The organism is Caballeronia sp. 11_S32, from assembly GCF_056930355.1.
The window spans coordinates 398,749-510,473 of record NZ_JBXOWH010000004.1; the positions used below are offsets into that span (position 1 = coordinate 398,749).

Here is a 111,725-nt window from a genome sequence, read left to right on the forward strand (position 1 = left end):
CAGTTGCGCATTCGGCGGCTGCAGCGCCGTCCACAGCACGTCCACCAGTTCGTTCGCCGTCGTCTCGATCTGAGTCTGACTCAGGCGGCGCTTCGCGAGCGTCGCGTCCCACAGCACATGCTCCATCGGCCCGAAGACGAGCGAGCGCAGAAGGCGCAGCGGCACGTCGCCGCGCACGTGGCCGAGCGCCTGGCCGCGCGCGAGCACGTCCATCAGCGGCGCGGTGTAGCGGCGTTGCAATTCCGTCAACGTGTCCGACAGATCATGCTGCTTCGTGCGGCCTTCCGACAGCACCAGCGCGCACAGGCCCGTGCCGTTCATCAGCATCAGCCGCATATGCGTCCTGACGATGAACGCGAACTGCTGGCGCACCGAGCCGTCGCGCGGCAGGCCGGTTTCGAACGCTTCGATGATTTCGTCGTACCAGTCCGCGATGACGCGGGCGCACAGCTCGCGCTTGCCGCTGAAATAGCTGAACACGGTAGCTTCCGAAATGCCCGCGCGCTGCGCGATCTCCGCGCTCGTGGCGGCGTCGTAGCCCTTTTCGGCGAAGACGTCGCGGCCCGCCTGAAGGATGTCCTTCACGCGCTGCTGCGATTTGACGCCGGCGGGCGCGCGGCGGCCGGTGGCGGTGGTTTGCGTCGACATTGTCGGATGGTGTGACGATGAGAGTACGAATTAAATGTGAGCGTAGCTCAAAAATCTATTGACGACTAGACGATTTGAGCGTGAAATTGCCCCATTCCGTGGTTTGATGCCCTGTGTGAGTAAAACTCAAATTTCAGGGTGCACCCAAAACATCGCATCTGGAGGAGACGACCCATGAGCAACGTACCCGGCCTGAATTTCGCGTTGGGCGAAGACATCGACATGCTGCGCGATTCGCTCGCCAATTTCGCGGCGAAGGAAATCGCGCCGCGCGCGGGCGAAATCGACCATAGCGACCAGTTCCCGATGGACCTGTGGAAGAAGTTCGGCGATCTGGGCGTGCTCGGCATGACCGTCTCCGAGGAATACGGCGGCGCGAACATGGGCTACACCGCGCACATGGTCGCGATGGAAGAGATTTCGCGCGCATCGGCGTCGGTGGGGCTGTCGTACGGCGCGCATTCGAATCTCTGCGTGAACCAGATTCATCGTAACGGCACGGAAGCGCAGAAGCAGAAGTATCTGCCGAAGCTCGTGTCCGGCGAGCATATCGGCGCACTGGCGATGAGCGAGCCCAACGCGGGCTCGGACGTCGTCAGCATGAAGCTGCGCGCCGAGGAGAAGGGCGATCACTACGTGCTCAACGGCACGAAGATGTGGATCACCAACGGCCCGGATTGCGACGCGCTCGTCGTCTATGCGAAGACGGATATCGAGGCCGGTCCGCGCGGCATCACGGCGTTCATCGTCGAGAAGGGCATGAAGGGTTTTTCCGTCGCGCAGAAGCTCGACAAGCTCGGCATGCGCGGCTCGCACACCGGCGAGCTCGTGTTCGAGAACGTCGAAGTGCCGAAGGAGAACATCCTCGGTCAGTTGAACGGCGGCACGAAGGTGCTGATGAGCGGCCTCGACTACGAACGCGCCGTGCTCGCGGGCGGCCCGACCGGCATCATGCTCGCGTGCATGGACGCGGTCGTGCCGTATATCCATGACCGCAAGCAGTTCGGTCAGGCCATCGGCGAATTCCAGCTCATTCAGGGCAAGGTCGCCGACATGTACTCGACGCTGCAGGCGTGCCGCGCGTATCTCTACGCGGTCGGCCGTCAGCTCGACACGCTCGGTTCGGATCACGTGCGGCAAGTGCGCAAGGACTGCGCGGGCGTGATTCTCTACACCGCCGAAAAGGCGACGTGGATGGCCGGCGAAGCGATTCAGGTTCTCGGCGGCAACGGCTATATCAACGAGTATCCGGTTGGCCGCCTGTGGCGCGATGCGAAGCTCTATGAGATCGGCGCGGGCACGAGCGAGATCCGCCGCATGCTGATCGGCCGCGAACTCTTTGCCGAAACGGCCTGAGGCGCGCGTCATGACGATCATCGAATCGAAGCTGAATCCGCGCGGCGAGGAATTCCGCACCAATGCGCAAGCGCTCGAAGCGCTCGTCGCGGACCTGAAAGAGAAGATCGCGAAGATCGCGGAAGGCGGCGGGCAGGCCGCGCGCGATCGTCACGTATCGCGCAACAAGCTGCTGCCGCGCGACCGGATCGCGCAACTGCTCGATCCCGGCACGCCGTTTCTCGAACTCTCGCAACTGGCCGCGTACGGCATGTACGACGACGACGCGCCGGGCGCGGGCATCATCACGGGCATCGGGCGCATTGCGGGGCAGGAGTGCGTGGTCGTGTGCAATGACGCGACCGTGAAGGGCGGCACGTACTATCCCGTCACCGTGAAGAAGCACTTGCGCGCGCAGGAGATCGCGGAGCAGAACCGCCTGCCGTGCGTGTATCTCGTCGATTCGGGCGGCGCGAACCTGCCGAATCAGGACGATGTGTTCCCCGACCGCGATCACTTCGGCCGCATCTTCTACAACCAGGCGAACCTGTCGGCGCAGGGCATCGCGCAGATCGCGGTCGTGATGGGTTCGTGCACGGCGGGCGGCGCGTACGTGCCCGCGATGAGCGATGAATCGATCATCGTGAAGAATCAAGGCACGATCTTTCTCGGCGGCCCGCCGCTGGTGAAAGCGGCGACGGGCGAAGAAGTCAGCGCCGAAGACCTCGGCGGCGGCGACGTGCATACGCGTCTTTCCGGCGTCGCCGATCATCTCGCGCAGAACGACGCGCATGCGCTCGGCATCGCGCGCAGCATCGTCGGCAATCTGAATCGCGTGAAGACGCCGACCCTCGCGCTCAAGGAGCCGCTGCCGCCGCGCTACGACCCGCAAAGCGTCTACGGCGTGATTCCCGTCGATACCCGCAAGCCCTTCGACGTGCGCGAAGTGATCGCGCGCATCGTCGACGATTCGGCCTTCGACGAGTTCAAGGCGCGCTACGGCACCACGCTCGTCTGCGGCTTCGCGCATATCTGGGGGCATCCGGTTGGCATCGTCGCGAACAACGGCATTCTGTTTTCGGAGTCGGCGCTGAAGGGCGCGCACTTCATCGAGCTGTGCGCGCAGCGCAAGATTCCGCTCGTGTTCCTGCAGAACATCACGGGCTTCATGGTCGGGCGCAAGTACGAGAACGAAGGCATCGCGCGCAACGGCGCGAAGATGGTGACCGCGGTGGCCACGGCGAAGGTGCCGAAGTTCACGGTGATCATCGGCGGTTCGTTCGGCGCGGGCAATTACGGCATGTGCGGCCGCGCGTATTCGCCGCGCTTCCTGTGGATGTGGCCGAACGCGCGCATCTCGGTGATGGGCGGCGAGCAGGCCGCGTCCGTGCTCGCGACGGTGCGGCGCGACGGCATCGAGAAGAAGGGCGGTACGTGGTCGGCGGAGGAAGAGGAGGCGTTCAAGGCGCCGATCCGCGACCAGTACGAAGCGCAGGGGCATCCGTACTACGCGAGCGCGCGCCTGTGGGACGACGGCGTGATCGATCCCGCGCAGACGCGCGACGTTTTGGGCCTTGGATTAGCCGCGACGATGAACGCGCCTATCGAAGAAACACGCTTCGGCGTCTTCAGGATGTAACGCCATGTTCAACAAAATACTCATAGCGAACCGCGGCGAAATCGCATGCCGCGTAGCGGCGACCGCGAAGCGCCTGAATGTCGGCAGCGTCGCCGTGTATTCCGACGCCGATGCCAAAGCCAAGCACGTCGCCGTGTGCGATGAAGCGGTGCATGTCGGCGGATCGGCGGCATCGGAAAGTTATCTGCGCATCGAGCGCATCGTCGATGCGGCGAAGCGAACCGGCGCGCAGGCGATTCATCCGGGCTACGGCTTTCTCTCGGAGAACGAGGACTTCGCCAACGCATGCGAGAAAGCGGGGCTCGTGTTCATCGGGCCGCCCGTCGAGGCGATCAGCGCGATGGGCTCGAAAGCCGCCGCGAAAGCGCTGATGCAGTCGGCGTCCGTGCCGCTCGTGCCGGGCTATCACGGCGACGATCAGGATCCCTCGCTGCTCCAGCGCGAAGCGGACCGCATCGGCTATCCGGTGCTCCTGAAAGCGAGCGCGGGCGGCGGCGGCAAGGGCATGCGCGTCGTCGAGAAGAGCGAGGATTTCGCGGCCGCGCTCGCGTCGTGCAAGCGCGAGGCGGCGTCGAGCTTCGGCAACGACCGCGTGCTCATCGAAAAGTATCTGCTGCGTCCGCGTCACGTCGAAGTGCAGGTGTTCGCGGACAAGCACGGCAATGCGGTCTATCTCTTCGATCGCGATTGCTCCGTGCAGCGCCGCCATCAGAAGGTGCTGGAAGAAGCGCCCGCACCGGGGCTCAACGACGAAACGCGCCGCGCGATGGGCGAAGCCGCCGTTGCAGCGGCGCGCGCGGTGAACTACGTCGGCGCGGGCACGGTCGAGTTCATCATGACGCAGGACGGCCAGTTCTACTTCATGGAGATGAACACGCGCCTGCAGGTCGAGCATCCGGTGACGGAGATGGTCACGGGCCTGGATCTCGTCGAATGGCAATTGCGCGTGGCGGCGGGCGAACCATTGCCGCTCACGCAGGACGAGCTGAAGGTGACCGGCCACGCGATCGAGGCGCGCATCTACGCGGAGAACCCGTCGCGCGGCTTCCTGCCATCGACGGGCACGCTCAAGCATCTGCGCATGCCGCACGCGGTGGAGTTTTCGATCGACGGCGACGTGCGCGTCGACAGCGGCGTGCGTCAGGGCGACGCGATCACGCCGTTCTACGATCCGATGATCGCGAAGCTGATCGTGCATGGCCGCGACCGTCGCGATGCGCTGGCTCGCATGGCGCGCGCGCTGGCGGAGTGCGAGATCGTCGGGCTTTCCACCAACGTCGAATTCCTGCAGCGGATCGTGAAAAGCGAGCCGTTCAGCGCGGGCGATCTCGACACGGGTCTGATCGAGCGTCATCACGACGCGCTGTTCGCGCCGACTCACGTGTCGCGCAAGAAGGCGCTCGCGCTCGCATGCGCGGCGCTGCTCACGCGCGAGGGCGGCGAGGCGCACGGTTTTTCGCCCTGGGATGCGCTGTCGCACTGGCGCATGGCGGGCGGCTATAGCCAGGATCTGAACTGGCGCGCGCTCGATACGGACGAGACGCTCAAAGTCGTCTTCACGAAGAACGGCGACAAGCGCTTGCGGCTCGATGAGGACAGCGCGCGCTTCGACTGGTCGCACATCGGCGAGACGTCCTTCGCGGTTCAACTCGACGATGCGCTGATCAAGGGCCACGTCTTCACCGATGGCGACGTCTTCCACGTCTTCCACGAAGGCGCGGCGTTCCAGTTCGAGTGGCAGAACCTGATGGCCCACGCGGGCGATGCCGAGCACGAAGGGCGTCTCACCGCGCCGATGCCCGGCAAGGTGATCGCGGTGCTCGTGGAGCCGGGCGCGTCGGTGGAGAAGGGCGCGCCGCTGATGGTGATGGAAGCGATGAAGATGGAGCACACCATCGTGGCGCCTGCCACGGGCAAGATCGGCGAGATTCTGTTCGAAGTCGGCGATCAGGTCGCCGACGGCTCGCAGTTGCTCGTGCTCGAAGTGGAGCAGGCGGCCTAACGCTTCTTCGCGGGCGCGCCGAGCAGCGTCTCTTCGGTCTCGGCGCGCACGAGTATCTCCACACGCCGGTTCAACGCGCGGCCTTGCGCCGTGTCGTTGGCGGCGATCGGCCTCAGATACGCCATGCCTTTGGTCGTGATGCGCTCGGCGGGAACGCCGCGCGCGATCAGCGCCTGCGCGACGGCGTTGGCGCGCGCCTCGGACAGCGCGCGGTTATAGGCGAGCGTGCCGTCGTTGTCCGTGTGGCCTTCGATGAGAATCGGCCGCATGCTGCGCTTGAGCACCTGAGCCGCGCGGTCGAGCATCGGCGAGTAACCGCCGCGGATGCGCGACGCATCGATATCGAACAGCGGCGCCTCGGGCAGGCGCATCTCCACGCCGCCCTTGACCGGCAACATCGCGATGCCGTATTGCGCGTTCAACTGCTCTTCCTTCGAGCGGTTGAGACCGGACGAACATCCGGCGAGCAGTGTGAGCGACAAGCACGCCACAACCGTTGCCCGTGAACCTTTCCCTTTCATTGCAAGATCTCTGCGTCGATGCCGAACCCCGATTATAGGGATGGCGAAACGAGTCTTTTGTAAAGAACGATACATGACTGCGCGCATCGAGTGGAACGGTTCGTGCGTGATTACAATGCAGGCGGGCGCTTCAGGCGTCAGACTCATCGATCATCACGAGGTTCATGCCCCCATGCAGATCCAACCGCGCAACGACACGACACCGGACGCGGCCGCGCGCACGCGCAAGATGCAGCGCACGGCTTCCACGACGCTCCACGTGGTGCTGGTGCTGATCGCACTGTACACGGCGCGCACCTTCATTCCGGCCGTCGTGTGGGCGAGCGTGATCGCCATCGCATTGTGGCCTGCGTTCCGCTGGCTCGAGCGAAGGCCGATGTTCAATCAGCATCACAACCTGCTCGCGGTGTCGTTGACGGCGGCGATCGGGCTGTTGTTCGTGGTGCCGTTTTTCATCGTCGCGGCGCAGACGGCGGCCGAAGCGCACGACATGCTCGGCTGGATCCACGATGTCCTGCGCACCGGCATTCCAATGCCCGCGTTCATCGAGCATCTGCCGAGCAGCTTGCAGCAGATCGCGCGCTGGTGGCAGGCGAATCTTTCGACGCCGCTCGAATCCTCACCCGCGGTGAAGAATCTGCACAGCGCGACGGTCGTCGCGATGACGCGGCATTTCGGCGGACGCGTGGTGCATGGCCTCGTGGAGTTCGGCTTCATGCTGATGACGCTTTTCTTCGTGTTCCTGGCGGGCTCGCGGCTCGGCGAGCAACTGCTCACAGGCTCGCGCCGCGCGTTCGGCTCGGACGGCGCCGCGCTCGTGCGGCGCATGGCGGAATCGGTGCGGTGCACCGTGGTGGGACTCGTCGTCGTGGGGCTCGGCGAGGGCGCGCTGCTTGGCGTCGCGTATGCTGTGACGGGCGTGCCGCACGCGACGCTGCTCGGCATGCTGACCGCCGTCGCGGCGATGCTGCCGTTCTGCGCGCCGATCGTTTTTCTTGGCGCATCGCTATGGCTGCTCGCGCAGGGCGCGATGGTCGCGGCTGCGTGCGTCGCGGCGTTCGGATTGATCGTCGTGTTCGTGGCGGAGCACTTCGTGCGGCCGGTGCTGATCGGCGGTTCGACGCGGCTGCCGTTTCTGCTGGTGCTGTTCGGGATTCTCGGCGGCGCGGAGACGTTCGGGCTCATCGGGCTGTTCATCGGCCCGGCGCTGATGACGATTCTCGTCGTGTTGTGGGTGGAGTGGGTGCGGGATTGATTCGAGAGCGGGAGCACACGCGGATGCTCCCTCTCGTCGAAGCGAGATCACATACGGATCGGCGTATTCATTGACCGGCATCGCTTCGAGCTTTGCCTGATCGAGCGATACCGCGAGGATCGCGTGCTGTTGCTTCTGCGGGAAACGGCGCGCCAGCTTCGTGCCGAACTTCCCGACGAGCCCACGACTTGCGCGAGCGGCCGACTCAGCCGCGTTCCTGCACGCAGACCCACGGCGACAGGACGACCGCCCACAATTCCGGATCGCGCGCGGCGAGATCGGTGGCGGTGTTGGCCTGCATGCGTTCGATCAACCCGGCGGAAAGCCATTGCGTGACCTGTTGCGTGTCGTCGCTGGCGAGGCTTTCAGCGACGCTCACGAGATCGAGGTCGCCCTTCACCCAGATGAGCTTGCCTTGAGCGAAAAAGCGTTCCAGTTCGGACCAGCCGATCTGGGCGGTTTCACCGAGGAGCTTGACGTAGAGCGGGCTGGGCGTGGGAGCGTCTGACATGAGAGGAAGCGGAGAAAAAACGAAAGGCGTCCGACACTATAGCGCAGTGCCGGACGCCTTCGTTTCAATCGACTGCTGCGAGAAGCGCGATTAGCCTTACAGGTCGAAGAAAACCGTCTCGTTCGGGCCGCGCAGATGGATGTCGAAGCGGTAGATCGCGCCCGACGAACCCGGCTTGGCCGACGCACCCGCCTCGCGCTTCGCGATCAGCGTTTGACGGCGCTCCGCCGGCACGCCTTGCAGCACGGTGTCCTTCGCGTTGGCTTCGGTTTCGTCCTCGAAGTAGATGCGCGTGTACGCGTGCAGCAGCATGCCGCGCATCAACACGATGACGTCGAGGTGCGGCGCGGCGTCGTCGGCGGTGGCGCCGGGCTTCACCGTGTCGAAGATGAAGCGCAGTTTCGGGTCCGTGCCGGTGCCGCAGCGGGCGAAGCCGCGGAAGCCCGATTCGCGCGCTTCCTGCACGGTCTGCACGTAGCGGCCGTTTGCATCGGCCTGGGCGATTTCGATCAGCGCGTCGTTGACGGGCTTGCCTTCGGCGTCGTACACGTTGCCGACGACGGAGATATGCTCGCCCGGCACTTCACGGTCCGCCGCCGATGCGGTGAAAAGGCTCTTCAGGTCGAAGTTGTACTGCTCGGGCACGAGGCCGTAAGCGAAGTACGGTCCGACGGTTTGCGAGGGGGTCTGTTTCAGCGTGGTCATGTTCGGTTACTCCGTCGGCGTTTGGTCCGGGCCGCGCAGCACGATGTTGAATTCGTAGCCGAGCGCGTAGTTTTCCTGCGTCGTGTCGATCGAGAAGGACGACACCAGACGCTTGCGTGCGTGCTCCGGAATGCCCTGATAGATCGGATCGAGATCGAGCAGCGGATCGCCGGGGAAGTACATCTGCGTGACGAGGCGCGAGCCGAAATATTCGCCGAAGAGCGAGAAGTGGATGTGCTGCGGACGCCACGCGTTCGGGTGATTGCCCCACGGATACGCGCCCGGCTTGATCGTCATGAAGCGGTAGCGGCCTTCGTCGTCGGTCAGGCAGCGGCCCGCGCCGAGGAAGTTCGGGTCGAGCGGCGCGTCGTGCTGGTCCGCTTTGTGCACGTAGCGGCCGGCGGCGTTCGCCTGCCACACTTCCACGAGCGTGTTGCGCACCGGGCGGCCGCCTTCGTCGAGCACGCGGCCCGTCACGATGATGCGCTCGCCGAGCGGATCGCCGTTTTTCGCGGCATTGCGGGTGAGGTCATTGTCGAGCACGCCCAGATCGTCAGCACCGTAGACCGGCACGCGGCGGTTGCGCAGGTTTTCCTTCAGCGGAATCAGCGGCAATCCGGGGCTGCGCAGGATCGACGACTTGTAGCCCGGCGACAGATACGCGGGATGGGATTCCCAATCGCGCGGTGTGAGGATGGGGGAGGTCATGTCGACTGTCTCCTGTATTTGTGGAAGTTGAATAGGATGTTTCTGACGGCTACTTTATAGAACGACGCAAGTTATGGAAAATGATGTTTCGTGCCATCTTGCATAACGGATCGTCATGGATACCGACTTCACCAACACCCGCGTCAAGTTCCGGCATCTGCAGTGTTTTCTGGCCGTCACGCAGCTCGGCAGCGTGCAGCGCGCCGCCGACAGCTTGTCGATCACGCAGCCCGCGGTTTCGAAAACGATCGGCGAGCTCGAATCCATTCTAGGCGTGCGTTTGTTCGAGCGCGGGCGGCGCGGCGCGGTGCCCACGCGGGAAGGCAGGCTGTTCGCGCCGCATGCCAGCGCGTGCGTGGCGTCCTTGCGGGAAGGTGTCGACATGTTGCTGCGCGAGCGCGGCGATATGCCTGGATCCATCGCGGTGGGCATCCTGCCGACGGTCGCGCCCGTGCTGCTGTCGCCCGCGCTGACGTCGTTCCGGCAGCAGTGGCCGGCGGTGTCGCTCTCCGTGTGGACCGATTCGAACGCGCTCCTGCTGGAGAAGCTGAAGGCGGGCGATGTCGATCTCGTGGTCGGGCGCCTGTCCGAGCCCCAAGCGATGCACGGGCTTTCTTTCGAGCAGATTTATCGCGAGCCGCTCGCGGTGGTCGTGCGGCGCGAGCATCCGTTGACCCTGGAGACGCCGCTCACGCCCGCGCTGCTCGCGCGCTTCGTGATCGTCGTGCCGCCGTTCGGCACGTTGATTCGTCAGTCGGCTGAAAGCGTGCTGACCGCGTTCGGCGCGCATGCGTTGACGGCGCTCGTCGAGACGTTGTCGGTGTCGCTCGGGCGCTCGCTCGCGATGAACAACGACGCCGTGTGGTTCGTGCCCGCGGGCGCCGTCGAACAGGACATCGCGCTCGGGCTGCTCACCGCGCTGCCGATGCCCTTCGCGGGCACTGACGAGCCCATCGGCCTGATTCGCCGCAACGACGCGGCGCGCACGCCGGTCGAGGAAACGCTCGTCGACGCGCTGCGCGAAGCCGGCCGCTCGCGAGCGGGGCGCAAATGACCGGCGCACGCGAGCGGCGCGCAAGTTGCTGAAGCAGCATTTACCGCGCAGGTTTTGCGCGAAAGAAATACTATGACGAAAAGGGCGGTGAACGAAGTGACTGCAACAATCGCGTGCAGCGGCGGTCACATTCGAGGTCGTTCGCAGCCTTTGTCCTGGACGTTTCCCGCATAGACGCGCCGCACCCGAAAACATGTTCGCAAGATGAAGACCGTACTGCTCGTCGACGACGACCCCGCTACCATCGAAGCCTGGACCCTCTGCATGCAAGGCGAGGATTGCAATGTCTTATGCGCGTTCGATGGCAACGGAGCGTTATCGATACTCGGCGAGCAGCGGGTGGACATTGTCGTGTCCGACTGGATGATGCCGGGCTTGGGCGGAGCGCTGCTCTGCCAGACGATGAAGAACGACGCGGCGCTCGCGCACATTCCTTTCCTGATGATTTCCGGGCACCCGAATCCGCCCGCGTTCGTAAGCTATGACGGGTACTTGCGCAAGCCTGTCGATATGGGGACGCTGATCGCGGCGGTGAATCGCTTGTGCGCCGCGAAGAAGAAGCCGCTTTACTGACGCGCGTCTAGCGCAGTTCCGCCAGCGCCTCGTCCATCTGCGTCTGCGCGAGCCGGTTCAACTCCTGCGGAATTTGGCAATCGAGCGGCAGGCACGGCGTGACGATCACGCGGATATGTCCACCACGATCCGGCCAGCCCTTCGCGGGCCAGACCTTGCCCGCATCGTGCACGACGGGCACGACCGGCACCTTCGTCGCACAGGCGAGGCGCACGCCGCCCGACGCGAGCTTGAGCGGCGCATCGTGGGCGACGCGCGTGCCTTCCGGGAAAATGACCACCGAATCGCCTTTCTTCAGCCGCGCCGCGCACTCGCGCGTCACGGCGGTGTGCGCCTGACGGATCGAGCCGCGGTCGAGGCTCACCATGTCGAGGCCGCGCAGGACCCAGCCGAAAAACGGGATGTTCATCAGCTCGTGCTTGAACACGAAGCTGATGCGGCGCGGAAAAAGCGCCATGAACGAGAGCGTTTCCCACGTCGATTCGTGCCGCGACAGGATGATGCACGGCCCGTCGGGCAAATGCTCCAGCCCTTCGATCGAGCACGTGACGCCGGTGATCACGCGCATCATCGCGACCATCGCGCGGCACCAGAGCTTCGCGAGCCGGTAGCGCCCGTTACGGCCGACGAACGGAAAGAGCGGCAGGATCAGGATCGACCAAATAGTGCCGCTGCCGAGCAGATAGGTTGCAAAGAGCCACTTGACGAGGGTGCGGCGCATCGGGATTCGCTGGATGACAGAGGGGTGACGAACGGCGGGAAGCCGCAAGCATAGCGTATCGGGCGCGCGCGTCATGCGGTGTCATCGAAGCGATGCAACAATGGACCCCGACGAAACACATTCAGCAAAGGATGGAGCAATGGAAAATCAAACGCCGGTGCAGTTCGACGAAGGCATGCTCGACGTGGGCGACGGCCACTCGATCTACTGGCGCGCGCAGGGACCGCACGACGCGCCCGTGATGCTCGTCGTGCATGGCGGCCCCGGCGGCGCGATGAACGTGAAATGGGCGGAAGTGCTGGAAGAGGGCAAGTGGCGCGTCGTGTTCTTCGATCAGCGCGGCTGCGGCAAGTCGAAGCCCTTCGGCCTGCTTGCGCACAACGGCATCGATGCGCTCGTCGGCGACATGGAAAAGCTGCGCGCCGCGTTGAATATCGAGCAATGGGCGATCTTCGGCGGCTCGTGGGGCACGACGCTCGGCCTTGCATACGGCGTCGCGCATCCGGAGCGCTGCACGGGCTTTTTGCTGCGCGGCGTGTTTCTCGCGCGGCGCGAGGACATCGACTGGTTTCTCTGGGACGTGCGCCGCGTGTTCCCCGAGGCGCACCGCGCGTTTCTGGATGCGATCGAAGCGGCCTGCGGCAAGCGCCCGGCGAACGCGCAGGACATTCTGCGGCTGACCGAGGCGCCGCTCGCGCGCTTCGACGAAGCGGGCACGCGGCTCGCGCGCGCGTGGACGCAGTATGAAACGACGCTCTCCGTCGTCAACAAGCCAGAGAAGGAACCGGCGGAAGAAGAGAAGCGCCCGAGCGCGGAAGCCAATGCGGCGGCGATCTCGATGGCGCTGCTCGAGCGTCACTACATGGCGAACGAGCTGCCGCCGATGCCGCTCTTGCCGCTCGTCGCGCGCATCGCGCATTTGCCCTGCCGGATCGTGCATGGCCGCTTCGACATGGTCTGCCCGGCCGATCAGGCGCTCGAGCTCGCCGCGCGCTGGCCCGGCGCGGAGCTGGCCGTCGTGGATGCGGCGGGGCACTGGACTTTCGAGCCGGGGAATCTCGCGGCATTGCGCGCGGGCGCGGCGGCACTCGCGAATGCGATCACGCCGGTGAAAACCGCGGCCGCGTGAAGCTCAGAAGATCGCGGGCGCTGCTTCGATCAGCCTGCGCCAGTCGAGATCCGCGCCGATCACGACGGGCTTCGCGGTGCGCTGCGTGGCGATCGTGAGCGTCACGCAAAGCGACGTGCCCGTCACCGAAAGATACGGCGCGCTCGTGATCACCTGCTGCGGCTTCGCGTGCGCGTCGACGAAATACGGGCGATTGTCCCAGCGCCCGGCCGACGGGTCCGCGATCGGCGCGAACCGTTCGCTGGGCGCTTTCGCGGCGGCGCCCGCGAGGCCCGGCATGAACTCGCGGCCGCCCTCGTCGAGGAAGAAGCAGCTGAGCGTGCAGGGCAGCGCGAGCAGATCGGCGCACGTGGCCTCGGTCGTCGCGCCCGACGCGAAGCGCCTCGCGGCCTGCGTCAGGTTCGAGCGATAAGGCATCAGGAGCAGGTCGCTCGCGAGGCGTTCGGTGCGGCGCATCTGCGCGAGCGCGTCGAACACGTCTTCGAAGAGCGGCGTCGCCGTGCCGCGCCCGGCAAGCTGCGCCGACGGCATGCCGAACAGATAGCCCTGCACGAAATCGACATTCGAGCGCGCGGCGAGCATCAGATCGTCGCCCGTCTCGATGCCTTCCGCGACCACGAACATGCCCGACTCGTGCAGGAGATCGACGAGCTTCGGCATCAGCGCGTCGCGCATGTGGGCGCGCGGCTGCGTGCTTGCGGCGCGCACGAGGCTGCGGTCGAGCTTGACGATGTCCGGCTTCAAAGTGAGCAGCCGGTCGATGTTGGAATGCCCCGCGCCGAAATCGTCGACGGCGACGAGAAAGCCCTGCGCCCGGAACGCATGCGTCGCGCGGGCAATGTCGTCGACGTCCGTGCCGCCGGATTCGAGCACTTCGATCACGAGCCGCTCGGGCGCGAGGCCCGCGTCGCGCGTGGCCGAAGCGAGCCGCGCGGCGTAGCCGGGATCGATGAAGGTCGCGGGATTGACGTTGAGGAAGAGCCAGTGCGCGGCGGGCAGCACCGGCGCCGCGTTCTGCAGATGCGTGAGGTGGCTCATGCGGTCGAGCTCGGTGAGCTTGCCCGCGACGATCGCGCGTCCGAAGAGATCGAACGGGCCGACGAGCGTCTCGCCGCCCGCGTCGCCGCGCAACAGCGCCTCGTAGCCGACTTCGCGCTGATGCGGCAGGCTGAAGATCGGCTGCAGATGCGTGCGCAGCGCGATGCCGTCGACGATGTCCGCGCGTCCGCTCGGCACGTTCAGGCGAGGGTGGCCGGGCTCGCCTGCGCGGCGGCCGGAGACGGCGTACGGAAAGCGCGCGCCGGCAGACGAACGCACAGAGGACACAGGTCGATGAACGGCACGGCAGTCACGCGTTTCGGTGGGGATGAGCACAATATCGGCCGGTCGTGCGCAAACTTGAGCAGCGAACTCGTCTATTCGTCGAGCGCAGTTCGGGCGCTTCGGGCCCCGTCCGGTTTGCCGCCGACGCCCGCGCGACCTATCTTTGTTGTTGCGAGGCCGCGATCCGGTGCAACTTTGGCCGGACCCGGCTCGTCGAACGATGCAACGAACCATGTGAGAGAGATAGATGGCGCAACAGAAAACCAATCCCAAGCTCGAGCAGGCGCTGACGCGTGGCGATCTCGCGATCCGTCAGGCCAACTCGGGGCGCGCCACGGCGGTGCTGCGCGCACTCGGCAAGATGATCGTGGAGGCATCCGCGACGATCGGCGTCGAGGCGCACGTCGTCATTCACGACGGTGACAAGATCTACGATCCCGCCGACGGCGTGTGGCCGCAGCAGTTGCTCGTGTCGCTCGATGGCCCTGTCGAAGAGAACGATCCTGACGAGATCCGCACGATCACGCTGCTCGCCGACACGCCGGCCACGATTTTCCGCTGCGAATGGCAGCGCGCGGACGGCAATATCGGACGGCAGGAAGGGCGGCCGCTAGCAATGGTGGCTTTCATCACCGACGTCGATATCCCCTGGCTCGACGACGACGACTGATTAATTTTTAATTCGCTCCGGCGATTTCACACAACCGACATGATTATGTCGTGTTAGCGCGGGCGCTTCTTTCGAAGGACGCCCGCTTTTCTTTTTCCGCCGCCCGGCTGTTTTCCATCCCAGATTTTGCACTTCCGGTGTTTCGCACATTCTGCTAAACCGGCATGTAAGCAAACGTTACCGACTTCTTTTTTTTCTGCGTTTTCCGGCATTTACGTGATGTTCCACGACGCTTCGGCGAACGCTATTCTCTGGATTGCCTCTCGCGTCGATTGGTGGCTGCTCGCCCTCGTTTCCTCACCCTGATCGGGCTCGCATATTCCTGTACGACATATGCATATATTGGTTGTGCGGCGGCTACCCGGCGATTGGCTTCGCCGATTAGAAGCTTTCTTCCACTGCTTTAGCCTGAAATTTGCTGTGAAACAGCGGCAAGCGCGCACCCCGTTATTGGTCTTCGTGAGAGGCTCGATACGCCCGTGTAAAGGAACCAACCATTAAATCTCCTTCACGCGCGGCACCTTTCCAATCGCCAAGAAAAAATGGGGTTTACAAATGGAACGTCTGAACCTTGCCAACGCCGCCGCCGCTAACCAATCCGAATCGGCGGTCCGCCCAACGCTCACGGTCGTGCCCACGCTTCAGAAATCCGAGCGCATGCCGTTTACTATCCGTATCGTCCGTGATGATGCGGGACTGCAAAAAGCCGTGAGCATCAGACGTTCGGCCTATGGGCGGCATCTGCCCGAATTCGCCGAAACCATGACGATCGAGTCCTCCGATCGCGATCGCGGCACCGCCGTGCTGCTGGCGGAATCCAAGCTCGACGGCGCACCGCTCGGCACCATGCGCATCCAGACCAATGCGTATGGCCCGCTCGCGGTGGAGCAGTCGGTGCGTCTGCCGGAACATCTCGGGACGAGCCGCCTTGCGGAAGCGACGCGTCTCGGCGTCGCGGGCGGCATGGTGGGGCGCGTGGTGAAAGTGGCGCTGTGCAAGGCGCTCTGGATGTTCTGCGAGCTGCACGAGATCGATTACATGGTGATCACGGCGCGCACGCCGCTGGATCGGGAGTATGAGGCGATGCTCTTCAAGGATGTTTTCGGCGTCAATGAATTCCTGCCGATGTCGCACGTGGGCGGCCTGCCGCATCGCGTGCTGGCGAAGGATGTCGCCGCGGCGCGCCAGCGCTGGGAAGAAGCCCGTCATCCGCTCTTCAATTACATGGTGAATACTCACCACCCGGATATCGATTTGCATTCTGTAGATTTATCTTTTGACTGGGAACCGGTACGATGCCCGGAGGCTCCGTTGATGGCCTACGGAAGATAAAAAGCACGAACGTCAGGAAGGTAATAGCGAAAAACCGGACCGCGGAGCGGTCCGGTTGGCCAAGCGACGGCGAACGGGGTTTTCCCATGGCTCTTTCGTCGCCCGCGCCGGCGCATATCGCGTCGGGCGCAAACGGGGGTTTTTCCAGGTATGGCGTCGGTTATTCCAGCTTCCTTATCGAGATTCAGACGCACGGGTTCGTGGATCGACGACGCGCTGTACGCGGTCGCCGTTTATGCCGTGCCGTTTCTGATTTTGCTCGGTACGATCGCGACGCTCTATTTCCTGCCGCGCCAATTTGAATCGCGCGGCGCGCTTGCTCTCGAATTGCGCGTCGTCGCCGATAAATCCGGCATCATGACGCCCGCCGAAGCGCTTCAGGCGCTGCAAGGCGCCACGCCGGTTTCCCGTTACAGCACGCGTCTTTCCGAAAAACCGGTCTGGTTCAGTTTCACGACGCCCAGCATGAGCGCGGACTCGTCGACGATCGTCGAATTGCCGTCGCGTCATGCGCAAACGCTTGCCTGCTGGAACGCGAATACGCTCGCGCCGCTCGGCCAGGCCGACCGCGATGGCGTGAGCGGCGAGATGCGCGCGGTGAAAGCGGGCTTCTCTATTCAGGTAGGCCGGCTGAAGCAATCCGAAAACATTCTCTGCCGGGGCACATTTTCCGGTCCCGCGCAGATCAATGCGAACGCGTGGGAATGGCAAGGCCTGCGCAATTCCTCGCTCGATTTTCAGGAAAGTTCCGGCCTCATCGCCGGGGGCCTGCTGACGCTCGCCGTGTTCGTGTTCGTCACGGCGCTCATCAATCACGAATGGACCTACGTGATTTTCGCGGTGTGGCTCGTCGGCAATCTGCGCCTTTGCGCGAACGCGATGGGCTGGGACATGCAATGGCTCGGCCGCCTGTTGCCGTCGGATTTCATGCAGCCGTTGCGGCAGGTCACGTTCGCCGCGTACTACCTGCTCACCGCCGCGCTCTTTCAGCAGCTCTTCCGGCGCGAACTGCGCGTGGTCGGCTATCGCTGGCTGCTGCGCGTCATCCAGTATGTCGGCATCGTGCTGCTCGCCGCCGCGCTCGCGCTGCCGTACGCGCTTTTCATCCCGGCGCTGTGGATCATCGCGGGCTTCGGCATCTGCGTGCTGCTGTTCTTTCTCGCGCGGCTCGTGTGGATGGCGCGCTCGCGCACCGTCATGTGGTATGTAGCCTCGCTCGGCGTCGTGCTGTTCGCGACGTTCTCCGAGGTGCTCGGCGCGGCATTCGGGCTCAAGGTGCTCGTCGGCGGCGTCAATACGGTGATGGCCGCGCTGTCGTCGAGCATGATGGCGGCCTTCGCGATCGCGGAGCAGATGCGCGCCGAACGCGATTTCCGCCGTCAGGCGCAGATGGAATTGCGCAACACCTACGAAGTCACGCCGATCGGCCTCTTCACGCTCGACGCCGACGGGCACTTCGTGCGCGCCAACCCCGCATTGCGCGCGATGCTCGATCTGCAAAAGACCGACTACAAGGCGCGGCACTGGAACGATTACTTCGAGGCGGGCGCGTGGGGCGCGCTGCAGGCACTGGCGTCGAAGGGCAGCGACGGCGAACTGGAAATGGGCGGCTCAGTCGCGCGCGGCACCGGCGAGCGGCGTTATCTGCTGAAGGCGATCCGCTCGAACGGCTGGATCGAAGGCTCGCTTCAGGATACGACCGAACGGTCGCGGGCCGTCGAGCGGCTGCGTTTCCTGGCGGAGCATGATCCGCTCACCGCGTCGCTGAACCGGCGCGGCATCGAGAAGGCGATTTCCGCGCAAAGCGAGGAAACGCTGCCGTGGGCGCTCGCGTATGTCGATCTCGACCGCTTCAAGCTCGTCAACGATCTCTTCGGACATCGTTGCGGCGACGAAGTGCTGCGCCAGGTCGCGGCCCGCACGCGCGCGCACTTCGCGGGCAGCTATCCGGTGGGGCGCATCGGTGGCGACGAATTCGTGTGCGTGATGCACGACACGTCGATCGAGGACGCCATCGCGCAATGCCGCGACCTGATCTCGATTCTTTCGGACGCACCGTATCAGGTCGGCAATCGCGCGTTCCAGGTGAAGGCGTCGATCGGTCTTGTCGAATGCTCGCAGGGCGTGCGCGTGCAGGACGCGCTTTCACACGCGGATCGCGCGTGCCGCGAGGCGAAGAAAGTCGCGCACACGCATCTCGTCACGTATCGCAAAGGCGCGGCCGCGTTCGAGGAGCGCGCGGAGGAACTGAAGCTCGTCGAGACGCTCGGACGCAATCGCCTGCCGCCCGGGCTCTTCCTCGTGATGCAGCCGATCATGTCGCTCTCGGCGCCCACCGAATCGCTCAACTTCGAAGTGCTGCTGCGCATGCGCGCGCCCGACGGGACGACGCTGCCCGCAGGCAAGGTGATCGTCGCGGCGGAGGAATCGGGCAATATCGCGGCCATCGACCGCTGGGTCATCTCGACGCTGCTCGAATGGATCGAGGTGCATCAGCATCAGCTCGCCAGCACGCAGTTCATCTGCGTGAATCTGTCGGGCGGTTCGCTGAACGACGAGCAGTTCATGGAGGACATCTTCGCGCTCTTCGCGCGCTATCAGTCGATCGTCCATTATCTGTGCCTCGAAATCACGGAGAGCGTCGCGCTGCACGATCTGGAGAACACGCAGCGCTTCATCGCGCGCGTGCACGACATGGGCGGAAAGATCGCGCTCGACGACTTCGGCGCGGGCTACACGTCGTTCAAATATCTGAAGGCGCTGTCCGCCGATGCGCTCAAGATCGACGGCGAATTCGTGCGCTCGATGTGCGCGCATCCGGCCGATATCGCGATCGTCGAGGCGATCGTCGCGCTCGCGCGCAATCTCGGCATGCGTAGCGTCGCGGAGTGGGTCGAGGACATCGATACCTTGCGTGCGCTGCAGGAGATCGGCGTCGATTACGTGCAGGGCTTTCTCGTCGCCCGGCCGCAGGACAGCTCTGCGATCCTCGCGGCGAGCTCGGCCGCGAGCTTCGTGAAGGACCCGGAAGTGATCAGCTTCGTCGAAGGCCTGTCGGAGCCGGCTCAGTCGAACGTGTTCGACTACGAGTGGCACGCGCGCGCTTCAGGTGCGCACTGAAGCCGCGTATCGGAGCGCCGGAAGGTCTCAGGCCGTCTTCATCTCGTTCAATATCTTCGCCGCCGCGATGGGAATGCGCGTGTCGTCCCATTGCGCGAGCCATTGAATTTCCTTGCGCGTGAAATAGCCCGCGTGATTGCGCAGCGCGAACTGCAGCGAATCGACGATGTGATCGCGGATGATCTGCGGCGCGTTCTCGTCATTGACGATCGCGTGAAGGGCTTCGAGTGTGCTCATTTGTTTTCAAGCGCGGAGTTCGATTGGCGAAGAATCTCTCGCCGAACATAACCGATCAGAAATCGCAGAAAATAATCGGCCGGTGTCGCGAACGGTGCGTGGATGCGCGCTTGATAAAATCGGCGCGGGTGTCTTTACTAAATAAAAACAGTGGATTTAATCGAACGGGGACGAACGATGAACGATGTCCGGCGCGCACGCCTCATCCGCGAGGCCGTGGCCGATGTCTGAGCGGCCCGCGCGCAAAGCCTCCGTGCATTCCGTCGGCTCGAATCAGCTCGGCATGCGCCAGTTCAACGAGCGCATCGTGCTGCAGGCGATCCGGCTGCACGGTTCGTTGCCCAAGGCGGATATCGCGCGCATGACGCGCCTGTCGATGCAGACGGTCTCGCTGATCGTCGATCATCTGATCGAGGACGGGCTGCTGGCGAAGGAGCCGCGCGCACGCGTGCGGGGGCGCATTGGTCAGCCTTCGGTGCCGATCTCGCTGCGCGCGGACGGCGCGTTTTCCATCGGCGTGAAAGTGGGGCGGCGCAGTCTCGACGTGCTGTCGATGGACTTCGCCGGCAACGTGCGCTCGCGCGAGACGCTGGAGTATCCCTATCCCGATCCGCATGCGCTCTTCCCTGCGCTGGAGGCGCGGCTCGCGAGCGTGGTCGCCACGCTCGGCGACGGCGCGCCGAAAATTGCGGGCATCGGCGTCGCGGCGCCGTTGTGGCTCGGCGGCTGGCGCGATTTCTTCGATACGCCCCCCGACGCGCTCGCGGCGTGGAACGACATCGACATTCGGGAACGCATTCAGGCGATGACCGCGCTGCCCGTCGAATTCGCCAAGGACACGACGGCCGCGTGCGCCGCCGAGCTCGTGATGGGTCAGGGGCGCGGGCTGCGCAATTTCTTGTATGTGTTCATCGGGACGTTCATCGGCGGCGGACTCGTCATCGACGGCAGGCTGCACGCGGGGCCGGGCGGCAACGCGGGCGCGATCGGCTCGTTTCCGCTGACCGGCGCCGCAAAAGGGAATCGCGCGGGGCAGTTGCTCAATACGGCGTCGGTGTATGTGCTGGAGAAGGCGTTCGCCGCCGCGGGCGCGCCGCCCGCCGCCGCGCACGACGAGCGCGCCCTTGCGCCCGAACTGCGCGCGCTATCCGAAGCGTGGATGGACAAGACGTGCCCGGCGCTCGCGATGAGCATCGCTTCGTCGGCCGCGTTGCTCGATCTCGAAGCGGTGGTGATCGACGGCGAGATCGACCGCAGCTTGTTGCGCGACGTGATCCGCCGCACCGGCGACGCGCTCGCCGCGTTCGACTGGCAAGGCATGACGCGTCCGCGTCTGGTGGAAGGCCTGATCGGTCCCGACGCCCGCGCGATGGGCGGCGCGATCCTGCCGCTCTACGCGCATTTCGCGCCGAAGCACGAGCTCTTTCTGAAGCCGCTCGAAGCCTGATCGCGCGGCGCCCTTCAGTCCAGCGACAGCCGCGCGGCGAACGCGAGCAGCGCGGCGGAAAACGTCCAGCGCTGCACGGTCTGCGCTTTCGGATGACGGCGCAGCCAGCCGGAAATCCGCACCGCGCCCGCCGCCAGCGCGAGGTCGAACATGACGCCGACCGCGACGAGCACCACGCCGAGTTCCAGCACTTGCGACCAGACCGCACCCGCTTCCGGACGCACGAATTGCGGCAGCAGCACGGAACAGAAAAGCAGCGCTTTCGGATTGAGAATGCTGCTCAGAATGCCTTTCGCGTAGGCGGAACGCAGCGTGGAGGCGGCGGGCTGCCCGGGCGCCGCGTCGAGCCCGAACGCGGGCGAACGGAAAATCTGGATCGCCACGTAGGACAGGTACAGACCGCCCGCGATGCGCACGCCGTCATAGAGCCACGGCGCGGAACGCAAGAGCGCGGCGACGCCGAGCGCCGAGAGCGTCACGTGGGTCGCGCGCGCGGTGGCGAGCCCTCCGGCTACGGCGAGTCCATGCCGGAAGCCGCGCGTGCCGCTCGTCTGAAGCATGAGCGCCATGTCCGGGCCCGGCAACGCGTAGACGACCGCGAGCGCGCCGATGAAAACCCAAAGCAAGTGTGCCGAGACCATGATGAAGCTCCTGTTTCGAAGGCTTAATCGTGCCACTTCGGATGAGGCGTTTTCTGGCCTTTTTTATCGGACCTTGGGAATTTCTCACAGCTTTCCGCTAGAGTTTGCAAAGAACAAAGGGGAAAGCTCCATGACCGAACTCGACCGTATCGACCGCGCGATGCTCGCCGCGCTTCAGCAGGACGGCCGCATGCCCGTCGCGAAACTCGCCGAGCGCGTCGGCCTGAGTGAGACGCCGTGCGCGCGCAGGCTCAAGCGTCTCGAAAGCGATGGCTATATCGACGGCTATCGCGCGATGTTGTCGCGCAAGGCGCTCGAACTGGGCGTCGTCGCGTTCGCGCAGGTGCGCTTCAGCGTGCACGACCGCGCGCTGTCCGATCGCTTCGAGCGCGAGATCCAGGGCATCGCGCGCATCGTGTCGTGTCACAACATTTCGGGCACGGCCGATTATCTGCTTCAGATCGTCGCGCGCGATCTCGACGAGTACGGCATCTTCATGCGCGACGTGCTGCGCACCTTGCCCGGCGTGACGGCCGTCGAATCGATACTTTCGCTGCGAGAGGTCAAGCGGGACGGCGGATTACCGCTGCCCTGATATTGTCTATACAAGAAACGTCGTGGCACGGAAGGAAAGCCTCGGGATTCCCCTAATACAACGTAAGTTGTATATACAAGAACATGAGACCAACTCGACGCGGCTCATCGCCTGCGGTCGTCGACACTCCCTTTTCTTGATGCGCAGGAGCAATCCGTGACTTCATCTTCCCGTTTCCGCGATACCGAAATCCGCGCCCCGCGCGGCACGCAGCTCAACGCCAAAAGCTGGCTGACCGAAGCGCCGCTGCGCATGCTGATGAACAATCTCGACCCCGACGTGGCCGAAAATCCGAAGGAACTCGTCGTGTACGGCGGCATTGGCCGGGCGGCGCGCGACTGGGCGTCCTACGACAAGATCGTCGAGACGCTCAAGCGCCTCGAAGCGGACGAGACGCTGCTCGTCCAGTCGGGCAAGCCGGTCGGTGTGTTCAAAACGCACGAGAACGCGCCGCGCGTGCTGATCGCGAATTCGAACCTCGTGCCGCACTGGGCCAACTGGGAGCACTTCAACGAGCTCGACGCGAAGGGCCTCGCGATGTACGGCCAGATGACCGCGGGCAGCTGGATCTATATCGGCAGCCAGGGGATCGTGCAGGGCACGTACGAAACGTTCGTGGAAGCCGGACGGCAGCATTATGGCGGCGACCTGAAGGGCCGCTGGGTGCTGACCGCCGGGCTCGGCGGCATGGGCGGCGCGCAGCCGCTCGCGGCGACGCTCGCGGGCGCCTGTTCGCTCAACATCGAATGCCAGCAGAGCCGCATCGACTTCCGTCTGAAGACGCGTTATGTCGATGAACAGGCGGCCGATCTCGACGACGCCCTCGCGCGCATCCAGCGCTACACCTCCGAAGGACGTGCCATTTCCATCGCGCTGTGCGCGAACGCGGCGGACGTGCTGCCCGAGCTCGTGCGACGCGGCGTGCGCCCGGACATGGTCACCGATCAGACGAGCGCGCACGATCCGCTCAACGGCTATCTGCCGAAAGGCTGGACCTGGGCGCAGTACCGCGACCGCGCGCAGAGCGATCCGGCGGCGACGGTGAAAGCCGCGAAGCAATCGATGGCCGAGCACGTGCGCGCGATGCTCGCGTTCCGCGAACAGGGCGTGCCGACCTTCGACTACGGCAACAATATCCGCCAGATGGCCAAGGAAGAGGGCGTCGAGAACGCGTTCGACTTTCCGGGCTTCGTGCCGGCCTATATCCGTCCGCTCTTTTGCCGTGGCGTCGGACCGTTCCGCTGGGCCGCGCTTTCGGGCGATCCCGAGGACATCTACAAGACCGACGCGAAGGTGAAGGAAATCATCGCCGACGATGCGCATCTGCATCGCTGGCTCGACATGGCGCGCGAGCGCATCAGCTTCCAGGGCTTGCCGGCGCGCATTTGCTGGGTCGGGCTCGGCCTGCGCGCGAAGCTCGGCCTCGCGTTCAACGAGATGGTGCGTAACGGGGAGTTGTCGGCGCCGGTCGTGATCGGCCGCGATCATCTCGATTCCGGCTCGGTCGCGAGCCCGAATCGCGAAACCGAAGCGATGCAGGACGGCTCCGACGCCGTGTCCGACTGGCCGCTGCTCAACGCGCTGCTGAATACGGCAAGCGGCGCGACTTGGGTGTCGATCCACCACGGCGGCGGCGTCGGCATGGGCTTTTCGCAGCACGCGGGCGTCGTGATCGTGTGCGACGGCAGCCGCGAGGCCGATGCCCGCATCGCGCGCGTGCTGCACAACGATCCGGCAACCGGCGTCATGCGCCATGCCGATGCGGGCTACGACATCGCGGTTCAATGCGCGCGCGAGCAGGGCCTCGATCTGCCGATGATCGACAAGCGATGAGAAAGCTCTGGCACCACTGTCACGCCGCGACGATGACCGGCGGCACGTATTCGATCGTCGAAGACGCGGCGATCCTGACCGACGGCGCGCGCATCGAATGGATCGGGCCGCGCGCGGCCGCGCCGGAGGTCGGCGATTGCGAGCGTGTCGATCTCGAAGGCGCGTGGGTGACGCCGGGGCTGATCGACTGCCACACGCATCTCGTGTTCGGCGGCGATCGCAGCGGCGAGTTCGAAGAGCGGCTTCAGGGCGTCAGCTACGCGGAGATCGCGGCGCGCGGCGGCGGCATCGCGAGCACGGTGCGCGCGACGCGCGAAGCCAGCGAGGATGCGTTGTTCGAAGCGGCCAAGGCGCGCGCGCTCGGGCTGATGCGCGAGGGCGTCACCGCGCTCGAAGTGAAGTCCGGCTACGGGCTCGACCTCGCGAACGAACGCAAGATGCTCGCGGTCGCGCGGCGGCTCGGCGAAGCGCTGCCGCTGACGGTGCGCGCGACCTGCCTCGCCGCGCATGCGTTGCCGCCCGAATACGCGAATCGCGCGGATGACTACATCGCGCATGTCTGCGATGACGTGCTGCCGGCGCTCGTCGCCGAAGGCCTCGTCGACGCCGTCGATGCGTTCTGCGAGCACATCGCGTTTTCGACGCAGCAAGTCGAGCGCGTGTTTCAGTGCGCCCGCGATCTGGGCGTGCCTGTGAAGCTGCACGCGGAGCAGTTGTCGTCGCTGCATGGATCGTCGCTCGCGGCGCGGTATCGGGCGTTGTCGGCGGATCATCTCGAATACATGACGGAAGACGATGTCATCGCGATGGCGCACTCCGGCACCGTCGCCGTGCTGCTGCCGGGCGCGTTCTACCTGTTGCGTGAGACGCAGTTGCCGCCCATCGACGCGCTGCGGCGGCATCGCGTGCCGATCGCGCTCGCAAGCGATCTGAATCCCGGTACATCGCCGGCGCTGTCCTTGCGCATGATGCTCAACATGGGCTGCACGCTGTTCCGCATGACGCCCGAGGAAGCACTCGCCGGCGTGACGATTCACGCGGCCAGCGCGCTCGGCTTGCAATCGACGCACGGATCGCTCGAAGCAGGCAAGTCGGCCGATTTCGTCGCCTGGCGAATCGGCAGGCCTGCTGAACTTTCCTATTGGCTCGGCGGCGCGTTGGGCAATCGCGTCGTGCGCGGCGGCGTGGAGATCGATTTCGCGCGCATCGTCCGATAAAACGACGCCTCGTCCGAAACCGGACGAGGCGTTGTGCCCAAAAGAGAAACGGCGACGCGCTACGTGCGCTTGCGGATCATTCCCCAGACGACGAGCAGGACGATCGCGCCTATCACCGAGGCGATCCATCCGGCCGGCTGTCCCGGCTGATACCAGCCGAGCGCGCGGCCGACGTAACCCGCGATCAGCGATCCGGCGATGCCGAGCACGATGGTCATGATCCAGCCCATGTTGTCGTCGCCCGGCTTGATGGCACGCGCGATGAGACCGACGACGAGTCCGACGATCAAAGTACCGATGAATGCAAGCATGCGGTTGCTCCTTGACTGAGTTTTACTGCTTCTTGGCTGCGTTTCTGATGGCTTCCGGATGGTCCCGGTACATTCAAAGTAGCACGGCGCAATGCATTTGGGTATGACACTGGCCGTTCGGCCAATCCGTCAAGCACGAACAATGCCGCGTGCATGCATCAAGGTAGAATTCGTCGCATTGCCTACTGCTTGCGCATTGCCACGATATGACCGATTCCGAATTCCCCTCCACCGACGACGCGATCCACGAAGACCGCCTCTGGCGCGACGACGGCTGGACCGCGCGCGTGATCAAGAACGAGGACGACGACGGCTGGGCCGTCGAAATGATCCAGACGGGTGAAGCGGAGCCCGCACTCGTCGGCCCGTGGACGATGGGCCGTGACAAGAAGAACCCGAAGCCGCTCGATGCGGCGGCGTTCCGCACGCTGGTCAAGACGGCGTCTGAAGTGTTGCGCCGGCACGAGCAGCAGCGTCATGCAATGTTGAACAAGAACGTCACCATTAACGTGCATGGCGAGGACGTTACCGTCACGCTGGAGATCGTTCCCGATGAGGACGATCCCTACGCCAATCTCAAAGCCTTCGATGCGTATGGCGCGCAGCTCGCGCATGTGCGTGTGTCGCCCGCGTTCAAGCTGAGCAAGGCGAACGCGGAGCGCTGGGCCGAGAATGATTTCGTCAAGCCGGGTTCGAATGGCTGAGCCGCGCGGAAAGCGCGTGCGCAAATGAAAACGCCGTCGCGTTTGGGCGCGACGGCGTTGTAACGAATATTGAACGTCGATCAGGCGTTCAGCCCTTCTTGACGACGAATGCAATGCGGCGATTGGCGAAACGTCCGCTCGCGGTTTCGTTGTCCGCGACCGGGTTGGCGTCGCCGTAACCCGCGGCGGTGAGCGTCTGCTGCGGTACGCCGTTGCGCACCAGGAACGCACGGACCGCCTGGGCGCGTTCTTTCGACACTTCCAGCTTCGCCGCCGCGGCGCCTTGCGAATCCGAATAGCCGGTGATTTCGAGATTGACCATCGAGCCCTTGGCCGCGCAGCTCTTGAGCAGTTGCGCCGTCTCGCCGAGCGTGCCGTTCGCGCTTTCAGGGATCTGCGCGCTCGAGCGCGCGAAATTGACGACCTGAAGGTCAAGCACTCGCGTCAGCTTCGCGCCGGAGCAGGGCGTGTCCGTGGCGAGCAGGCTCTTCATCGCGCTGCGAAACGATTGCGCCGCGCTCGCGACGGCGCCGTCCACGTCGAATGCCGCGACCTGGTACATGCCGCCGAGCGCACCTTTCAGGCGATCCGACCATCCGAGCTTCGCGTTCGCGGCCGTGCCGCTCAGTTCCACCCGGGAGCCGCTGATCTTGGCTTCCGCGCCGGGCACGGCCATGAGCGGGAAGAAGTCGTTCAGGCGAGAAAGCCACGTCGAAGGGCGCGTTTCCGGAACGACGGCAATGTCCGCGCCATAGGCTTTGCCGAAGCGGGCCGACAATGCGTCGAGCAGATGCTTCTTTTCGGCTTCGGTGCCGACCGTCGCTTCGATCGACGGAACCCCCGAAGCATTGACGTTGAACAGCAACTGCGCGTCTTTCCAGTCGGCACGCGCGGCGGCTGGCGCGGAGGCGGCCGGAGCAGGGGCCGCATCGATGGCCTGCGTAGTCGCGGTGGCGGACGCGGCCAGCGGCGCGTCGTTGCTGGACTGCGTGGCCGATGACGCTGCAAGGGAAGCCGGTGCCGCCACGTTCTCGACGGGCTGCGGGGCCGGCGCGGCGCTCAGGTCGACGCTTGCGCTGTGCGTGAAGCCGCGATAGTAGACGAACGCGAGGATCGCGGCCAACACGAGAAACAGCAGCCAGATCCAGTTGTTCGAGCGCTTCGGCGCGGGCTTGCGCAACGGTGCGCGCATGGGGGGCGGCGAGGGCGGCGCGGAAGGCGCGGGTTTGACGACCGGTGCGCTTTCCGGCACAGGCATTGCGGCGGGCGCGGCTGTTACCGCGACATCGCCGTCATGACGCTGGGCCAGGCTCGACGCGACCGTGTCGAGCCGTGGCGTGATGCAGCTGGTGAAGCCTTCGGTGTTGCCGACGCCGATGGCCGCCGCGACCGCATTCGACATCGACGTGTTGATCTCGCCGACCTGATCGCGCAGCAGCCTGGGCAAATGCGGAAGGTTCCACTGAGCGAGCAGGAAGTGCCGCTTCATGATGCCGAAAAGCACGGCGGCGACGATGCCCGCGAGCGCCGATGTAGCTTGCGTCGGAACGCCGGTTTCGGCCGATACCGCGTCGGTCAGCGCATCGACACGCTGGCCTGTGGCGAGCGCGGCGAGCATGTGGCCGTTGGCTTCGAGCTGCTTGAGGCCGCCGGTCGTCGCGATCAGCTTCGAGAACTGATCGACGATATGCGCATTGGTTTCCGGCTGCATGATGACCGCGTGCACCGACTGCGCGCCGGGAATGAGCGTCGTGCGGTCCATCAGCGACGCGACGAGCCCGGGCGCGAGGCGCGCCGCTAGTTGCCGGACGATGGGACCGGGAATGCCGAACTGTTGCGACAGCTGCTCCGCGATGCTTTCCGAGATCGCGGAATTGACCGCCTGGACCAGATTGATGCTCATCGACTTTCTTTTCCTTTCTACATGAACGCTTAACGTAAGCGCAAGAGTGCAGCGCATTCTATCTGGACAGTTATCCTAAAAAGATGCGTGCAAACTTCTTTACGAAAACGCTGCTTCGATGCGACTCACGGTCACTTTCAGCGTGCGCGCGGGCCCATGTTCGAGAAGAATTTGACGATGCGCTTGCCGGCGGCGCCGAGCCATGACGGGTCCGCGGGCGCGGGCTCCGATTGGTTCACGGAAAGCGCGACGAGCGACAGAAGAGAATGAGAACGGATGAGCGTGCGGTACGATGCATCGAGCGGCGACGTCCACGCGCAGGTGCGGCAATCGTGCTTCGTGCACGTGTTGCAGGGAGGTTGATCGCGGTTCATGGCGGAGTCCTTTACGAATACCCACGCATGATCTTCGATAGGCTATCGTAAGGCGATCAGACGGTTCCGATTGAACTCTTAAGTTCGATCTCGAAAATAGGACAAACTAGCTCGACATTGCTTCAATGAAAAGGAGATGGCGATGCACTACCTGTTGATCTACGAACTCTGTTCGGACTATCTGGAGCGCCGGGCGCAATATCGCGATGCACATCTCGCTCTGGCGTGGGCGGCCGTCGAGCGGGGCGACATCGTGCTCGCGGGCGCGCTCGATGCGCCCACCGATCGCGCGATGCTGCTCTTCCACGGCGACTCGCCCGCCGCCGCCGAAGACTTCGCGAAGAACGATCCGTACGTGACGAACGGGCTGGTGGAACGGTGGGAAGTGCGCAAGTGGAACACGGTCGTGGGCGCGAGCGCGGCCACGCCCGTGCGCTAGCGCGACGCAGGAATTACGCGTCGGCGGTTTCTTCCTCGGGACGATCCCGGCGCGTAGGGCCGCGGCGCCGCGCCGAGCGATAAAGGCTCGTGAGCGTATCGTCGATCTGCTGCGAGCGCTCGAAAAGCGCCGCGAGCCAGTCGACGAACACCGACACGCGCGGCGTCGCCTGGCGGCTCTTCAGGAAAGCCACCGACACCTTGAGCGGCGGCGATTTCCATTGCGGCAGCACTTCGCGCAATTGTCCCGAGCGCAGAAATGGCTGCGCCGCGATGCGCAGCGGCTGGATCAGCCCGAGCCCTTCGACGCCGCACGCCAGGTACGCGTGCTCGTCGGCGACCTGCACGAAGCCGCGCATCTTCATCGTGAACGGTTCGCCGTCGACATCGAAATCGAAGTCGGCGGGGCGTCCGCTCTTCTCCGAGAGACAGTTCACCGCCACGTGCTGCGCGAGCTCATCGAGCGACTGCGGCATGCCGTGCTTTTCCAGATACGCGGGGCTCGCGCACGTCACCTGTTCGAGCATGCCGAGGCGGCGCGCGATCAGTCCCGAATCGGGCAATTCGCCGAGCTGCACGCTGCAATCGACACCTTCGCCGACGAGATCGACATTGCGGTTGCCGATGCCGATCGACAGCTCGATCTGCGGATAGCGCGCGTGAAACTCCGGCAGCGCGGGCACGACGATCGACGTCGCGACGGTATCCGGCATCTCCACGCGCAAGCGTCCGCGCAGGCGCTCCTCGCCCGCGCCGAAACCTGATTCGAGCTCGTCGATATCGGCGAGGATCTGCGCGCAGCGTTCGTAGTAGGCGGCGCCGTCGACGGTGAGATTCAGGCGCCGCGTCGTGCGTGCGAGCAGTTGCACGCCGACGAGCGCTTCGAGTTGTTGCACGGTCGTCGAAACACTCGCGCGCGGCATGCCGAGCGACTCGGCCGCACGCGTGAAACTGTTCGTATCGACGACACGCGTAAAGACACGCATGGCATGGACGCGATCGATCACGTTGAGTTTTCCTTTTATGACGATTGAATGGCGATGCGCCAGAAAAAACGAACCCGCCGCGGCTGGGAAGCTGCGGAAAAAAGGCGCATCGGCGATGGTTAGATCGTACGGACGGGAAGCGTCAACGTGAATACACAAAACTGGCGGATTCTTGCCTGATTCTTTTTGTCGGCGCGAATCCGGCAAGTCACAGCGTCGGCATTTCGCCGCGCAGACGGCCTGCGAAACCGGTCATGTCGGCGCCCGAAGGTGATTGATAGAGCCGCAATCCCATCTCCGGAAGTATCGACAGCAGATGATCGAAGACATCGCCCTGAATGCGCTCATATTGCGTCCACGCGGTCGTCGCCGTGAAGCAATAGACCTCGATCGGAATGCCCTGCGATTCCGGCTCCATCATGCGCACCATGATGGCCATGTCCTGGCGAATCTCCGGATGGCGTTGCAAATACGCGAGCCCGTACGCGCGAAACGTGCCGATATTCGTGAGCCGGCGCCGGTTCGCGGGCTCGTTCGCGAGTTCGCCGAGATTGCGGTTCGCCTGCTCGACTTCCGTCTGCTTGTGCTCCAGATAATCGTGCAGCAGGCGAAAGCGCTTCAGGCGCGCGGTTTCCTCTTCGGTGAGAAAGCGCACGCATTGGGCGTCGATGCGCAAGGTGCGCTTGATGCGCCGCCCGCCCGATTCGAACATGTGCCGATAGTTGCGGTAGCTCTCCGAAAAAAGCTTGTAAGTGGGCACCGTGGTCACGGTGTTGTCCCAGTTCTGCACCTTGACGGTATGCAGCGCGATGTCCTTCACGAAGCCATCGGCGGCGGCTTGCGGCATTTCGATCCAGTCGCCGATGCGCAGCATGTCGTTCGACGTCAACTGCGTGCTCGCGACGAGCGACAGCAACGTGTCCTTGAACACGAGCAGCAGCACGGCGGAGAGCGCGCCGAGACCGGAGAGCATCCAGAGCGGCGAGCGGTCGATCAATATCGACAGCACGAGCACGCCGCACACGAGCGCGAGCGCCAGCTTGCCGATCTGGATATAGCCCTTGATCGAGCGTGTCTGCGCTTCCTTGCTTTCCGCATAGACATCCTGCCACGCGGAAAGCGCGCTGCCCGCGGCGAGAAACACGCAGATCCACGCGCCGCCGTGCGCGACGCGACCGATGACCGCGGCCCAGTGTCCGACGCGCGGCACGTCGTCGATGCCGAGGGCGACCGTCGCGAACGGCACCGCGTACCAGAGCCGGTGATAGGCGCGATGTTCGCTGAACGCGCGATCCCACTTCTGATGCCCGGCGAGCACGAGCAGGCGATGCGCGACATAGAGCACGATGCGCGCGACCACCCATTGCACGAAGAGCGCGATCAGCGCGAGCGCGGCGAGGCCCGCGGCCACCTGCGCCCAAGGATGAGCGGCGAGTTGCTGCGGCAGTGGATCTGGAAGGAAGTCGAAATTCATACGGTTCGGTCGGGACTGAAAGCGCGTTCGTTCCGGCGGCGCTGTGCGCCCAGTATTGTGCATGATCGTGCACGTTCGACGCACGGGACGCGCGCGCCTTATCGAAAACCCGAGTTCGATGAAAATGAATTTTTTTTGGGCGGGATTTCGAGTAAATATAGTTTCATCGCGTTTCATCGCAATAAGAGGGCAGTGCATTCCATGTCCCGTTCGCTATCGGTTCGCGCGCCTCTGAGCGCCGACGATCTGATCTCCGTGCGCATCGCCGCGGCCATGCCGACGCTCACGCCCATCCATCGGCGCATGGGCGCGTTCGTGCTGGCGAATCTGTTCCGTTCGGCGACGATGCGCATCGACGAGCTGGCGGGCGCGGTGGGCGCATCGGTGGCGACGGCGAACCGTTTTGCGCGCGCGCTCGGCTTCTCCGGCTATCCGGCGTTTCGCGAGGCGCTCGTGCGCGGTTTCGAGGCGACCATCGCGCCGGTGGAGCGTTTGCGCACCGCGCTCGAATCGCCCGCGAGCGGCGCCGAAGTCTTCGATGCATCGCTCGCGCAGGCGGCAGCCAATCTGCGGCTCGCGCAGACATCCGTCGATGGCGCGAAGGCCGAGGCGATCGTCGACATGGTCCTCGCCGCGCCGCGCGTCTTCGTGGTCGGCTACGGCGCGAGCGCGTTTCTCGCCGGGCTCATGGAGCACGGGCTCACGCCGTATTGCGCGAACGTGCAGTCGCTCGCGCTGATGGGCGGACCGTCGCACGCGGCGCGGCGGCTTTTCACGGCGTCGCGCGGCGATGTGCTCATCGCGATCGCGTTTCCGCGCTATGTCGACGACACCATCACGCTGGCGCGGCTCGCGCGCGACCACGGCCTGCGCGTCGTCGCGCTCACGGACAGCGCCGCGTCGCCGCTCGCGCAAGTCGCGGACCTCGTGCTCGCGATCCGCGCCGAGCGCAGGCTCGCGGCGAATTGCGATACCGCGGTGCTCGCCGTCATCGAAGCGCTCTGCGATGCGGTCGCGCATCGGGCGAAGCGTTCCGTCGAGGCGGCATCGGGCCTGACCGAATTCGTGTTGCCGTGGCTCGTCGCGCCATCGATTCCAAACGATGCGCGACCGGTTCAGCCAACCCGCCGCACGGCCGCCAAACGACACACTCACACGGAGTCACGCGAGTCATGAACGCCAGACCAGTCATTGCGATCCACGGCGGCGCGGGCACGATCCTGCGAAGCGCGATGAACACCGAAACGGAAGCGGGCTATCACGCGGCGCTCACGGACATCCTGCGCGCGGGCGAACGCATCCTGGCCAATGGCGGCAGCGCGCTCGACGCGGTGACCGAAGCCGTGCGCCTGCTCGAAGACTGTCCGCTCTTCAACGCGGGCCACGGCGCGGTGTTCACGGCGGCGGGCACGCACGAGCTCGATGCCTCCGTGATGGACGGCGCGACGCTCGAAGCCGGCGCGATCAGTTGCGTGACGCGCGTGAAGAATCCCGTGCTCGCCGCGCGCCGCGTGCTCGACGTGAGCGATCATGTGATGTTCACGGCGGCGGGCGCGGAAGCGTTCGCTCAGGCGCAGGGGCTCGAATTCGTCGAGCCGTCGTACTTCTACACGGAGGCGCGCTATCAGCAATGGCTGAAGGCGCGCGGCACATCGGGCACGATGCTCGATCACGATGCAATGACGAAGTTCGCCTTCGAAAACGATCCCATCGATCCGGACAGGAAGTTCGGCACGGTCGGCGCGGTTGCGCTCGATGCGGCAGGCCATCTCGCCGCGGCGACATCGACGGGCGGCATCACCAACAAGCAGGCGGGCCGCGTCGGCGATGCGCCTTTGATCGGCGCGGGCTGCTATGCGAACGACGCGACCTGCGCCGTGTCGACCACCGGCACCGGCGAGATGTTCATCCGCATGCTTGCGGCGTACGACGTATCGGCGCAGATGGAGTATCGCGGCGTCTCGCTGGAAGAAGCATCGAACGATGTCGTGATGGAGAAGCTGCCGCGCATCGAAGGACGCGGCGGTCTCGTCGCCGTCGATGCGAAGGGCAACGTCGTGCTGCCGTTCAACACGGAAGGCATGTATCGCGGCTTCGCGCGCGTGGGCGAAGCGCCCGTCACGGCGATCTACCGATGATGACCTTGCCCGATACACGCGTCATCGACGTGCGCGATTTGTCGGTCTCGTTCCGCTCGCGCTCGCGCACGGTCGAAGCCGTGCGCAACATCTCGTTCACCGTGGATCGCGGCGAAACGCTCGCGATCGTCGGCGAATCGGGCTCGGGCAAGTCGGTGACGTCGCTCGCGCTGATGCGTCTCGTCGAGCATGGCGGCGGGCGGATCGTGTCGGGAAGCATCGCGTTTCGCCGGCGCAACGGTCAAATGCTCGATCTCGCGAAAGCATCGTCGGCGACGATGCGCGGCGTGCGTGGCGCCGACATCGCGATGATCTTCCAGGAGCCGATGACATCGCTCAATCCGGTCTTCACGGTCGGCGACCAGATCGCGGAAGCCATCGCGTTGCACCAGGGCAAGAGCCATTCGGAGGCGCGGGTCGAAGCGTTGCATCTGCTCGATCTCGTGCGCATTCCCGAATCGAAGCGCGTGTTCGCGCGCTATCCGCATCAGTTGTCGGGCGGCATGCGCCAGCGCGTGATGATCGCGATGGCGCTTTCGTGCAAGCCCGCGCTGCTGATCGCCGACGAGCCGACCACCGCGCTCGACGTCACGATTCAGGCGCAAATTCTGCAACTCGTGCGCGGCCTGCAGGACGAGATGAACATGGGCGTGATCTTCATCACGCACGACATGGGCGTGGTCGCGGAAGTCGCGGATCGCGTGCTCGTGATGTATCGCGGCGAGAAAGTGGAGGAAGCGCCATCGGACGCGCTGTTTCATGCGCCGAAGCACGCTTACACGAAGGCGCTGCTCGCCGCGGTGCCGACGCTCGGCGCGATGCGCGGCACCGACCGTCCCGCGAAATTCCCCATTCTCGAAGTGGAGCCGGCCGAGGTCGCGCCGGACGATGCGAGCGCGCTGCGTCCATCGGAAGCGGTGGAAAAGGAGCAGCAGCCCGCCGTCGATGAATCCATGAAGCCGATCCTGCGCGTGCGCGATCTCGTCACGCGCTTTCCTGTGAAGAGCGGGCTGTTCGGCCGCACGACGGCGGCGGTGCATGCGGTCGAGCGCGTGAGCTTCGACCTGCGCCCGGGCGAAACGCTCGCGCTCGTCGGCGAATCGGGCTGTGGCAAGTCGACGACGGGACGTTCGCTGCTGAGGCTCGTCGAGAGCCAGAGCGGCTCCATCGAATTCGACGGGCGCGACATCAGCAAGCTCGAAGGCCACGAACTGCAGACGCTGCGGCGCAATATCCAGTTCATCTTTCAGGACCCGTTCGCGTCGCTCAATCCGCGTCTGACGGTCGGCTTCTCCGTGATGGAGCCGCTGCTCGTGCATGGTGTCGCGAGCGGCAAAGAAGCACAGGCGCGCGTCGACTGGCTGCTGGAAAAAGTCGGCTTGCCGCCGGAAGCCGCGCAGCGATATCCGCATGAATTCTCGGGCGGTCAAAGACAGCGCATCGCGATTGCGCGCGCGCTCGCGTTGAACCCGAAAGTCGTGATCGCCGACGAATCCGTCTCCGCGCTCGATGTCTCCGTGCGCGCGCAGATCGTCAATCTGATGCTCGATCTCCAGCGCGAGCTCGGCGTCGCGTATCTGTTCATTTCGCATGACATGGCGGTGGTGGAGCGCGTGAGTCATCGCGTGGCGGTGATGTATCTCGGGCAGATCGTCGAGATCGGGCCGCGCGCGGCCGTGTTCGACGCGCCGCGTCATCCGTACACGCGCAAGCTGATGAGCGCGGTGCCCGTCGCCGATCCGTCGCGCCGGCACGCGAAGCGCATGCTCGCCGCCGACGAGATTCCAAGCCCGATCCGCAAGCTCGGCGATGAACCCATCGTCGCGAAACTCGTAGCCGTAGGACCAGACCATTACGTTGCCGAGCATCACGTAGGCGGCGCGTACTGATAACACCATGACGTCAAGCCAAGGAGTCCAACGATGCCGTCCTTCAAACTGCGCTCGATTCTCGCCGCAAGCGCATTCGCCGCGCTGACCTCGCTCGCACCGGTTGCCGCGCATGCGCAAAGCACCGTCGTGATGGCGGTCGCCTCGACCTTCACGACGATGGATCCTTACGACGCCAACGACACGCTCTCGCAGGCGGTCGCGAAGTCGTTCTACGAGGGCCTGTTCGGCTTCGACAAGGACATGAAGATCCGCAACGTGCTCGCGACGAGCTACGAAGCGAGCGCGGATGCGAAGGTCTACACGATCCATCTGCGCCGTGACGTGAAGTTCCAGGACGGCACCGACTTCAACGCGGAGGCCGTGAAGGCCGTGTTCGACCGCGTCACCAATCCGGACAACAAGCTGAAGCGCTACAACCTCTTCAACAAGATCGAGAAGACCGAAGTCATCGATCCGTACACGGTGAAGATCACGCTGAAGATTCCGTTCTCGGCCTTCATCAACGTGCTCGCGCATCCGTCGGCGGTGATGATCTCGCCGACCGCGCTGAAGAAGTACGGCAAGGAAATCGCGTTTCATCCGGTCGGCACGGGTCCGTTCGAATTCGTCGAATGGAAGCAGACCGACGACATGAAGGTGAAGAAGTTCGCGGGCTACTGGCAGAAGGGCTTGCCGAAGGTCGACATGATCGACTGGAAGCCGGTGGTCGATAACAACACGCGCGCCGCGCTGATGCAGACGGGCGAAGCGGACTTCGCGTTCTCGATTCCGTTCGAGCAGGCCGCTACGCTCAAGTCGAGCCCGAAGGTCGATCTGATCGCGGCGCCCTCGATCATCCAGCGTTACGTCAGCATGAATACGCTGCAGAAGCCCTTCGACAATCCGAAGGTGCGCGAGGCGATGAACTACGCGATCAACAAGGAAGCGCTGGTAAAGGTCGCATTCGCGGGTTACGCGGTGCCTTCCGAAGGCGTCGTGCCGCCGGGCGTCGACTATGCGACGCCGAAGCTCGGGCCGTGGAAATACGATCCCGCGAAGGCGCGCGAGCTGCTGAAGGAAGCGGGCTATCCGAACGGCTTCGAAACCGTGCTGTGGTCGGGCTATAACCATACGACCGCGCAGAAGATCATCCAGTTCGTGCAGCAGCAGCTTTCGCAAGTGGGCGTGAAGGCATCGGTCGAGGCGCTCGAAGCCGGGCAGCGCGTGCAGCGCATCGAGAGCGCGCCCGATCCGAAGACGGCGCCGGTGCGCATGCTGTACATCGGCTGGTCGTCGTCGACGGGCGAGGCGGACTGGGCGATCTCGCCGCTCTTGAGCGGCGGTTCTTTCCCGCCGAAGCTCTTCAACACCGCGTACTACAAGAACGATCAGGTCGATGAGGACCTGCAGAAGGCGCTCGCCACGACGGATCGCAGCGAGAAGGCGAAGCTCTACACCGATGCGCAAAAACGCATCTGGGCCGATGCGCCGTGGATTTTCCTCGTCACGGAAAAGGTCGTGTACGCGCGCAGCAAGCGTCTGTCGGGCGCGTACGTGATGCCTGACGGCTCGTTCAGCTTCGACGAGATCGCGGTCAAGTGATGGACGCCTGCCGGGCCCGCGCGGCCCGGCTTCATTCGAGTTTCACACGATGCTCAACTTCATCGCCAAACGCCTGCTGGGCCTTTTGCCGACGCTTTTCATCGTCGCGGTGCTCGTGTTCTTCTTCGTGCACATGCTGCCGGGCGATCCCGCGCGTCTCGCCGCGGGGGCGGAAGCCGACGAAGCGACGGTCGCGCTCGTGCGCGCCGATCTCGGCCTCGACAAGCCGCTGCCGCAGCAGCTCGTCAACTTCTTCGGCAAGGTCGTGCACTTCGACTTCGGCATGTCGACGCGCAGCAAGCGGCCTGTCTCGACGGAAATCGCCGAGCGCTTCATGCCCACGCTGTGGCTCACGCTCGCGAGCATGGCGTGGGCGGTGGTCTTCGGCATGGCGATCGGCATCGTGTCGGCGGTGTGGCGCAACCGCTGGCCGGATCGATTGGGCATGACGCTCGCCGTGTCGGGCATTTCGTTTCCGGCCTTCGCGCTCGGCATGCTGCTCATGGAAATCTTCTCGGTGAAGCTCGGCTGGCTGCCTATCGTCGATGACGGTACGTGGAAGGCCTACGTGCTGCCGTCGATCACGCTGGGCGCGGCGGTCGCGGCGGTGATGGCGCGCTTCACGCGCGCGTCCTTCGTCGAAGTGCTCGGCGAGGACTTCGTGCGCACCGCGCGCGCGAAGGGCGTGCACGAGCCGATGGTGATTGTGAAGCACTGCCTGCGCAACGCGATGATTCCCGTCGTCACGATGATGGGCCTGCAATTCGGCTTTCTGCTCGGCGGCTCGATCGTCGTGGAGAAGGTGTTCAACTGGCCGGGCCTCGGGCGCCTGCTCGTCGATGCGGTCGAGATGCGCGACTACCCTGTGATTCAGGCCGAAGTGCTGTTGTTCTCGCTCGAGTTCATTGTGATCAATCTGATCGTGGACGTGCTGTACGCGATCATCAATCCGACTATCCGTTTCAAGTGAGGACCGCATGAGCGTGAGCGCCGGCAATGCCAAGGTCGCCGCTGCCACGGCAGCAGGGCACGAAGTCCGCACGCCGTGGACGGAGTTCTGGCGTAAGTTCAAGCAGCAGCACGTCGCGATGATCGCGGCCGTTTTCGTGTTGCTGCTGGTCGTGATCGCGATCATCGCGCCGTATATCGCGCCTTACGATCCGGAGAATTATTTCGATTACGACGCGCTCAATGCGGGCCCGTCCGCCGCGCACTGGTTCGGCGTGGATTCACTGGGACGCGACATATTGAGCCGCATACTCGTGGGCAGCCGCATTTCGTTGACGGCCGGGTTGCTCTCGGTTGTGCTCGGCGCGGTCATCGGCACGTTCTTCGGCCTGCTCGCGGGCTATTACGAAGGCTGGTGGGACCGCATCGTGATGCGCATCGCGGACGTGCTGTTCGCGTTTCCCGGCATTCTGCTCGCGATCGGCGTCGTCGCGATTCTCGGCAACGGCATGGTGAACGTGGTGTGCGCGGTCGCGATCTTCAGCATTCCCGCGTTCGCGCGTCTCGTGCGCGGCAATACGCTCGCGCTGAAGCATCTCACGTATATCGAGGCGGCGCGAAGCATCGGCGCGTCGGACTGGACGATACTCGCGCGGCACATCCTGCCCGGCACGATTTCGTCGGTGGTCGTGTACTTCACGATGCGTATAGGCACGTCGATCATCACGGCCGCGAGCCTTTCGTTCCTCGGCCTCGGCGCGCAGCCGCCGACGCCCGAGTGGGGCGCGATGCTCAATGAAGCTCGCGCCGACATGGCAATGGCGCCGCACGTCGCGATCTTCCCGAGCCTCGCGATCTTCTTCACGGTGCTCGCGTTCAATCTGCTCGGCGACGGCTTGCGCGACGCGCTCGATCCGAAGCTCGACCGGCCATGATGCGGGCGCCGCATATCGGTGTGCTCGAAGCGGGCGCGCGCGGCACGATCGCCGATGTCGCGGGCGTGACGGTCGGGCATTGCACGCTCGCTCAGGGCGCGGTGCAAACCGGCGTCACCGTGGTTCGTCCGCACGGCGGCGACGTGTATCGCAGCAAGGTGCCGGCCGCGGCATGCGTCATCAATGGCTTCGGCAAGAGCATCGGGCTCGTGCAAGTGGAAGAGCTCGGCCTGCTCGAAACGCCGATCGCGCTGACCAACACGTTCGGCGTCGGCACGGTGGCGAATGCGCAGATTCGCGCAGCCATCGGGGCGAATCCGCGCATCGGTCGTGAGGAGCCGAGCGTGAATCCGCTCGTGTTCGAATGCAATGACGGCTATCTCAACGACATGCAGGCGCTCGCCGTCGATGAAGCGCACTACGCGAGCGCGCTCGATGCATGCCGCGAGGACTTCGGGCGCGGCGCGGTGGGCGCGGGGCGCGGCATGTCGTGCTTCGAGCTGAAGGGCGGCATCGGGTCGGCGTCGCGCATCACGCGCATCGGCGGGCATGTCTTTACGACGGGCGCGCTCGTGCTCGCCAATTTCGGTCGCCTGGCGCAACTGACCATCGGCGGCGATCCGGTAGGCCGTACGCTGCACGCCGCGAGCGATGCACTTCAGACGCCCGAGCAAGGTTCCATCATCATGCTGCTCGCAACCGACGCGCCGCTCGATGCGCGTCAATTGCGCCGTCTCGCGACGCGCGCCGCCGCTGGCCTCGCGCGCACCGGCTCGGTCTATGGCCACGGCAGCGGCGATATCGCGCTGGCCTTCACCACCGCCTACACCGTGCCGCACGATGCGGACTTCATCGCACTGCCGCCGCTCGTCGGCGACGCGCGGCTCGATCCGCTGTTTCAGGCCGCCGCCGACAGCGTCGAACAGGCGGTCCTCGATGCGCTCTTCAGCGCGGAAAAGGTTGCCGGACGCGACGGTCATCGGCGCATCTCGCTCAACGACGCATTGAAGCAACGACCATGAAAGTGCTGATCTCAGTGGATATCGAAGGCATCGCGGGTGTATTTCATCCCGAGCAGACGCGCGCCGGCAATGCCGAATATGAGCAGGCGCGCCGCTGGATGACGCGCGAAGCCGACGCCGCCGCGCAGGGCGCATTCGAAGGCGGCGCGTCGCAGGTCTGGATCAACGATTCGCACGGCGGCTTTCGCAATCTCATGCCCGATCTGCTCGATCAGCGCGCGCGCCTCGTGCTCGGCAAGCCGCGCACGCTCGGCATGATGGCCGGGCTGGAAGCATCGCCGGAAGTGGTGTTCATGATCGGCTATCACGCGCGCGCGCAAAGCCGCGGCATTCTCGCGCATACGATCAACAGCGCCGCATTCGCGCGCGTCATGCTCGACGGCGAGGAAGTCGGCGAAGCCGGTCTCTACGGCAGGCTCGCCGAAGAGCACGGCGCGCGCGTCGCGCTACTGACCGGCGACGATGTATTCGGCGCCGAGACGCTGCCCGCGTTTCCCGGCGCGCGCTTTCTGTGCGTGAAGACCGCGCACGGCTATTCGAGCGGCGTCACCGAAACGCCCGCCGCCGCATGCGAGGCCATCTGGCTCGCCGCGCGCGAAACGATCGAGGCGGCGGCATCGTCGGACCGCGCGCATCGTGCGCCCTTCGCCGATCATCGTTGCGAACTGCGCGTGCAAACGACCGCGTTCGCCGATCTCTTCTGCCAATGGCCGGCGCTCGAGCGTATCGATGCCGTGACGCTCGCTTTCGATGCACCGTCGGTCGAACACATCGTGCGAATGCTCAATTGCCTTTCGGCAATGTCTTTCATGATACGGTGAGTGTTTGAACCAGGCGCTGTGAGTATCGTTAGAATGGAGCCACTCGCGAGACCGGCTCTGGTCTTGACGTCTTTTTGCAGACGACGCTCATGCACACGGTGAAACTCGAACACAATGACGACGAGGTGCTCGACCCCGCCGATCCGCAACTGGTCATTCGCGGCTCGCTTTTCATCGACGGCCATGACGCCGGCTGCTGGGAAGAACGGCGCGACGGCACCTGGGCGGCGCACGTCCGGCACAAGCAGGGCTGGATCGTCGAGGCGAGCCGCGGCGCGTTGATCGACCGGCTCGCCCGCGAGGCATAACGTAGTTAATTTCGAACCGATTTCGCACAACTCATGTATCTGTCGATCATCGCCGTGGGACTCGGCGGCGGGCTGGGGTCGCTGCTCAGATGGGTTCTCGGCTTGCGTCTGAATGCCATTTTTCCGAATCTTCCGCTCGGCACGTTTGCGGCGAACGTGATCGCCGGCTACATCATCGGCGTGGCGGTCGCCTTCTTCGCGCGCTATCCGGATCTCTCGGTGGAATGGCGGCTCTTCATCATCACCGGGCTGATGGGCGGGCTCTCCACGTTTTCCACGTTCTCGGCCGAAGTCGTCGCGCATTTGCAGCAGGGGCGGCTCGGCTGGGCGCTCGCCGAAATCGCCATCCACGTGTGCGCGTCGCTGCTCATGACCGCGCTCGGCATCGCCACCGTGGCGGTGGCTTCCTGACCGGTCGCGTCCCGCCATCCGGTTTTCCGCGATTTGAACGTTTGCGTGCCTCCGCTTCCAGATCATTCCCCGCACAATTTTTCCGCGTGTTCCACGCTCGACCCTCGCTGCCTCGGCAGCGGTTTTTTCTATTTGACAGCAACGAAGGTGATGAAATGCCAGGGCTTCCGCTCATCGAAGTCAGACCATACAAAGCGAGCGATCTCGACGGTGTGATCGATTTGTTCCAACGCGCCGTTCGCGAAACGGCCTCGGCCGATTACAACGCAGCGCAGATCGAAGCCTGGGCCCAAGCCGACCGCGACGAATGGGAACTCGCGCGCGCGAGCCGCCCGACGTGGGTGGGGCTCGTCGACGGCGAGCTCGCGGGCTTCGCGGATATGGAGAAGAACGGCCTCATCGACATGATGTTCGTCGATCCGCTGCATCAGCGCAAAAGCGTGGCGACGTCGCTGCTCGCGCGCATCGAAGCGGAAGCCGACGAGGCCGGCATCACCACGCTGCATACCTACTCGAGCGTCACCGGGCGGCCGTTCTTCGAATATTGCGGATTCACAATGCTGCTGGCGCGCGCCGTGATCGTGCGCGAGCAGCGCTTCGTCCAGTTCGTGATGGAGAAAGTATTGTTGTAACTGTCAAATCTGTATAGACAAGATACGCCGTATTAGCCGGGATACCCTAGTGATATCCCGGATATCCCCTTGTTTCGTCCTGTCTGCGCGTTTAGACTTGAGTCTAACTTGTATAGACAGGACGAATCATGATCAAGCTCACGCCCGGAAAACTGACTCTGCCGCAACTGCGCCGCATCGCGCGAGGCTCCGATTCGCTGGAACTCGATCCGGCGAGCTTCGCGGCGATAGACGCTAGCGCGCGCGCCGTCGCCGCCATCGCCGCGAAGGGCGACCCGGCCTACGGCATCAACACGGGCTTCGGGCGGCTCGCCAATACGCACATCCCGGCCGATCAGCTGGAACTGCTGCAGAAGAATCTCGTGCTGTCGCACGCGGTGGGCGTCGGCGAGCCGATGTCGCGTCCGGTCGTGCGGCTCCTGATGGCGCTCAAGCTGTCGAGCCTCGGGCGCGGTCATTCGGGCATCCGCCGCGAAGTCATCGACGCGCTCATTACGCTTTTCAACGCCGATGTCCTCCCGATCATCCCGGTGAAGGGCTCGGTCGGCGCATCGGGCGATCTCGCGCCGCTCGCGCATATGTCGACGGTGCTGCTCGGCATCGGCGAAGTCACGATTCGCGGCGAACGCGCCAGCGCGCTCGACGGCCTCACGGTCGCGGGCCTGAAGCCGCTCACGCTGCAGGCGAAGGAAGGCCTCGCGCTGCTGAACGGCACGCAGGCGTCGGCGGCGCTCGCGCTCTACAACCTCTTCGCGATCGAGGATCTGTTCCGCACAGGGCTCGTCGCGGGTGCGCTGTCCGTCGATGCCGCCGCGGGCTCGGTCGTCCCCTTCGATGCGCGCATTCATGAGCTTCGCGGCCATCGCGGGCAGATGGAGGCGGCCGCGGCTTATCGCACGCTGCTGAAGGGCTCGGGCATCAACCTTTCGCACGCGGACTGTGAAAAGGTGCAGGACCCGTACAGCCTGCGCTGCCAGCCGCAGGTGATGGGCGCGTGCCTCGACCAGATGCGCCACGCGGCCGAGGTGCTGCTGATCGAATCGAACGCCGTCTCCGACAATCCGCTGATTTTCCCCGACACGGGCGAGGTGCTCTCGGGCGGCAACTTCCACGCGGAGCCGGTCGCGTTCGCCGCCGACAACCTCGCGCTCGCCGCCGCGGAAATCGGCGCGCTCGCGGAACGCCGCATCGCGCTTCTGATCGACGCGACGCTCTCCGGCCTGCCGCCTTTTCTCGTGCGCGACGGCGGCGTCAACTCGGGCTTCATGATCGCGCATGTGACGGCGGCCGCGCTCGCATCGGAGAACAAGACGCTCGCGCATCCGGCATCGGTCGATTCGCTGCCGACATCCGCGAACCAGGAAGACCACGTTTCGATGGCGACTTTTGCCGCGCGCAAGCTCGGCGACATCGCCAGCAACACGGCCAATATTCTCGCGATCGAACTGCTCGCGGCGGCGCAGGGCGTCGATCTGCGCGCGCCGCATCAGACGAGCGCGCCGCTCGCCGAAGTCATGAAGACGCTGCGCGCGCACGTGCCGCACTACGATCTCGACCGCTATTTCGCGCCGGACATTGCCGCAATTGCGACGCTCGTGCAGGAAGGCGCGATTGCGCGGCACAGCCCGTTCTCGTTCGCGTCGGAAGAGCCTGTATGAGCACGCCTGCGTATCAGGAGATCAAGGACTACATTCTCCAGCGCATTCACATCGGCGAGTGGAAGGAGGGCGATCAGGTGCCCTCCGAGAACGAGCTCGCGCGCGAGTTCAAGGTCGCGCGCATGACCGTGAACCGCGCGCTGCGCGAACTGACCTCGGAGCAGGTGCTCACGCGCGTGCAGGGCGCGGGCACCTTCGTCGCGCAGCCGAAATACGCCTCCACGCTCGTCGAGATTCGCAGCATTTCCGATGAAATCGTCGCGCGCGGTCATGCTTATCGCGCGGATGTGCTGCATCTGGGCGCGTCGATCGTCGATGAAGCGCTCGCCGCCGAGATGCATCTCACCGTCGGCAGCCCGGTGTTTCATTCGCGCGTGCTGCACTTCGAGAACGACGAGCCGGTGCAGATGGAAGAGCGCTACGTGAATCCCGCGCTCGCGCCGGAATACGCGCGGCAGGATTTCACGACGATCACGCCGAATCAATATCTGATGGCCGCCGCGCCGCTGCAGCGCGTCGAGTACCGGATCGAGGCGTCTGTGCCGTCGGCGGAAATTGGTCACGCGCTCGCGATGAAGGAGCACGAGCCGTGTCTGCTGCTGCATCGGCGCACGTGGTCGCGGGATGCGGTGGCCTCGGTCGCGAATCTCTGGCATCCGGGCGACCGCTATCAATTCACCGGACATTTCTGACCGTGATGATCATTCGCGCCGCTTCGCTCACGCCCAGGCCGTGGAAGAACGGTGGCGGCGTCACGCGCGAGATCGCGGCGGGGCCGCCGGATGCGTCGCTCGATGCGTTCGCGTGGCGTCTGTCGCTCGCGGACGTGGCTTCGGATGGCGCGTTCTCCACCTTCGCGGGCGTCGATCGCGTGCTCGTTTTGCTCGACGGCGCCGGCATGCGTCTGACGGAAGCGGATGGCCGCGTGCATGGGCTCGACGCGCCGCTCGCGATCGCGCGCTTCGCCGGCGAGACGCCGATCCAAGCAGCGCTGCTCGACGGCCCGACGCGCGACTTCAACGTGATGGTGCGCCGCGATCGCGCACGCGCGGCGGTGAGCGTCTGGCGCGGTTCATGCACGATCACGCCTGAACACGATCTGACGTTCATCTTCTGCGCGCGCGGAAGGCTCGACATCAAGGCCGCCGATGGCACGCGCCATACGCTCGAAACAGGCGACACGCTGCGCTTCGAGCGCGCGGCCGAACTGGAATGCGAGGCCGCGGATGATACGTCGTGGCTGCGGATCGGTATCGATATGTTGTAAAGACGGCGGACGGCTCACGAGTAGCCGCGCATCGACATAAAAAGGGAGACACACACACATGAACGCTGCGAATCGGGCATTCTTCGCGGACCACGCGCGCCTCGCCGACGGCTGGCGCCAGGACGTGCTCATCGAATGGAACGACGACGGCGCGCTCGTGCGCGTCACGCCGGACAGCGCGGCGCCCGATGGCGTCGAGCGGGCGAAGGGGCCGGTCGTGCCCGGCATGCCGAACCTGCACTCGCACGCGTTCCAGCGCGCGATGGCCGGTCTCACCGAATATCGCGCGAGCGTCGCCGATACGTTCTGGAGCTGGCGCGATCTCATGTATCGCTTCGCCGCGCAGATCGGGCCGGAATCGCTCGCGGATATCGCGCACTGGCTCTATATCGAGATGCTGAAGGCGGGCTACACGTCCGTATGCGAGTTCCATTACGTGCATCACACGCCCGATGGCACGCCCTACGCGAACCGCGCGGAACTCGCCGAACGCGTCGTCGATGCGGCCGGGCGCGCGGGCATCGGCATCACGATGCTGCCGGTGCTGTACGAATACAGCGGCTTCAACAAGGGCGCGCCGCGCGAGGATCAGCGCCGCTTTCTGAACACGCCCGACACGCTGCTCACGCTCATCGACACGCTCGCTCGCGCGCGGCCCGAGAACGGTGCGCGTCGTTACGGCGTCGCGCCGCATTCGCTGCGTGCCGTGTCCGGTGAATCGCTCGCGGCGGTGCTCGAAGGGCTCGATGCGCACTTCGGCCACGCGCCGGTGCACATCCACGTGGCGGAGCAGGTCGCCGAAGTGGAGGCGTGCGTCGCGGCAACGGGGCATCGGCCGGTCGAATGGCTGCTCGAACGTTTCAATGTCGACGAACGCTGGTGCCTCGTGCATGCGACGCACATCGACGCGAACGAATGCGCGCGCCTTGCGGCGAGCGGCGCGGTCGCGGGGCTGTGCCTCACGACCGAGGCGAATCTCGGCGACGGCGTGTTTCCGTCGCACGACTATCTCGATGCGGGCGGACGCATCGGTATCGGCTCGGATAGTCACGTCGGCGTGGACTGGCGCTCGGAGTTGCGCCTGCTCGAATACGGCCAGCGCCTGTGCCGGCGTCAGCGCAACGTGCTCGCATCGCCGACGCAGAGCCGTCCCGCCGACCGACTTTTCGACGCCGCGCTCGACGGCGGCGCGCACGCGACCGGACGGCCCGTCGGCGCGCTCGCGCCGGGCCTGCGCGCCGACTGGCTCGTGCTCGACGACGCGCATCCGGGCATCGGCGGCCATGCGCGCGAGACGTGGCTCTCGAGCGCGGTGTTTTGCGAACACGGCGAGTCGCCGATCCGCGATGTCTTCGTTTCCGGCCGCAAGGTGGTCGATGCGCGCCGTCATGCGCAGGAAGACGAAGCGCTCGCGCGTTATCGCGCCGCCTTGCGCGGCTTGCTGGGCTGAGGTCATCAAATGAACGAGTCTTCGATTTTCACGCTGGAGCGCGGCAGCGCGCCGCTCCTGATCTCGATACCGCACCGGGGCACGCAGATTCCCTGCGCGCTCGCCGACGAGATGACGCCCATCGCAAAACGCACCGAGGATTGCGACTGGCATCTGGAGCGGCTCTATGCGTTCGCGCGCGAACTGGGCGCGTCGATCCTGACGCCGCAGTACGCGCGCTATGTCATCGACCTGAACCGTCCGCCCGACGATGCGAATCTGTATCCGGGCCGCGATACGACAGGACTCTGTCCGCTCGATACCTTCGACAAGGCGCCGCTCTACAAGCCGGGCCACGAGCCGTCGCGCGAGCAGATCGAGGCGCGGCGCGCGATGTACTGGCAGCCGTATCACGATGCGCTCGCCGGCGAGCTCGACGCGCTGCGGCAGGCCCATGGCCGCGTGTTGCTGTGGGAAGCGCATTCGATCCGCTCGGTCGTGCCGCGCTTTTTCGAAGGACGCCTCGCCGATTTCAACTTCGGCACGGCGGACGGGGCATCGGCGGCGCCGGGGCTCGCCGAGCATCTCGCGGGGATCGTCGAGCGCGACGGGCGCTATTCGACGGTGGCCAACGGACGCTTCAAGGGCGGCTACATCACGCGGCAATACGGGCGGCCCGAGAAAGGCATTCACGCGATTCAGCTCGAGTTGACGCAGGTCAGTTACATGGAAGAATCGGCGCCGTTTACTTACGACGAGGCGAGGGCGAACGCGGTCCAACCGCTGCTGCGCGACTTGGTGACGGCTGCGCTCGCGTATGTCGCTACCGCATAAAAGCTGGCGCGGACATGGCGAATTGCTGGCGATCTCGTAAAGGCGCTTCGCCTTGCAATCGATTACGAATGCTTTCCCGTGCCGAACGCGGCCAAAATTATTTCAATTAAAACAAATGTTTAAGTGATTTGGCGCAGCTTCTTCGAAGCCGCGCCGCGCTTCTCGTCGCGAAACGCATTATTGCGATCCAGACAATTAAGTTTCGTGCAAATCGGGGTTTCCCCTAGGGCGTCGTGCTCCTACACTGTCTTCAAGCGAAACGAAATCAGAAACCACTTAAAAAGCTTCCGATTGAGTTTCGATTTCAAAACAAGACTATTGGAGGTTCATCATGATCAAGGCATTCGTTCCCGCACTCGTCATCGCCACCGCTCTGGCCGCTCCGACTTTCGCATTCGCGCAGGACAACGGTCCGGTGACCCGTGCTCAAGTCCGCGCGGAACTGGTTCAACTGGAAAAGGCCGGCTACAACCCGTCGACCGATCGCGTGAACTATCCGCAAAACATCCAGGCCGCCCAGGCCCGTGTGAACGCCGAGAACGGCGTGTCGGCTTACGGCCCTTCGACGGCCGGCACTTCGCAATCGGGTGTGGCCGCTCCGGCGCCGCGCGCCAACGTGTCGATGTCGGATCGCAACTCGGTTTACTTCGGTCGTTGATCGAAGCTCCCCTCGGAGCTTCGTGACGCAGGGCAGTAGAAGTAGTGAGCAGTAGCGGTTGAAGTTGCAGCAAGCGTCAGAAAGAGCAGTACTTGCGAGAAACGTAGTCGCAGTTGCAGTACGTGGTGAAGCAGTAAGCAGCAAGACGAACGCCGGCCGCTATCAAAGCGGCCGGCGTTTTCTATTGAGCCGCCGGTTTTTCTTCGACGCGCGGCGAAACCGCCCCGCACGCGCGAATCACGAGACGCACGACTTCCTCTGTCTGTTCATCGAAGGCCTTGCGCGTGAGCGCGCGCTTGCCCTTCAGCGCGCGGATCTGCGCATCGAAATCGGCGTAGTGCTGCGTGATGGCCCAGATCATGAACATGAACGTGTCCGGCTCGACCGGCGCGAGCAGGCCGCGCGCGATCCAGCTCTCGATCACGGTCACGCGCGTATCGAGCCATGGTTTCACGCGCTCGTTGAGAATGTCCTGCATGTGATGCGCGCCGTGAATGATCTCGCTCGCCCACACCTTCGATCCGAGCGGCCTTCGTCTCGACAATTCCATCTTCGCGCGCACATAGCCGCCGATCGCTTCCACTGGATCGTCGCTGCATTCGAAGGTATCCGCCGCGCGATGCCAGTCCTCGAACAGATCCTCGAGCACGCGGCGATAGAGCGCGAGCTTCGTCGGAAAGTAGTAATGCAGGTTGGCTTTGGGCAAGCCTGCTCGCTCGGCGATCATCGCCGTGCTCGCGCCTTCCAGTCCTTTTTCCGCGAACACTTCTTCGGCGCATGCGAGCAGTTGCGCTTCGTTGCTCTCGCGGATCTGCGCCTTGCGCCTTCGCAAAGGCGGCGCACTGTCCTCGTTTTCAGTGATGCCCTTCACCGCGTCGTCGTGTCTCATCGTCGAATTCTTCTGTCGTGTGTGCCGCATCGTGCCTCAATCGCGCCGTTCCTGCACGCGGCGCTGCATCGCGACGAAAACGCCATCGAAACCAATGCCCGCCGATGCTGCATTGCAATGGCACGCAAATCGCTTTGTACGCTCCGTGTTTGCTCGCACACGAAAGACGTTGATTTGCTTATTTTAATCGGCTACAACCTGTCCAACCGGACAGGATTTGAAGAGCGCTCGCAACATCGAAGAAGCGTGTCGTTTGCATCATGCATCGCAGAACAGAAATCGTGCACCGCGCGCGTGCAGCATCGCACCGCAAGCGTCCGGCATGCACGAAGCGAAGTCACTCACATACGAAATCCGATCGTAAGGAGCGAGGCGCATGAACGTCGTAACGGATGCAATCAGAGAGGCTGGTCTCGATACGTCCATCAAGGTGAATGGCCAACGCCTGTGGGACAGCCTCATGGCAATGGCGAAAATCGGCGCGACGCCGAAAGGCGGTGTCTGCCGTCTCGCGCTGACCGATCTCGACAAGGAAGGGCGCGATCTCATCGTCAGCTGGGCGAAGGAAGCGGGCTGCACGGTGAGCGTCGATCAGATGGGCAACGTGTTCATGCGCCGCGCGGGCCGCAACCTCGACGCGCTGCCCGTGATGACCGGCTCGCATGCCGATTCCCAGCCGACGGGCGGGCGCTTCGACGGCATCTACGGCGTGCTCGGCGGACTCGAAGTGATCCGCTCGCTGAACGATCGCGGCATCGAGACGGAGCATCCGATCGAAGTCGTCATCTGGACCAACGAGGAAGGCTCGCGCTTCGCGCCGGCGATGGTCGCATCGGGCGTGTTCGCGGGCGTGTTCTCGCTCGATTACGGTCTCTCGCGCAAGGACGTCGACGGCAAGACGATCGGCGAGGAACTGAAGCGCATCGGCTATGCGGGCGATCTGCCGTGCGGCGGCCGCAAGCTGCATGCGGCGTTCGAACTGCACATCGAGCAAGGTCCGATTCTCGAAGCCGAAGATAAAACGATCGGCGTCGTCACCGATGCGCAAGGTCAGCGCTGGTACGAAATCACGTTGACGGGCCAGGAAGCGCATGCAGGCCCCACGCCGATGCCGCGCCGCAAGGACGCCTTGCTCGGCGCATCGCGCGTGGTGGATCTCGTGAACCGCATCGGGCTCGACAATGCGCCGCTCGCCTGCGCGACGGTCGGCATGATGCAGGTGCATCCGAACTCGCGCAACGTCATTCCCGGCCGCGTGTTCTTCACCGTCGATTTCCGTCATCCGGACGATGCCGTGCTCGCGCGCATGGACGCCGCGTTGCGCGCGGGCGTCGAGCGCATCGCGGGCGAGATCGGTTTGCAGACCGAGCTCGAGCAGATCTTCTACTACGAGCCCGTCAGGTTCGATGCCGCGTGCGTGGCGTCCGTGCGCGCCGCGGCGCAGCGCTTCGGCTATTCGCATCGCGACATGGTGTCGGGCGCGGGTCACGATGCCTGCTATCTCGCGCAGGTCGCACCGACGTCGATGGTGTTCGTGCCTTGCGTCGACGGCATCAGCCACAACGAAATCGAAGACGCGACGCAGGAGTGGATCGAGGCGGGCGCGAACGTGCTCCTGCACGCGATGCTGGAGCGCGCGTCGGAACCCGCTTCGTAAGGCTGGCATGTTTCCGCTCGTTTGACACGCACCGTCCGCGCCCCGCACGCGGACGGCGGACCCATCACGTCCCGAAGGACCGCGTATGACCATCAAAACGACAGGCGATATCGCAAACCATCGCCTTACGCAAGAACAGCTCGCGTGTGAATTCTCGGATATCGCGCCGCTCCTCGATGCGACGGCCGCAGCGGCCGCCGCGAGCCGTTGCCACTACTGCTACGACGCGCCCTGCGTGCAGGCGTGTCCGACGAAGATCGACATTCCCGGCTTCATCCGCAAGATCGGCAATGGCAACCTGAAGGGCGCGGCCGTCGACATTCTCTCGGCCAATCCGCTGGGCGGCATGTGCGCGCGCGTGTGCCCGACCGAAATTCTTTGCGAAGGTAGTTGCGTGCGCAACCATCAGGGCGACGAGCCGGTGAAGATCGGCGCGTTGCAGCGTCACGCGACTGACTCCGCGATGGCGAAGGGCGAGCCCTTGTTCAGGCGCGCGCCGGATACCGGCAGACGCGTCGCGATCGTGGGCGCGGGACCGGCAGGGCTTGCCTGTGCCTATCGGCTTGCGTTGGCAGGACATCGCGCGATCATCTTCGATGCGCGCACGAAGCCCGGCGGCCTCAACGAATACGGCATCGCCGCTTACAAGACGGTCGAGGATTATGCGCAGCGCGAGATCGAATGGCTGTATTCGATTGGCGGCATCGAGATCAGAACGGGCCAGTCGCTCGGCCGCGATTTCACGCTCGACGAGTTGCGCAAGCAGTACGACGCGGTGTTCATCGGCTTCGGTCTCGCGGGCGTACGTGAACTGGCGCTCGAAGGCGAATCGCTCGATGGCGTGATGAACGCGGTCGATTTCATTGAACAAGTGCGTCAGGCCGATGATCTCGCGACGGTGCCGGTCGGCAGGCGCGTGGTCGTGATCGGCGGCGGCAATACGGCTGTCGATGCCTGCGTGCAAAGCCGTAAGCTCGGCGCGACGAACGTGACGATGGCATACCGGCGCAGCATCGAGAACATGAGCGCGACGTGGGCCGAGCGCGAGTTCGCGCAGACGAACGGCGTGACCATTGTCACGCATGCGAAGCCCATGCGACTGATCGGCGATAACGGCGCGGTGACCGGCGTCGAATTCGAGCGTGAGACGGAGCGCTTCGTGATCGAAGCGGACATGGTGCTGAAGGCGATCGGTCAGACGCTCGTGCCCGTCGGCATCGACCGCGAACTGCTGACGCTCGACGGCGGCCGCATCGTCACCGACGAGAACCGTCAGACGACGCTCGCGAAAGTATGGGCCGGCGGCGATTGCGCGACCCACGAAGGACTCGATCTCACCGTGCAGGCCGTGCAGGACGGCAAGCTCGCGGCGGCGTCCATCGACGCCTCGTTCGAGCTGACCGCGATCAAAGCCGCCTGAGCATACAAGGAGAACTACGAACATGGCCGATCTGACTTGCAACATCGCCGGCATCACATCGCCGAATCCCTTTTGGCTCGCGTCCGCGCCGCCGACCGACAAGGCCTATAACGTCAACCGCGCGTTCGAGGCGGGCTGGGGCGGCGTCGTGTGGAAGACGCTGGGCCTCGATCCCCACGTCGTCAACGTGAGCTCGCGTTACGGCGCGGTGCAATGGAACGGTCAGCGCATCGCGGGGCTGAACAACATCGAACTGATCACCGACCGTCCGCTCGACGTGAACCTGCGCGAGATCGAGCAGGTGAAGCGCGACTGGCCCGACCGCGCGCTGATCGTCTCGTTGATGGTCCCGTGCAACGAGAAAGACTGGAAGTGGATTCTCACGCAAGTCGAGGACACAGGCGCGGATGCGGTGGAACTGAACTTCGGCTGCCCGCACGGCATGAGCGAGCGCGGCATGGGCTCGGCGGTGGGACAGGTGCCCGAATATGTGGAGATGGTCACGCGCTGGGTGAAGGAAGGCACGAAGCTGCCGTGCCTCGTGAAGCTCACGCCCAACATCAGCGATATCCGCATGGGCTCGCGCGCCGCGTTCAAGGGCGGCGCGGACGGCGTGTCACTCATCAATACGATCAACTCGATCGTCGCCGTCGATCTCGACCAGATGGCGCCGATGCCGACCGTCGATGGTAAAGGCACGCACGGCGGCTATTGCGGTCCCGCCGTGAAGCCGATCGCGCTGAACATGGTGGCCGAAATCGCGCGCGATCCGGAGACGCCGAACCTGCCCATCTCGGGCATCGGCGGCATTTCATCGTGGCGCGATGCCGCCGAGTTCATGGTGCTCGGCGCGGGCAGCGTGCAGGTGTGCACGGCGGCGATGCATTACGGCTTTCGCATCGTGTCCGATCTCGCCGATGGCCTCTCGAACTGGATGGACGAAAAAGGCTACGCCACGCTCGACGACATTCGCGGGCGCGCGGTGCCGAACGTCACCGACTGGAAGTACCTCAATCTCAAGTACGACATCAAGGCGCGCATCGATCAGGACAAGTGCATCAAGTGCGGGCTGTGTCATATCGCGTGCGAGGACACGTCGCATCAGGCGATCCTGAAGGAGAAGGACGGCAAGCGGCATTTCGAGGTGGTGGATTCGGAATGCATCGGCTGCAATCTGTGCATGCATGTGTGCCCGGTCGAGCAGTGCATCACGATGGAACGCGTCGATGCGGGCGAATATGCGAACTGGACCACGCATCCGAACAACCCCGCGCGTGTCGATGCGGAAGTACCCGCGAAAGCGGCATAAACATAACGTAGCGCTCGTCGTCGTTGAATCCCCATGATCAACCGCACACTCAACCGGAGTGCATCCGATGAATCAGACAGCGCATAACGTCGAGACGAGCAGTCTGTACAACGAGGACCTGGCGCCGACCGGGCCTGCGCAGCGCACGTGGAAGTGGTATCACTTCGCGGCGTTGTGGGTCGGCATGGTGATGAACATAGCGTCATACATGCTGGCCGCGGGCCTGACCGATCAGGGCATGTCGCCATGGCAGGCGGTGATGACGGTTCTGCTCGGCAACGTAATCGTGCTCGTGCCGATGCTGCTGATCGGTCATGCGGGCGCGAAGCACGGCATTCCATACGCGGTGCTCGTGCGCTCGTCGTTTGGCACGCAGGGCGCGAAGCTGCCTGCATTGCTGCGCGCGATTGTCGCGTGCGGCTGGTACGGCATTCAGACGTGGCTGGGCGGCAGCGCCATCTATACGCTTCTGAATATCCTCACGGGCAATGCATTGCACGGCGCGGCGCTGCCGCTCCTCGACATTTCGCTCGGGCAGCTCGCGTGCTTTCTCGTGTTCTGGGCGCTGCAGCTCTACTTCATCTGGCATGGCACTGATTCGATCCGTTGGCTCGAAAGCTGGTCCGCGCCGATCAAGGTCGTGATGTGCGTCGCGCTCGTGTGGTGGGCGACGACGAAGGCGGGCGGCATCGGCTCGATGCTTTCGGCGCCGTCGCAATTCGTCGCGGGCGGCAAGAAGGAGGGGCTTTTCTGGGCGACGTTCTGGCCGGGCCTCACCGCGATGGTCGGCTTCTGGGCGACGCTCGCGCTCAATATCCCCGACTTCACGCGCTTTGCCCGTTCGCAGCGCGATCAGATGATCGGGCAATCGATCGGCCTGCCGGTGCCGATGGCACTGCTTTCCGTGATATCGGTCGTCGTCACGTCGGCGACGGTCGTGATCTATGGCAAGGCGATCTGGGACCCGATCGACCTGACGAGCCGCATGACGGGCATCGGCGTGGGCATCGCGCTCATCATCCTGACGCTCGATACGATGTGCTGCAATCTCGCGGCCAATCTCGTCGGGCCGGCGTACGACTTTTCGAGCCTCTGGCCGAAGGGCATTTCGTATCGCGCGGGCGGCATGATCACGGCGACCATCGCCATCGTCATGATGCCGTGGAAGATTCTCGCGACTACGCAGGGTTATATCTTCACGTGGCTCGTCGGCTATTCGGCGTTGCTCGGGCCTGTCGCGGGCATCATGATGGTGGATTACTTCTTCATTCGCGGCACGCGGCTCGATCATCGCGAGCTTTTTGCCGAAGACGGTGAGTACTCGTATAGCGGCGGCTGGAATGTTGCAGCGGTCGTGGCGCTGCTTGTCGGCGTGCTGCCGAATCTGCCTGGGTTTCTGCATACGGCGTTTCCTGCGTCCTTTCCCGGCGTGCCCGCCTTTTTCAATACGCTCTACACGTATGCGTGGTTCGTGGGGCTTGTGTTGGCGGCCGTCGTTTATGGGTCTTGGATGAAGTTGCGGGGTAGCCCGCGGGCGGGGGTTTTGAGTGCTTGAAGTTTGGTTTCGCCGGATCCCGTTGTGTCTTTGGTCTATTAGCGTTGCCCCTATGCGGGGCGGCAGTCACTTTCTTTGCTGCTGCAAAGAAAGTAACCAAAGAAACAGCTTGTCCCATCCAAAGTGCTTCAAGCCGGCCCCGGCACAGAAGATGGCACGTGGTCCGGCAGTAGCGAGTGCCCTCACAGGCCTAACCGGGCTTGGACCGCGCACGGTCTGACAAGCTAGAACCTTGAGGGCGCTGGTTCAGCACCAAACAGTTCCGGCACAGCGCTACGCGCTGCCGCTGGGTCTACAAGGGAAACCAACGGTGGGCGAATGCAGTGAGATGGAAGCGTTAGCAAGGACGTGTGCGCGGACCCGATGGACCGGTCGGCCGCGCAGCGGGCCGGAGCTATTTCGTGCTGAACCAGTCGGTTAAGCGGTGCGATGTGACAGACCGTGCGCGATCCAAGCCCGGTATGTCCTATGAGGGCACTCGCTACTGCCGGACCACAGCCGTTCTTCTGTGCCGGGGCCGGTGTGAAGCACTTTGGATGGGACAAGCTGTTTCTTTGGTTACTTTCTTTGCAGCAGCAAAGAAAGTGACTGCCGCCCCGCACAGGGGCAGAGCAAATAGACCGACACGAATACAGGATTCCACGCAAACGAAAGCGAAAGCGAAACAACGAAACGCAACGCAACGCAACGTAACGACTACCCACCCCGGAGGGACACTTCAATGCCAACATTGATCCGCGGCGGCACCATCATCGACGCCGACCGCACCTACCGCGCCGATGTGCTCTGCGCAGACCCGCAAGCCGGCGGCACCATCCTGGCCATAGCCCCCGACATAGAAGCGCCTTCCGATGCGCAAACCATCGACGCCGGCGGCCAGTACGTGATGCCCGGCGGCATCGATCCGCATACGCACATGGAGCTGCCCTTCATGGGCACGACCGCGAGCGACGACTTCCATACGGGCACGGCAGCGGGCCTTTCGGGCGGCACGACGAGCATCATCGACTTCGTGATCCCGAGCCCGAAGCAGCCGCTGATGGATGCGTTCAAAGAGTGGCGCGGCTGGGCGGAAAAGGCATCGGCGGACTATGGCTTTCACGTCGCGGTGACGTGGTGGGACGAGTCCGTGCACCGCGACATGGGTCTGCTCGTGCACGAGCACGGCGTGTCGAGCTTCAAGCACTTCATGGCCTACAAGAACGCGATCATGGCCGACGACGAAGTGCTCGTGAACAGCTTCACGCGCTCGCTCGAACTGGGCGCGCTGCCCACCGTGCATGCGGAAAACGGCGAGCTCGTCTTTCAGTTGCAGAAGCAACTATTGGCCAAAGGCTTTAGAGGACCGGAGGCGCATCCGTTGTCGCGTCCGCCCGAAGTGGAGGGCGAGGCGGCCAATCGCGCGATTCGCATCGCGCAGGTGCTCGGCGTGCCGCTCTACATCGTGCATGTGTCGGCGAAGGATGCAGTCGATGTGATCGCGAAGGCGCGCAACGACGGGCTGCGCGTGTTCGGCGAAGTGCTGCCTGGGCATCTCGTGATCGACGAATCGGTATATCGCGATCCCGACTGGACGCGGGCCGCCGCGCACGTGATGAGCCCGCCGTTTCGCACGAGCGAGCATCGCGAGGCGCTGTGGCGCGGGCTGCAATCGGGGCAACTGCACACGACAGCGACCGATCATTGCGTGTTCTGCGCGTCGCAGAAGGCAATGGGCCGCGAAGACTTCACGAAGATCCCCAACGGCTGCGGCGGCGTCGAGGATCGCATGTCGGTGCTATGGCATCACGGCGTCAACATGGGCCGTCTCACGCCGAACGAATTCGTGCGCGTGACGTCGACCAATGCCGCGCAGATCTTCAATCTCTATCCCCGAAAAGGCGCGGTGCAGGTGGGCGCGGACGCGGACCTCGTCGTCTGGGACCCGAACGCGACGCGCACGATTTCCGTGAAGACGCATCATCAGAAGGTCGATTTCAACGTGTTCGAAGGCATGACGGTGCAAGGCGTCGCGACGCACACGCTCACGCGCGGCGCGCTTGCGTGGGCGAACGGCGACCTGCGCGCGGTGCGCGGCGCGGGGCAGTATCTGAAGCGTCCGCCGAACGCGTCGTACTTCGAGGCGGCGCGCGTCGCCAACAAGCTGAAGGAGCCGCATCCGGTGAATCGCGCCGAAGCGGCCTGATTCGCGGTCGATGACGAAGCCCCGCGCCCGTGCGACGCGGGGCTTTGTCACGTTCCGGGGCGCTTTCACGCGCTTGCAAGCATAATCCGGCAGGCTGTCTGTCTTTGCGCCACCGGATCATGCCGATGAAAATCACCAACACACTCCGCTGCCTCGTTGCGCTCGGCGCACTTTCTCTGCCGCTCGCGTGCGCGGCCAATCCGAACGCATTGTGGGAGATCGTCCACGATTATTGCGAGCCCGCGGCCGAGGGCGCGCACGTTCGGCAGAAATGCGCCGATGTCGATCTCGCGGGCGGCTATGCGGTCCTGAAGGATATCGTCGGCGTCGCGCAATATCTGCTGATTCCGACGGCGCGCGTAAGCGGCATCGAAAGCCCCGAACTGCTCCAGCCGAATGCGCCGAACTACTTTCGCGATGCCTGGAAGGCGCGCGTCTACGTGGACCGTGCGCTGCGTCGCACGCTCCCGCGCGATGAGGTTTCGCTCGCAATCAATTCCGCGAGCGGGCGCACGCAGAACCAGTTGCATATTCATATCGATTGCCTCGCGCCCGATGTCGTGCGCGCGCTGCGCGAAGTGGGGCCGGGCATCGGCACGGAGTGGGCACCGCTGCCGGTGAGATTGCGCGGTCATGTGTACAGCGCCATGCGTATCGATGACGCCGATCTCGCGCATACCGATCCCTTCAAGCTCATCGCGCCCTACGCCGCAAGCCGCGGTCAGACGATGGGCGAACAGACGCTGCTGCTCGCGGGCGCGGTGCGCAGCGACGGCGCGCCCGCGTTCTATCTCCTCAACGATCACGTTCAGCCGGGCAACTGGGCGTCGTCGGAAGAGCTTCAGGATCACACGTGTTCGTTGGCCGATCGGTCTATAGAAAAGCCGTAACGGTCGCAGAAGAATGAGGTGACGGTAATGGTTCGGAGTTCGGATCAAGCGTTCCGCAATTCGGAACTTTCGAGCCTTGTCACCTCTACTTCTGGGAACCACAATGAATGCACTTCGAAATTACGTTTGATCCGTTGAAGGACGCGTCTAATCGCATCCGACACGGCGTTTCACTCGAACTTGCAAGAGAGATCGAATGGGACCGTGCCGAGTTGAGAGTGGACGGTCGTCGCGATTATGGAGAGGTTCGCGAAATTGCCGTAGTGCCTATTCGCGGCCATATGTTTTGCGTGGTGTTCACGCTCAGAAACGAGACGCGGCGCATCATCAGCCTGCGCCGCGCAAACAAGAGAGAGGTAAATCAGTATGCGACAAACGTATAAGGGCTTCATCCTTCCCACCGACGAGGAGGATGCGGAGATCAATCGGGGTATCGCATTGGATCCGGATACCTACGAACTTACCGAGGAAGACTTCAAGCAAATGAAACCGTTCGCCGTCTATGAGCGCGAGCGGTTGAAGGCAGACGAGCCTCCCGCAACATGACCGCTCAACTCGCGCCGCGCGCGCCCACGCGATGCGCAAACACCCGCGGCGCGACCACTTCGACACGCGCTTCCGGCATCACGCGTTTCAACGCGCGCAGCGTGAACGCGAGGTCTTCGCTGGCCGTGTCGATTTCGAGCCGCAGCTCGCAGCCTTCGCGTTGTGCCTGACTCACATAAATGCCGAGCGGCGAGTGAAACAGCGCGCGTAGGCGTTCTCGTGACGCATCGCTGTCCGCAAAATGCGCCAGCGCCAGAATGCGCACGCGCTGACACGTGCCGATGCCTTCATCGTGTAATTTTCTGCGGCTGGCAGCCCACGCAAGCGACATATCCATGAGCGTTGCTCCATCACGTTTCCCTTGTGTAGAAGCATAGGCCGGCTTTCGTCAACGTCACGCAAAGAGAGGTTCGCAGCGTGTAAAAAACGTATCAATCGAAGCCCTGGAACACGGCATCGTCCGGGCCGATGGACGCAGGCGATTTCCACGCCGCGTCGCGCATCGAATGGCGCACCTGATGCTCGACGCCGAGCAGCACCGCGAAAATCGCCATGCGCACAGCGATGCCGTTGTCCGTCTGGCGGAAGATAGCGAGGCGCGAGTCGTGGTTCAGATCGGTCGCGAGATCGTTCGCGCCGGGGCGGCTGTCGCGTGGCAGCGGATGCATGATGAGCGTGTCGCGTCCGCACACATCGTCGACGAGCGCCTGATTGATCTGAAAATCGGGCGTATAGCCTTCGATGGACTCATCGGCGAAACGCTCCTTCTGAATGCGCGTCGCATAGACCACGTCCGCGCCCGCCAGACCCGCGCGCAAGTCGCTCGTCTGCTCGATCACATGATCGCCACGCGCGAGGCGATCGACGATATGCGCCGGCATTTCCAGCGAGCGCGGCGACACGAGCGTGAATTTCAGCCCTTTGTAAAGCGAGAGCAGCTTGGCGAGCGAATGCACGGTGCGGCCGTACTTGAGATCGCCGACCATTGCGATATGCGCGCCATCGACGATCTTCCCGAGACGCGAGAACTCGCGCTGGATCGTGTAGAGATCGAGCAGCGCCTGGCTCGGATGCTCGCCGGGGCCGTCGCCCGCGTTGATGACGGGAATGTTCGTCGCCCGCGCGAATTCGGCGACCGAGCCTTGCTCCGGATGTCGCACGACGATCGCGTCCGCGTAGCCGCTTATCACGCGGCTCGTGTCGTAGATCGACTCGCCCTTTGCCATCGACGAGAACGTGAAGCCGGTCGTGTCGCACACCGAGCCGCCGAGCCGCGCGAACGCCGCGCCAAAGCTCACGCGCGTGCGCGTGCTGGCCTCGAAGAACAGGTTGGCGAGCACGGCGCCTTCGAGCACGCGCGTGATCTTCTTGCGCCGCGCGATGGGCTGCATCATGTCCGCGGTGCGGAACAGCGCTTCGGCCGATTCGCGCGAGAACTGGTCGATCGAAAGCAGTTGCGGCCGGCCTTCGAATTCGATTGTTTGATATGCGCTTTGCGTATATGCGCCATTCTCCGGCATGCCCGCGAGAATCTCGCCGACATAACGCGCCGCGATCTCCGGCATCGCGCGCGATTCCGGCGATTCGTCCGGCAGCAACCACGTATCGAGCGCGCGGCGCGAGACGCCGATGCGCGACGCGAACGCATCGCGCGTCATGTTCAGGCGCCGCATGGCGTCGCGAAGAATCGTCTGCTGCTGATGTTGCTGCTCGTGCTGTGGACTCACGTCACCGCTCCAAAATATACGCGGTGCGTATATTAGGTCACTCGCCGATCAGATGCAAGACGAGTTCGCGCTGGTGCTGCGCCGTCCGATGCTCGAACACGTAAATGCCTTGCCACGTGCCGAGCACCATGCGGCCGGCCTCGACGGGAATCGAAAGCTGCACGGTGGTGAGCGCGGTGCGCAGGTGCGCCGGCATGTCGTCGGGGCCTTCGGTGTCGTGCACGTAGCGGCCGGGCGCTTCGGGCGCGACCGACTCGAAATAGCGCTCGAGGTCCGCGCGCACGTCGGGATCGGCGTTCTCCTGAATCAGCAGCGATGCCGACGTGTGCCGGCAAAAGAGCGTGAGCAGGCCGGTGCGGATGTCCTGAAGATCGATCCAGTGATCGATGTCGCGGGTGACTTCGTGCAGGCCGCGCGAGCCTGTCGCGACGGTCAGATGGTGGAGTGCCTGTTTCATGTCGGCCTCGGTGCGTGGAAAGTGGGCGCCACTTCGTGAGTTTACCGGCTTCCCTGCGCGCCGATTCATTCCGGTTCCATGAACTATGCTGTCTGGACGACGGTTCGACGAAAGGCGCGAACGATGACCGAAAGGCTTTCGAACAGGCAAACGGCTTGCGCAATGCTCATCGCCGTGGCGATCGCGCTTCCGGCCGCGACCCGCGCCGACGACGCGCGCGAGAATCGCGGCAGCGATCCCTTCCTGCATGTCTCGAGCGCCATCGCAGATTGCGAAGCGCCGCGCGGCCCGTTCGAGACCGAGCAGGAATGGCTCGACGAGGCGCACTACCGGATCGAGCGCGGCAATAGCTGCTGGATCGCGGGCCGCTGCCGTCTCGCGAACAGTTACAGCTACGACAAGGAGATCGCCGAGAGCGTCACCCGGCGGCTCAATGCGCTGAACGCGTCGCTGCAGTGGCGCGAGAAGACGAGCCTGTGGCTCACGCTGCAGCGCCGCTTCATCTATCTCGACGGCTGCGTGTCGCGCGATTTCGACAAGGCGCGCTTCGTGTCCGCGCTCGGCGAGACGGCCGATGTCGAAAAAGTCATCGACCGCACGACGCGGCGGCCGTGATTGCGTAATTGGCCTAATCTAAAAGAGAGACCAAACACGAGGAGCCGCGGCGCACGCGTGCCGCTGGTTTTCGCCGATGAGAACGAACCTCGCTGACTGGCTGTGGCGTCGCACTCGACGTGCGCTGCGCGCGCTGTTGCTGCTGGCGTTCGCGCTCATGCCGATGAGCGCCGCCATCGCGGCGGCCGCGCCGGCCGTCGTGATCCCGCTGAAGGGCGCAATCGGCCCGGCGAGCGCGGATTTCGTCGTGCGCGCGCTCGCCCGCGCCGCCGATGACCACGCGCAACTCGCGGTGCTCGAACTCGACACGCCCGGCGGACTCGACCTCTCGATGCGCTCGATCATCCAGGCGATCCTTGCCTCGCCGGTGCCGGTGGCCGTGTTCATCGCGCCCGCCGGCGCGCGCGCGGCGAGCGCGGGAACCTACATTACGTACGCGAGCCACATCGCGGCGATGGCGCCCGGCACGAACCTCGGCGCGGCGTCGCCCGTGCAGCTCGGCATGGGCGGAACGGAGCGCGAGCCGGGCGCGGGCAAAGCCGCATCGGGCACCGACACGCAATCGACCGAGACGCGAAAGCAGATGCAGGACGCCGCCGCCTACATACGCGGCCTCGCGCAACTGCGCGGACGCAACGTGCAATGGGGCGAGCGCGCGGTGCGCGAGGCGGTCGCGCTGTCTGCGAGCGAGGCGCTGGAGCAGAAAGTCATCGACCTCATCGCCAACGACGTTCCCGATCTGCTCGCGAAGCTCGACGGCCGTCACGTGACGACCTCGAGCGGCACGCACGTGCTCGCGACGAAAAGCGCGCCCCTCGTCGTACTGCAACCCGACTGGCGCAGCCGCTTTCTCGCAACGATCACGGACCCGAGCGTCGCGCTCATCCTGATGATGATCGGCATGTACGGGCTCTTCTTCGAGTTCGCGAATCCGGGCATGGTGCTGCCGGGCGTCGCGGGCGCGATCTGTCTGCTCGTCGGATTGTTCGCGCTGCAACTGCTGCCGATCAATTTCGTCGGACTGGGGTTGATCGTGCTCGGTCTCGGCTTTCTGGTCGCGGAGATGTTTCTGCCGACGTTCGGCTCGCTCGGCATCGGCGGGGTCATCGCGTTCGCGATCGGCGCGCTCATGCTGATCGATACCGATGTGCCCGGCTTCGGCATTCCGGTCGGTCTCGTCATCGGCCTCGCGCTCTTTACGGCGCTGTTCGTGTTCACCGTGTCGGGCGTCGCGTTGAAGGCGCGCAGGCGGCCTGTCGTGAGCGGCGGCGAAGCGATGCTCGGCAGCATCGGCGTGATGTTGACGCACGAGCCCGGCAGCGGCTGGGCGCGCGTGCAGGGCGAACGATGGCGCGTGCAGGCTGCCGCGCCGCGAGCGTTGCCGCCCGAAGGCGCGCGCGTGCGCGTGATCTCGCGTCATGGCCTCACGCTGACCGTCGAGCCGGTCGAAGACACACGCGAGACTCCTGAACACATCCACGGCGAGGCTTGAAAAATGGGGCTTACATTCGGTTTCAGCGGCATCCTGATCGCGCTCTTCATTTTCATGGTGGCGTCGGCGGTGCGCATCTTCCGCGAGTACGAGCGCGGCGTCGTATTCATGCTCGGGCGCTTCTGGAAAGTGAAGGGGCCGGGCCTCGTGCTCATCATTCCGATCGTGCAGCAGGTCGTGCGCATGGACTTGCGCACTGTCGTGTTCGACGTGCCGCCGCAGGACGTCATCACGCGCGACAACGTGTCGGTGAAGGTGAATGCGGTCGTGTATTTTCGCGTCGTCGATCCGGAGAAGGCGGTGATTCAGGTCGCGCGCTTTCTCGAAGCGACGAGCCAGCTTTCGCAAACCACCTTGCGCGCGATTCTCGGCAAGCACGAGCTCGACGAGCTGCTGTCCGAGCGCGAGCGCCTGAACAGCGACATTCAGCGCGTGCTCGATTCACAGACGGATGCATGGGGCATCAAGGTATCGAACGTGGAGATCAAGGACGTCGACATCAACGAGACGATGATCCGCGCGATCGCCCGGCAGGCCGAAGCCGAGCGCGAGCGCCGCGCGAAGATCATTCATGCGGAAGGGGAGCTGCAGGCGTCCGAGAAGCTGCTGCAGGCGGCGCAGATGCTAGCGCAGCAACCTCAGGCGATGCAGTTGCGCTATCTGCAGACGTTGACGACGATCGCCGGCGACAAGAATTCGACGATCGTCTTTCCGGTGCCGGTCGATATCGTTTCCGCCGTCATCGAGCGCTTCACGAAGGCTTAAGCGAGCCTCGGGAAATCGAGCGTCGTATCGTTCACGCGGTTCACGAGGTTCGTGAAGTTGATGACGCTCATCGCGAACAGCGTGTCGACGACCTGCGCTTCCGAGTAGCCGGCTTCACGCACTTCGTCCAGCCGCGCGGCGTCGACCGTCCCGGTCGAGCCCGCGACATGCCGCACGAAGCGCACGAGCGCATCGCGCTTGGTATTGCCGGTGGCTTCCCCCGCGCGGATCTGCTGCGTTTCCTTTTGCGAGAGCCCGACCATCTTGCCGACGACCGTGTGCGCGGCGGCACAGTAATCACAACCCGAGAGTTCGCTGACGGCGAGCTTGATCGCTTCGACATCCGCCTTGTCGAGGCTGCTCTTCGCGAGGATCGCATCGCCGTTGAGCGCTGCGCCGAGCGCGGCGGGGCTATGCGTGCCGATGGTCGCATAGGCGTTCGGCACTTTGCCCGCGGCCTTCTTGATCGCGGCGAACAGATCGGCGGTTGCGCCCGTGGCTTCGTTGACGTTGATTTGGGAAAGACGTGACATGGTGTGCTCCTTCGTTCAGTGGTTGGCCATCTCGATGGCATGGGTGAACTTTAGGCGCGCGCCTGTCTCGCGTGAATGCTCGCGCGGCTCGTAAAACCGCGCGATCGTCTCAACGTGCGAATGCCGCGTCTTCGTGCCATGATCGTGGCTTCCCGCACGCATCACGCATTTACGCGCACATGGACTATCTGACGAGCCTGAAGGTGTTTTGCACGGTGGTCGAAGCGAAGAGCTTCGCGCGTGCGGCCGACATACTCGGCTTGTCGCCGCCGGTCGTATCGCGCGCGATCGCAGGTCTGGAAGAGCGGCTCGGCAGCCGGCTCTTCAATCGCACGACACGGCAGATCTCGCTCACCGAGACCGCCGAGCGCTTCTTCGCGGACTGCTCGCGCCTGCTCGACGAACTCCAGGCGATGGAAGAGCGCGCATCGAACCGCGCGAGCGAAGCAACGGGCCTGCTGCGGCTCGTTTCGCATACGACCGTGATGATGAGCCGCTATGCGCCGCTCGTCGCGAGCTTCAGGCGGGCGCATCCGCACGTGCGTCTCGACGTGACGCTGACGGAGCGGCCCGTCGATCTCGTCGGCGAAGGCTACGACCTCGCGATCGTGCTGCCGTTCATGCTCTCCACCGACACTGCCGTCACGCGCCTGCTCGAAACCATTCCGCTCGTGCTCGTCGCGAGTCCCGCGTATCTCGCGCAGCGTCCCGCGCCGCGCCATCCGTCCGAACTCGTCGATCATCAGTTCGTGCCGATGTCGCCATCGATCCGCAAGCCAGCGCTGACGTTTCGCATCGGCGGCGAGGAGCTGCGCGTGCCGCTCAATCACGACATCGCGTCGAACAGCGCGGTGTTCAATCGCGAGATGGTGATGCAGGGCTTCGGCATCGGGGTGCTGCCGACCGTGCTCGTCGCGCACGAGGTGGCGGCGGGGCGGCTCGTCACGCTGCTCGACGCCTATGAGCGCGTCGATGCGGCCATCGAGATCCGCATCGCCTACAGCACGCGCGCGCTTCTGCCGGCGAAGGTGCGCGCGTTCATCGAACATGCGGCGCGCTTCTGCGCGGAGGAAGGCACGCCGTCCGACGCTCCGCGAAGCTAAGCCCGAGCCTTGTGCCGCAAGGCTCAGCGCGATTCTTTCCGCCAGCGGTATTCATTCGTGTGTTCCGTGACTGTTGACTTGGTGCATATGCACAACTAGTCTTCCGGGCTATGACGGGCAGCGAATTCGCCCTTTCCTCAATTCAAAATGTGCATATGCACTATAATCGCAAATGACGACTCCTACGACGGAATTACCTTCGGTGGCGGCGCCGACCTTCGCGCGGCCGGCGCGCCGGATCCCCTGGATGCTGCTCGCGCTCGGACTGGTCGGGCTCGCGCTGATCGCCGCGGCGAGCTACTGGGCGCTGGTGCTGCGCTTCGTTCAAACCACCGACGATGCCTATGTCGGCGGCGATGTCACCGTGCTCGCGCCGAAGGTGAATGGCTTCGTCACCGATGTGCTCGTGCAGGACAACCAGCGCGTGAAGGCGGGTCAGGTGTTGATCGCCCTGGATTCGCGCGACTACGACGCGCGCCTCGCGCAAGCCGACGCCGAATTGTCGAGCGCGCGGGCGGCGGTGGTCGAGTTGCAGGCGAAGGATGCGTTGCAGGCGGCCGTGATCAATCAGCAGCAGGCGGAAGTGCGGGCATCGGCGGCGGAGTTGACGCGCAGCGGGCAGGACCGTTTGCGCTATCGCGAGCTCGTCAAGGACGATGCGGTGTCGAACCAGATCGTCGAGCGCGCCGATGCGGACTACACGAAGGCGCAGGCGGCGGTGGATCGCAGCGGCGCATCGCTCGTCGCGGCGAAGCGCCAGTTGAGCGTGATCGAAGCGCAGATCGCGGATGCGCAGGCGCGCGTCGCGACGGCCGAAGCGGCACGACGTGTCGCGGAGCTGAACGTCGAATACACCACGATCCGCTCGCCCGTCGATGGCTACGTCGGCAACCGCACGGCCCGCGTGGGCGTGCTCGCGAACGTGGGCACGTCGCTTCTGACCATCGTTCCGTCGACGGGTCTCTGGATCGATGCGAACTTCAAGGAAGATCAGCTGAAGAAGATGCGCGCAGGCGACGAAGCCGACGTGGAACTCGATGCATCGAGCGTGCCGCTCACGGGCCGCGTCGAAAGCCTCGCGCCCGCGACCGGCGCCACCTTCAGCGTGCTGCCCGCCGAAAACGCGACGGGCAACTTCACGAAAATCGTGCAGCGCGTGCCGGTGCGTATCCGTCTCGATGTGCCGAGGGGTATGGAATCCGTGCTGCGTCCGGGTCTTTCCGCGACGGTCAAGGTTCATGTCGGCAAGCGGTCGAACGGCTGAGGAGCGGGGCGATGACTCACACCGTTCACTTCGATCCCGCGCAACAGCCGATCAGACAGCGCGTGTTCGCGTTCGCGCTGATGTGCCTCGGCTTCTTCATGGCGACGCTCGATATCCAGATCGTGGCTTCGTCGCTGAAGGATATCGGCGGCGGATTGTCCGCGAGTCAGGACGAGTTGTCATGGGTGCAGACGTCCTATCTGATCGCGGAGATTCTCGTCATTCCAATGTCGGGCTGGCTCTCGAAAGTATTCTCCACACGCTGGCTTTTCGTGGCGTCGGCAGTCGGCTTCACGGTCACGAGCATGCTGTGCGGCATGGCGTGGGACATCGATTCGATGATCCTCTTTCGCGGCCTGCAAGGCGCGCTCGGCGCCGCGATGATCCCGACCGTGTTCACGACCGCCTTCGTGCTGTTCCCCGGCAAGCAGCGATTGATTGCATCGACGACTATCGGCGCGCTGGCATCGCTCGCGCCCGCGGTCGGGCCGGTGATCGGCGGCTGGATCACCGATCAGTGGTCGTGGCACTGGCTCTTCTATCTGAACGTGGTGCCGGGCCTCGCCGTCGCGTTGCTCGTGCCGAAGTACGTGCATATCGATGAGCCCGACCTGGCGCTGCTGAAGAAGGGCGATTATCTCGGCATCGCGCTGATGTCGGGCTTTCTCGGCTGTCTGGAATACGTGCTGGAGGAAGGCCCGCGCAAGAACTGGTTCGGCGATGACGTGATCGTCGCGTGTACGTGGATTTCCGCGATCTGCGGCTTTCTCTTTCTCGTGCATGCGTTCACGGCCAAGGACCCGGTGGTGGATCTGCGCGCGCTCGCGGTGCGCAACTTCGCGATCGGCAGTTTGCTGTCGTTCGTGACGGGCATCGGCATCTTCGTTTCGGTGTTTCTGACGCCGGTGTTTCTCGCCCGCGTGCGGGGCTTCGATTCGCTGCATACGGGGCTCGCGCTGCTTTCCGTCGGCTGCTTCCAGTTGCTTTCCATCGGCGTGTACGGCTTCGCGTCGCGCTTCATCGACATGCGCGTGCTGCTTGCGTTCGGTCTCGTCTGCTTCGGCGCGGGCTGCTACTTCTATACGCCGCTCACGCACGACTGGGGCTGGCAGCAATTCCTGCTGCCGCAGGCGTTGCGTGGCATCGGCCAGCAATTCGCGGTGCCGCCCATCGTCACGATGGCGCTCGGTTCTCTGCCACCGTCGCGGCTCAAATCGGCGAGCGGGCTGTTCAATCTGATGCGCAATCTCGGCGGCGCCATTGGCATCGCGGTGAGCGCGACGATGCTCAACGATCGCCTCAACCTGCATTACCTGCGCCTGAACGAGAGCGTGACGACCGGCCGGCCCGTCATCGACGATCTGCTCGCGCGCTCGTCGGCGCATCTTGCAGCCGTCGCGGGCGATGCGCTGGATGCGTCGCAGGCGGGTCTCGCATCGTTGCATGCGCTCGTGATGCGGGAGGCGCTCACGCTGACCTTCGCCGATTGCTTCTATGTGCTCGCGCTGTGCTTTCTCTTCGGCCTGGTGACGGTGATATTCGCGAAGCCGATCACGAGCGCGCCGCCTTCGTCCGATGCGCATTGAACCAGGCCTTATCCGGATGCTTCGATCATGAAGAAACTTTTCGCCGAAATACTTGCAGGTGTGACATTGCTGGCGCTTGCCGCGTGCGCGGTGCAGCCCGCCACGCACGCCGATCTTCCCGCGACGGTCAACGCGACCGCGCCCGCGGACTGGGGCGTCGATGCGCCCAAACAGGCCGTCGATCCCACGGCATGGTGGAATCAGTTCAACGATCCTGTCATGCATGAACTCGTCGCATCGGTGCTCAACGACAACCTCGACGTTCAGGCCGCGGTGGAGCGCGTGAAGCAGGCGCAGGCGCTCACGACGCAACGACGCGCCGCGCTCCTGCCGCAACTCGATGCAGGCGCGGGCGGATCATACTCGCGTCAGAACACGCCGCCGCCGCTCGGCTATGTGAAGCAGGCGGGCTTCGGCCTCACGCTCAGTTGGACGCCGGACGTGTTCGGCGGCGAGCGTCTGGAGTTGCTGGCATCGCAGGCGCAGCTCGTCGGCCGTGAACATGCGGCGGATCAGATCAGGCTCGCGCTCGCCGCCGACACGGCCGCCGCGTATGTCGATCTGCGCTGGGCCCAAGCCGAGCTGAAGATCCTGCAAGACAACCAGGAGATTCGCGAGCGTGCGTTGAAACTCACGCAACGTCGCCTGCAATATGGCTTGTCGACCAAGCTCGATGTCGCGCGTGCGCAGAATCAGCTGAGCGATCTGCTGTCGCGCATCCCGCGCACGCAGGCGACGATCCAGCATCAGCTGAGCCTGATCGCCGTGTATTCGGGCCGCACGCCGGAGTCCATCGACAAGCTGATGCTCGCGAATCCGGGCGCGGCGCCTGTCATTCCGGTGCCCGCGAACGGCGCGCCGCAACTGCTGCCTTCCGAAGCCTTGCTGCGCCGCCCGGACGTGCTCGTCGCCCATGCGACCGTGCAGCAGCGCGCGGCGGAAGTCGGCGTCGCGCGTGCGGAGCGCTATCCGAAGTTTTCGCTGCGTTTGTCGGATGGCTTGCTGGCATCGTCGTATCTCGGCTTGCCGACACTCACCGACAACCTCTTTTCCGCCGCGCTCAACGCGACGAGCCCGATCTTCAACGCGGGCCGCATCACGGCGGAGATCGAGCAGAACGAGAGCAAGCTGCGCGAGTCGGAATTGCATCTGCGTCAGACCATGCTCGAAGCGCTGAAGGATGTCGAAGATACGCGCAGCGATCTCGTCAGCACGACCGAATCGACGGCGCGCCTGACCGATGCGCTCGCGGCATCGGATCAATCGCTCACGCTGTCGACGCAGTTGTACAAGGGCGGCGCGGCGAGCTTCCTGGATGTGCTCGACGCGCAGCAATCCTTTCTGCGCGACGCCGATGCGCTCAATCAGTCGAAGCGTGAACATGCGCTCGCGGCGGTGGCGCTTTATCGTTCGCTGGGCGGCGGATGGAGCACGGCCGGCGATGACGATGTGATCAGGACGGCCAGCACTGGAGCGGCCAGCGAGAAAGCGGAGACGACGAAATGAGCCTGATCGAAGAAACTGCCGCCGGACTCGACGGTCTCGCGCAACTGCGCAAGCTGATCGCCTGCGGGCGCAAACCGGGGATACTCGTGTCGCTCGATTTCGATTTCATCGAGGTCGAAGCGGGCAGGGCGGTGTTCGCGGGCGTGCCCGGCGATCACGCGTATAACCCGATCGGCACGGTGCACGGCGGCTATGCCGCGACCTTGCTCGATTCCGCGTGCGGATGCGCGGTGCATTCGTGTCTGACCGCGACGCAGGCCTATACGACGCTCGAACTGAAGGTCGCGTATCACAAGGCCGCCACGCGCGATTCGGGTTTGCTGAAGGCGGAAGGGCGCGTCTTGTCGATCGGACGCCGCGCCGCATTCGCCGAAGCGACGCTCAAGGACATGAGCGGACGATTGTTCGCATCGGCGACGTCGACGTTGCTGGTCATGGAGCGTTGAATTCGGCAGGACTGTGCGTCATCGAACAAAGCGCACTGAAGGACCAGGTCGAATGACCTTGATAAACGCCACGCGCCGACACTATATTTTTTACAGCCTCGATACGGGAAGCTGACGGAAATAAAACCCACATCGGCGTCTGGGAGCAGTGTCATGAGTCTGCGCATCGCGTCTTTCAATCTGGAGAACCTCTTCACACGTCCGTCGGCCATGGTCGACGGCGACAAGAAGGGGCAGCGCGCCATCGACGACTACGCGCTGGCGAATACGATCATCGCGAAACCGGTCTACAGCGACGACGACAAGCAAACGCTGCGGGAGCTGGATCGCCGGTATGGCTTCTCGGCTTTGAATGCGCCGGCGAAGGCGCTTCTTACGCTCAACAAGATACGCGGACAGCTTTATCGCCGCTCGAAGAAGGGCGTCGTTTCCGTGGTGGCGAATGGAAGGGCCGACTGGACCGGCTGGTTCGAACTGCGCCGGGAAGACGTGTCGTGGGAAGCGGTCGTGAACACCGGCCGTGTGATCGATGCGGTCCGGCCGGACATTCTCGTCTGCGTGGAAGTGGAGAATCGTCCGACGGTGCAGCGCTTCAACGATCAGGTGCTCGACGCGACCTTCGGAATAGGCTTCCCGCACGTCATGGTGATCGATGGAAACGATACGCGCGGCATCGATGTCGGCATTCTCAGCCGGTTTCCAATCATGGCGATGCGCTCGCATGTCGACGATGAACTCGAAGGCAAGCACATTTTCTCGCGGGATTGCCCGGAGTATGTCATCGCGCTTCCTTCAGGTGCGCGGCTCGTCGTGTGTCCGAACCATTTCAAGTCGAAGCGTGGCGGCGACGAACCGGAGGTGCAGGCGCGGCGACTCGCCCAGGGCACGCGCGCGGCCGAAATCGCGCGGACGGCCGAGTCGCAGATCAGTCCGCTGGTGCTGGTCGCGGGCGATCTCAACGACACGCCGGATAGCCCCGCTGTCACGCCGCTGCTCAGCGATGGCTGGTCGGATATTCAGTCGCACAAAGGTTACCCGAAGGACCGGCCCGGCACCTATGCCACGGGCACGGCGGCCAGCAAGATCGACTATCTGATCATGTCGAAGGCGCTGAAGAAGACATTGAAGGAAGTGGGCATCGAGCGTCGTGGAACGTATCACCCGAAGCTGTGGGAATCGTTCAAGGGACTGACGGCGAAGACCGAAGCATCCGATCACCACTGCATCTGGGCCGTGTTCGATCTGCTCTGAACATGCGCGGCGCTCGTTGCGCCCAAGCGAAAGCCCGGTCCCTCGCGTGCAAGGAACCGGGCTGGTCCATAGTCGATAGAACCGCTTATTTCACGCTTTCCAGCGCCTTTCTCACCGTGCCGAAGATCTGATCGATCTGATCATCCTCGATGATGAGCGGCGGCGAGAACGCAAGGATATCGCCGGTGTAACGCACGAGCACGCCCGCCTCGAAGCACTTGACGAACACCTCGTACGCACGCGCGCCCGGCGCGCCGTCGCGCGATTCCAGCTCGATGCCCGCCACGAGCCCGAGATTCCGGATGTCCTTCACGAACGGCGCATCGCGCAGCGCGTGCGCGGCGCTTTCGAACTTCTCGGCCTTCGCCGCGGCGCGCTCGAACAGCTTGTCGCGCTGATACAGATCGAGCGTCGCGATGGCCGCGGCCATCGCGACCGGGTGCGCCGAGTATGTATAGCCGTGGAACAGCTCGATGGCGTTGGCCGCGCCTGCATTGATGACCGTGTCGTGCACGTTGCGATGTGCGGCGACGGCGCCCATCGGAATGGCCGCGTTGTTGATCGCCTTGGCCATCGTGATGAGGTCCGGCGTGACGCCGAAGTACTCGCTCGCGGTTGCCTTGCCGAGCCGGCCGAAGCCGGTGATGACCTCATCGAAAATCAGCAGAATGCCGTACTTCGTGCAGATTTCGCGCAGCTTCTGCAGATAGCCCTTCGGCGGCACTAGGACGCCCGTGGAGCCCGCGAGCGGCTCGACGATCACGGCCGCGATCGTCGAAGGATCGTGCAGCGCGACGATGCGCTCCAGATCCTCGGCGAGATGCTCGCCCCACGAGGGCTGGCCCTTCGTGAATGCGTTATGCGCGAGATCGTGCGTATGCGGCAGGTGATCGACCGACGGCAGCAGCGCGCCCGAGAACGTCTTGCGATTCGGCGCAATGCCGCCCACCGAAATGCCGCCGAAGCCGACGCCGTGATAGCCGCGCTCACGGCCGATCAGCCGCGTGCGCTGGCCTTCGCCGCGTGCGCGGTGATAGGCGAGGGCGATCTTGAGCGCCGTATCGACCGACTCCGAACCCGAGTTCGTGAAGAAGATGCGGTCGAGGCCTTCGGGCATCACTTCGGCAACCTTCGTCGCCGTTTCGAACGCGAGCGGATGGCCCATCTGGAATGTCGGCGCGAAATCGAGCGTGCCGAGCGTCTTGTGCACCGCATCGACGATCTCGTCCCGGCAATGACCCGCGTTCACGCACCAGAGGCCCGCGGTGCCGTCGAGCACGTCGCGGCCATCGGTCGAGCGGTAGTACATGCCCTTCGCGCTTTCGAGCAGACGCGGCGCGGCCTTGAACTGGCGATTGGCGGTGAACGGCATCCAGAACGACGAGAGGTCGTCGATGACGGGGCGAGCATTCATAAGGGGTCTCCTGAAGAAGTACGGCCACTGTATTCCTGCGCAAATTTGCACGGCATAGACAGTTGCTTCACTGCGCTGCTAACTGTGCTGGCAAAATGCTGCAAACTGTATTGGTCCGCGCGCCATGGCCGCGTTATTCTCGAATTCATGATCGAACTCAAGCTGGAGCGCGGCTCGCGTCAGACGCCGACGCTCGTCGAACAACTGGTGCGCGCGTTCGCCACGGCGATCGAGGAGCAGACGCTGCGCGCGGGCGCGCTGCTGCCGTCGGTGCGGCGTCTCGCCGAGGCCGAGAGCCTCAGCACGTTCACGGTGACGGAAGCGTACGGCAGGCTCGTGTCGATGGGGCTCGTCACCGCGCGGCGCGGTTCAGGCTATCGCGTGGCGGTGCGCGGGCGCAGCGAGCGTGTGCGCGAAGTCGTCTGGCAGCCGCCGAGCCTCACCGCGACCTGGCTGCTTTCCGACGTCTTCGCCGATCATTCCGTGCCGATCAAGTCCGGCTGCGGCTGGCTGCCGAACGAATGGGTCAACGAAAGCGGCCTGCAACATGCGCTGCGCGCGGTGAGCCGCGTGCCGGCGGCGCGCATCGCGGATTACGGGCATCCGTACGGCTTCGCGCCGCTGCGCGAGCGGATCGCGGAGCAACTGGATCGTCACGGCCTGCCGGTCGATGCCTCGTCGAACGTGCTGCTGACCGCCGGCGCGACGCAGGCGCTCGATCTCATCGTGCGCACGCTGTTGCGTCCGGGCGATGCCGTGGTCGTCGAAGATCCGGGCTACTGCAATCTGCTGCAGATTCTGCGGCTCGCCGGTCTTCAGGTGCATGGTGTGCCGCGCACCGTCGCGGGCATCGATACGGACGAGTTCGAGCGCATCGTGATCGAGCACCGGCCGAAAGCCGTCTTCCTCAACACGACTTTGCAGAACCCGACCGGCGCGACCTTCGGCATGGCGGCGGCGTTTCGTCTGATGCAGATCGCGGAGCGTCACGGCCTGTGGGTCGTCGAGGACGATGTGAACCGTGAGCTCGCACCGCCCGGCGCGCCCTTGCTCGCGTCGATGGAAGGGCTCAATCGCGTGTTGTATGTCGGCGGCTTCGCGAAGACGATCACGCCCGCGTTGCGCTGCGGCTATGTCGTTGCCGAACGCGATGTGTTGCGCGAGCTGGCGCGCACGAAGATGGCCGTGGGCCTCACGTCATCGGAAGCGACGGAGCGCATCGTCGAGAAAGTGCTCACCGAAGGGCGCTATGCGCGGCATGTGGAATATGTCGTCGAAAAGCTGAAGGATGCGCATGCGCTCGTCGAAGAACGGATGGACGCGTTGGGCATGGCCTTGTTTCGACGCCCGCGCGCCGGCCTGTTCCTCTGGGCCGCGTTGCCGATCGATCCGGCAGAAGGAAGCGCCGTTGCCACGCGCGCATTGCAACACGGCATATGGCTCGCGCCGGGTTCTTATTTCCGTCCGAATGACGCGGAAAGCGCGTGCTTTCGATTCAATGTCCCTTATTCAGTGGACGATGCGCTTTGGAGTTTTCTGCAAGGAACGATTAAAGATTCTTAAAGCGGACGCGGCGCGTCGAAAGCGCCGCGTCCGCGATGCCGTCATTTATTGCGTGACCTGAGAAGAAGCAGAAGCCGAAGCCTGTCCGCGCTGAATCTGCGCGGTGCGTTCCGTATTACCGAAATCACCGCGTCCTTGCGCGGCTTCTTCGGCCGCGAAGGTTTGCGCGCTCACGCCGTGTTGCGAAGCAGGCGCGCCGACATCGGGCCGATAATGCGGCGCCGGACCATAACCGCTTGCAAAAGCCGAACCGGCGAAGAGAGTACTCAATGCAATGGCAAAGCTCACTACGAGTCGCTTGTTCACGAGAATGCTCCAACGAAATGAATGAGGAGATGCAGTTGTCCGGCACGCAGCAACCGCAATCGGAGAAGCGAGTCGTTCGATAAGAAGACAAGAAACGCCCCCGACATGAGAACGCAGTGTAGAAGGCCTTCGCCGATTTTTAATCGCGCGAGAAGCCAATTGAGTTTTCGCCGATCTCAAACAATGGGATAACGCCGCGTGTATTCACGCGGCGTTTCACGAATCGCTCGCGCTGGCTGTTACGCGACGGCCTCGGCTTGCGACCGCTTTGCGCGCGACGCCGCGAGATGCGCCTGCAAATGCTCGCAGACGTCTTTTCTACGCACGGGATTGAGCGGATCGCATAGACGAATCGTGAGCGTGGACGTGGTTGCGTGCAGCAAGGGCGGATCGTCCGCGTCGGGTTCGGGCGCTTCCCACAGCACGACGGTGACGGTGCCGTCGGAAACCTGCACGATCTGAAAGCGCGCGAGATCGATCTTCGTCAGTTCATGAGGTTCGATCGAATGATGCATGATGTCCTCTACATACTCGGCATGTGCATCGACATTCATGCAAACACCGTGCCGATGTCACGTTGCGTCGCGCATCATGCGGATGCGCCGCCGCTCGCCGGCATGGGCTGCGTGCTCGTTGCCTCCGGTTCGGCCGGGGCGTCGGCCAACGGGTTCGGCGCGGCTTCCTCGATTTGCTTGCGTGGCGCACTGCGCTTCGTAGCCGGCCTTGTCGCGCTCGTTTTCTTCACGGCGGGCGCCGATGCTTTTTTCTTCGCTTCGGGCGCACGGGTTTGCGTCGCCTTGGCTTTTTTCACGGCAGTCGCAGCAGCGGAAGCCTTCTTGACCGCGACCTTCCTGGCCGCCGCCTTCGGCTTGACCACGCTTTCGGCGCTCTCCGCATCGATCAGAAACTTGCTGCGGTCCTTCACGTTCGCGATCCACGCAGGCGGGCGCGCCCAGCCGCTCCACGTTTCGCCCGTCTTCGGATTGCGGTACTTCGCGGGCAGCTTGCCCTTCTTCGCGAGCTTGGTCATCGCTTCGTGGCGGCCCGCCGGCGCGGGATAAGCGACGTGCGGCTTCGCGGCGCGCCCGGCCTTTTTGCCGTGGCGGTCGATATCCGCGGTCGTGAGGCCGTGCCGTTCCATCATCGCGCGGATATCGTCGAGCACGGCTTGCGCGCGCTCTGCGATCAGCCGCTCGGTCTGCGCCTGCAGTTTCTTCAATCTGGCTTGTATTTGCTTGAGTGTCGCCATTGCCGTCTCCTCTCTGATCGATGCCGCGTCTTCGTTGAGGCGCTAACCCGCGCCCATTCTCGTTTCGTCGACGAACTTCTCGGTCGCATCGTCGATGCGGCGCGACTTGCGTCCCGCAGGCCCATGCACATAGACGGCCTTGACGTCCGCGGATGCATCGGGCGCGGGCGGCGGCGTCATCGCGTAACGGACCTCGCGCGCGTGATCGCCCAGTTGCAGGCGCGGGTCGAACACGGAATCGAAGCGCCACAGCATGCGGATGAAATTCGTCTGCCCATGCATGAGCAAATGCATGGCCCGGCCGGCCGCGCCGCGCAACGCGGCCCAGCCCATGTGCTTGCGATTGAGCACTTGCTGCGTGCGCACGAGCTCCGCATAGAACTCGGGCAGCGGCAGGCGCGTGGGCAACACCGCGTGCTGGATGTCGTAGAGGCGGTAGTCGAGACTCGTGAGACGCCGCTCTTCACGCAGCCAGATTTCCGTGCCGGGATAGGGCGTGTTCACGCTGATATTCACGATCTCCGGAATCTCCAGGCACCATTGGCGCACGGTCTCGAAGCGCTGGCGGTCCCAGTCGGGATCGGCGATCAGATTGATCGCCACGGTAATGCCGAGCGAGCGCGCGAACGCCAGCGCCTCGAAGTTCTTGTCGACCGTGATTCGCTTGCGAAATGCTTTCAGTCCTTCCGCGTCGAGCGCTTCCATGCCGATGAACATGTACTGCAAGCCGAGCGTGCGCCAAAAACGGAAGACGTCCTTGTTGCGCAGGAGCACGTCGCCGCGCGTTTCGAGGTAATACTGCTTGCGGATGCCGCGCCGCTCGATCGCGCGGCCGATCTCCATGCCGTGCTCCGCATGCACGAACGCGACGTCATCGACGATGAACACGCCCGGCTCGCGGATCGACGCGAGCTCGTGGGCGATGACCTCCGGGCTGCGCGAGCGATAGCTGCGGCCATAGAACGTCCATGCGCTGCAGAACGTGCAATCCCACGGGCAGCCGCGTGCGAACTCGATCGACGCGCAAGGGTCCAGCGTGCCGATGAAATATTTACGGCGATGCCGCAGGAGATCGCGCGCGGGAAGGATATCGTCGAGGCTTTCGACGAAATGCGGCGGCGGTCCAGAGCCGTCGCTCGTCACCGCGCCCGGCACTGCGAGCAGATCGCTCTTCGTCGCAACGGCATGCAGCAGCGCGTTCACCGATGCCTCGCCTTCGCCCTTCAGCACGCAATCGATCGCGCCTTGCGCGTGACGCAACACGTCGCTCGCGGTAAACGAAGCGCTGTGCCCGCCGACGAAGATGAAGCACTGCGGCAAGCGCGTCTTCACGGCCTTGGCGAGATCGATGATTTCGGGAATGTTGGCGAGATAGTTGCCGGAGAAGCAGAGCGCGTCGGGGCGCCATGTGTGCACGAGCCGGTGAAGGTCGTGGTGGGTTTCGACTTGCAGGTCGATGAGGCGGACATCGTGACCGGCCTGACGCACGGCTGCCGCCACGGTTTCGAGCCCGAGCGGCTCGAGTCGGAGGAATACGCGGGTGTACATCAGGCCGCTGGGATGAACGGCGAGCACCTTCATGGACTCTCCTCGCGAGAAAGAATCACATCGTGCGGATCAAATCTCCATTCGTGCGCGGCCTCTTTTGAAGCAGGGCCGTTGTCCTGACCGGGCCTTCGGCGCAAAGGAATGCCGGGGCCATGTTCATTCTACTGTCGGCTCGGGCGCGCTGCCCGATTGCGTGCCGAAACGTCCCGATGCACCGATACACCGATGCACCGATGGTTATCGGCGCGCTGCGACGAACGCCGCCGTTTCGTAAGGTACGGTTACTTCATGCTTGCCGCTCAGCGCAGGCTCTGCATCGATCAGCGCGAGCACAGCCGCATCGATGCCGGCGCGCGCGGCTTCGGGCAATGACGCGATGAAGCTCGTGGAGCGCACGCGATGCACGATGACGTCTTCCGGCGAGCCCGTATGGCCGAACGAGAAATGCGTTTCGACGAGCGGGCCGAAGCCTTCATGCGCAAACGCCTTGCGCCAGGCGCCGTTGTAATAGCGCGGCGTATCGCCTTCGTACCGGTTGACGATGGCGTCGAGCTTTGCGACCCACGGTACGCGCGCATCGCGCAGATTCCACACGAGGCCGAGCTTGCCGCCCGGCTTCAACACGCGATGAATCTCGTCGAGCGCCGCGCGATTGGCGAACCAGTGAAACGACTGCGCGCACACGACCGCATCGACCGATGCATCGGCAAGCGGCATCGATTGCGCGCTGCCCGCGAGCGCCTGCACCTCGGGCAGCGCGGCGGCGAGCTTCGCGCGCATGGAGTCGACCGGCTCGATCGCGATGACGCGGGCGCCCGTTTGCACGAGGCGCGGCGTGAACTTGCCTGTGCCCGCGCCGAGATCGACGACGCTCGCACCAGGCGCGAGCCCGAGCGCATCTGCGAGCCAGCCCGCCAGTTCGGGCGGATAGTCCGGCCGCCCGCGCACGTAGCTTTCCGCGTTGGCCGTATAACCTTCGGCGGCTGCGCGGTGCACATTGGATTGGTCGTGCGCGGGCTGGGTCATGACTGGATTACTCGCCGTAGATATCGAAGTCGAAGTACTTCTTCTCGATGCGCTTGTAGGTGCCGTCCTTGATCATCGCGGCGATGGCGCCGTCGAGTTTTTCCTTCAGGTCGGTGTCTTCCTTGCGCAAGCCGATCGCCGTGCCGGGGCCGAAGATCGCGCTGTCTTCCAGCGCGCCACCCGCGAAGCCGTAGGGCTTGCCGCGCGGCGTTTCCAGAAAGCCGCGTTCCGCCTGCACGGCGTTTTGCAGCGACGCATCGAGGCGGCCGGCCAGAAGGTCCGCATAGACCTGGTCCTGATCCGCGTAGGACACGACCTTCACGCCCTTCGCGCCCCAGTGCACCTTCGCATAGGTTTCCTGCATCGAACCCTGCTCGACGCCGACCGTCTTGCCCGCGAGGGATTCCGCCGTCGGCTGGATGTTCGAATCGCGCTTCGCGACGAGGCGCGTGGGCACGTGGAAGAGCTTGCTGGAGAAGGCGATCTGCTTGACGCGCGCCGGGGTCATCGACATCGTGGAGAGGACGCCGTCGAACTTGCGCGACTTGAGGCCCGGAATCATGCCGTCGAATGCGTTCTCGACCCACACGCATTTCGCTTCGAGGCGCCGGCACAATTCGTTGCCGACATCGATATCGAAGCCGACCAGCGTGCCGTCGGGTGCTTTCGATTCGAAAGGCGGATAACTCGCATCGACGCCGAAGCGGATGGTCGACCATTCTTTTGCATGCGCTCCAACCGATACGGCCAGCATCGAACCCAACAACACCGTCAACAGCCTCTTCACGATAGTCCCTTCTTTCTATGAGTTTATGAGTGTGGGCGGCATGCGCCGCCGCCGACGATTATAGTGGCGGGCGTGCGGCGCAAAAGAAAAACGGCCGCGAAAAGATCGCGGCCGTTCGAATGAAAAGTGATGGCTGCTTCGGGCGCTCAACCCGCGCGCACTTCGACGCGGCGCGGACGCGCTTCCTCGCGACGCGGAATCGTGAGCTTGAGCACGCCGTTCGTGAGATTCGCATCGATCTTCGTGGTGTCGAAATCATCGCTCACCGTGAAAGCGCGCGCGAAACGCGGTGCGCGCAGTTCGGCGTGATGCACGCGCACCGCGCCTTGCACCGGCAATTCCGCTTCGGCTTCGATGGTGAGGCGCGCATCGTGCACCTTCACGTCGAGCTTCTCGCGCGGCACGCCGGGAAGGTCGGCCCACAGCGTGATGCCGTGGCTATCCTCGACGATATCGACGGCGGGCGTCACGGTCGCGCGGCGCACCGTGTCTTCGTTCTTGCGCGCCACTTCGTTCGTGTCTTGCGGGGTGACTTGCGTGTTCTCGGTCATGATGGGCTTCCTCTTACTGAATGGTGATCGCGCGGGGCTTCGACGCTTCGCGCTTGCCGATGGTGATGGACAGCGTGCCGTTCTCATAGCGCGCTTCGACCTTGTCGGTATCCGCGTTCTGCGGCAGCTCGATCACGCGGCGGAAACTGCCGGTGAAGCGCTCTTTCGCATAAGTGCGCGCGCCTTCGACGCTGGCTTGCGCGCGGCGCTCGCCGCTGATGGTGAGCGTGCCCTTGTCGACGGTCACATCGAGCGAAGCAGGCTCGACGCCCGGCGCGAACGCGACGATATGAATGGCATCGTCCGTGCTGCCGATATTCAGTTGAGGAAACGCATCCGTGCGGCTCGAACGAATGCTGGAAGGAAGATTGCCGAAGAGCGAGGACATGTGCCGTTGCATGCGGTCCAGCTCCGAGAAAACATCGCCGCCAAAATAGAAGTCACTCATGGTGCAGTCTCCGATAGTGCGGCCCGAAGGCCGGCAGCAGGAAAGTTGAAACGACAGCGCGGTTGTTATCGCTGCCTGTGCATCCAAGGTAGGTGCGAAGGCTATCGTTTCAATACCGGAGAGCTATGTTTCCAGTGCTATTTATTTTCGCGAGGCGGCTCTTGAAAGACGTCGAAGCGCGCTTATATCCGTTCGAATGCGCGCTTACTGCACAGTCAGATCATCCTGATAGTAGCCCGCGAAACGCGCGAACTGTCGTTCGGCATCCGCGGGGTCGGCCCCTTCGTTGAGCACCACGCTCGAGAACCCCGTCCGTTCCATCTGCACGAGCTGATCGATCAACACATCGCCCGTCGCGCGCAAATCGCCTTTGAAGCCGAATCTCTTACGAAGCAGATAAGCCTGGCTATAAGCGCGGCCATCGGTGAAATGCGGAAAGTGCAGATCGATACGATCGAGCCCGGCCAATCGGTCCTTCAGCGTGAGCGGATCGTCGTCGTTCGCAAGGCTTGCGACGTGTTCGGTCTTGTCAGCATCGTGATCCTGCTGCGTGAGAATGCGCATGCGTTGTACGCCATTCATGCCGTCACCTCATCATTCATGCGGGCTGCATGGGCCGCGGCCTTGAACGGATCGAGTCCCACACGCCGCACGGTTTCGATGAAACGCTCATCGCGCTCGCGCGTGTCGCGATACGTCGTCAGGATCGCCTCGATCACATCGGCCACTTCGGCCGCGCTGAACGATGGCCCGATCACCTTGCCCGGCTGCGGCGCGCCGCTCGCCGCGCTGCCATCCGATCCGCCGAGCGTGATCTGATACCACTCGCGTCCGTCCTTGTCGACGCCGAGCACGCCGATATGCCCGCTGTGATGATGGCCGCACGAGTTGATGCAGCCGCTGATATGCAAATCGATTTCGCCGATATCGTCGAGCTCGTCGAGATCCTGATAGCGCTCGGTGATCGCCTGCGCGATCGGCAGCGAACGCGCATTCGCAAGCGCGCAGAAGTCGCCGCCGGGGCACGCGATCATGTCGGTGAGAAGCTGCACGTTCGCGCTCGCGAAGCCCGCTTCGCGCGCGGCTTGCCATAGCGCGAAGAGCTCGCTTGCGCGCACCCACGGGAGCACGACATTCTGCGTGTGCGTGACGCGCGCTTCGCCCGCCGAGAACCGGTCGGCGAGATCCGCGATGATGTCGAGCTGATCGCCGGTCGCATCGCCCGGCGATTGCAGCAGACGCTTGAACGACAGCGTCACGATGCGCAGCGCGGGGTCCTTGTGTTGCGCGACATTGCGTTGCAGCCAGCGCGCGAAGAGCGGGTGGGCATGGGCATCGGCTGCATCGGGTGCCGCATGGCGGGCATTCAACGCAGGCGGCACGAACGACGCGCTCACGCGCGCCAGTTCCTCCTCGGTGATGAGATGCGGTGCGCCGTCATGCTCGACGATCTGCCGGAATTCCTCGTTCACGTCGTCGATATAGCGCTGGCCTTCGGCCTTCATCAGAATCTTGATGCGCGCCTTGTACTTGTTGTCGCGGCGGCCGTAGCGGTTGTACACGCGCACGATTGCCTCGATGTAATTCATGATGTGCTGCCACGGCAGGAACTCGCGCATCGGCGTGGCGATCACGGGCGTGCGTCCCATGCCGCCGCCCGCGCTCACGCGAAAGCCGAGTTCTCCCTGTTCGTCGCGCACGAGTTGCAGGCCGACGTCGTGCCATGCGGTCGCCGCGCGATCTTCGCTCGCACCCGTGATAGCAATCTTGAACTTGCGCGGCAGGAACGCGAACTCGGGATGCAGCGTCGTCCACTGCCGCATGATTTCCGCGAAGGGGCGCGGATCGGCCACTTCGTCGGGCGCGACACCCGCGCGTTCATCGCAGGAGATGTTGCGGATGCAATTACCGCTCGTCTGGATGCCGTGCATGTCGACGGCCGCGAGCAGGTCCATCACGTCTGCGGATTTGTCGAGCGGAATCCAGTTGAATTGAACGTTGGTGCGCGTGGTGAAGTGCGCGCAATGTGTCGGCAGGCGAGCGGTGCCGAGCTTGCCTTGCGCGATGCTCGCCGCGCGATAGATCTCGGGATCCGGATCGTCGTATTCACGCGCGATGCGCGCGAGCACCCGCAACTGCGCGCTCGACAGTTCGCCATAGGGCACGGCCACGCGCAGCATCGGCGCATGACGCTGCACATACCAGCCGTTCTGCAGGCGCAGCGGACGAAATGCGTCTTCACTCAGGCGGCCATCCTGCCAGCGCTCGAGCTGGTCGCGGAACTGCGCGGCGCGGCTCTTCACGAATGATTTGTCGAACTCGGTGTATCGGTACATGGATGCGGCGGCTTATCGGAGAGAGAACCAACGATAGAGGGCGGGGCGGCATCGCGACAAGCAGCAGTTGCAATCAATTCGAGGGTAGCAGCGCCGGATCGAACGCCATTCTGCTGCCGCCGAATACCTCGCAACTGCTGCTGTTTTTCATGCGGCTCGACGCTCATCATGACCGCGTGGAAGATCAATTCGGGTCTGAGAAGGAGCCGGTCATGGAACTCTTGAAGATGATGCGCATCGTGCTGTGGAGCTTTTTCGGCGTGCGCAAGCGTGCGTCGCACAACGCGGATTTCGCGCAGGTGAAGCTGCCGCTGTTGCCCGTCATCGCCGTGATGCTCGCGGGCGCATTTGGGTTGACGCTGCTGACGGTCGCGAAAATCGCCACGGGCATCGCGCATTGATTTTGCGGCACGTCTCGCATCCCGCTCTTACAATGGCGATCGGATGATTGCCACGAGCGAGGACCGGGACGATGAAAGTATGCGTATATGGCGCGGGCGCCATCGGCGGATGGATCGGCGTGAAGCTCGCGCAGGCGGGCTGCGATGTGAGCGTGGTGGCACGCGGCGCCACGCTCGATGCACTGAAGAAGGAAGGGCTGAAGCTCGTCGAGAAGGATGCGGCACATACCGTGAAGGTCGCCGCGAGCGCGGAGCCCGCGGACCTCGGCGCGCAGGACCTCGTCGTCGTGGCGGTGAAGGCACCCGCGATGGAATCGGTCGCCGCGCATATCGCGCCGCTTCTTTCCGGCGACACGACCGTGCTGACCGCGATGAACGGCGTCCCCTGGTGGTTCTGCGACGGCCTCGGCGAGCCCTTCACGGGCAAGCGCCTTTCGTCGGTCGATCCGCACGGCGCGATAGCCGACGCGATTCCGGGCGCGCAGACGGTGGGCTGCGTCGTGCACGCGAGTTGCTTCGTCGAGGCGCCGGGCGTCATTCGCCATCATCAGGGCAAGGGCCTCATTCTCGGCGAAGCGACGGGCGCACCGACCGCACGCACCGAATCGCTCGTATCGCTCTTCGCGAAGGCGGGCTTCGACGCCACGCTCTCCCGGCAGATTCAACGCGACGTCTGGTTCAAGCTGTGGGGCAACATGACGATGAACCCCATCAGCGCGATCACCGGCGCAACCACCGACCGCATCCTGAGCGACGATCTCGTGCGCGGCTTCGTGACCGGCGTGATGCTGGAGGCGAAGGAAATCGGCGCGCGCTTCGGCATTCCTATCGAGCAGGACCCGGAAGACCGTCACGCCGTGACGCTCAAGCTCGGCGCGATGAAGACATCGATGCTGCAGGACGTTCAGGCGGGCAAGGCGGTCGAACTCGATGCGCTCGTCGCTTCGGTGCGCGAGCTGGGCGCGATGACCGGCGTGTCCACTCCGTTCACCGATGCCCTGCTTGGACTCGCGCGCCTGCACGCCCGCACGCTCGGGCTCTATCCCGCCGGCTGAGCCTGCGATCGATGCGATTTCCTGCTCGGAGCAACTGCAACTGACGGGACACGCGTGCTCGGATATCTGCAACGGTGCTTGTATTCCATTTCCACGAGGGGCAAGTCGAGTGCTGGTCGCGGTAAAAACGGTGTGTATCCAATCAACATACGAATTGCAGATTGTCCGATGAAATCCGGTATAGTCGGTATCCAACAAAGCATCGTTTGTCGGAGTACAGAGATACTGGTCTATGGATCATTCGTACTACAAAATAAATAAACTATTGTTGCGCTGGAGCAAGAAAGATGGTGCACGCATCGTGCATGAAGCCACGCTTTCGATGGACAAGGCGCCGCCTGCGCTCCCATATTCACGGGCATCCGTAGTGAAATCCACGCGAGCTCCCAGGCAACCAAAGCCTGACCCGGCGGTCAAGATGTTGGATGACATAGGGAAAGCAGTAGACGCCTTTTCCCGCTTCAAGACGTGGCTGAACACGCCCGATCCCCCCAAGCCACCCAAAGCGCCTCAGCTAACGAAGCCTGCAAAGACAGTGCCACCGTTCGATATTCAAGAAATCCCCGGCGCGATGCGCAAGGAAATGATGCCGATCGGAGCAAAGCTGATGGATCGATGGTTTGCAGGACGGCTGAATTACTCACCGACTCCTGCAGACGAAAAAGCGGAAATCAATCAGGAAGGAAAGCCCTATCCTCCTGAGATGTATGACACAACCACAATCAAGCTAGATTGGGTGTTGAAGTCCGCACGCGCCAAGGAAAAGTTTGACTACTTGATAAGCGAAGCTGTCCGATCACCTGCAGCCCGCAAAGTGCTCTACGATAAACTGGTTCTCTATAAGGACAGGGACGATATTTTTACAACCGATATTTGTGGAGAAGACCCAAAAGAATTGCACAAACTTTTTCAGTTTCAACGTGTCGACGTTGATGGGACTTTCAGCGAAAAGATAGCGACTCAATTGACGGCAGATGTCGAGCGTTTCGGTGTCCCCGATGATCTATCCGCTGCACTCGGATCGTTCAACCTTATGCCGCTATCGGAAGCGTCAGGTTTTTCCACGATACTTTCAGCTATAGCTCTCGAACGAAAACAGAGGTGACAGGCGTGTGGGTGTACGTGAAAGACAACTACACATTCACTGATCAGCAAGGCGAGCGCTCACAGTACCTCGGGCATTGGAGCAGCAATGGCATCATCGTCATTCCGCTTGATCAGATTGCATCTTTCTCTTCTGGCATCCCCTATGTAGACTCACCGATCACCGTCGGAAATCCGGCCATCAAGGGTGAAACATACTATCCAATACATAACAGCGACTTTCGTGCGTGGTCGACCAGGCATCGACGCGGAGGAGATTTTATTATCTTCTCAGATCGCCGCTTCGTTCCAATTTTTCCACCAATCCCGCTGTATTTATGAGGCTGGCTTTTAGGCGCGGCGCACTACTTGTGTCGGTCGTTGGCGTGTTTTATTTCGCCCTGTTCAACCACACTCCACGCGGTACAGACTGTCGAGGTTCGTCATCTCCGGATGGCCTCTACAGAGCCGAGCTTTGCATGCTGAAATGGTTCGGGCGAGGTAATGCGAAATATGTTGGTCGGGTCTTCGATGCCAGGAGCGGAGAACTGTTAGCGCAACACACGTTCGTAACGCCAGTGCCAACGATTACGTGGTCTGACTACGAGGGGGAATCCGTGTTGTTTTCAATTGGCGATGGCGGTGATGACTCGACGTATGTAGCTTTACCGCCATCAAAGTGGGAACGGCTTTTAGCTGCGCGTCCACGGCTGTAACCACACCCGACGCGCCACATACGAGCGCGGTCCTCGGTCAGGTGCAGTTGTTGCGAGCAGGAAGATCGCATGGATTGCAAGCACGGCCAGTTTCAAATGCAAGTCGCTGCATCTATCCCGCCGGCTGAGCCTGCATCACGCGACGACGATACGCAGCGGGTCCGCGGCCGCGAACGCTTCGGCCCGCTCCGCGCTCGGCGGATAGATCCACTCGGTGTTGATGCGCGTCTTCAGTGCCTTCGCCTGCGCGCCCGACATCTTCACCTCACGCTCCCAGCCTTCCGTATAGACCGCGCCCCACGGTCCCAGATCGAGACACGTCACGTATTTCGGCTGACTGTACGGAATGGGCGCTTCGCCCAGCATGTCCGCCGCGACGTTGTGACCCGCCGAGCGGCCGAGGTTCATCGCGTGCTGGCAGGACATCAGCGCGTGGTTGCCTTCGTCGTCGGTGGCGGCGTAGGCGACATCGCCCGTCGCGTAGACCGTGTCCACGCCCAGCACGCGCAGATTGCGATCCACGTGCAGGCGGCCCAGTGCATCGCGCTCGGCGGGAATCTGCGCCGTCAGCGCGCTCGCGCGCACGCCGGCGGTCCAGATCACCGTGCTCGCTTCGATGCGCTCGCCGTCCGATGTCGTGAGTCCGTTCGCATCGACCGATGCCACGGCCGAACCGAGCCGCCACTGCACGCCGAGTGATTCGAGCGCCTCTACGATGACCGGACGCGGGCCCGCGCCGAGGTCCGGCCCGATCTCCGTGTCGCGCTCGACGATGATCACGCGCACATCCGCATCTTCGCCAAGCGCCGCGCGCAGCCGCGCGGGCATTTCCGCAGCCGTTTCGATACCCGTGAACCCGCCGCCCGCGACGACGACCGTGTTGCGCGCGGGTGTATCGGGTTGCGTCGCGAGTTGCTTGATGTGCGCTTCGAGCGCGGCCGCTTCGTCGACCTGATCGACGCTGAACGTGTGTTGCGCGAGTCCCGGAATCTGCGGACGGAACAGGCGGCTGCCGGTAGCCAGAACGAGACGGTCGTAGTTCAGCTTCGATGGCGAGCCGTCGGCGCCCAGCAGGTCGACCTGATTGCGCTCGACATCGATGCGCTCCACCGTGCCCTGAATGAACCTGACGCCCGTGGACGCGAAGATGTCCAGCAGCGGCGCCTTCATGCCCGCGGCATTTTCTTCATAGAGACGCGGACGCACGTGCAAATGCGGCTCCGGCGCGATCAGCACGACTTCGATATCCGTCCTGCCGTGCTGGTCGATGAGCCGCGCGGCGGAAAGGGCGCTCCACATGCCGGCGAAGCCGGCTCCGACTACGAGAATGCGCTGGGACATTTCGATGCTCCTTGAGAATTCGATGTTGGATTCGCTCGACGGGCGATTGTCGTCGCCATCGCTTAACTGCGATTCTATGAGTCGTAGATAGGAATCGCAAGAGGTTTACTGGGAACGAGAAAATCTGTCCGATTTGCGCGAATTAAGTGGAGCTAGAAGCGAGTTTCGGACATGTTCGTATCCAAACCTGCCGAAACTGGGATAAGCGAAGGTGTAGATCAAGCGAACAGGCGGCAATACGGTGCCCACCGCGCTAAGCTATGCAACGCACGCAACGAAACATCAGAGGAAGCGAATGGAACAGGAAAACCAGCAGAAGAGCGGCAGCGAGCTCATCGAGATGCGCAACCTGCTGCGCGAGTTCGTTCGCGAGCGCGACTGGAGCCGCTTTCATTCGCCGAAGAATCTGGCGGCGGCGCTTTCCGTCGAGGCGAGCGAGTTGCTCGAACCGTTCACGTGGCTCGCCACCGGCGACAAGACCGAGCTGGACGACACGAAGCTGCGAGCCATCCGCCACGAAATGGCGGACGTGCTCGCCTATCTCGTGATGCTCGCGGATTCCCTCGACGTCGATCTGCATCGCGCGCTGATCGAAAAGATGGCGTTGAACCGTTCGAAGTATCCGGCTCACAAGGTGAAGGGCGACGCGCGCAAATACACCGAATACGATGAATGAGCGATGAATGAGCGACGAATGAGCCCGCGAGGGCAAAGCCTCTGGCGCGCGGTGCGCCCGCGCGGTTAAGCTTGGCTTCGACCGCTCGTTTCCTTGGAGGATTGCCGATGGACTTTTCGCTTTCGCCGGAGTTGACCGATCTGCAGGCGCGCGTGCGCGCTTTCATCGCCGAAGAAATCGTGCCGCTCGAGCGCGATCCGCGCTGCACGCCGCATGGCCCGAACGAGTCGCTGCGCGCCGACCTGATCGCGAAGGGCCGCAAGGCGGGGCTGCTGTCGAGCCATGTATCGCCGGAGTTCGGCGGCCTCGGGCTGAACCACGTAGCGAAAGCCATTCTGTTCGAGGAAGCGGGCTATTCGCCGCTCGGGCCGGTCGCGCTCAACATCGCCGCGCCCGACGAAGGCAACATGCATCTGCTCGAAGCCATCGCCACGCCGCAGCAGAAGGAGCGCTGGCTGCGTCCGCTCGCGGCGGGCGCGATCCGCTCATGCTTCTGCATGACCGAGCCGCCGCCGGGCGCGGGCGCCGATCCCGCGATGCTGCAGACCCTTGCGGTGCAGGACGGCGACGACTACGTGATCGACGGCCGCAAGTGGTTCATCACGGGCGCGGAAGGCGCGGCGGTCGCGATCATCATGGCGAAGTTCGCCGACGGCCCGGCGACGATGTTCCTCGCCGACATGTCGAGCCCCGGCATCGTGATCGAGCGCGCGATGGATTCGCTCGACACATGCTTTCCCGGTGGCCATGGCGTCGTGCGCTTCGAGGGTCTGCGCGTGCCGAAGGAAAACGTGCTGGGCGAGCCGGGCGAAGGTTTTCGCTATGCGCAAGTGCGGCTATCGCCCGCGCGTCTCACGCACTGCATGCGCTGGCTCGGCGCCGCGCGGCGCGCGCACGATGTCGCGACGGCGCACGCACGGCAACGCCAGGCGTTCGGCCGTGCGCTGGGAGAGCACGAAGGCGTCGGCTTCATGCTCGCGGACAATGAAATGGACCTGCACGTGACGCGCCTCGCCATCTGGCACTGCGCGTGGGTGCTCGATCAGGGCGTGCTCGGCAAGCACGAATCGAGCGTCGCGAAAGTGGTGTCGTCGGAGGCGCTGTGGCGCGTCGTCGATCGTTCCGTGCAGGTGCTCGGCGGGCAGGGCGTCACGCGTGAAACGGTCGTCGCGCGGATTTTCGCGGACATGCGCGCATTCCGTATCTACGACGGCCCCTCGGAAGTGCATCGCTGGAGCATCGCGCGGCGTATCCTGCGCGGCGACAAACCGCGCAAGGAGTCCGCCTGACGAATCGCCGGCTCAGTGAACGCTGGTGTCGCCGCTCGCCTGCCGCTGCGCGACGATGCGGCTCGCGCGCTGCGCGTTCTCGGGATAGTTCAGCCAGTCGTTGGGATCGTAGCCCGCCGCGCGCCATAGCAGGAATTCCTGCTTGACCTGCGCGCGCGTTTTGGGCGCGTTCGGATCGCTCGTCTGAAGCTGCGGTTGCGCGAGCGCGGATGCGGCGCAGCACAACGTCAGCGCGCCGAGAATGAAACGTGGGATGGATGTCATGACGAGTACCTCACACCGCGTAGCACGGTCATTTGATTCTAGGTGACGGAACGAAAAAGGGCAGAAGACCTTTCGTTCGTGTGCCGCATACCGCATGCCTCGGCTGCGCGGCGCGATATTCGATGTCGCGTGCCAGCCATCCGCCCTATACTCGTTTTTTTCGGGCGGGACATGCCGGCGCGTTTTCATTGAACGCAGCGAAGCAAAGAACCACGGCCTGATATCGCGAACAAAAACAAGCACACGACAAACAGGCCGCAGTCATGAGCACGTCGGACGTTGCCGTCACCAGCAGTTTCCCGGAAATGGACGAACTAAACGCGATCCGCGTTGCGGGCGGGGCGCGTTTCGCGTGGCACACCATTGGCGAAGTGCGCGCGCGCAAGCATGCGTTTCCGCTGCTGACCGCATCGATCGGCTGTGAAGATCCTCGAGCGCCTGCGATCGGCTTTTTTGGCGGCGTACACGGCCTCGAATGCATCGGCACGCAACTCGTGCTCGAATATATGCGCGCGCTGTTGCGCCGCCTCGAATGGGACGACACGCTGCATCAGCAGTTGCGCGCGATTCGTCTCATCTTCATGCCGATCGTGAATCCCGGCGGCATGTTCGCGCGCACCCGCGCGAATCCGAATGGCGTCGATCTGATGCGCAACGCGCCGCAAAGCGCCGAAGGACGCGTGCCGTTTCTCGCGGGCGGGCAGCGTATCGGGCCGTGGCTGCCGTGGTATCGCGGGCACGTCGACGGCCGCATGGAAGTGGAGAGCGCGGCGCTGCTTTCGGTGGTCGAAGAGCAACTGATGTCGCGGCCGCTCAGCTTCGCGCTCGACTGTCATTCGGGCTTCGGCTGGGACGACAGCATCTGGTTTCCGTACGCGGGCACCGACCGGCAAATGGCGCATTTGCCCGAAATGTTTCTGCTGAAGACGATGTTCGAGGAATCGTATCCGCATCATGGCTACGCGTTCGAGCCGCAGAGCCATCAATATCTGTTGCACGGCGACCTGTGGGACTTCGCATACGACCGCTCGCGCGCGCCCAATATCTTTCTGCCGATGACGCTCGAGCTCGGCTCATGGCGCTGGATTCGCAAGAATCCGATGCAGCTGTTCTCGCGCCTCGGCATCTTCAATCCGATCAAGGCGCATCGCACGCGCCGCGTGCTGCGACGGCATCCGAACTTCTTCGATTTCCTGACGCGCGCCGCTTTCTCTTCGCGCCGCTGGCTCCCAAGCGGCGAATTCCGCGAGGAAGTGCTGCGGCGCGCGCGCGAGCATTGGCAGCGCACGGGCGCGCCATGAGCCAGTGGATTCTATTGCGCGGCCTCACACGCGAAGCGCGCCACTGGGGCGCGTTCGAGGCGGCGCTCGCCGCGCATGGGCTTGTCGGCGCGGATGAGCGGGCCGTGTGCATCGACTTGCCGGGCAACGGCGCCGAGCATGCGCATGCGTCGCCGCAATCCGTCATCGCGATGATGGACTTCGTGCGCGCGCACGCCGCCGCGCTGAATGTGCGCCTGCCGTGCCGCGTGCTCGCAATGTCGCTCGGCGCAATGGTTGCCACCGCGTGGGCGCAGCATCATGCCGGCGAAATCGAGCGGCTCGTGCTCATCAATACGAGCATGCGTCCGTTCGCGCGCATGCACGAACGTCTGCGGCCCGCGGCATGGCCAATGCTTGCTCGTATTGCGATGAACTGGCCGCGGCCCGAACGATGCGAAACACTGATACATCGGCTGACGTGCAATCGCGGCGACACGCGCGACGCGGACATCGCGCAATGGGCGCGGCTGCGGCGCACGCACGGCGCGGGCGCGGCGAACGCGCTGCGGCAACTCGCGGCGGCGGCGCGCTTTCGCGCATCACGCGATGCGCCGCGCTGTCCGGTGCTGCTGCTTTCGTCGGCGGCTGACCGGCTCGTCGATCCGGTATGCTCCGTGCGCATCGCAGCTCAATGGCGCGCTTCCCACGCGGTGCATCCTTGGGCTGGCCACGATCTGCCGCACGACGATGCGCAATGGACGTGCCGAAGCATCGCCGTATGGCTCGATGAAGAGCGCGCGAAAAGAAGCGCATGTGACACGCGTGTGACAACGAATCCACACCTGACCGGAACATGAAACCGCCCATCGTCAATCTCGACACGTTGAATCCGCAGCCGCTGCCACCCGAATTCGCGCCGACGGGCGCCGCCGCGGAACGCTATGCACCGCGCATCGCGCGTATCGGCGGCATGATCGGCGCGAGGAAACTCGGCTACAGCCTCATCGTGCTCGAACCGGGCAAGCGCGCGTTTCCGTTTCATCACCATCGGGTGAACGAGGAGATGTTCTTCGTCGTCGAAGGCGAGGGCGAAGTGCGCATCGGCGGCGAGACGCATGCGATCCGCGCGGGCGATATCATCGCCTGCGTGCCGGGCGATTCCGAAACGGCGCATCAGATCGTCAATACCGGCAGCGTGGCGCTGCGCTACCTCGCGGTCAGCACGATGCAATCGCCCGAAGTCGTCGAGTATCCCGATACCGGCCGCCAAGCGGTGCTCGTCGCGGATGAGCCGGGCGTGAAAGGTCTGCGCGCGGTGTTTCGCGCCAGCGACTCGCTCGGTTACTGGGACGGCGAATGAAGCGGGCGCCGGCATGACGCGCGGCCGTCGCTGCCGCCATATCGCGCGTAACGACGCGTAACAGTGCGGACTTTCTTGTTAATTCTTGTTAAGCCCGTGCCATTCGCGCGACGCCTAAGGGAAACCTCTGTTGCAACGCAGCATCGCCTTGCGTATGCTGTTCATAGCGGGTGGCATCGGCTGCCTGGACGCATCGACACGAACAATAGAACGCCGTTGAGCAAGCAGCGTTTCATCGGATGGGGGCCGGTAAACCTTACGGGCATCTGCCTGAAGGAGTCGCAAATATGGATCTGAGCACATCGTCGAAACCGACGCTGCACGTCTTCAATCAGGAAGGCGGGTGGCATTGGGGCATCACCGTCGAACGGGCTGCGGGAGGCGGAATGAAGGTCGTTGCCTATAGCGACGAAGGCTTCGATTCCGAGGAAGAAGCGCGCGAGGACGGCGAGCACGTGCTGCGCTCGGAAGACTGGCGCTCGCGCCAGAGCTTCAGCCGCAGCGAGCGGCGTCAAGGGTATCCCTGATCGGGACGGCACACGGTCGCCCCGATATTCTTCTGCTGTTCGCCTCATCCCCGTTGCACTCACCCCTCGCTGCATCTTTCCCCTGCACCAAAAACGCGCGACACTGATCGCACCTTCGTTTCGACAAGGCGCTTCATATGTCGTCCATTCCTTGTCCATCCGGCGCGGCGCCCGATGATTCACGCTACGTCGTGCGCCGCATGACGCCACCCGATGTCGACGTGGCCCTCGACTGGGCCGCTGCCGAAGGATGGAACCCCGGCCTCGACGATGCACGCGCGTTCTTGTCCGCCGACCCGCACGGCTTTTTCGTGGGCACGTGGGACGGCGCGCCGATCGGCTGCATCTCGGCGGTCGCATATGGCGATGCGTTCGGCTTCATCGGGCTCTATATCGTGCATCCCGAATGGCGCGGCAAGGGCTTTGGCATGCGCTTGTGGAACAGCGGCATGACTTATCTCGACGGACGCAACATCGGCCTCGACGGCGTGCTCGCGCAACAGCCCAACTATCGGAAATCCGGCTTCGTGCTCGCGTATCGCAATGTGCGCTATGAGGGCGTGGCGTCCGCGGATGAAGACGTCGTCGACGGCGTGACGATTGCCGACGCCGCAAGCGTGCCCTTCGAGCGTCTGCTCGAATACGACACGCGGATGTTCGCCTGCGAGCGCGCCGGGTTTCTGCGCGCGTGGCTGTCGCTGCCGCAGGCGCACGCGCGCGCACTTGTCGCGCTCGACGGCGACACACTGCGCGGTCTCGCCGTGATCCGGCGCTGCGGCACGGGCCACAAGATCGGCCCGCTCTTCGCCGACGGTCTGCCCGCCGCGCGCGCGCTTTATCGCGCGCTCGTGTCCGTGCTGCCGGGCGAGCCAGTGTTTCTCGATGTGCCGGAAAGCAATCCGGCGGCGGTCGCGCTCGCCGTCGAGCATGACATGAAAAGCGTCTTCGAGACGGCGCGCATGTACACGCGCGCGGCCCCGGACGTGCCGCTCGCGAATGTATTCGGCGTGACGACTTTCGAGCTCGGCTGAAAACCGGAAAAGCGCGATCAGTCCGGCGGCGTGCCTTCGTGGAAGAAGGTCTTCAGTTGCGAGCGCAGTTCCGGCGAATCCGTGTGCTGATGCACGGCGACCGCGTGCTGCACGGCCGCTTCCATCAGCTCGTCTTCGGTGTCGGCGGACAGAACGATGCTGCACTTCACATCGCTCGGGCATTCGCGGCAGTCGATGTACTTGCGCGTCATGGCATCCTCCTGGCATGAGACGCTGATCCCAGTATAGGCGGCGCGCAGGCGGCCCGTGCCGGCGTTTGCACGCGCGCGCGCACTCCGGTAACGTGTGACGTCTGTGCCAATCGCGAGTCTCTCCATGAGCCACGATCATTCTCATCATCACGATCACGATCACGCCGGCAGCGCGTTGCCGGAGATGGACCTGCGCGTGCGCGCGCTCGAGTCGCTTCTGGTCGAGAAAGGCTATGTCGATCCGCAAGCGCTCGATGTGTTCGTTGAAACGTACGAGCACAAGGTCGGGCCGCGCAACGGCGCGCGCGTCGTCGCGAAGGCGTGGTGCGACCCGGACTATCGTGCGTGGCTCCTGGATGACGCCACCGCCGCCATCGCATCGCTCGGCTACAGCGGACGGCAAGGCGAGCACATGGTCGCGCTCGAGAACACGGAGGACGTACATAACATGGTCGTCTGCACGCTGTGCTCGTGCTATCCGTGGTCGGTGCTCGGGCTGCCGCCTGTCTGGTACAAGTCGGCGCCGTATCGCTCGCGGGCGGTGATCGATCCGCGCGGCGTGCTGAAGGAGTTCGGCGTCGAGCTGCCGGCGCACGTCGAACTGCGCGTGTGGGATTCGACCGCCGAGGTCCGCTATCTCGTCGTGCCGGTGCGTCCCGCCGGCACGGACCATCTCGACGAAGCGGCGCTCGCGAATCTCGTCACCCGCGATTCGATGATCGGCACGGGCGTCGCGCTCGCGCCATCGCAGGCTGCGGGAGCATCGGCATGAACGCGGCGCACGACATGGGCGGCATGCAGGCGTTCGGCCCGATCGAAATCGATGCCTGCGACACGCCGGGCGCTTCGCCTTTTCATGCGGACTGGGAGCGGCGCGTGCTCGCCGTCACGCTCGCGATGGGCGCGACGGGCCAATGGAACATCGACACGTCGCGCGCGGCGCGCGAAAGCCTGCCGCCCGCGCAATATCTCAACAGCACCTACTACGAAATCTGGTTCGAGGGCTTGAAGAAGCTGCTCATCGCGAAAGGACTGGCGAGCGCGGATGAAATCGCGGGCGGCCATGCGCAATCCGCCGCGAAGCCGAACGTGCGCGTGCTGAAAGCAGCCGACGTGGCCGCGGCGCTCTTGCGCGGCTCGCCTGTCGAGCGGCCGGCGACATCGGCGGCGCGCTTTGCCGTCGGTGATGAAGTCCGCACGAAGCTGATGAATCCGCCAACGCACACGCGTCTGCCGCGCTATTGCCGGGGCAAGCTGGGGCGCATCGTGGCGGTGCGCGGCACGCATGTATTTCCCGACGAAAACGCGCTCGGTCACGGCGAACATCCGCACTGGCTCTACACCGTGCGCTTCGATGCCACGGCGTTGTGGGGACCGGACACGACGGCGTCGTCGGTCTGCGTGGATTGCTGGGAGCCTTATCTCGATGCGGCGCATGCGTGACATGAATTCGAACGAACCGAAGCTTCACGAATTGCGCGCCGCGTTGCCCGGATTGCCGTTCGACGACGACGGCCCGGTGTTTCGCGCGCCGTGGCAGGCGCAGGCTTTCGCGATGACGCTCGCGTTGCACGAGCGCGGCGTGTTCACGTGGAAGGAATGGGCGCATGCGTTGAGCGTGGCGATCAAGGACGCGCAGGCCGCCGGCGATCCCGACCACGGCGACACCTACTACGCGCACTGGCTGGACGCGCTGGAGCATCTCGCCGCGCAGAAGGGCTGCGTGAGCGAAGAGACGCTCGCGCGCCGGCGCATCGAATGGGACGAGGCCGCGCGCGCCACGCCGCATGGCCAGCCGATCATGCTCGGGCGCACGCATCAACTGTCCGCCGCGACGCTCGATGCATATCGCGCGGCGATCTATCGTATCGACAGCCGCGACGCCCAGCCGGACATCGACATGAAAATCGGCGTCGCGAATGGCGACGTTGCATCGTTGCTTGCGAGGCACGGCGTCGAGGGCGCGGTGTTCGTCACGGCGTTCAATCCGTTCGGCCATGTGCTCGCACCCGAGGACAACGCGGCGCGGCAGCGCAGGCTGACCGAGCGCGTCGGGCAAATGGGACTGCGCGCGCTGCGCGGCGAAGGCATCGATCCGATGAACATCTGGGTGGCCGAAGCGAGCCTCTTCGTGCTCGGCGCGACGCCCGATACCGCCGATGCGCTGTTGACGGAGTTCGAGCAGAACGCGGTCGTGTACGTCGATCGCGCGGGCGTGCCGGAATTGTTGGCGCATCCGGACCATCGCTGAAACCATCCACGAGGAGAATCTGATGCCGCTCGTTCGAATCGATTTGCAGAAGGGCAAGGACGGCGCATATCGCGCGGCCATCGGCGACGTGGTGTACGACGCGATGCGCGCGACGCTCGACGTGCCCGAGAACGATCGCTTCCAGATCGTCGCGGAGCATGGCGCGACGGATTTCATCATCGACCGGACGTATCTCGGCATCAGCCGCACCGACGATTGCGTCGTGATCCAGGTCACGCTCAACGAAGGCCGCGATCTCGCGAAGAAAAGCGCGTTCTACAAGGCCGTCGCCGATGGCCTGCACGAGCGCCTGAAACTGCGGCGCGAGGACGTGTTCATCAGCCTCGTCGAAGTGAAGAAGGAAAACTGGTCCTTCGGCAACGGCGAGGCGCAGTACGCACCCAAATGACCGAAGCAACGATTCCCCTCGACGTTACGCCGATGCCGCTTCCCGCCGCTGCGCCCCATGACGTGCGCGTGTGGCTGGTTCCTATCGATCTGACCGCGCCGCTCGACGGCGCGTATTTCGCGGTGATGCACGCGAGCGAGCGCGCGCGGGCGGCGCGCTTTCTGCGTCACGCGGATGCCGCGCGCTTCGCGACCGTGCGTTGCGCGCTGCGCTATGTGCTCGCGGCCGAGACGGGCGCCGATGCCGCGAGTCTCGTGCTCGACGCCGGCGAGAAGGGCAGGCCCTTCCTCGCGCATCCGGACGCGCCGGATTTCAACGTATCGCATTCGGGCGCGCATGGGTTGATCGCGGTATCGCGGGGAAGGCGCGTGGGCGCCGATATCGAGGAAGCGCCGGCGGCATTCCGCTGGCGCGAACTGGCGCCGGCCGTGCTGGCTGATGCCGACCGCCGCGCGATCGACGCGATGCCCAGCGATGCTGCGCGAAGCGGCGCATTCTTCGACTGCTGGACGGCCAAGGAAGCGGTGCTGAAAGCGCACGGCGACGGCATCGGCGGCGGCGCGATCTCGATGACAGGCTTTTCGGTGCTGCCGCGCGACGGCGTTCGCTACGCGGTCACAGAGAGCGCGGGCGCGTTCGATGCGATCGCACTCGCCGCGCCTGCCGGTTACGCGGCGGCGCTCGCCTGGTCCTTGTGATGCAATGCAGCGACGCTCACGCCGCCTTCGTGCGAAGCAGATCGCGATGCGTGAGATAAAGCCGCAAGTCGAATTCGATCTGATGGTAGCCCGGCTGCATCAGCTCACAGAGACGATAGAACGCCTTGTTGTGATCGCTTTCCTTCAGATGCGCGAGCTCGTGCACGACGATCATCCGAAGAAACTCGGGCGCGGTGTCCCTGAATAGCGAGGCGATGCGGATTTCCTTCTTCGCCTTGAGCTTCGCGCCCTGCACACGCGAGATCGCGGTGTGCAGGCCGAGTGCGTGACGCAGCACGTCGAGCTTGCTGTCGTAGAAGACCTTGTCGATCGCGGGCGCGACGCGCAGGAATTCCTGCTTCAGGTCTGAGCAATATGCGTAAAGCGCGCGGTCGGACTGCACCGCGTGTTTGTTCGGATAGCGCGCGTCGAGATACGCGCCCAACTGTTGCTGGGCGATCAGTCGGCGCACCTTGTCCTGTAGCGTGTTCGGGTAAGCGCTCAGGTATTTCAGGTGTTGCATGACGGCCGGATTCGATAAATACGTTCAATGCCTGAATGCGCAGGCGGGCGTGGGGCGCGTCGGGCGGCGTCCGCAGCGTTAATTGCGCAGCAATCTAGCAATCATTTTAGACAACGCGGCGCCGCCTCGCCGCCGATGTGATCACAAGCGTGTTTCGGCCCGCGCAATTCCGTAAGTTTATGTATCAGCCCGGCCCTCATTGCCGGCGCCGTGCGAACATTGCGCGCTTTCCAGGCAAGGCGACAAGGCAGGCTTCTTCATGGCATCGAGCAAGGCGCATCACGCGACCGGATGGGCGGCGGGCATCATCGCGGCGGCCGTCGTGACGCATCCGGTCAGCGCGGCGGGCCCGGACATGCTCTCGGGCGTGCTCGCGCTCTTCGCGGGCGTCGTCGGCGCGACCGCGCCCGACTGGCTCGAAGTCGCGTGGTGGACGCGCGCGCGCAAGCTCTGGATCACGCATCGCACGCTCACGCATTGGGGCGTCGGCTGGGCTGCGCTGCTCGCGCTTTCGTATCATTTTCTCGGGCGCCATCCGGCGGCGCCCATCGCGTTCGGCTTCGCGTGCGGCGGGCTCATGCATCTCTTCGCGGACTGGCCGAATCCGCTCGGCGTGCCGTGGATCGTCGCGCGTCATTCGCTCAATCTGTGGAGGAGCGGACGTTGCGATCTGATCATCGTGGCGGCTGCGTGGGGCGCGGCGCTTTTCGTTATCGACGATGTCTGGTTTCATCATGTCTATGGCCGCATGCTGCTGAACGCGCTGCGCATCTAGCACGCCATCCGGGGAGTCACGTTCTCATGCAATCGAATCACACGCGCCGCCGCTTTGTTCTTCGCTTCGTTCTTCTCTCTGCCGCCTTGCCCGCGATGCTGGCGCTCGATGGCTGCGCGGGGTTCTTCAACCGCGATGCGATGCGCGTGAGCGTCGCGGGCATCGAGCCGCTCGAAGGGCAGGGCCTCGAATTGCGCTTCGCGGTGAAGCTGCGTGTGCAGAATCCGAACGACGCGCCGATCGACTTCGACGGCGTCGCGCTCGATCTCGACCTGAACGGCCACGCGTTCGGCAGCGGCGTGAGCGATCAGCGCGGCTCCGTGCCGCGCTTCGGCGAGATCGTGCTGTCCGTGCCGGTGACGGTGTCGGCGTTGTCGATCGCGCGCCAGGCGTTCGGCTTCGCGAGCGGCGATACCGTCAATAAGGTCTCGTACGCGGTGCGCGGCAAGCTCGCGGGCGGCGCGTTCGGCGGCGCGCGCTTTGCGGACACCGGCTACGTCGATCTTCCCGGCATGGGCGCTTCCGGCTTCTAGGGCGCTGACGCTTCCAGCGGATCGTAGGGCACGACGCGCTCCGCCTCGTTCGCGTCGTTGCGCGCGACCACGGCGCGCGCCGGCTCCGTCGCGCTCAGATTGAACGGCTGATGCGGCACGCCCGGCGGAATGAACAGAAAGTCGCCGGGCTCGCTCACGACCGATTCCGTCAGTCCCGGCCCGTAACGCGTTTCGACGCGCCCTTCCAGCACGTAGAGGCCGGTCTCGTAGCCTACGTGAACATGCGGCTCGCCGTGTCCACCGGGCGGCACGACGACGAGATGCATCGACAGGCCGCGCGCCCCCGCCGTGGCCGCCGACAGCCCGATGAAATAGGGCAGACGCTGAACCGTCGCGATCTCCGCTTTGGGCCGCACCGCGACGACCGTCTGCTGCGCTGTCTCTTCCGGGGTGTCCTGCATGGCGGTTCCTCCATCGGCTTCATGCGCCGTTTTTCGACGATAGCCGAAACCCGATGTCGCGCAAAGGTCACGCGGCGCGGCTACCGTACGGGGACGCGCAATGCACGTTCGTTGTGCAAGCGCACATGACCGGCGCGCGGCTAAATGCCCGGCCCGGCGCATAATCTCCATGAACGCGAAGAGCGGGCCGCAACGGCATCGCAACCGAAAGCCTCGGGAGGACACCATGCTGGTCAAGAACGAAGCGCGGGTAGAACAGCTCATCAACGATCTCCTGGACTTCGCGCGGGGGCGATTGCCGGAACCCGCGTTCAAGGTGATCGAGCCGCTTCTTCGCTATTACTACGAGCAGGTCGACGTCGAAGACATTGCGAGCCGCGACGTCGCCGATCTCTACGGCGCCGCGATGGCGCACTGGCAGACGGCGCAGAAATTCGTGCGCGGGCGCGAGGTGCTGCGCGTCTATAACCCGAATCTGGAGCAGCACGGCTGGCATTCGGATCACACCGTCGTCGAGATCGTCAACGACGACATGCCGTTTCTCGTCGATTCCGTGACGATGGAGCTCAACCGGCTCGGCCTCGCGCTGCATTCGGCGATTCATCCGGTGTTTCGCGTATGGCGTGCCGGCAAGGGCGCGCATTCGGGCGAGATCGAGCGCATCGGGCAGGGCCACAGCGAAGCGGGCGACACGCATTCCGAGCTCGAATCGTTCATCCATTTCGAAGTGGACCGTTGCAGCGACGCCGAGCGTCTCGAAGAAGTGCGCGACAACATCGCACGCGTGCTCGGCGACGTGCGCGCGGCGGTCGAGGACTGGCCGAAGGTCACCGAGGCGGCGCGCATCTCGATCGGCGATCTGAAGACGCGCGACACCACGCCCGATGGCATCGAGTCCCGCGCGTTCCTCGAATGGATGGTGGAGGATCATTTCACCTTCCTCGGCTGCCGCGACTACGACCTCGTCGAGCACGAAGGCGGCTTTGCGTTGCGCGGCGTGCCGGGCTCGGGCATGGGCATTCTGCGCGAGACCTTGCGTGCCCCGGCCGCCGGCGACGTGACGCCGCTGCCGCCGGGCGCGGCCGCGATCATCGAGGGCGCGGCGCCTATCTTTCTGACGAAGGCCAATTCGCGCGCGACGGTGCATCGGCCGGGCTATCTCGACTATGTCGGTGTGAAGCGCACGTCGCCCGACGGCAAGGTGACCGGCGAGCGTCGCTTTCTCGGGCTCTATACGTCGACGGCGTATCTCGTGCCGACCTCCGAGATTCCGATCGTGCGGCGCAAGTGCGCGAACATCGTGCGGCGCGCGGGCTTCCTCGCGAAAGGGCATCTGGCGAAGTCGCTCATCTCGGTGCTGGAGCAGTATCCGCGCGACGAGCTGTTCCAGGCCGACGAAGACGTGCTCTTCGATATCGCGATCGGCGTGCTGCGTCTGCAGGAACATCAGCGCACGCGGCTCTTCGTGCGGCGCGACCGCTTCGACCGCTTCGTGTCGTGCCTCGTCTTCGTGCCGCGCGACAAGTTCAATACCGATCTGCGCCGCCGCATCAGCCGTGTGCTGATGGAGGCGTTCAACGGCAAGAGCATCGAGTTCACGCCGCTTTTGTCCGAGTCGCCGCTCGCGCGCATTCATATCGTCGTGCGTGCCGACCGGGGCGCGATGCCCGAGGTCGATACGCGCGAGCTCGAAGCGCGCATCGTGCAGGTCGCGCGGCGCTGGCAGGACGATCTCGCCGATGCGCTCATCGACAGTCATGGCGAGGAAGCGGGCAATCGCCTGTTGCAGCGTTATGCCGATTCCTTCCCGGCGGGCTATCGCGAAGACTATCCGGCGCGCACGGCGGTACGCGACATCGAGCTGATCGAAGCGACGCATACGCAGCCGGGCGGCCTCTCGATGAGTCTCTACAGGCCGATCGAAGCCGGGCGGCGCGCGTTCCGCTTCAAGGTGTATCGCGCCGGCGATCCGATCGCGCTTTCGCACAGCTTGCCGATGCTCGAACATCTCGGCGTGCGCGTCGATGAAGAACGGCCGTATCTGATCGAGCCGACCGGCGCGCCGAACGCGTGGATTCACGATTTCGGCCTTGAATTGCAGGACGATGTCGAGTTCGATATCGATCGCGTGAAGCCGCTCTTCGAGAACGCGTTCGCGGCCGTATGGTCGGGCGAAATCGAGAACGACGACTACAACCGCCTCGTGCTGCGCGCACAGTTCGGCGCGCGCGACGTGACGATCATGCGCGCGTACGCGAAGTATCTGCGCCAGGTCGGCTCGACCTTCAGCGACGCGTATATCGAGCGCGCGCTGATCGGCAATCCGCTGATCGCGAAGAAGCTGCTGCAACTCTTCATGGTGCGTTTCGATCCGGCGCGCGGCGGATCGATGGAAGATCGCGATGCGGTGGCGGAGCGCGTGCTCGCCGATATCGAAGGCGCGCTCGATCAGGTGCCGAACCTCGATGAAGACCGCATCCTGCGCCAGTTCCTCGGCGTCATCACGGCGACGGTGCGCACCAATCACTTTCATCGCGATGCGAGCGGCCAGCCGCGTCCGTATGTGTCGTTCAAGCTGGACCCTTCGAAGGTGCCGGGTCTGCCCGAGCCCAAGCCGATGTTCGAGATCTGGGTCTATGCGCCGCGCGTGGAAGGCGTGCATTTGCGCGGCGGACGCGTCGCGCGCGGCGGGCTGCGCTGGTCGGACAGGCGCGAGGACTTCCGCACTGAAGTGCTCGGTCTCATGAAGGCGCAGATGGTGAAGAACACGGTGATCGTGCCGGTGGGATCGAAGGGCGGCTTCGTCGTGAAGAATCCGCCGCCGGTGACGGACCGCGAGGCGTTTCTCACGGAAGGCGTCGCGTGCTATCAGATGTTCCTGCGCGGCCTGCTCGATGTGACCGACAACCGCACGCCAGACGGCATCGTGCCGCCGCCCGATGTCGTGCGCCATGATCCCGACGATCCTTATCTTGTTGTCGCGGCGGACAAGGGCACCGCGACGTTCTCCGATTACGCGAATGCCATCGCGCACGAATACGGTTTCTGGCTCGACGACGCGTTCGCGTCCGGCGGCTCGGTCGGTTACGACCACAAGAAGATGGGCATCACCGCGCGCGGCGCTTGGGAATCGGTGAAGCGTCATTTCCGCGAGATGAACTTCGACACGCAGACGACCGATTTCACCGTTGTCGGCATCGGCGACATGTCCGGCGACGTGTTCGGCAACGGCATGCTGCTGTCGCGTCATATCAAACTGATCGCCGCGTTCGATCATCGGCATGTGTTTCTCGATCCTTCGCCCGATACGGAAAAGAGCTTCGAGGAGCGCGCGCGGCTCTTCGCATTGCCGCGCTCCAGTTGGGCCGACTACGATGCCGCGCTCATCTCGACGGGCGGCGGCGTCTATCCGCGCACCGCGAAGTCGATTCCGATCTCGCCGCAGGTGCAGGCGGCGCTCGGCATCAGCACGGCGACGCTCGCGCCGAACGAACTCATTCGCGCGATCCTGCTCGCCGAAGCGGACCTGCTCTACAACGGCGGCGTGGGCACGTATGTGAAATCGAGCGCGGAGACGCATCAACAGGTCGGCGACCGCACCAATGACGGTGTGCGCGTGAACGGCGCGGAACTGCGCGTGAAGGTCGTCGCGGAAGGCGGCAATCTGGGCCTCACGCAACTGGGGCGCATCGAGTTCGCGCAGCATGGCGGGCGCATCAACACCGATGCAATCGATAACTCCGCGGGCGTCGACTGCTCCGATCACGAGGTCAACATCAAGATCCTGCTCGGCCTCGTCGTCGCGGATGGCGAGATGACCGAGAAGCAACGCAACGCGCTGCTCGCCGAGATGACCGATGAAGTCGGCCTGCTCGTGCTGAAGGACAACTACGCGCAGACGCAGGCGCTCTCCATCGCGAAGCGCCATGAAGCGGAGACGCTCGATGCCGAGGCGCGCATGATGCGCTTCCTCGAGCGCGCCGGGCGCCTGAAGCGCAGGATCGAGTTCCTGCCGTCCGATGACGAGATCACCGAGCGCGCGGCGGCGAAATCCGGACTCACGTCGCCGGAGCGCGCGGTGCTGCTCGCGTACGGCAAGATGTGGCTCTACGACGAGCTGCTCGACTCCGACGTGCCGGAAGACGCGCTCGTCGCCGACATGCTGCCCGAGTATTTTCCGAAGCCTTTGCAACAGCGCTACAGCGACACGATGCAGCGCCATCCGCTGAAGCGTGAAATTCTCGCGACGCATCTGACGAATGCGCTCGTGAATCGCGTGGGCTGCACGTTCGTGCACCGGCTGATGGAAGAGACCGATGCGCGCCCGAGCGATATCGTGCGCGCGGCGCTGATGGCGCGCGATGTCTTCGACCTCGACGATCTGTGGCACAGCATCGACGCGCTCGACAATATCGTCGCCGATGAAGCGCAGGCGCGCATGTTCGTCGATGTCGTGCGTTTGCTCGACGACACGTCGCTCTGGTTCCTGCGTCATCTGAAGCACAACGGGTCGGGCACGCACGAGGCGAAAGGCCTGCTCGCGCGCTGCCGCGAGGCGGCGCAACGGCTCGCGCCGCAGTTGCCGGCGCTGCTGCCCGCGACCCAGCTCGACGCGTGGTATGGGCGCCGGCGCGAGCTGGAGGACGCGGGCGTCGAAAGCAGTCTCGCGGCGCGCGTCGCGAGCGGCGAGATCGCGACTGCCGTGCTCGACAGCGCGGAAGTGGCAGCGTGCTCGGGGCGCAGCCTCGAACTCGTCGCGAGCGTGTACTTCGGCATCGGCACGCTGCTCGATTATCGCGGCATCGCCGAGCGGGCGATGGCGCTGCCGATCACGACACACTGGGACCTGCTCGCGCGCGCCGCGGCGATGGAGGAGCTTGCGCGGCTCAAGCGCGCGCTGACCGTCAGCGCGCTCGAACAGTCGCGCGGCATCGATGCGCCCGATGTGATCGTCGAAAGCTGGCGCGCGAAGCGGGAGGCGGCGATCGATCGCTATACGCGTCTGCTGGCGGAATTGCGGGCAAGCGGCGGAGCGAGCCTCTCGATGTTGCTCGTGGTCGTGCGCGAGATGGCGGTGCTGGAGCGGGCGTGACCGGCTCCGCGTCGACGGAACTCGACGGTGACGACGCGGACTCGATCTTCCGCCGTCACCGATCGAATTTTAGGAATTCTCTTTGGTCTCCAGTTTGAAAATTGCCAAATAATCGTCGATTTTCAAAATCACTGTCATACGACAGGCGATTTTGAAGTTCGACGGTAAAGGCAATCAATGAAACTAGAAAAAGGCCGTATGACCATCGTCATCGCCTCTGTTGCAGCGATGTTGAGCGGATGCGCGACCGAAGCGTCGCGCGCGCTGGCGGTACCGGAAGTCGCGAGCGCCCAGAAGCCCTTCGCGGGCAAATCCGTGCCGGTCGCGATCGGCAAGTTCGACAATCATTCGAGCTATATGCGGGGCGTGTTTTCGGATGGCGTCGATCGTCTCGGCGGCCAGGCGAAGACCATTCTCATCACCGACTTGCAGCAGAGCCGGCGTTTTACCGTGCTGGATCGTGACAATTTGAGCGAAACGAAACAGGAAGCCGGCTTTTCCAGCAAGGCGCAGGCCATCCGGGGCGCGAATTACGTCATTACGGGCGATGTCACGGAGTTCGGCCGCAAAGAAGTCGGCGACCATGAGCTGTTCGGCATTCTCGGGCGCGGAAAGACGCAGGTGGCCTACGCGAAGGTCAGTCTGAATATCGTCGATACGACCACGTCCGAGGTGGTGACATCGAGCCAGGGTGCCGGCGAGTACAGCTTGTCGAGCCGCGAAGTGATCGGCTTCGGCGGCACTTCGAGCTATGACTCCACGCTCAACGGCAAGGTGCTCGACCTGGCCATCAGCGAAGCGGTCAATCACCTGGCCGAGAAGGTCGACGCGGGCGCGCTGCAAGTCGCACGCTAATTCACTCACTCTCATCCGAAGAACATGATCACGAAGAATTTCCGGCTGGCCAGCCTCGCGCTGCCGGTCGCGGTGGCGTGCGCGCTGCTCACGGGCTGTGCCACCAAGACCCCGTCGCTCTATCAATGGGACGGCTATCAGCCTCAGGTCTACGAGTATTTCAAGGCACAAAAGGGTGCGGAAGATCAGATCGCTGCACTCGAGACGGCGCGCGAGAAGATCACCGCGAAGAACGGAGCGTTGCCGCCCGGATTCCGGGCTCATCTGGGCACGTTGTACGCAAGCGTCGGCAAGGGCGCCGAGGCGCGTCAGCAATTGACCGAAGAGAAGGCGCAGTTTCCCGAATCTTCCGCCTATATGGATTTCCTGTTGAGCAAACTTCAGTAAGCACCGACCATGACCTTCAATATTTCCCGCAAACTCCTCGCGGTGCTGTCGGTTGTCGTGGCCCTGACGGCATGCGCTTCGCGTTCGCCGACCCAGACCGACCACACCGCATTTCGCAACAGCAAGCCGAGCTCGATTCTCGTTCTCCCGCCGATCAACGACACGAACGAAGTCGGCGCAACCTACGGCATGCTGTCCCAGATGACGATGCCGCTCGCCGAAGGCGGCTACTACGTCGTGCCGGTCGCCGAGATGGAGGAGACGTTCAGGCATAACGGCCTGACGACGCCTAACGACATCCAGAGCGTTGCGCCCGACAAGCTGCGCAGCATCTTCGGCGCGGACGCGGCCTTGTACACAAAGATCACCAGGTACGGCTCGTCGTATCGGCTCATCGCGACCACGACCGAGGTTGCGGCGGAAGCCCGGCTGGTCGATCTGCGCTCGGGCGAGACACTGTGGAGCGGTTCTGCGAAGGCGAACGGCGGCGAGGTCGGCAACGATTTCAGCGTGGGCGGAGGGCTCGTCACGGCGCTCGTGCAAACGGCGGTCAAGCATGCCGTCAATGTCACCACGGACAAGTCGTGGACCGTCGCGGGACTGACCAGTGCGCGTTTGCTGGCGACGGGCGGATCGAACGGTCTGTTGTATGGTCCGCGCTCGCCGAACTACGGCAAGGACTGATCGATACGGATCGCACGAAGCATCAGCGCGCCGGCTCTCCGGCGCGTTTTTTTTTTGCGCTTCTTAAGCAGAAGTTTCCTTAATTAATTTGCATTAAATGAGGAATACATATAAAGCGAATGAAACGCTGCATGCACTAATCCATCACATCGGCAACTTTGTCCGATACATGCTAGATCACGTGCACGATTTCACTGGTCAGCCCCTTTACATCCCGTAAACCGAGGCATTAAATCAGTGAGCGGACCGATGCGTCCGCTATCGCAATTCTTCCCCGCCCTCGCGTCTCCCAGGTGTGCATCCGATCGACACGCCACGCGTGATCCGACGGCGGGTTCCGTGCGCTTTCGCCGTACCAGCTGGCAGGGTCGGGCACGTCGCGGCGCTCTATCTAGCAGCGAGGTCTCACAATGATCAACATCTCAGGCGAAGCGATCGACACCCTCAAGGCGTCGGTGAGAGGCAAGGTGATCTCACCGTCGGATGCCGACTACGACGAAGCACGCAAGGTCTGGAACGCGACCATCGACCGGCGCCCCGCGCTGATCGTGCGTTGCGCGGGCACCGCCGACGTGATGGGCGCGCTCGCGTTCGCGCGCGCGAACGGCCTTCTGGTTTCGATTCGCGGCGGGTCCCACAATATCGCGGGCAGCGCGGTCAGCGATGACGCATTGATGATCGATCTCTCCGCGCTGAAATCCGTGCGTATCGATCCGGAAGCGAAGCGCGCCTATGTCGAGCCCGGCGCGCTGCTCTCCGACTTCGATCACGAAGCGCAGGCGTTCGGCCTCGCCACGCCGCTTGGCATCAACTCGACGACGGGCGTCGCGGGCCTCACGCTCGGCGGCGGCTTCGGCTGGATCAGCCGCAAGTTCGGCGTGACGGTCGACAATCTCGTCGCGGCTCAGATCGTCACGGCGGATGGCAAATGGCGGCGCGTGAGTGCGGACAGCGAGCCCGATCTCTTCTGGGCGTTGCGCGGCGGCGGCGGCAATTTCGGCGTCGTCACGCTCTTCGAATATCAACTGCACGAAGTCGGGCCGCAGATCTATGGCGGACTCGTCGTGTATCCGCTCGAGCAGGCGGATGCAGTGCTGCCGAAGTATCGCGAGTTCGTCGCGCAAAGCCCCGACGAACTGACGGTGTGGGCCGTGCTGCGTCTCGCGCCGCCGTTGCCGTTCCTGCCCGCGGAGGTGCACGGCAAGCCGGTCGTCGTGCTCGCGAGCTGCTATATCGGCCCGGTAGAAAACGGCGAGAGGGCGCTTGCGCCGGTGCGCGCGTTCGGCACGCCCTACGGCGAGCACCTCGGGCCGATGCCCTTCGCCGCATGGCAAAAGGCCTTCGATCCGCTGCTCACGCCCGGAGAGCGCAACTACTGGAAGTCGCATAACTTCGCGACGCTGAACGACGAAACATTCGATATCCTGACGAATGCGGTGAGGTCGCTACCATCGACGCAGTGCGAGGTCTTCATCGGCGCAATGGGCGGGCAGACGAACCGCGTGCCCGTCGATGCGACGGCGTACGCGAATCGCGATTCCATCTACACGATCAACATTCACGGCCGATGGAGCGATGCCGCCGACGACGAGCAGTGCACGAAGTGGGCGCGCGACATGTTCGCCGCGATGACGCCGCATGCGCTCGGCAGCGTCTATGTGAACTTCATGACAGGCGAGGAAGGCGATCGGGTGAGGGCGGCGTATGGCCCGAACTACGAGCGGCTCGCCGAAGTGAAGCGGCGCTATGATCCGGACAACGTGTTCCGCAGCAATCAGAACATCATGCCCGCGGCGTGACGCGTGGCGCGCCGCTTCCGTGGCGGAAGCGGCGCGCCGGCAAGAGTGGATTCAAGGCCGGTCGAGATGACGGCGAATATCGCGCGTGTCCATGTTGGACACGTCGTTGCTGACTTCCTCGTAGACGAGCTTGCGCGTTTCGCTGCTCAGATGATCTCGCAGCAGGCCGAGAAACTTTGGCTCGACCGCGAGGCGCAAGCGATCGAATCGTCGATGCAGGCGGCTGTGTTCCAGAAACTCGGCGACGGTTCTCGCGAACTTCTCACGGTCCTTGTCCGCCGATTCCGCCGTGCGCGGCGCCGGGTTCCTGAGGTCTTCGACCTGCCGCAAATCGAGCTTCAATCCTTCCGTCTCGAAGATCCGGGCGCGGCTGCCGTCGGCGGCAAGAACCCAGGTGATGGCGGTCATGGTGCTCCTCCTGTTCGCCAGCCCAAGCGGGCTCCCGCCATTGTGCGCCTAATCTCCCGGTAACGGCTTCGTTCTCGCGCGCCATTCGCTTTCGCGGCGCAGCATGGCCCGCGCGCGATCATGTCGAAGCAGCATCAGGGCAACATCAGGGCAGCATCGATCCGCTCGCCGCAAAGCGCGTGTGGAACGAAAACGCCTGATCCAGACGATGCGGTGTGTGTCCGCCGAACGCTGCTGCATCGCGGTAATAGTCGCGCAGCAAATCGCGGTACATCGGATGCGCGCAATTCTGGATCACGTTCATTGCGCGTTCGCGCGGCGCGAGGCCGGTGAGATTGGCGAGCCCGCGCTCCGTCACGACGATATCCACATCGTGCTCGTTGTGATCGCAATGCGGCACCATCGGGACGATGCTCGAAATGCGTCCATCCTTCGCGATCGATTTCGTCGCGAAGATCGCATAGGCCGCGTTGCGCGCGAAATCGCCCGAGCCGCCGATGCCGTTCATCATGTGCGTGCCGCCCACATGCGTCGAATTCACGTTGCCGTAAATGTCCGCCTCGAGCGCCGTGTTGATCGCGATGAGACCGAGCCGGCGAATCGCTTCGGGATGGTTGCTCACCTCCTGCGGCCGCAATACGAGCCGGTCGCGATAGCGATCGATCTCGCGGAACACCTGCGCCTGCCGCTCCGCGGACAAAGTGATCGATGCGCCCGATGCGAACGTCGCCTTGCCGGAATCGAGCAGATCGAAGGTCGAGTCCTGGAGCACTTCCGAATAGATCGTCAGCGCTTCGAAGGGCGACGCCGCGAAGCCCGAGAGCACCGCATTGGCGATCGTGCCGATGCCCGCCTGCAGCGGCGGCAATTGCTTCGGAAGGCGTGCGCGCGACACTTCATGCTGAAAGAACTCGATCAGATGCCCCGCGATGAGCGCCGTTTCCTGATCCGCGGGCAACACGGTGGATGCGCTGTCCGGCGTGTCGGTGATGACGATCGCGGCGATCTTCTCGATGGGAATCTCGATGGCCGTCTCGCCGATCCTGTCATGCGCGCGCAAGATCGGAAGCGGCTCGCGCTGCGGCCGGCGCTCGGGAATCCAGATGTCGTGCAGGCCTTCGAGCGCGAGCGGCTGCGCCAGATTGATCTCGACGATCACGCGCTCGGCGAGGATCGCGAAGCTCGCCGAATTGCCGACGGAGGTCGTGGGCACGATGCCGCCCGTCTCCGTGATCGCGGCGGCTTCGATGATCGCGATATCGAGTTTGCCTAGCCGGTTCGCGCGCAGGAACTCGACGGTCTCCGACAGATGCTGGTCGACGAACATCACCTCGCCGCGATTGATCGCGCGGCGCAAGGTCGTATCGACCTGAAAGGGCAGGCGCCGCGCGAGCACGCCCGCTTCGGTCATGATGCGGTCGGTGTCATGTCCGAGCGATGCGCCCGTCATCAGCGTGATGCGCAACGGGTCGCTCTCCTCGCGGGCGCGGCGGGCGATTTCGAGCGGCACGGCCTTCGCGTCGCCCGCGCGCGTGAAGCCGCTCGCGCCGACGGTCATGCCGTCGCACACGAGCCGCGCCGCGTCGGCGGCCGAGGTGATTTTCCCGCGCAGGGCGGCACAGCGAATACGGTCTTCGTACATTGACATCTCCACGAACGCTTTCAGGCTCAATCGGGCCGGCGATTATAGGAAGCACTCGCGCCTTCGAAGCCGCGGCATTGCAAGACATTGTTCCAATGCCGCGCAAACTTGCGCTTCATCTAATTCGATGCAGGTTTCACGCATGGCATCGTGCGGCAAATGGGCGCGAATCAAGGGCCGCGCGGTGCTATGCGAACTATATGGCGCGTGCTTGCGCGGATTAATCGCCGCGCCAGGAAGGCACATTTCCATTCCGGGAAAGGATGCGTTCAGCGATGCGCATCGAAAGGCGCATCGGGATCGACGAGCGCGGTGCGGATGAAATGCAGGCACGCGAGCACGCGCTGCATGTCGTGCCTTGCGTCGCGCTCGTCGCGCACGGCGTCGAGCATGCTTTCGGCGATGAGGATCGACGCGACGACCGAACCGATCGCGCGACGCAGCGTCTCGCTGTCCGGTGCGCGGAACAGCACGGCGATATCGCGCAACACGCGCGCGAGCGACGTGCTCCACGCGATGCGCAATGCATCGGCGAAGCGCTGTGCAGGCAACGCGCGTGATTCGCGGCGCAGATCGATCATTGCCTGTCCCACTTCGAGCGTGACGAGCATCCACGAAAGCGCCTGCCGGTGTTCGCGCGAGCGGCGCGTGAGCAGGCCGCGCAGTTGCGACATCAGATCGTGCGTGCCCGAATGAAAGCGCTCGCCGAGCCCCGCGAGCTTGCCTTCGCAGGCGAGCGCGGCCTGGGTCCGCAGTTCCGCGAGCGTCTTGCCGACGAGCCACGCCGTGCGCGGCGGCACGATGACCGCGCAGGCGATGGCCGCGGCGAGCATCGCGACGACAACGGCGATGCCATTGTTCAAGAGCAGGCCCGGATCGTAGACGATGCGGTTGTCGGGCGCGGCGAGCAGACAGAAGAACACGCAAAAGCCGATGCCGTATCCGGCGGCGGCCGGGCGCATCGCGAGAAAGGCGCCTGCCGCCAGCGGCGGCGCGAGCACCGCGCACAGGAGCGCGAAGCCGTCGATGGCGGGATAGACATGGCACAGGAAGACGTAGCCCGTCACGACCGCGCCCGCCGCGCCCGCGGCCATCTGCGCGATGAACTTCGACGGCCGCGCCGATGCCGATGACAACGCGCAGGCGAGCGTCGCGCCGATCACGGCATAGCCGCCGCTCGGCCACGCGGTGACGATCCAGAACCACGCGGTCGCCGCGATCACGCTGCCCGTGCGCGCGAAGGTCGCTGCAATGACGAAGCGGTTGGTCTTCGCTTCATATCGCGACGGCGCGCGATCGTTCGACGCTTCGCCATTCGCGATCGACAGATAACGCATCGTATCGTCGACGAAGCGGTACAGCAGCTCGCCCGACGTCGTGAAATCGAGTTGCGTCGCGTGATCCGTGCTCGCGAGACTGCGTTGCGCGTCGCGCACGCGCCTCGGCAGCGTCGCCTTGTAGCGCGCCAGATGGGCATGCGGCGAGTCATGTTCGAAGATGCGCGCGAGCTCGTCGAGGAAGGGCGCGAGCGCATCGTGCGCGCATTGCGTGTGGTCCGATCGCAGGCGCTTGACCGACTGATCGAGCGCATGAAGGCGCGCGCAGGCATCCATGAACGCGCTGTTCAGTTGCGCGAGCGTGCCGTTGCCCTGACGCATCGCGGGCG

Annotated in this window: 110 protein-coding genes and 1 pseudogene (2 of these 111 only partly in view); 73 read left to right on the forward strand and 38 right to left on the reverse strand. The window is 64.1% G+C overall.

Annotated elements, in window-relative coordinates; genetic code table 11:
• On the reverse strand, positions 1-648 hold the 5' portion of the coding sequence (locus AC1Z32_RS27855; protein WP_483482068.1) for a TetR/AcrR family transcriptional regulator. 78 nt of this gene lie to the left of the window's left edge; only the first 648 of its 726 coding nucleotides appear in the window; the start codon lies at positions 646-648; its stop codon lies off the left edge, out of view.
• Between the two features lie 174 nt (positions 649-822).
• Here AC1Z32_RS27855 and AC1Z32_RS27860 point away from each other — a divergent pair, with 174 nt between their 5' ends.
• Genes AC1Z32_RS27860 through AC1Z32_RS27870 form a run of 3 tightly spaced genes read left to right on the forward strand, consistent with a single transcriptional unit; the run spans position 823 to position 5,624 of the window.
• Positions 823-2,004: an isovaleryl-CoA dehydrogenase gene (locus AC1Z32_RS27860; protein WP_483482069.1), complete on the forward strand. Its 1,182-nt coding sequence runs from the start codon at positions 823-825 to the stop codon at positions 2,002-2,004.
• 10 nt (positions 2,005-2,014) lie between these two features.
• Positions 2,015-3,622 carry a carboxyl transferase domain-containing protein gene (locus AC1Z32_RS27865; RefSeq protein ID WP_483482071.1) on the forward strand — a complete coding sequence of 536 codons (1,608 nt, stop codon included), beginning with the start codon at positions 2,015-2,017 and terminating at the stop codon, positions 3,620-3,622.
• Positions 3,623-3,626: 4 nt separating this feature from the next.
• Complete coding sequence (locus AC1Z32_RS27870) at positions 3,627-5,624, forward strand: acetyl/propionyl/methylcrotonyl-CoA carboxylase subunit alpha (protein WP_483482072.1); 1,998 nt, start codon at positions 3,627-3,629, stop codon at positions 5,622-5,624.
• Here AC1Z32_RS27870 and AC1Z32_RS27875 read toward each other — a convergent pair.
• Positions 5,621-6,115: an OmpA family protein gene (locus AC1Z32_RS27875; RefSeq protein ID WP_483483331.1), complete on the reverse strand. Its 495-nt coding sequence runs from the start codon at positions 6,113-6,115 to the stop codon at positions 5,621-5,623. The genes AC1Z32_RS27870 and AC1Z32_RS27875 overlap by 4 nt on opposite strands.
• Positions 6,116-6,317: 202 nt before the next feature.
• On the opposite strand from AC1Z32_RS27875, the gene AC1Z32_RS27880 reads away from it, so the two are divergent.
• Complete coding sequence (locus AC1Z32_RS27880; protein ID WP_483482073.1) at positions 6,318-7,400, forward strand: AI-2E family transporter; 1,083 nt, start codon at positions 6,318-6,320, stop codon at positions 7,398-7,400.
• Between the two features lie 205 nt (positions 7,401-7,605).
• Here the strand turns inward: AC1Z32_RS27880 and AC1Z32_RS27885 are convergent, their stop codons facing one another.
• The 3 genes from AC1Z32_RS27885 to pcaH form a co-directional block, all read right to left on the reverse strand.
• On the reverse strand, positions 7,606-7,911 hold the full coding sequence (locus AC1Z32_RS27885) for a DUF2288 domain-containing protein (RefSeq protein ID WP_483482074.1): 306 nt from the start codon (positions 7,909-7,911) through the stop codon (positions 7,606-7,608).
• Between the two features lie 96 nt (positions 7,912-8,007).
• Positions 8,008-8,616 carry a protocatechuate 3,4-dioxygenase subunit alpha gene (gene pcaG / locus AC1Z32_RS27890; protein ID WP_483482075.1) on the reverse strand — a complete coding sequence of 203 codons (609 nt, stop codon included), beginning with the start codon at positions 8,614-8,616 and terminating at the stop codon, positions 8,008-8,010.
• Between the two features lie 6 nt (positions 8,617-8,622).
• Positions 8,623-9,324 carry a protocatechuate 3,4-dioxygenase subunit beta gene (gene pcaH, locus AC1Z32_RS27895; protein WP_483482076.1) on the reverse strand — a complete coding sequence of 234 codons (702 nt, stop codon included), beginning with the start codon at positions 9,322-9,324 and terminating at the stop codon, positions 8,623-8,625.
• 115 nt (positions 9,325-9,439) lie between these two features.
• Between pcaH and pcaQ the strand changes: the two genes are divergently transcribed.
• A complete protein-coding gene (gene pcaQ / locus AC1Z32_RS27900; protein WP_483482077.1) occupies positions 9,440-10,378 on the forward strand; it encodes a pca operon transcription factor PcaQ in 939 nt (312 codons plus the stop codon).
• A gap of 204 nt (positions 10,379-10,582) precedes the next feature.
• Entirely contained in the window at positions 10,583-10,951 is a 369-nt protein-coding gene (locus AC1Z32_RS27905) for a response regulator transcription factor (RefSeq protein ID WP_483482078.1), read from the forward strand.
• Between the two features lie 7 nt (positions 10,952-10,958).
• Here the strand turns inward: AC1Z32_RS27905 and AC1Z32_RS27910 are convergent, their stop codons facing one another.
• Positions 10,959-11,672 (reverse strand): lysophospholipid acyltransferase family protein, encoded by a 714-nt coding sequence (locus AC1Z32_RS27910; RefSeq protein ID WP_483482079.1) that lies wholly within the window; start codon positions 11,670-11,672, stop codon positions 10,959-10,961.
• 139 nt (positions 11,673-11,811) lie between these two features.
• On the opposite strand from AC1Z32_RS27910, the gene pip reads away from it, so the two are divergent.
• On the forward strand, positions 11,812-12,801 hold the full coding sequence (pip, locus tag AC1Z32_RS27915) for a prolyl aminopeptidase (protein WP_483482080.1): 990 nt from the start codon (positions 11,812-11,814) through the stop codon (positions 12,799-12,801).
• 3 nt (positions 12,802-12,804) lie between these two features.
• Here pip and AC1Z32_RS27920 read toward each other — a convergent pair whose 3' ends face one another.
• Positions 12,805-14,118: an EAL domain-containing protein gene (locus AC1Z32_RS27920; RefSeq protein ID WP_483482081.1), complete on the reverse strand. Its 1,314-nt coding sequence runs from the start codon at positions 14,116-14,118 to the stop codon at positions 12,805-12,807.
• Positions 14,119-14,371: 253 nt separating this feature from the next.
• Between AC1Z32_RS27920 and AC1Z32_RS27925 the strand changes: the two genes are divergently transcribed.
• The 3 genes from AC1Z32_RS27925 (at position 14,372) to AC1Z32_RS27935 (ending at position 19,246) form a co-directional block, all read left to right on the forward strand.
• Positions 14,372-14,794 carry a hypothetical protein gene (locus AC1Z32_RS27925; protein ID WP_062603817.1) on the forward strand — a complete coding sequence of 141 codons (423 nt, stop codon included), beginning with the start codon at positions 14,372-14,374 and terminating at the stop codon, positions 14,792-14,794.
• A 708-nt stretch (positions 14,795-15,502) separates the two neighbouring features.
• Positions 15,503-16,126, forward strand: coding sequence for a hypothetical protein (locus tag AC1Z32_RS27930; RefSeq protein ID WP_483482082.1), 624 nt, complete (start codon positions 15,503-15,505; stop codon positions 16,124-16,126).
• A gap of 150 nt (positions 16,127-16,276) precedes the next feature.
• On the forward strand, positions 16,277-19,246 hold the full coding sequence (locus AC1Z32_RS27935) for a putative bifunctional diguanylate cyclase/phosphodiesterase (protein ID WP_483482083.1): 2,970 nt from the start codon (positions 16,277-16,279) through the stop codon (positions 19,244-19,246).
• 27 nt (positions 19,247-19,273) lie between these two features.
• Here the strand turns inward: AC1Z32_RS27935 and AC1Z32_RS27940 are convergent, their stop codons facing one another.
• Positions 19,274-19,483: a hypothetical protein gene (locus tag AC1Z32_RS27940; protein ID WP_483482084.1), complete on the reverse strand. Its 210-nt coding sequence runs from the start codon at positions 19,481-19,483 to the stop codon at positions 19,274-19,276.
• A gap of 223 nt (positions 19,484-19,706) precedes the next feature.
• Between AC1Z32_RS27940 and AC1Z32_RS27945 the strand changes: the two genes are divergently transcribed.
• Entirely contained in the window at positions 19,707-20,930 is a 1,224-nt protein-coding gene (locus tag AC1Z32_RS27945; RefSeq protein ID WP_483482085.1) for an ROK family transcriptional regulator, read from the forward strand.
• A gap of 14 nt (positions 20,931-20,944) precedes the next feature.
• On the opposite strand, the gene AC1Z32_RS27950 is transcribed toward AC1Z32_RS27945, so the two are convergent.
• Positions 20,945-21,571: a LysE family translocator gene (locus AC1Z32_RS27950; RefSeq protein WP_483482086.1), complete on the reverse strand. Its 627-nt coding sequence runs from the start codon at positions 21,569-21,571 to the stop codon at positions 20,945-20,947.
• Positions 21,572-21,701: 130 nt separating this feature from the next.
• On the opposite strand from AC1Z32_RS27950, the gene AC1Z32_RS27955 reads away from it, so the two are divergent.
• The 3 genes from AC1Z32_RS27955 (at position 21,702) to hutI (ending at position 25,216) form a co-directional block, all read left to right on the forward strand.
• Positions 21,702-22,166, forward strand: coding sequence for an Lrp/AsnC family transcriptional regulator (locus tag AC1Z32_RS27955; protein ID WP_483482087.1), 465 nt, complete (start codon positions 21,702-21,704; stop codon positions 22,164-22,166).
• A 156-nt stretch (positions 22,167-22,322) separates the two neighbouring features.
• On the forward strand, positions 22,323-23,999 hold the full coding sequence (gene hutU, locus AC1Z32_RS27960; RefSeq protein WP_483482088.1) for a urocanate hydratase: 1,677 nt from the start codon (positions 22,323-22,325) through the stop codon (positions 23,997-23,999).
• Entirely contained in the window at positions 23,996-25,216 is a 1,221-nt protein-coding gene (gene hutI / locus AC1Z32_RS27965) for an imidazolonepropionase (RefSeq protein WP_483482089.1), read from the forward strand. Before hutU ends, hutI begins: the two co-directional genes overlap by 4 nt.
• A 59-nt stretch (positions 25,217-25,275) precedes the next feature.
• Here hutI and AC1Z32_RS27970 read toward each other — a convergent pair whose 3' ends face one another.
• A complete protein-coding gene (locus AC1Z32_RS27970) occupies positions 25,276-25,527 on the reverse strand; it encodes a GlsB/YeaQ/YmgE family stress response membrane protein (RefSeq protein ID WP_483482090.1) in 252 nt (83 codons plus the stop codon).
• A gap of 206 nt (positions 25,528-25,733) precedes the next feature.
• Between AC1Z32_RS27970 and AC1Z32_RS27975 the strand changes: the two genes are divergently transcribed.
• Positions 25,734-26,231, forward strand: coding sequence for a hypothetical protein (locus tag AC1Z32_RS27975; RefSeq protein WP_483482091.1), 498 nt, complete (start codon positions 25,734-25,736; stop codon positions 26,229-26,231).
• An 88-nt stretch (positions 26,232-26,319) separates the two neighbouring features.
• Here AC1Z32_RS27975 and AC1Z32_RS27980 read toward each other — a convergent pair whose 3' ends face one another.
• Together AC1Z32_RS27980 and AC1Z32_RS27985 are read right to left on the reverse strand one after the other, a co-directional pair.
• Complete coding sequence (locus tag AC1Z32_RS27980) at positions 26,320-28,134, reverse strand: OmpA family protein (protein WP_483482092.1); 1,815 nt, start codon at positions 28,132-28,134, stop codon at positions 26,320-26,322.
• Between the two features lie 137 nt (positions 28,135-28,271).
• Entirely contained in the window at positions 28,272-28,508 is a 237-nt protein-coding gene (locus tag AC1Z32_RS27985; RefSeq protein WP_483482093.1) for a hypothetical protein, read from the reverse strand.
• Positions 28,509-28,650: 142 nt separating this feature from the next.
• Between AC1Z32_RS27985 and AC1Z32_RS27990 the strand changes: the two genes are divergently transcribed.
• Complete coding sequence (locus AC1Z32_RS27990) at positions 28,651-28,947, forward strand: YciI-like protein (protein ID WP_483482094.1); 297 nt, start codon at positions 28,651-28,653, stop codon at positions 28,945-28,947.
• 13 nt (positions 28,948-28,960) lie between these two features.
• Here the strand turns inward: AC1Z32_RS27990 and AC1Z32_RS27995 are convergent, their stop codons facing one another.
• Positions 28,961-29,953, reverse strand: a complete 993-nt coding sequence (locus AC1Z32_RS27995) for a LysR family transcriptional regulator (protein ID WP_483482095.1) — start codon at positions 29,951-29,953, stop codon at positions 28,961-28,963.
• Between the two features lie 187 nt (positions 29,954-30,140).
• On the reverse strand, positions 30,141-31,406 hold the full coding sequence (locus tag AC1Z32_RS28000) for a mechanosensitive ion channel family protein (RefSeq protein WP_483482096.1): 1,266 nt from the start codon (positions 31,404-31,406) through the stop codon (positions 30,141-30,143).
• A 201-nt stretch (positions 31,407-31,607) separates the two neighbouring features.
• Between AC1Z32_RS28000 and AC1Z32_RS28005 the strand changes: the two genes are divergently transcribed.
• The 17 genes from AC1Z32_RS28005 (at position 31,608) to AC1Z32_RS28085 (ending at position 47,940) form a co-directional block, all read left to right on the forward strand.
• Positions 31,608-32,582 carry a MurR/RpiR family transcriptional regulator gene (locus AC1Z32_RS28005; protein ID WP_483482097.1) on the forward strand — a complete coding sequence of 325 codons (975 nt, stop codon included), beginning with the start codon at positions 31,608-31,610 and terminating at the stop codon, positions 32,580-32,582.
• Entirely contained in the window at positions 32,579-33,544 is a 966-nt protein-coding gene (locus AC1Z32_RS28010) for an isoaspartyl peptidase/L-asparaginase family protein (protein WP_483482098.1), read from the forward strand. The genes AC1Z32_RS28005 and AC1Z32_RS28010 overlap by 4 nt, the downstream gene beginning before the upstream one ends.
• Positions 33,541-35,433, forward strand: coding sequence for a dipeptide ABC transporter ATP-binding protein (locus AC1Z32_RS28015; protein WP_483482099.1), 1,893 nt, complete (start codon positions 33,541-33,543; stop codon positions 35,431-35,433). The genes AC1Z32_RS28010 and AC1Z32_RS28015 overlap by 4 nt, the downstream gene beginning before the upstream one ends.
• Positions 35,434-35,466: 33 nt before the next feature.
• Positions 35,467-37,017, forward strand: a complete 1,551-nt coding sequence (gene gsiB / locus AC1Z32_RS28020; protein WP_483482100.1) for a glutathione ABC transporter substrate-binding protein GsiB — start codon at positions 35,467-35,469, stop codon at positions 37,015-37,017.
• Positions 37,018-37,066: 49 nt separating this feature from the next.
• Positions 37,067-37,987: a glutathione ABC transporter permease GsiC gene (gene gsiC / locus AC1Z32_RS28025; RefSeq protein WP_483482101.1), complete on the forward strand. Its 921-nt coding sequence runs from the start codon at positions 37,067-37,069 to the stop codon at positions 37,985-37,987.
• Between the two features lie 7 nt (positions 37,988-37,994).
• Positions 37,995-38,900, forward strand: coding sequence for a glutathione ABC transporter permease GsiD (gsiD, locus tag AC1Z32_RS28030; protein WP_483482102.1), 906 nt, complete (start codon positions 37,995-37,997; stop codon positions 38,898-38,900).
• Positions 38,897-39,922, forward strand: coding sequence for a DmpA family aminopeptidase (locus tag AC1Z32_RS28035; RefSeq protein WP_483482103.1), 1,026 nt, complete (start codon positions 38,897-38,899; stop codon positions 39,920-39,922). The genes gsiD and AC1Z32_RS28035 overlap by 4 nt, the downstream gene beginning before the upstream one ends.
• A complete protein-coding gene (locus AC1Z32_RS28040) occupies positions 39,919-40,743 on the forward strand; it encodes a M55 family metallopeptidase (protein WP_483482104.1) in 825 nt (274 codons plus the stop codon). The genes AC1Z32_RS28035 and AC1Z32_RS28040 overlap by 4 nt, the downstream gene beginning before the upstream one ends.
• 74 nt (positions 40,744-40,817) lie before the next feature.
• Positions 40,818-41,051: a hypothetical protein gene (locus tag AC1Z32_RS28045; RefSeq protein WP_483482105.1), complete on the forward strand. Its 234-nt coding sequence runs from the start codon at positions 40,818-40,820 to the stop codon at positions 41,049-41,051.
• A gap of 33 nt (positions 41,052-41,084) precedes the next feature.
• Positions 41,085-41,462: a fluoride efflux transporter CrcB gene (crcB, locus tag AC1Z32_RS28050; RefSeq protein ID WP_483482106.1), complete on the forward strand. Its 378-nt coding sequence runs from the start codon at positions 41,085-41,087 to the stop codon at positions 41,460-41,462.
• Positions 41,463-41,617: 155 nt separating this feature from the next.
• A complete protein-coding gene (locus AC1Z32_RS28055) occupies positions 41,618-42,094 on the forward strand; it encodes a GNAT family N-acetyltransferase (RefSeq protein WP_483482107.1) in 477 nt (158 codons plus the stop codon).
• Between the two features lie 128 nt (positions 42,095-42,222).
• Entirely contained in the window at positions 42,223-43,752 is a 1,530-nt protein-coding gene (gene hutH / locus AC1Z32_RS28060) for a histidine ammonia-lyase (protein ID WP_483482108.1), read from the forward strand.
• On the forward strand, positions 43,749-44,444 hold the full coding sequence (gene hutC / locus AC1Z32_RS28065; protein WP_483482109.1) for a histidine utilization repressor: 696 nt from the start codon (positions 43,749-43,751) through the stop codon (positions 44,442-44,444). The genes hutH and hutC overlap by 4 nt, the downstream gene beginning before the upstream one ends.
• Positions 44,445-44,449: 5 nt before the next feature.
• The gene (locus AC1Z32_RS28070; RefSeq protein ID WP_483483332.1) at positions 44,450-45,019 is read left to right on the forward strand and encodes a HutD/Ves family protein; all 570 of its coding nucleotides are present in this window, start codon (positions 44,450-44,452) and stop codon (positions 45,017-45,019) included.
• A 58-nt stretch (positions 45,020-45,077) separates the two neighbouring features.
• Positions 45,078-46,469 (forward strand): formimidoylglutamate deiminase, encoded by a 1,392-nt coding sequence (locus AC1Z32_RS28075; RefSeq protein ID WP_483482110.1) that lies wholly within the window; start codon positions 45,078-45,080, stop codon positions 46,467-46,469.
• A gap of 9 nt (positions 46,470-46,478) precedes the next feature.
• On the forward strand, positions 46,479-47,282 hold the full coding sequence (hutG, locus tag AC1Z32_RS28080) for an N-formylglutamate deformylase (protein ID WP_483482111.1): 804 nt from the start codon (positions 46,479-46,481) through the stop codon (positions 47,280-47,282).
• 334 nt (positions 47,283-47,616) lie between these two features.
• The gene (locus AC1Z32_RS28085) at positions 47,617-47,940 is read left to right on the forward strand and encodes a DUF4148 domain-containing protein (protein ID WP_483483333.1); all 324 of its coding nucleotides are present in this window, start codon (positions 47,617-47,619) and stop codon (positions 47,938-47,940) included.
• A gap of 181 nt (positions 47,941-48,121) precedes the next feature.
• On the opposite strand, the gene AC1Z32_RS28090 is transcribed toward AC1Z32_RS28085, so the two are convergent.
• Positions 48,122-48,829: a TetR/AcrR family transcriptional regulator gene (locus tag AC1Z32_RS28090; protein ID WP_483482112.1), complete on the reverse strand. Its 708-nt coding sequence runs from the start codon at positions 48,827-48,829 to the stop codon at positions 48,122-48,124.
• Positions 48,830-49,205: 376 nt separating this feature from the next.
• Between AC1Z32_RS28090 and AC1Z32_RS28095 the strand changes: the two genes are divergently transcribed.
• The 8 genes from AC1Z32_RS28095 (at position 49,206) to AC1Z32_RS28130 (ending at position 58,391) form a co-directional block, all read left to right on the forward strand.
• Entirely contained in the window at positions 49,206-50,486 is a 1,281-nt protein-coding gene (locus AC1Z32_RS28095; protein ID WP_483482113.1) for a Zn-dependent hydrolase, read from the forward strand.
• An 85-nt stretch (positions 50,487-50,571) separates the two neighbouring features.
• Positions 50,572-51,906: an NAD(P)-dependent oxidoreductase gene (locus AC1Z32_RS28100; protein ID WP_483482114.1), complete on the forward strand. Its 1,335-nt coding sequence runs from the start codon at positions 50,572-50,574 to the stop codon at positions 51,904-51,906.
• 22 nt (positions 51,907-51,928) lie between these two features.
• Positions 51,929-53,215, forward strand: coding sequence for an NAD-dependent dihydropyrimidine dehydrogenase subunit PreA (gene preA / locus AC1Z32_RS28105; RefSeq protein ID WP_483482115.1), 1,287 nt, complete (start codon positions 51,929-51,931; stop codon positions 53,213-53,215).
• 67 nt (positions 53,216-53,282) lie between these two features.
• Positions 53,283-54,770, forward strand: coding sequence for an NCS1 family nucleobase:cation symporter-1 (locus tag AC1Z32_RS28110; protein WP_483482116.1), 1,488 nt, complete (start codon positions 53,283-53,285; stop codon positions 54,768-54,770).
• 721 nt (positions 54,771-55,491) lie between these two features.
• Entirely contained in the window at positions 55,492-56,955 is a 1,464-nt protein-coding gene (gene hydA, locus AC1Z32_RS28115; protein WP_483482117.1) for a dihydropyrimidinase, read from the forward strand.
• Between the two features lie 125 nt (positions 56,956-57,080).
• Positions 57,081-57,845 carry a CDP-diacylglycerol diphosphatase gene (locus AC1Z32_RS28120; protein ID WP_483482118.1) on the forward strand — a complete coding sequence of 255 codons (765 nt, stop codon included), beginning with the start codon at positions 57,081-57,083 and terminating at the stop codon, positions 57,843-57,845.
• Positions 57,846-57,952: 107 nt separating this feature from the next.
• Complete coding sequence (locus AC1Z32_RS28125) at positions 57,953-58,228, forward strand: BrnT family toxin (RefSeq protein ID WP_483482119.1); 276 nt, start codon at positions 57,953-57,955, stop codon at positions 58,226-58,228.
• On the forward strand, positions 58,212-58,391 hold the full coding sequence (locus AC1Z32_RS28130; RefSeq protein ID WP_483483389.1) for a hypothetical protein: 180 nt from the start codon (positions 58,212-58,214) through the stop codon (positions 58,389-58,391). Before AC1Z32_RS28125 ends, AC1Z32_RS28130 begins: the two co-directional genes overlap by 17 nt.
• A 4-nt stretch (positions 58,392-58,395) precedes the next feature.
• On the opposite strand, the gene AC1Z32_RS28135 is transcribed toward AC1Z32_RS28130, so the two are convergent.
• The 3 genes from AC1Z32_RS28135 to AC1Z32_RS28145 form a co-directional block, all read right to left on the reverse strand.
• Positions 58,396-58,728, reverse strand: a complete 333-nt coding sequence (locus AC1Z32_RS28135; RefSeq protein ID WP_483482120.1) for a hypothetical protein — start codon at positions 58,726-58,728, stop codon at positions 58,396-58,398.
• Between the two features lie 94 nt (positions 58,729-58,822).
• Positions 58,823-60,064 carry an aspartate carbamoyltransferase gene (locus AC1Z32_RS28140; RefSeq protein WP_483483334.1) on the reverse strand — a complete coding sequence of 414 codons (1,242 nt, stop codon included), beginning with the start codon at positions 60,062-60,064 and terminating at the stop codon, positions 58,823-58,825.
• Positions 60,065-60,155: 91 nt separating this feature from the next.
• A complete protein-coding gene (locus AC1Z32_RS28145) occupies positions 60,156-60,575 on the reverse strand; it encodes a secondary thiamine-phosphate synthase enzyme YjbQ (RefSeq protein ID WP_483482121.1) in 420 nt (139 codons plus the stop codon).
• A gap of 123 nt (positions 60,576-60,698) precedes the next feature.
• On the opposite strand from AC1Z32_RS28145, the gene AC1Z32_RS28150 reads away from it, so the two are divergent.
• The 3 genes from AC1Z32_RS28150 (at position 60,699) to AC1Z32_RS28160 (ending at position 63,447) form a co-directional block, all read left to right on the forward strand.
• Positions 60,699-61,190: a BON domain-containing protein gene (locus AC1Z32_RS28150; RefSeq protein ID WP_483482122.1), complete on the forward strand. Its 492-nt coding sequence runs from the start codon at positions 60,699-60,701 to the stop codon at positions 61,188-61,190.
• A 76-nt stretch (positions 61,191-61,266) separates the two neighbouring features.
• Positions 61,267-62,682, forward strand: a complete 1,416-nt coding sequence (locus AC1Z32_RS28155) for an NfeD family protein (RefSeq protein ID WP_483482123.1) — start codon at positions 61,267-61,269, stop codon at positions 62,680-62,682.
• A 3-nt stretch (positions 62,683-62,685) separates the two neighbouring features.
• Positions 62,686-63,447, forward strand: coding sequence for a slipin family protein (locus AC1Z32_RS28160; RefSeq protein WP_483482124.1), 762 nt, complete (start codon positions 62,686-62,688; stop codon positions 63,445-63,447).
• Here AC1Z32_RS28160 and AC1Z32_RS28165 read toward each other — a convergent pair.
• On the reverse strand, positions 63,444-63,980 hold the full coding sequence (locus AC1Z32_RS28165; protein ID WP_483482125.1) for a carboxymuconolactone decarboxylase family protein: 537 nt from the start codon (positions 63,978-63,980) through the stop codon (positions 63,444-63,446). The two genes, AC1Z32_RS28160 and AC1Z32_RS28165, sit on opposite strands and share 4 nt — an antisense overlap.
• Before the next feature lie 179 nt (positions 63,981-64,159).
• On the opposite strand from AC1Z32_RS28165, the gene AC1Z32_RS28170 reads away from it, so the two are divergent.
• The 6 genes from AC1Z32_RS28170 (at position 64,160) to AC1Z32_RS28195 (ending at position 71,136) form a co-directional block, all read left to right on the forward strand.
• Positions 64,160-65,083 (forward strand): LysR family transcriptional regulator, encoded by a 924-nt coding sequence (locus AC1Z32_RS28170; protein ID WP_483482126.1) that lies wholly within the window; start codon positions 64,160-64,162, stop codon positions 65,081-65,083.
• 172 nt (positions 65,084-65,255) lie between these two features.
• Positions 65,256-66,347 (forward strand): HlyD family secretion protein, encoded by a 1,092-nt coding sequence (locus AC1Z32_RS28175; RefSeq protein ID WP_483482127.1) that lies wholly within the window; start codon positions 65,256-65,258, stop codon positions 66,345-66,347.
• An 11-nt stretch (positions 66,348-66,358) separates the two neighbouring features.
• Positions 66,359-67,933 carry a DHA2 family efflux MFS transporter permease subunit gene (locus AC1Z32_RS28180; RefSeq protein WP_483482128.1) on the forward strand — a complete coding sequence of 525 codons (1,575 nt, stop codon included), beginning with the start codon at positions 66,359-66,361 and terminating at the stop codon, positions 67,931-67,933.
• A 27-nt stretch (positions 67,934-67,960) separates the two neighbouring features.
• The gene (locus tag AC1Z32_RS28185) at positions 67,961-69,439 is read left to right on the forward strand and encodes an efflux transporter outer membrane subunit (protein ID WP_483482129.1); all 1,479 of its coding nucleotides are present in this window, start codon (positions 67,961-67,963) and stop codon (positions 69,437-69,439) included.
• Positions 69,436-69,885 carry a PaaI family thioesterase gene (locus AC1Z32_RS28190; RefSeq protein WP_062603906.1) on the forward strand — a complete coding sequence of 150 codons (450 nt, stop codon included), beginning with the start codon at positions 69,436-69,438 and terminating at the stop codon, positions 69,883-69,885. The genes AC1Z32_RS28185 and AC1Z32_RS28190 overlap by 4 nt, the downstream gene beginning before the upstream one ends.
• Before the next feature lie 153 nt (positions 69,886-70,038).
• Complete coding sequence (locus AC1Z32_RS28195; RefSeq protein ID WP_483482130.1) at positions 70,039-71,136, forward strand: endonuclease/exonuclease/phosphatase family protein; 1,098 nt, start codon at positions 70,039-70,041, stop codon at positions 71,134-71,136.
• Between the two features lie 85 nt (positions 71,137-71,221).
• On the opposite strand, the gene aptA is transcribed toward AC1Z32_RS28195, so the two are convergent.
• Positions 71,222-72,550 carry an omega-aminotransferase AptA gene (gene aptA / locus AC1Z32_RS28200; RefSeq protein ID WP_483482131.1) on the reverse strand — a complete coding sequence of 443 codons (1,329 nt, stop codon included), beginning with the start codon at positions 72,548-72,550 and terminating at the stop codon, positions 71,222-71,224.
• 147 nt (positions 72,551-72,697) lie between these two features.
• Between aptA and AC1Z32_RS28205 the strand changes: the two genes are divergently transcribed.
• Positions 72,698-74,113 carry an aminotransferase-like domain-containing protein gene (locus AC1Z32_RS28205; protein WP_483482132.1) on the forward strand — a complete coding sequence of 472 codons (1,416 nt, stop codon included), beginning with the start codon at positions 72,698-72,700 and terminating at the stop codon, positions 74,111-74,113.
• Positions 74,114-74,158: 45 nt separating this feature from the next.
• On the opposite strand, the gene AC1Z32_RS28210 is transcribed toward AC1Z32_RS28205, so the two are convergent.
• The 10 genes from AC1Z32_RS28210 to AC1Z32_RS28255 form a co-directional block, all read right to left on the reverse strand.
• The gene (locus tag AC1Z32_RS28210; protein ID WP_483482133.1) at positions 74,159-74,419 is read right to left on the reverse strand and encodes a hypothetical protein; all 261 of its coding nucleotides are present in this window, start codon (positions 74,417-74,419) and stop codon (positions 74,159-74,161) included.
• Positions 74,420-74,658: 239 nt separating this feature from the next.
• A complete protein-coding gene (locus AC1Z32_RS28215; protein WP_483482134.1) occupies positions 74,659-74,973 on the reverse strand; it encodes a hypothetical protein in 315 nt (104 codons plus the stop codon).
• Between the two features lie 35 nt (positions 74,974-75,008).
• Positions 75,009-75,668, reverse strand: a complete 660-nt coding sequence (locus AC1Z32_RS28220; protein WP_483482135.1) for an H-NS histone family protein — start codon at positions 75,666-75,668, stop codon at positions 75,009-75,011.
• 42 nt (positions 75,669-75,710) lie between these two features.
• Positions 75,711-77,249, reverse strand: a complete 1,539-nt coding sequence (gene hpnR, locus AC1Z32_RS28225; protein ID WP_483482136.1) for a hopanoid C-3 methylase HpnR — start codon at positions 77,247-77,249, stop codon at positions 75,711-75,713.
• Positions 77,250-77,453: 204 nt separating this feature from the next.
• Entirely contained in the window at positions 77,454-78,242 is a 789-nt protein-coding gene (locus tag AC1Z32_RS28230) for a class I SAM-dependent methyltransferase (protein ID WP_483482137.1), read from the reverse strand.
• Between the two features lie 7 nt (positions 78,243-78,249).
• The gene (locus AC1Z32_RS28235; protein WP_062603920.1) at positions 78,250-79,029 is read right to left on the reverse strand and encodes an ABC transporter substrate-binding protein; all 780 of its coding nucleotides are present in this window, start codon (positions 79,027-79,029) and stop codon (positions 78,250-78,252) included.
• Positions 79,030-79,175: 146 nt separating this feature from the next.
• Positions 79,176-79,580, reverse strand: coding sequence for an Hsp20/alpha crystallin family protein (locus AC1Z32_RS28240; protein WP_483482138.1), 405 nt, complete (start codon positions 79,578-79,580; stop codon positions 79,176-79,178).
• 13 nt (positions 79,581-79,593) lie between these two features.
• Complete coding sequence (locus AC1Z32_RS28245; RefSeq protein WP_483482139.1) at positions 79,594-80,028, reverse strand: Hsp20/alpha crystallin family protein; 435 nt, start codon at positions 80,026-80,028, stop codon at positions 79,594-79,596.
• Positions 80,029-80,232: 204 nt separating this feature from the next.
• Positions 80,233-80,610 carry a DUF934 domain-containing protein gene (locus AC1Z32_RS28250; protein ID WP_483482140.1) on the reverse strand — a complete coding sequence of 126 codons (378 nt, stop codon included), beginning with the start codon at positions 80,608-80,610 and terminating at the stop codon, positions 80,233-80,235.
• Positions 80,607-82,364, reverse strand: a complete 1,758-nt coding sequence (locus AC1Z32_RS28255) for a nitrite/sulfite reductase (RefSeq protein WP_483482141.1) — start codon at positions 82,362-82,364, stop codon at positions 80,607-80,609. Before AC1Z32_RS28255 ends, AC1Z32_RS28250 begins: the two co-directional genes overlap by 4 nt.
• Before the next feature lie 212 nt (positions 82,365-82,576).
• On the opposite strand from AC1Z32_RS28255, the gene AC1Z32_RS28260 reads away from it, so the two are divergent.
• The 3 genes and pseudogenes from AC1Z32_RS28260 to AC1Z32_RS28270 all read left to right on the forward strand — a co-directional run bounded on the left by AC1Z32_RS28260 (position 82,577) and on the right by AC1Z32_RS28270 (position 85,245).
• Positions 82,577-82,765: a DUF2970 domain-containing protein gene (locus AC1Z32_RS28260; RefSeq protein ID WP_483482142.1), complete on the forward strand. Its 189-nt coding sequence runs from the start codon at positions 82,577-82,579 to the stop codon at positions 82,763-82,765.
• A gap of 71 nt (positions 82,766-82,836) precedes the next feature.
• Complete coding sequence (locus AC1Z32_RS28265) at positions 82,837-83,820, forward strand: 2-dehydropantoate 2-reductase (protein ID WP_483482143.1); 984 nt, start codon at positions 82,837-82,839, stop codon at positions 83,818-83,820.
• 586 nt (positions 83,821-84,406) lie between these two features.
• Positions 84,407-85,245 (forward strand): annotated as a pseudogene (locus AC1Z32_RS28270) (DUF6402 family protein).
• Between the two features lie 509 nt (positions 85,246-85,754).
• Here AC1Z32_RS28270 and AC1Z32_RS28275 read toward each other — a convergent pair.
• On the reverse strand, positions 85,755-86,960 hold the full coding sequence (locus tag AC1Z32_RS28275) for an NAD(P)/FAD-dependent oxidoreductase (RefSeq protein ID WP_483482144.1): 1,206 nt from the start codon (positions 86,958-86,960) through the stop codon (positions 85,755-85,757).
• A 295-nt stretch (positions 86,961-87,255) separates the two neighbouring features.
• Here AC1Z32_RS28275 and AC1Z32_RS28280 point away from each other — a divergent pair, with 295 nt between their 5' ends.
• Positions 87,256-87,636 (forward strand): nucleotide pyrophosphohydrolase, encoded by a 381-nt coding sequence (locus tag AC1Z32_RS28280; RefSeq protein ID WP_483482145.1) that lies wholly within the window; start codon positions 87,256-87,258, stop codon positions 87,634-87,636.
• A 107-nt stretch (positions 87,637-87,743) separates the two neighbouring features.
• Positions 87,744-88,925 (forward strand): acyl-CoA dehydrogenase family protein, encoded by a 1,182-nt coding sequence (locus AC1Z32_RS28285; RefSeq protein ID WP_483482146.1) that lies wholly within the window; start codon positions 87,744-87,746, stop codon positions 88,923-88,925.
• Between the two features lie 12 nt (positions 88,926-88,937).
• On the opposite strand, the gene AC1Z32_RS28290 is transcribed toward AC1Z32_RS28285, so the two are convergent.
• Positions 88,938-89,189: a DUF4148 domain-containing protein gene (locus AC1Z32_RS28290; RefSeq protein ID WP_483482147.1), complete on the reverse strand. Its 252-nt coding sequence runs from the start codon at positions 89,187-89,189 to the stop codon at positions 88,938-88,940.
• A 263-nt stretch (positions 89,190-89,452) separates the two neighbouring features.
• Between AC1Z32_RS28290 and AC1Z32_RS28295 the strand changes: the two genes are divergently transcribed.
• The 5 genes from AC1Z32_RS28295 (at position 89,453) to AC1Z32_RS28315 (ending at position 93,369) form a co-directional block, all read left to right on the forward strand.
• Positions 89,453-90,490 carry a M14 family zinc carboxypeptidase gene (locus AC1Z32_RS28295; RefSeq protein WP_483482148.1) on the forward strand — a complete coding sequence of 346 codons (1,038 nt, stop codon included), beginning with the start codon at positions 89,453-89,455 and terminating at the stop codon, positions 90,488-90,490.
• On the forward strand, positions 90,487-91,308 hold the full coding sequence (locus AC1Z32_RS28300; RefSeq protein ID WP_483482149.1) for an alpha/beta fold hydrolase: 822 nt from the start codon (positions 90,487-90,489) through the stop codon (positions 91,306-91,308). The genes AC1Z32_RS28295 and AC1Z32_RS28300 overlap by 4 nt, the downstream gene beginning before the upstream one ends.
• A complete protein-coding gene (locus AC1Z32_RS28305; RefSeq protein WP_483482150.1) occupies positions 91,305-91,811 on the forward strand; it encodes a cupin domain-containing protein in 507 nt (168 codons plus the stop codon). Before AC1Z32_RS28300 ends, AC1Z32_RS28305 begins: the two co-directional genes overlap by 4 nt.
• Positions 91,812-92,098: 287 nt before the next feature.
• Positions 92,099-92,338, forward strand: a complete 240-nt coding sequence (locus AC1Z32_RS28310; RefSeq protein ID WP_483482151.1) for a hypothetical protein — start codon at positions 92,099-92,101, stop codon at positions 92,336-92,338.
• 200 nt (positions 92,339-92,538) lie between these two features.
• Positions 92,539-93,369 (forward strand): GNAT family N-acetyltransferase, encoded by an 831-nt coding sequence (locus AC1Z32_RS28315; RefSeq protein WP_483483335.1) that lies wholly within the window; start codon positions 92,539-92,541, stop codon positions 93,367-93,369.
• A gap of 17 nt (positions 93,370-93,386) precedes the next feature.
• Here AC1Z32_RS28315 and AC1Z32_RS28320 read toward each other — a convergent pair whose 3' ends face one another.
• Entirely contained in the window at positions 93,387-93,581 is a 195-nt protein-coding gene (locus tag AC1Z32_RS28320) for a DUF1059 domain-containing protein (RefSeq protein ID WP_483482152.1), read from the reverse strand.
• Between the two features lie 124 nt (positions 93,582-93,705).
• Between AC1Z32_RS28320 and nthA the strand changes: the two genes are divergently transcribed.
• Genes nthA through AC1Z32_RS28345 form a run of 5 tightly spaced genes read left to right on the forward strand, consistent with a single transcriptional unit; the run spans position 93,706 to position 96,939 of the window.
• Positions 93,706-94,353 carry a nitrile hydratase subunit alpha gene (nthA, locus tag AC1Z32_RS28325; RefSeq protein WP_483482153.1) on the forward strand — a complete coding sequence of 216 codons (648 nt, stop codon included), beginning with the start codon at positions 93,706-93,708 and terminating at the stop codon, positions 94,351-94,353.
• On the forward strand, positions 94,350-95,024 hold the full coding sequence (nthB, locus tag AC1Z32_RS28330) for a nitrile hydratase subunit beta (protein WP_483482154.1): 675 nt from the start codon (positions 94,350-94,352) through the stop codon (positions 95,022-95,024). Before nthA ends, nthB begins: the two co-directional genes overlap by 4 nt.
• Position 95,025: 1 nt before the next feature.
• Positions 95,026-95,832 carry a nitrile hydratase accessory protein gene (locus AC1Z32_RS28335; RefSeq protein WP_483482155.1) on the forward strand — a complete coding sequence of 269 codons (807 nt, stop codon included), beginning with the start codon at positions 95,026-95,028 and terminating at the stop codon, positions 95,830-95,832.
• 22 nt (positions 95,833-95,854) lie between these two features.
• Positions 95,855-96,241: a tautomerase family protein gene (locus tag AC1Z32_RS28340; protein ID WP_062604224.1), complete on the forward strand. Its 387-nt coding sequence runs from the start codon at positions 95,855-95,857 to the stop codon at positions 96,239-96,241.
• Entirely contained in the window at positions 96,238-96,939 is a 702-nt protein-coding gene (locus tag AC1Z32_RS28345; protein WP_483482156.1) for a 4'-phosphopantetheinyl transferase family protein, read from the forward strand. The genes AC1Z32_RS28340 and AC1Z32_RS28345 overlap by 4 nt, the downstream gene beginning before the upstream one ends.
• Before the next feature lie 16 nt (positions 96,940-96,955).
• Here AC1Z32_RS28345 and AC1Z32_RS28350 read toward each other — a convergent pair whose 3' ends face one another.
• Positions 96,956-97,462: a M48 metallopeptidase family protein gene (locus AC1Z32_RS28350; protein ID WP_483482157.1), complete on the reverse strand. Its 507-nt coding sequence runs from the start codon at positions 97,460-97,462 to the stop codon at positions 96,956-96,958.
• 259 nt (positions 97,463-97,721) lie between these two features.
• On the opposite strand from AC1Z32_RS28350, the gene AC1Z32_RS28355 reads away from it, so the two are divergent.
• Both AC1Z32_RS28355 and AC1Z32_RS28360 read left to right on the forward strand, forming a co-directional pair.
• A complete protein-coding gene (locus AC1Z32_RS28355) occupies positions 97,722-98,237 on the forward strand; it encodes a metal-dependent hydrolase (protein ID WP_483482158.1) in 516 nt (171 codons plus the stop codon).
• Between the two features lie 26 nt (positions 98,238-98,263).
• A complete protein-coding gene (locus tag AC1Z32_RS28360) occupies positions 98,264-98,770 on the forward strand; it encodes an LEA/WHy family protein (protein ID WP_483482159.1) in 507 nt (168 codons plus the stop codon).
• On the opposite strand, the gene AC1Z32_RS28365 is transcribed toward AC1Z32_RS28360, so the two are convergent.
• The gene (locus AC1Z32_RS28365) at positions 98,767-99,192 is read right to left on the reverse strand and encodes a cupin domain-containing protein (protein ID WP_483482160.1); all 426 of its coding nucleotides are present in this window, start codon (positions 99,190-99,192) and stop codon (positions 98,767-98,769) included. The genes AC1Z32_RS28360 and AC1Z32_RS28365 overlap by 4 nt on opposite strands.
• Positions 99,193-99,418: 226 nt before the next feature.
• Here AC1Z32_RS28365 and AC1Z32_RS28370 point away from each other — a divergent pair, with 226 nt between their 5' ends.
• The 5 genes from AC1Z32_RS28370 to AC1Z32_RS28390 all read left to right on the forward strand — a co-directional run bounded on the left by AC1Z32_RS28370 (position 99,419) and on the right by AC1Z32_RS28390 (position 108,009).
• The gene (locus AC1Z32_RS28370) at positions 99,419-104,284 is read left to right on the forward strand and encodes an NAD-glutamate dehydrogenase (protein WP_483482161.1); all 4,866 of its coding nucleotides are present in this window, start codon (positions 99,419-99,421) and stop codon (positions 104,282-104,284) included.
• 177 nt (positions 104,285-104,461) lie between these two features.
• The gene (locus AC1Z32_RS28375) at positions 104,462-105,139 is read left to right on the forward strand and encodes a CsgG/HfaB family protein (protein WP_483482162.1); all 678 of its coding nucleotides are present in this window, start codon (positions 104,462-104,464) and stop codon (positions 105,137-105,139) included.
• 27 nt (positions 105,140-105,166) lie between these two features.
• On the forward strand, positions 105,167-105,526 hold the full coding sequence (locus AC1Z32_RS28380; protein WP_483483336.1) for a DUF4810 domain-containing protein: 360 nt from the start codon (positions 105,167-105,169) through the stop codon (positions 105,524-105,526).
• 9 nt (positions 105,527-105,535) lie between these two features.
• On the forward strand, positions 105,536-106,210 hold the full coding sequence (locus tag AC1Z32_RS28385) for a DUF799 domain-containing protein (RefSeq protein WP_483482163.1): 675 nt from the start codon (positions 105,536-105,538) through the stop codon (positions 106,208-106,210).
• A gap of 410 nt (positions 106,211-106,620) precedes the next feature.
• Positions 106,621-108,009 (forward strand): FAD-binding oxidoreductase, encoded by a 1,389-nt coding sequence (locus tag AC1Z32_RS28390; protein WP_483482164.1) that lies wholly within the window; start codon positions 106,621-106,623, stop codon positions 108,007-108,009.
• Between the two features lie 51 nt (positions 108,010-108,060).
• Here the strand turns inward: AC1Z32_RS28390 and AC1Z32_RS28395 are convergent, their stop codons facing one another.
• The 3 genes from AC1Z32_RS28395 to AC1Z32_RS28405 all read right to left on the reverse strand — a co-directional run.
• Positions 108,061-108,417, reverse strand: a complete 357-nt coding sequence (locus tag AC1Z32_RS28395; RefSeq protein ID WP_483482165.1) for a host attachment protein — start codon at positions 108,415-108,417, stop codon at positions 108,061-108,063.
• A gap of 145 nt (positions 108,418-108,562) precedes the next feature.
• Positions 108,563-110,059: a succinyl-CoA:acetate CoA-transferase ScpC gene (gene scpC, locus AC1Z32_RS28400; protein ID WP_483482166.1), complete on the reverse strand. Its 1,497-nt coding sequence runs from the start codon at positions 110,057-110,059 to the stop codon at positions 108,563-108,565.
• A 269-nt stretch (positions 110,060-110,328) separates the two neighbouring features.
• On the reverse strand, positions 110,329-111,725 hold the 3' portion of the coding sequence (locus tag AC1Z32_RS28405) for an FUSC family protein (protein WP_483482167.1). 715 nt of this gene lie beyond the right edge of the window; the window shows 1,397 of its 2,112 coding nt (coding positions 716-2,112); its start codon lies beyond the right edge, outside the window — the gene reads right to left on this strand; the stop codon is at positions 110,329-110,331.

Coding starts and splice junctions, on each gene's coding strand:
- AC1Z32_RS28010 (WP_483482098.1), top strand. CDS start 32,579: ATGAACGCCAGACCAGTCATTGCGATCCACGGCGGCGCGGGCACGATC.
- AC1Z32_RS28245 (WP_483482139.1), bottom strand. CDS start 80,028: ATGAGTGACTTCTATTTTGGCGGCGATGTTTTCTCGGAGCTGGACCGC.
- crcB (WP_483482106.1), top strand. CDS start 41,085: ATGTATCTGTCGATCATCGCCGTGGGACTCGGCGGCGGGCTGGGGTCG.
- AC1Z32_RS28000 (WP_483482096.1), bottom strand. CDS start 31,406: ATGAATTTCGACTTCCTTCCAGATCCACTGCCGCAGCAACTCGCCGCT.
- AC1Z32_RS28170 (WP_483482126.1), top strand. CDS start 64,160: ATGGACTATCTGACGAGCCTGAAGGTGTTTTGCACGGTGGTCGAAGCG.
- AC1Z32_RS28175 (WP_483482127.1), top strand. CDS start 65,256: ATGACGACTCCTACGACGGAATTACCTTCGGTGGCGGCGCCGACCTTC.
- AC1Z32_RS28370 (WP_483482161.1), top strand. CDS start 99,419: ATGCTGGTCAAGAACGAAGCGCGGGTAGAACAGCTCATCAACGATCTC.
- AC1Z32_RS27985 (WP_483482093.1), bottom strand. CDS start 28,508: ATGAACCGCGATCAACCTCCCTGCAACACGTGCACGAAGCACGATTGC.
- AC1Z32_RS28130 (WP_483483389.1), top strand. CDS start 58,212: ATGCGACAAACGTATAAGGGCTTCATCCTTCCCACCGACGAGGAGGAT.
- AC1Z32_RS28300 (WP_483482149.1), top strand. CDS start 90,487: ATGAGCCAGTGGATTCTATTGCGCGGCCTCACACGCGAAGCGCGCCAC.
- hpnR (WP_483482136.1), bottom strand. CDS start 77,249: ATGAAGGTGCTCGCCGTTCATCCCAGCGGCCTGATGTACACCCGCGTA.
- AC1Z32_RS28005 (WP_483482097.1), top strand. CDS start 31,608: ATGTCCCGTTCGCTATCGGTTCGCGCGCCTCTGAGCGCCGACGATCTG.
- AC1Z32_RS28350 (WP_483482157.1), bottom strand. CDS start 97,462: ATGCAACACCTGAAATACCTGAGCGCTTACCCGAACACGCTACAGGAC.
- gsiB (WP_483482100.1), top strand. CDS start 35,467: ATGCCGTCCTTCAAACTGCGCTCGATTCTCGCCGCAAGCGCATTCGCC.
- AC1Z32_RS28150 (WP_483482122.1), top strand. CDS start 60,699: ATGACCGAAAGGCTTTCGAACAGGCAAACGGCTTGCGCAATGCTCATC.
- AC1Z32_RS28090 (WP_483482112.1), bottom strand. CDS start 48,829: ATGAGACACGACGACGCGGTGAAGGGCATCACTGAAAACGAGGACAGT.
- AC1Z32_RS28260 (WP_483482142.1), top strand. CDS start 82,577: ATGGAACTCTTGAAGATGATGCGCATCGTGCTGTGGAGCTTTTTCGGC.
- AC1Z32_RS28360 (WP_483482159.1), top strand. CDS start 98,264: ATGCAATCGAATCACACGCGCCGCCGCTTTGTTCTTCGCTTCGTTCTT.
- hydA (WP_483482117.1), top strand. CDS start 55,492: ATGCCAACATTGATCCGCGGCGGCACCATCATCGACGCCGACCGCACC.
- AC1Z32_RS28055 (WP_483482107.1), top strand. CDS start 41,618: ATGCCAGGGCTTCCGCTCATCGAAGTCAGACCATACAAAGCGAGCGAT.
- AC1Z32_RS27950 (WP_483482086.1), bottom strand. CDS start 21,571: ATGGTCTCGGCACACTTGCTTTGGGTTTTCATCGGCGCGCTCGCGGTC.
- AC1Z32_RS28040 (WP_483482104.1), top strand. CDS start 39,919: ATGAAAGTGCTGATCTCAGTGGATATCGAAGGCATCGCGGGTGTATTT.
- hutI (WP_483482089.1), top strand. CDS start 23,996: ATGAGAAAGCTCTGGCACCACTGTCACGCCGCGACGATGACCGGCGGC.
- AC1Z32_RS28285 (WP_483482146.1), top strand. CDS start 87,744: ATGGACTTTTCGCTTTCGCCGGAGTTGACCGATCTGCAGGCGCGCGTG.
- AC1Z32_RS28375 (WP_483482162.1), top strand. CDS start 104,462: ATGAAACTAGAAAAAGGCCGTATGACCATCGTCATCGCCTCTGTTGCA.
- AC1Z32_RS28275 (WP_483482144.1), bottom strand. CDS start 86,960: ATGTCCCAGCGCATTCTCGTAGTCGGAGCCGGCTTCGCCGGCATGTGG.
- AC1Z32_RS28135 (WP_483482120.1), bottom strand. CDS start 58,728: ATGGATATGTCGCTTGCGTGGGCTGCCAGCCGCAGAAAATTACACGAT.
- AC1Z32_RS27970 (WP_483482090.1), bottom strand. CDS start 25,527: ATGCTTGCATTCATCGGTACTTTGATCGTCGGACTCGTCGTCGGTCTC.
- pip (WP_483482080.1), top strand. CDS start 11,812: ATGGAAAATCAAACGCCGGTGCAGTTCGACGAAGGCATGCTCGACGTG.
- AC1Z32_RS28145 (WP_483482121.1), bottom strand. CDS start 60,575: ATGAAACAGGCACTCCACCATCTGACCGTCGCGACAGGCTCGCGCGGC.
- AC1Z32_RS27990 (WP_483482094.1), top strand. CDS start 28,651: ATGCACTACCTGTTGATCTACGAACTCTGTTCGGACTATCTGGAGCGC.
- gsiD (WP_483482102.1), top strand. CDS start 37,995: ATGAGCGTGAGCGCCGGCAATGCCAAGGTCGCCGCTGCCACGGCAGCA.
- AC1Z32_RS28395 (WP_483482165.1), bottom strand. CDS start 108,417: ATGACCGCCATCACCTGGGTTCTTGCCGCCGACGGCAGCCGCGCCCGG.
- AC1Z32_RS27880 (WP_483482073.1), top strand. CDS start 6,318: ATGCAGATCCAACCGCGCAACGACACGACACCGGACGCGGCCGCGCGC.
- AC1Z32_RS28265 (WP_483482143.1), top strand. CDS start 82,837: ATGAAAGTATGCGTATATGGCGCGGGCGCCATCGGCGGATGGATCGGC.
- AC1Z32_RS27870 (WP_483482072.1), top strand. CDS start 3,627: ATGTTCAACAAAATACTCATAGCGAACCGCGGCGAAATCGCATGCCGC.
- AC1Z32_RS28355 (WP_483482158.1), top strand. CDS start 97,722: ATGGCATCGAGCAAGGCGCATCACGCGACCGGATGGGCGGCGGGCATC.
- AC1Z32_RS27945 (WP_483482085.1), top strand. CDS start 19,707: ATGTCTGAGCGGCCCGCGCGCAAAGCCTCCGTGCATTCCGTCGGCTCG.
- pcaH (WP_483482076.1), bottom strand. CDS start 9,324: ATGACCTCCCCCATCCTCACACCGCGCGATTGGGAATCCCATCCCGCG.
- AC1Z32_RS28195 (WP_483482130.1), top strand. CDS start 70,039: ATGAGTCTGCGCATCGCGTCTTTCAATCTGGAGAACCTCTTCACACGT.
- AC1Z32_RS28310 (WP_483482151.1), top strand. CDS start 92,099: ATGGATCTGAGCACATCGTCGAAACCGACGCTGCACGTCTTCAATCAG.
- hutH (WP_483482108.1), top strand. CDS start 42,223: ATGATCAAGCTCACGCCCGGAAAACTGACTCTGCCGCAACTGCGCCGC.
- nthA (WP_483482153.1), top strand. CDS start 93,706: ATGAGCCACGATCATTCTCATCATCACGATCACGATCACGCCGGCAGC.
- AC1Z32_RS28335 (WP_483482155.1), top strand. CDS start 95,026: ATGAATTCGAACGAACCGAAGCTTCACGAATTGCGCGCCGCGTTGCCC.
- AC1Z32_RS28120 (WP_483482118.1), top strand. CDS start 57,081: ATGAAAATCACCAACACACTCCGCTGCCTCGTTGCGCTCGGCGCACTT.
- AC1Z32_RS28320 (WP_483482152.1), bottom strand. CDS start 93,581: ATGACGCGCAAGTACATCGACTGCCGCGAATGCCCGAGCGATGTGAAG.
- AC1Z32_RS28100 (WP_483482114.1), top strand. CDS start 50,572: ATGACCATCAAAACGACAGGCGATATCGCAAACCATCGCCTTACGCAA.
- AC1Z32_RS28280 (WP_483482145.1), top strand. CDS start 87,256: ATGGAACAGGAAAACCAGCAGAAGAGCGGCAGCGAGCTCATCGAGATG.
- AC1Z32_RS27925 (WP_062603817.1), top strand. CDS start 14,372: ATGGCGCAACAGAAAACCAATCCCAAGCTCGAGCAGGCGCTGACGCGT.
- AC1Z32_RS28190 (WP_062603906.1), top strand. CDS start 69,436: ATGAGCCTGATCGAAGAAACTGCCGCCGGACTCGACGGTCTCGCGCAA.
- AC1Z32_RS28255 (WP_483482141.1), bottom strand. CDS start 82,364: ATGTACCGATACACCGAGTTCGACAAATCATTCGTGAAGAGCCGCGCC.
- scpC (WP_483482166.1), bottom strand. CDS start 110,059: ATGTACGAAGACCGTATTCGCTGTGCCGCCCTGCGCGGGAAAATCACC.
- AC1Z32_RS28220 (WP_483482135.1), bottom strand. CDS start 75,668: ATGGCGACACTCAAGCAAATACAAGCCAGATTGAAGAAACTGCAGGCG.
- AC1Z32_RS28390 (WP_483482164.1), top strand. CDS start 106,621: ATGATCAACATCTCAGGCGAAGCGATCGACACCCTCAAGGCGTCGGTG.
- AC1Z32_RS28110 (WP_483482116.1), top strand. CDS start 53,283: ATGAATCAGACAGCGCATAACGTCGAGACGAGCAGTCTGTACAACGAG.
- AC1Z32_RS28140 (WP_483483334.1), bottom strand. CDS start 60,064: ATGCGGCGCCTGAACATGACGCGCGATGCGTTCGCGTCGCGCATCGGC.
- AC1Z32_RS28365 (WP_483482160.1), bottom strand. CDS start 99,192: ATGCAGGACACCCCGGAAGAGACAGCGCAGCAGACGGTCGTCGCGGTG.
- AC1Z32_RS28155 (WP_483482123.1), top strand. CDS start 61,267: ATGAGAACGAACCTCGCTGACTGGCTGTGGCGTCGCACTCGACGTGCG.
- AC1Z32_RS28015 (WP_483482099.1), top strand. CDS start 33,541: ATGATGACCTTGCCCGATACACGCGTCATCGACGTGCGCGATTTGTCG.
- AC1Z32_RS27935 (WP_483482083.1), top strand. CDS start 16,277: ATGGCGTCGGTTATTCCAGCTTCCTTATCGAGATTCAGACGCACGGGT.
- AC1Z32_RS28180 (WP_483482128.1), top strand. CDS start 66,359: ATGACTCACACCGTTCACTTCGATCCCGCGCAACAGCCGATCAGACAG.
- AC1Z32_RS28385 (WP_483482163.1), top strand. CDS start 105,536: ATGACCTTCAATATTTCCCGCAAACTCCTCGCGGTGCTGTCGGTTGTC.
- AC1Z32_RS27865 (WP_483482071.1), top strand. CDS start 2,015: ATGACGATCATCGAATCGAAGCTGAATCCGCGCGGCGAGGAATTCCGC.
- AC1Z32_RS28305 (WP_483482150.1), top strand. CDS start 91,305: ATGAAACCGCCCATCGTCAATCTCGACACGTTGAATCCGCAGCCGCTG.
- AC1Z32_RS28075 (WP_483482110.1), top strand. CDS start 45,078: ATGAACGCTGCGAATCGGGCATTCTTCGCGGACCACGCGCGCCTCGCC.
- preA (WP_483482115.1), top strand. CDS start 51,929: ATGGCCGATCTGACTTGCAACATCGCCGGCATCACATCGCCGAATCCC.
- AC1Z32_RS28205 (WP_483482132.1), top strand. CDS start 72,698: ATGATCGAACTCAAGCTGGAGCGCGGCTCGCGTCAGACGCCGACGCTC.
- gsiC (WP_483482101.1), top strand. CDS start 37,067: ATGCTCAACTTCATCGCCAAACGCCTGCTGGGCCTTTTGCCGACGCTT.
- AC1Z32_RS28340 (WP_062604224.1), top strand. CDS start 95,855: ATGCCGCTCGTTCGAATCGATTTGCAGAAGGGCAAGGACGGCGCATAT.
- hutG (WP_483482111.1), top strand. CDS start 46,479: ATGAACGAGTCTTCGATTTTCACGCTGGAGCGCGGCAGCGCGCCGCTC.
- AC1Z32_RS27860 (WP_483482069.1), top strand. CDS start 823: ATGAGCAACGTACCCGGCCTGAATTTCGCGTTGGGCGAAGACATCGAC.
- AC1Z32_RS28240 (WP_483482138.1), bottom strand. CDS start 79,580: ATGACCGAGAACACGCAAGTCACCCCGCAAGACACGAACGAAGTGGCG.
- AC1Z32_RS27975 (WP_483482091.1), top strand. CDS start 25,734: ATGACCGATTCCGAATTCCCCTCCACCGACGACGCGATCCACGAAGAC.
- AC1Z32_RS28160 (WP_483482124.1), top strand. CDS start 62,686: ATGGGGCTTACATTCGGTTTCAGCGGCATCCTGATCGCGCTCTTCATT.
- AC1Z32_RS27910 (WP_483482079.1), bottom strand. CDS start 11,672: ATGCGCCGCACCCTCGTCAAGTGGCTCTTTGCAACCTATCTGCTCGGC.
- AC1Z32_RS28295 (WP_483482148.1), top strand. CDS start 89,453: ATGAGCACGTCGGACGTTGCCGTCACCAGCAGTTTCCCGGAAATGGAC.
- AC1Z32_RS27905 (WP_483482078.1), top strand. CDS start 10,583: ATGAAGACCGTACTGCTCGTCGACGACGACCCCGCTACCATCGAAGCC.
- AC1Z32_RS28035 (WP_483482103.1), top strand. CDS start 38,897: ATGATGCGGGCGCCGCATATCGGTGTGCTCGAAGCGGGCGCGCGCGGC.
- AC1Z32_RS27885 (WP_483482074.1), bottom strand. CDS start 7,911: ATGTCAGACGCTCCCACGCCCAGCCCGCTCTACGTCAAGCTCCTCGGT.
- AC1Z32_RS28165 (WP_483482125.1), bottom strand. CDS start 63,980: ATGTCACGTCTTTCCCAAATCAACGTCAACGAAGCCACGGGCGCAACC.
- AC1Z32_RS28250 (WP_483482140.1), bottom strand. CDS start 80,610: ATGAATGGCGTACAACGCATGCGCATTCTCACGCAGCAGGATCACGAT.
- AC1Z32_RS28315 (WP_483483335.1), top strand. CDS start 92,539: ATGACGCCACCCGATGTCGACGTGGCCCTCGACTGGGCCGCTGCCGAA.
- AC1Z32_RS27980 (WP_483482092.1), bottom strand. CDS start 28,134: ATGAGCATCAATCTGGTCCAGGCGGTCAATTCCGCGATCTCGGAAAGC.
- AC1Z32_RS27940 (WP_483482084.1), bottom strand. CDS start 19,483: ATGAGCACACTCGAAGCCCTTCACGCGATCGTCAATGACGAGAACGCG.
- AC1Z32_RS28215 (WP_483482134.1), bottom strand. CDS start 74,973: ATGAATGTCGATGCACATGCCGAGTATGTAGAGGACATCATGCATCAT.
- AC1Z32_RS28290 (WP_483482147.1), bottom strand. CDS start 89,189: ATGACATCCATCCCACGTTTCATTCTCGGCGCGCTGACGTTGTGCTGC.
- AC1Z32_RS28070 (WP_483483332.1), top strand. CDS start 44,450: ATGATCATTCGCGCCGCTTCGCTCACGCCCAGGCCGTGGAAGAACGGT.
- AC1Z32_RS28230 (WP_483482137.1), bottom strand. CDS start 78,242: ATGACCCAGCCCGCGCACGACCAATCCAATGTGCACCGCGCAGCCGCC.
- AC1Z32_RS28345 (WP_483482156.1), top strand. CDS start 96,238: ATGACCGAAGCAACGATTCCCCTCGACGTTACGCCGATGCCGCTTCCC.
- pcaG (WP_483482075.1), bottom strand. CDS start 8,616: ATGACCACGCTGAAACAGACCCCCTCGCAAACCGTCGGACCGTACTTC.
- aptA (WP_483482131.1), bottom strand. CDS start 72,550: ATGAATGCTCGCCCCGTCATCGACGACCTCTCGTCGTTCTGGATGCCG.
- nthB (WP_483482154.1), top strand. CDS start 94,350: ATGAACGCGGCGCACGACATGGGCGGCATGCAGGCGTTCGGCCCGATC.
- AC1Z32_RS28185 (WP_483482129.1), top strand. CDS start 67,961: ATGAAGAAACTTTTCGCCGAAATACTTGCAGGTGTGACATTGCTGGCG.
- AC1Z32_RS27955 (WP_483482087.1), top strand. CDS start 21,702: ATGACCGAACTCGACCGTATCGACCGCGCGATGCTCGCCGCGCTTCAG.
- pcaQ (WP_483482077.1), top strand. CDS start 9,440: ATGGATACCGACTTCACCAACACCCGCGTCAAGTTCCGGCATCTGCAG.
- AC1Z32_RS28095 (WP_483482113.1), top strand. CDS start 49,206: ATGAACGTCGTAACGGATGCAATCAGAGAGGCTGGTCTCGATACGTCC.
- AC1Z32_RS28125 (WP_483482119.1), top strand. CDS start 57,953: ATGCACTTCGAAATTACGTTTGATCCGTTGAAGGACGCGTCTAATCGC.
- hutC (WP_483482109.1), top strand. CDS start 43,749: ATGAGCACGCCTGCGTATCAGGAGATCAAGGACTACATTCTCCAGCGC.